Origin of the sequence: Rhodococcus sp. 05-339-2 (genome assembly GCF_002258965.1) — a bacterium.
In the GTDB taxonomy this organism is placed as follows: domain Bacteria; phylum Actinomycetota; class Actinomycetes; order Mycobacteriales; family Mycobacteriaceae; genus Rhodococcoides.
In genome coordinates this window covers 1-113,194 of record NZ_NOYW01000006.1, presented here as the reverse complement: position 1 = coordinate 113,194, position 113,194 = coordinate 1, and the positions used below count along the sequence as shown (strand labels likewise).

The following is a 113,194-nucleotide window of genomic DNA, read 5'->3' as shown; positions in this document are numbered from 1 at the left end:
CGCGGCGGCGGTGGCGGGTGGCACCGGATGGCGCCGTTATCGTCGGAGACTCGAACGCGATCGGCGGGCCGAGGAATTGAACTGGCTCGCAACCGGAGTCGAGGTGGTCATCGGCGAGCTCCGCGTCGGATCCCATCCCGCCACGGCCAGCGCGGTTGCGGCCGACGAGTGCGGCGGCATCGCGTCGACGGCACTGCGCGGCGCGGCGTCGCGGGCCCGGCTGGGCGGCAGGGCTGCCGACGGCATCGCTGCGTCCGATTCGTTGCTGGACGCGGAGCTGGCCCGATTGGCCGCAGCGTGGCGGGTGGCGGATGAGTACGGACTCGCGCTCGCCGAACTGCTCGACGCCACCCGTGAGGACATGCTGGGGCGTAGACGGTTTCGCGAACGAACGGACGCAGCGCTCGCCGGAGCCCGCGCCACCGCGCTGGTCCTGGCCGGTCTACCGATCCTCGGAGTCGCGCTCGGTCAGCTGATGGGAGCCAATCCACTGCAGATCCTGCTCGGCGGCGGGCTCGGCGGAATGCTGCTGGTCATCGGCACGGCCCTGGGCTGCGCGGGACTGCTGTGGACCGACGCGATCACCGGCAAGGTGACGACCTGATGTGGGCGACGGTGCTCTGTCTGGCATCGGCACTGATCACGCTGCCCACGGTCGCGAGCGGATTGCACAGGCTGGCACCCGACGGTCGTGCGGATGCCGACGCCGACGATGCGCCGGCCCCCGACCCGCTTGCGGTGGCCACGACCTTCGATCTGCTCGCAGCGTGCCTACGTTCGGGCCTTCCCGTGGCGACTGCCGCTGCGGCAGCGGCACATTCCGCTCCGATCTCGTTCGGTGTCGCGCTGCGCAAGGCCGCCGATCTGCTCGAACTCGGAGCCGACGCCACCACAGCGTGGGACGCCGTCGCGCAGGATCCGGAGACCGAGGCTCTGGCGAGGATGGCACGGCGATCTGCCCGAGCCGGGTCGTCCATGGCGTCGGCGATGACGGAACTCGCTGCGACCCAACGAACCCGAGCCGAAGACGCATCGGCTGCTGCCGCCGAGCGTGCCGGTGTGCTGATCAGCGGGCCACTGGGGCTGTGCTTTCTGCCTGCCTTCATCTGTCTCGGCATCATCCCCGTGGTGATCGGACTGGCGGGCAACGTACTGGGCGGCGGTCTGCTGTGACCGCCGCGCACTCGAGTGTCCGATGCGGAGATGCTGCATCGGAGAACAGGGAGGGGAATCGAGATGATCGAGAATGCACTGCAGGAGTTGAAGACTCGAATCATGCTGTTCGGCGTGGAGGACGACGGCATGTCGACCGCGGAATACGCCATCGGCACCATCGCGGCCGCGGCGTTCGGGGCGGTGTTGTACACGGTGGTGACCGGCAACAGCATCGTGACGGCGTTGACGGGGATCATCGATCGAGCGTTGAACACTGCCGTCTGATCTTGGGCGATGATGACGGGGCCGTGACGGTGGAGGCGGCGTTCGCGATCGCGTCCATCGTCGCGGTGATCGTGGTGTGTATCGGGGCGATCGTGTCGGTGACGATGCACATCGGGTGCGTCGATGCCGCCAGAGAAGCTGCTCGGTTGGCGGCCAGAGGTGATGGTGCGCAGGCTGTCTCGGTGGGGCAACGGGTCGGGCCGGACGGTGCTCGGGTGACGGTGACCGAGGACGGTGAGTTCTTCGTCGCGCGGGTGGAGGTGGAGAGTCCGCTGCCGGGGTTGACATTGTCGGCTGAGGCGGTTGCTGCTGCGGAACCGGTTGCAGCGGAGTGAGGCCCGCTTTCGGGAGGGCGCTGCAGGACGACGAGGGCGGGGCGACGGTGTTGGCAGCGTTGGCGATGTCGGCGTTGATCGCTGTCGTTGTGATGGTGATTCATGTCGGCTCGGCGGTGGGTGCTCGTCATCAGGCGCAGTCGGCGGCCGATCTCGCGGCGCTGGCGGGTGCGGGGGCTCTCGATCGTGGGGTGGCCGATGCGTGCGAGACGGCGCGGGGGTTGGCGGTACGAATGGGGACTCAGTTGCGGGAGTGCACGATCGACGAGTGGAACGTAATCGTCACGGTGGGCCAGCCGGTGTTCCTCGGTCGCTTCGGAATGTCCGACGCCATCGCCTCGGCTCGGGCGGGTCCGGGGTGACCGGACGTCCGCCCCGGACCCGTCTGGATCCGCCCTTATTCGCACACGCGCGCGCGTTTGTCAGGTGCGAGCGGAATCGCCCCGTTGGAGCCGGCTATTCCGCGCGCGTTCAGCGAATGCGCGCGCGTTTGCGTCGAACCGGGACCTCCAACCCGGCCGCGAACCGGGGCCTCGACGGTCCGACTTCAGCGGTCAGTGTGGAGTAACGGTGCGGGCCCCGGACTGCAGTGGGGCGAATCGAGTGAGTTGAGTGACGTGCTCCGGGGTGAGCTCGGCGATCGAATTGACCTGCAGCAGTTGCATGGTGCGCACGATGTCTTCGCGCAGGATCTCGATCATGCGGTCGACGCCGGCGCGACCTCCGGCCATCAGGCCGTAGAGATAGGCCCGGCCGACGAGTGTGAACGACGCCCCCATCGCGATGGAGGCGACGATATCGGCACCGTGCATGATGCCCGTGTCGACGGCGACCTCGAAGTCGGAGCCGACTTCGCGCACGACCTGCGGCAGCAGGTGGAAGGGGACAGGAGCGCGATCGAGTTGTCGGCCTCCGTGGTTCGACAGGATAATCCCGTCGACTCCCAGTTCGGCGAGACGGGCCGAATCGGCCACCGACTGAACACCTTTGACGACAAGCTTGCCGGGCCAGATCTCCCGGATGACGTCGAGGTCCTCGAACGAGATGGACGGATCCATCGCCGAATTGAGCAGCTCGCCGACCGTGCCGTCAGTGGAAGACAGTGACGCGAACTCGAGCTTGGCCGTGGTGAGGAAGTCCCACCACCACCATGGACGCGGAATGGCGTTGGCGATGGTCGACGCGGTCAACTGCGGCGGGATGGAGAACCCGTTGCGCTTGCCGCGCAGGCGAGCTCCTGCAACCGGTGTGTCGACCGTGAACAGCAGTGTGTCGAAGCCTGCCTTCGCGGCGCGTTCGACCAGCCCGAACGAGATGTCGCGGTCGCGCATGACGTAGAGCTGGAACCAGTTGCGCCCATTCGGGTTGGTGGCCTTGACGTCGTCTATCGACGTGGTGCCCAGGGTCGAGAGGCAGAACGGAATTCCAGCCGCTCCGGCTGCGGCAGACCCGGCGTACTCACCCTCGGTCTGCATCAGGCGGGTGAATCCCGTCGGCGCGATGCCGAACGGGAGCGCGGACGGCCCACCGAACACTGTCGTCGAGGTGTCGACGTGGGAGACGTCCCGCAGGATCGAGGGATGGAATTCGACGTCGCGGAAGGCCTGACGAGCTCGCGAGAGTGAGATCTCGGCGTCGGCGGCACCGTCGGTGTAGTCGAACGCCGCGCGCGGGGTGCGTCGACGGGCGATGGTGCGGAGATCGTCGATGGTGAGTGCCGCGCTCAGGCGTCGGCGGCGCAGGTTCAGATCGGGCTTCTTGAACGAGAGGACCTCGCGCAGGTCGGTAGCTCTGGGAATCTGCCGGGTGATGGGCATGTCATGGTCTCGATTCTGTGGGCGGATCTCCTCCCACCACACCACCCGAGGTCCCGGCAGCGACGCGCAGGGTGGTGCCCCGTCAGCTCCGCATCAGAGTGCGGAGCGCCGTGGCCATCGCGGGTTCGGTGTATCCACCGGTCCTGGCCACGAATGTGGTTCGACAGGTGATCACTTCGATTCCCGACGCGTCGGTGAGGGTGTTGCTGGTGACCATCACGTCGCTGCCCGAGGACTGTCGAAACGATTCCAGACACAGGTCGGAGTTGATCCGGTCGCCCACCTGCAACGGTCGTCGGAGCACGATCTGCTGATCGGTGTGCAGCACGTCGCTCACGGAGTAGCCGATCAATAGGTGCTCGAACAGTTCGGGCAACAGCCGCGTGCCGATGACGCTGACGAACGTGACGGGAGCGATCAACGAGTCGTAGCCGAGAGTGGCTGCGGCACGTTCGAGGTGATGCGATGGATGGTCGTCCTGGACGGACCGAGCGAACTCTCGAATCTGTTCACGCCCGATCTCGTAGTCCTGCGGCGGGAGATAGTGACAACCCACCTTTTCCACGATGGCCGGAACAGCCGCTGCATACCGGCCCGTCACGTGATCGGTCACAGGCATGTCGGACCTCCACAAGTCCTCCGGCTTTGTCGAGTCATCGACATTGGAACAGACTCAGAACTGACAGGTCGTCAGGGTTGCGCATATTTGCGAACGATCACAGTGGAGTCGGCGGTGTGCTGGAGATTCGCCAGGGCGCGCCTCGCCGCAGGTTCGCAAACGCGCGCGCTTTTGCCAGGTGCGCGCAGATCCGCCCCGATGCGGCAACAATTTTGCTCGCGTTCAGCGAATGCGCGCGCGTTTGCGGCCGAACTGGTGCGGCCGGCTCACCCCTCCCGAGTGATGGCCGACAACACCGCCGTCAACACTCGAACAGCTCCGTCTTTGTCCAGTGGATCGTTGCCGTTTCCGCATTTGGGTGATTGCACACACGAGGGACATCCGGTCTGGCATTCGCACGAGACGATGGCGTCTTTCGTGGCGGTGAGCCAGTCTGCGATGGCGACGTGTCCTCGGTCGGCGAAGCCTGCTCCGCCGTCGTATCCGTCGTAGACGAACACCGTCGGCAGGCCGGTGTCGGGGTGCAGTGCCGTCGACACTCCGCCGATGTCCCAGCGATCGCAGGTCGCCACCAGTGGCAGCAATCCGATCGCGGCGTGTTCTGCGGCGTGCAGTGATCCGGGGAATCGTTCGTACGGAACTCCGCTGTGCTCGAGAAACTCCGGAGTGATGGTGTACATGACGGCTCGGGTGTCGAGAGTCTGTGCGGGCATGTCGAGTTCGATGGAATCGAGTACCTCGCCGGAGAGCAGGCGTCGCAGATATCCGACGACTTGATGTGTGACGTTCACCTGAACCAGCGCGACGCGTACCTCGCCGTAGTCGACGGATTCGTGCACCGCGGTGATCGAGATGTCGGTGATCTCGCGCGCCGAGGTGTTCCATTCGGGCTGCTCGGCGTGCACCAGTGCGAGGCCGGCATCGAGATCGAGTTCGTCGACGACGAAGGACTCGCCCTGGTGGATGTGGACGGCACCGGGGTGGGCGGTGGCGGGCGCTCTTCCCCCGTCGACTGTGCCGAGCATGCGGCCGGACTCGCCGTCGACGATGGCCACCTGCACCCCGGTGCCGCCGCGAATGTTGACCGAGCCGTGCGGCGAGAGTTGCTGTCCCTCGGGGGTGATGAACCACCCGTGCGGACGCTTGCGTACGTAGCCTTTCAGTTCGAGTTCCTCGAGCACCGATTCCGCGTTCAGCTCCTCGGCCTCGACGAGGGTGATCGGTAGTTCGACTGCAGCGCAGAGCAATTGCGGAGCCAGGATGTACGGGTTGGTGGGATCGGTGACGGTGGCCTCGACAGGCTTGTCCAGCAGGGCCGCCGGGTGATGCACCAGATACGTGTCGAGGGGATCGTCACGCGCCACCAGTACCAGCAGCGAGCCTTCCCCGCGTCGTCCGGCCCGGCCGCCCTGCTGCCAGAACGACGCGACGGTGCCGGGAAAGCCGGCGACGATCACCGCGTCCAAACCGGCGATGTCCACGCCCAGTTCGAGCGCATTGGTGGTGGCCACGCCGAGCAGGGTGCCGTCGGACAGGTCGGATTCGAGCTTGCGCCGGTCCTCGGCCAAATACCCTGCGCGATAGGCGGCGACGCGTCGTACCAACTGCGGATCGACGTCGGCGAGAATTCGCTGGGTACCCAGAGCGGTCACTTCGGCTCCGCGTCTGGACCGCACGAATGCCAGGGTTCGCGCGCCCTCCACCAACAGGTCGGCCATGATGCGCGACGCCTCGGCCCCGGCCGACTTGCGAACCGGCGCACCGTTCTCGCCGGTGATCTCCTCGAGCAGCGGCGGTTCCCACAATGCGACGGTGCGTGCTCCGTGCGGGGATCCGTCCTCGGTGACCTCCTCGCACGGCGCGCCGATGAGGCGACTGGCTGCTCGCCCCGGTTCGGACGTCGTCGCGCTGGCCAGAACGAATACAGGCGATGCGCCGTACCGTGCGCACAGGCGTCGTAGCCGGCGTAGCACCAAAGCGACGTTGGATCCGAAAACGCCTCGGTAGTAATGGCATTCGTCCACCACCACGTAGCGCAGATTGCGGAGGAACCGCGACCATCGCTCGTGCGAGCCGAGGATGCCGAGATGCAACATGTCGGGATTGGTGAAGATCCACCGCGCATTGGCGCGTGCCCACTGGCGAATTTCGATCGGCGTGTCACCGTCGTACGCGCTGGGGAACACTTCGGCGAGTTCTTCTGAGCACGAACGTAACTCGTCGGTGATCGAGATCGTGGTGCGTAGCTGGTCGGCACCGAGGGCCTTGGTGGGGGCGAGGTACAGCGCGGTCGCCCGGGCATCGGCGGACAGTGTCGTCAGAATCGGGAGTTGATATGCCAGCGATTTGCCCGACGCCGTGCTGGTCGAGAGCACCACGTGACTGCCTTCGGCCGCGAGTGTCGCCGCACGTGCCTGATGCGTCCACGGTTGTGCGATCCCACGAGAGGTGATCACCTGCACCACTTCCGGGCCGACCCACGACGGCCAGGAGGCGAACTGCGAGGCCCGTGCCGGCAGCTCCGCGACGTGGGTCAGCGGGCTCTTGTTCGCGGGCGAGCCCGCCAGCACCCGATCCAGCAACCGCTGCCCGTAAGTCTCTACATCCGCACCGCCCAGCGGATGCTTGTCGCTCACTGCCGGTCTCCATGCATTCGTTCGATCTACTGGCCACCCGTTCGAGCTCGATGCGACCTGGGGTCCTCATGCTATCGCGGACGCGAAACGGGCCGCTCGAGCCCTGGTGAGAGTGGTATTTCGCCCGTCCGGCGGTGTGTGCTCCCCCGACGCGGGCAATTTGTTCGAAAAGGGTCGGTTTTCGACTGTTGCGAACGCGGAGTTCATGGTTCACTTGACGCGGTCGCAGCTTCTGTGTTCGTTCTACGCTTCGCAGGATCTTATGTTGCGGGCGCGGTACTGGGAGAGCTCGTCCATCAGGGGGAATCCTGAGGGGGATTCGTACAAGTGCAGCGGTCGGAACCGGCCCGATGGATCGAAAGTGCGCTCCATCGAATCCGGTGTTAGAAAGAGAAGGAAAAGCATGGCACAGGGAACTGTGAAGTGGTTCAACGCCGAAAAGGGCTTTGGATTCATCGCACCAGAAGACGGCTCCGCTGACGTTTTCGTTCACTACTCCGAGATCCAGGGCAGCGGCTTCCGCACCCTCGAGGAGAACCAGCGCGTCGAGTTCGAGGTCGGACAGGGCACCAAGGGTCCTCAGGCCACGGGCGTTCGCGCAGTCTGATTCTCTTCTCTTCGGAGTCGAGATACTCATCCCCCTTTCCCATCGGCCTACTACAGGCGATGGGAAAGGGGGATGTTTCGTTCGGGCGAACCACCGGGGAGCGTCGAAAGCCGTGAGCGCGGACGCCTATGTCCTAATGTCCATGCTGTGAACCAGCTGTCCTTCTTCTCTGCCGAGTCGTTACCGCCCGCGGTGACCGATCTCAGCGGGCTGCTGGCTGCCACCGGGCATGTCGTCACCTCCTCGGGATCGGCCCGTATCTCCGTCGTGGTCGACGCGCAGTGGCGCGCGGATGCCATCGCCGAACTCATCGAGCAATGCGGTCTGACGCCGGAGCTCGGTCGGTCGGAAGAGGACAGACCACTGGTGCGTACCGCGTCGGTGCCCGAACTGTCTGCCTTGGCGTCTCTGTGGACCAAGGGCGCTGTCAAGGCCGTCCCGCCCGGTTGGGTACCGGGTTCCCGTGAACTGCGCGCCTGGGTGCTCGCATCGGGTCGTCCCGAGGCCGAGGGGGAGCGCTACGTGCTCGGCCTCGATCCCCATGCGCCGGAGACGCACGCCGTCCTGGCTCAGTCACTGATGCGCGCGGGTATCGCGCCGACGCTCATCGGCACGCGCGGATCCAATCCTGGCCTCCGAATCACCGGTCGACGTCGGCTGTTGCGACTGACCGAGAACGTCGGCGAGGCTCCACAGAACGTGGACGCACGTACCAATTGGCCCCACGCCGAGTAGAACGATCTGTGACTGATCTGCGAGTATTTGGCCGACGTATGTCAGTCTGTTAGTAGTGGGACAGGCAAATCTGCCTGTGAAAACGCACTAGGGAAGGTTCGGCAGCAAGGTGGCAGCACGTAACAACGGCACGGGGGACAGCTCCGCCGAGCCACGTCGTCTGGTCATCGTCGAGTCTCCGACCAAGGCAAAGAAGATCGCCCCGTACCTCGGGAGCAACTACGTCGTCGAGGCCTCCGTCGGCCACATTCGCGACCTTCCCCGCGGTGCCGCGGACGTTCCCGCCAAGTACAAGGGTGAGCCCTGGGCGCGTCTCGGTGTGGACGTCGACCACGACTTCGAGGCCCTCTACGTCGTCTCGCCGGAGAAGAAGGGCAAGGTCGCCGAGCTCAAGAGCCTGCTCAAGGACGCCGACGAGCTCTATCTCGCCACTGACCCCGACCGCGAGGGTGAGGCCATCGCCTGGCATCTCCTCGAGACCCTGAACCCCAAGATCCCCGTTCGACGCATGGTGTTCCACGAGATCACCAAGCCGGCCATCCTCGCCGCAGCGGCCGATACCCGCGACCTGGACCAAGACCTGGTCGACGCCCAGGAGACGCGTCGTATCCTCGACCGTCTCTACGGCTACGAGGTCAGCCCGGTGCTGTGGAAGAAGGTCATGCCGAAGCTCTCGGCAGGCCGAGTGCAGTCCGTCGCCACCCGCATCGTCGTCCAGCGTGAGCGCGAGCGGATGGCTTTCCGCAGCGCCGAGTACTGGGATATCTCCGCCACGCTCGACGCCGGAGCCGAGGCAACGCCGCGCAGTTTCGGTGCCCGTCTGGTCAATGTCGACGGCAATCGTGTCGCCGCCGGTCGCGACTTCGGGGCCGACGGCAAGCTCAAGTCCGATGCAGTGACCGTCCTCGACGAACCCCGTGCCCGACGCCTCGCCGAGGCTCTCGAGGGCGTCGATCTGACGGTCGCGTCCGCCGAGGACAAGCCCTACACCCGCAAGCCGTACCCGCCGTTCATGACGTCGACGCTGCAGCAGGAAGCCGCCCGCAAGTTGCGCTTCAGCTCCGAGCGCACCATGCGGGTCGCGCAGCGGCTGTACGAGAACGGCTACATCACCTACATGCGTACCGACTCGACGACGCTGTCGGCGTCGGCGATCTCCGCGGCACGCACACAGGCGACCGAGCTCTACGGGCCGGAGTACGTCCATCCCTCGCCGCGGCAGTACACCCGCAAGGTCAAGAACGCGCAGGAGGCCCACGAGGCCATCCGCCCGTCCGGTGACGTCTTCCAGACGCCCGGTCAGTTGCACTCGGCCCTGCAGACCGACGAATTCCGACTCTACGAGTTGATCTGGCAGCGCACGGTCGCGTCGCAGATGGCCGATGTTCGCGGCACCACGCTGACCCTGCGCATCACCGGAACGGCCGGAACCGGCGAGGAGTGCACGTTCTCGGCGTCCGGTCGCACCATCACGTTCGCCGGCTTCCTCAAGGCCTACGTGGAGAGCGTCGACGATCAGGCAGGCGGACAGTCCGACGACGCCGAATCCCGTTTGCCTGCCCTGGTTCAGGGCCAGGCCGTCACCGCCACCCAGCTCGATCCCGACGGCCACACCACCAACCCGCCCGCACGATTCACCGAGGCGTCGCTCATCAAGACGCTCGAGGAACTGGGCATCGGTCGGCCGTCGACGTATTCGTCGATCATCAAGACCATCCTCGACCGCGGGTACGTCTACAAGCGCGGCAGTGCACTCGTGCCGTCGTGGGTGGCGTTCTCGGTGGTTGCCCTGCTGGAGGCGCACTTCGGGCGTCTGGTGGACTTCGACTTCACCGCAGGGATGGAGGACGACCTCGACGCGATCGCGGGAGGCCGTGAGCGACGCGGCAATTGGCTGCAAAGCTTCTACTTCGGCGGCGACACCGGTGCCGAGGGTTCGGTGGCCCGCTCCGGTGGTCTGAAGAAGATGGTGGGCCAGAATCTCGAAGAGATCGATGCGCGCACCATCAACTCCATTCGCCTGTTCGACGACTCCGAGGGTCGCGAAATCCATGTGCGCGTAGGCCGTTACGGCCCGTACCTCGAGCGCATGGTGCGCAACGACGACGATCCCGACGGCGATCCGATCAGCCAGCGCGCCAACCTGCCCGACGATCTTCCGCCGGACGAGTTGACGATCGACTTCGCCGAAAAGCTGTTCGCCACACCGCAAGAGGGCCGCAAGCTCGGTGTCGATCCGCTGACCGGTCACGACATCGTGGCCAAGGAAGGCCGTTTCGGGCCCTACGTCACCGAGATCCTGCCCGAGCCGGAGCCCGAACCGACGCCCCCCGAGCCCGACATCGTCCCGGTGCCGTCCGGCAACGACAGTGATGGCGGCGGCGGGGTAAAGACCGCGGTGAAGAAGGCCGCGGCCAAGAAAGCGCCGGCCAAGAAGGCGGCTGCGAAGAAGGCGACCGGCCCCAAGCCGCGCACCGGCTCTCTGCTCAAGTCCATGGATCTGGCGACCATCACGCTCGACGATGCACTCAAGCTGCTGTCGCTGCCGCGTGTCGTCGGAGTCGATCCGGAGTCCAAGGAAGAGATCCTCGCGCAGAACGGTCGCTACGGCCCGTATCTGAAGAAGGGCACCGACTCTCGCTCGCTCGCCGACGAGGATCAGATGTTCACCGTCACGCTGGAAGAGGCGCTCAAGATCTACGCCGAGCCCAAGCGTCGCGGTCGTCAGGGTGAAGCCAAGCCGCCGCTACGCGAGATGGGCGTCGACCCGATCAGTGAGAAGCCGATGGTGATCAAGGACGGTCGCTTCGGGCCGTACGTCACCGACGGTGAGACCAACGCCAGCCTGCGCAAGGACGACGACGTGGAGTCGATCACCGACGATCGCGCGTCGGAGTTGTTGGCGGACAGGCGCGCTCGCGGACCGGTGAAGAAGAAGGCACCGGCGAAGAAGGCGGCGGCCAAGAAGGCACCGGCGAAGAAGGCCGCTGCGAAGAAGGCTCCGGCCAAGAAAGCTGCTGCGAAGAAGACGGCCACCAAGACCACTGCTGCGAAGAAGGCACCGGTCAAGAAGGCTCCGGCCAAGAAGACCGACAGCGAATAGCCCGCGAGCTCGAAGTTATGGACGGGATTTCGGCCGAATGCGTCCATAACTTCGAGTTCGGCGCTGCTCGGGAACAGTGCGGCGGGGGGTAGTCGGTCCCAACCGTTAGGGTTGCGTGCATGGCGGGTGTGTTCGATCGATTGGTCGGTCAGGAAGATGTCGAGGCCGATCTGACGGCGGCAGCGGTGGCGGCTCGCACCGGTGTCGACTCGTCGGCGATGACGCATTCCTGGCTGTTCACCGGCCCGCCCGGGTCCGGTCGTTCCATCGCCGCCCTGTGCTTCGCCGCGGCATTGCAGTGCACCACCGAGGGCGTTCCGGGGTGCGGGCACTGCCAGGCCTGTTCGACGACGATGGCCGGAACCCACGGCGATGTGCGACGCGTCGTGCCCGAGGGCTTGAGCATCAGCACCAAGGAGATGCGAGACATCGTCTCCATCGCCTCGCGTCGGCCGAGCACAGGTCTGTGGCAGGTGGTCGTCGTGGAGGACGCCGACCGACTCACCGAAGGTGCCGGAAACGTGTTGCTGAAGGTGGTCGAGGAGCCGCCGGCGCGGACGGTGTTCCTGCTGTGTGCGCCGTCGGTCGATCCGCAGGACATCTCGGTGACCCTGCGCTCGCGCTGCCGGCACGTCTCGCTGGTCACGCCCACGGTGCCGGCGATCGCGCAGGTGCTGCAGACGCGCGACAAGCTCGACGCCGAGACGGCGGAGTGGGCCGCATCGATCAGCGGCGGCCACGTGGGCAGAGCGCGTCGACTCGCCACCGACGAGGACGCGCGGGCGCGTCGCAAACGTGCGCTGGCTCTGGCGTCGGCTGCGGCTCGGCCCAATCAGGCGTATCTCGCGGCCGAGGAGTTGGTGAAGGCCGCCGAGGACGAGGCCAAGGAGATGAGTGCCTCCCGCGACGAGGCCGAAACCGAGGAGCTGCGGACGGCTCTGGGTGCGGGCGGTACCGGTAAGGGTGCGGCGGGTGCGCTGCGCGGCTCGGCCGGGGTGCTCAAGGATCTGGAGAAGCGGCAGAAGTCGCGTGCCACCCGAACCGGTCGCGATTCACTCGATCGCGCGCTGATGGATCTGGTGGGCCTGTATCGAGATGCGCTCGCTCGCTCGTACGGATCGACCGCGACCGCGACGCACCCCGACATGGCCGAGCAGGTCGAACGCATGGCAAAAGCCGTCCCACCCGAGGCGCTGCTGAAGAGCATCGAAGCGATCCTCGAATGCCGAGAGTCGTTGGCGGTCAACGCGAAACCGAAGTTCGCGATCTATGCGATGGTCGCAACTCTGGGCGACGTACTGCGCTAGTTCTGCGTCTTCTTGCGGGCCCGCGAGGCCCGGAGATTGGCAACGTTGCCGCAGGTCTTCACGTCGTGCCAGACGCCACTGTTGTTGCGGGAGCGGTCGAAGAAGGCGGATCCGCACGCCTCGTTCTTGCAACGCTTGAGTCGACGCCACGTGTCCGCCTGTTGGGCGAGAAGCACTTCCGACCAGATCTGCGACGCGATCCGGTCGGACCCGGTGCCGGTGGGGGAGAGCCGGACGGTGCCGTCGGTACCCGGAACGAGCTCGACTCGCACTGCCGGCTGCGCAGCCATATCGCCTGCAATGGCCGCTTCCACATCGGATCTCAGTATCCGTAGAGCGGCTGCGTCTGCGTCCGACAAGGACGTCCCCCAGGTAGCGGATGCTGACCTGCCGTCTGCGATGAGGTCGGGCAGGTCGTAGGCATCGATGGCTCGCGTGTTGAGCAGATCCTGAACCACCTGCAAGCCGTCGGGTGCCGGCGCGAGTCGGAAGCGCTCCGTCGGAGACAGTGACATAATTGAACTGTATTTGACTATGTCGTATCGGTCAACTATGAATGACAGAATCAAAAGCATTTGACCTCTGTCTTGAAGGGTGACGACCATGGTGTCGATTGAAGGAGCAACAGTGTTGGTGACCGGCGGTCAGCGCGGTCTGGGCAAGGCGACGGTCGACGCGTTGCTCGAGCGTGGAGCCGCGAAGGTCTACGCGACAGCCAGAAATCCGCGAGAGGACACCGATCCTCGGGTGGTGCCGGTTGCTCTCGATGTCGCCGACGCCGATTCCGTTGCAGCGCTTGGTGATATCGCGTCCGACGTGTCGATCGTCTTCAACAATGCCGGTGCGCCGGGTACTACTCCGCTGCTGACGACGTCGATCGACGACATTCGAGCGGTGTTCGAGACCAACGTCTTCGGTGCCCTGCGAATCGCGCAGGAATTCGCCCCGATCCTGAAGGCCAACGGAGGCGGCGCGCTCGTCGACATCCACTCGGTGCTGTCCTGGCTCGGCGGTGCGGGTGCCTACGGTGCATCCAAAGCGGCGATCTGGTCGGCCACCAACTCGCTGAGGCTCGAGCTCGCACCGCAGGGAACCCTCGTCGTCGGGGTGCATCTCGGATACACCGACACCGACATGATCGCCGATCTCGACGTCCCGAAGAACGACCCACGCGACGTGGTGCGCCAGGTGCTCGACGCCGTCGAGGCCGGCGAGACCGAAGTGCTCGCCGACGACGTGACCAGGCACGTCAAGTCGATCCTGAGCGGGCCGGCGGAAGGACTCGGCCTTGCAGGCTGATCGCACGAGGAGGCGATTTTCGTTTCGACGTGATGCTCCGTTAGACTCACCAACGCCGAAAGGCACGCCGCCTTAGCTCAGTCGGTAGAGCATTTCACTCGTAATGAAAAGGTCAAGAGTTCGATTCTCTTAGGCGGCTCCACCAGCAGGCCCCTGACACGCATCAGCGTGCCGGGGGCCTTTGTGGTTGTTCGATTCAGCGTCGGATCGACCCCTTCGCCCAGTCGGTCCTGCAAGATCAGTCCATGCATACCGACAGCGCCCGCGGTGACCTGATGGCAGCGATCGTCACCACCGGCACCGGGGGATACGACAAGCTCGTCGTGTCAAAGGTGCCGAGACCCGTGCCGGGTCCGGGTGAGGTGCTCGTTCGAGTGTTGGCGGCGGGGATGAACAACACCGAGATCAACACACGCGTGGGCTGGTACCCCGACGGCGGATGGAACGACGCGACGCCGTTTCCGTTGATTCAGGGCACCGACTGCTGCGGGGTCGTGTGTGCGAGTCCCGGTATCGACGAGTCCATCGTCGGCCGCCGGGTCCTGGTTCGATCGTGCATGCGCGTCGACGGATTCTCGTCGGGCGAGACGCGTTGGTTGGGTTCGGACATGGACGGCGCGTTCGCCCAGTTCGTCGTCGTTCCCGCGAGCGAGGTCTTCGTGGTCGATTGCGGGTGGACCGACGCGGAGCTGGCGACGATCCCGTGTGCGTACGGCACAGCGGAGAACATGATCGCTCGCGCGGGAGTCCGCCCGGAGTCGACGGTGCTGATCACCGGCGCGTCGGGTGGAGTAGGTTCTGCCGCAGTGCAACTCGCCGTTCGGCGCGGCGCGCGCGTGATCGGCGTCGCGAGCCGCGCCAAACACGACCAGCTCCGCGAACTCGGCGTGGACGAGGTCCACGGGCGCGATGAGGACCTGGCGACCGCCCTCGGCAAGCGCAGCGTCGATGTGGTGATCGACAACGTCGCAGGCGACGGTTTCGGTCCGTTGCTCGACCTCCTCGTTCGCGGGGGAACCTACGTGTCCTCGGGTGCGATCGCAGGACCCGTCGTCGAGCTGGACCTACGCACGATGTACCTGAACGATCTGACGCTCCTCGGGTGCACGGCGTGGGACGAGGATGTATTTCCGAACCTCGTGTCGTACATCGAGGCCGGTGAGATTCGTCCGTTGCTGGCCGAATCGTTTCCCCTCGAGCAGATCGCTGTAGCGCAGCAGCGCTTCCTGGAGAAGAACCACGTCGGAAAGTTCGTGCTCGTTCCGCCGGTCATCGTCGACCGGATCGAATCGTAGTGAGAGGGGACGACATCGACGGGAGCCATCTCGAACAGACTGTTGTACAACGAATCCCCGGTGCGTTCAGAATCCGGGGAACAGCTGTACCAGATCGTCGCGGCCCGTCGGGCCGCTGATGTCCACGTCGTCCTCGGGACGGAGGCGGCCGTAGACGAGCCGGGTCATGACGTCGGACGTGGCGGTGACAGTGCTCGGTGCACTGCGATCCGTTCCGGTCTCGATGTGGACCTCGTCGTCGACAACCAGGAGATCGCGGTGGTCGCTGTGCAACAGGAGGATCTGCCGCGCGGCGAGTCGTTGCCGGACGGCACCGTCGTGAAAGCGAGAGGCAATCATGTCGATCCGCTGCCACACGAGGTCGAGTTGGCCGACCGTCGCCGACGGGTCGAATGTCACCGCGACATCCCAACCGTGCAGAGCGTGCTCCGAGAGCCGGTAGCCCAGGTACGTGGTCAGGTCCATCGGGCCGGCGAAGTAGGGGACCCGTAGCGATTTCTCCTGCTCGACGGTGATGCCTGCGAGCAGTTCGAGGTGGGCGGCGTCCGCTCGCTGCCACTGCAGCCGTTGCTCGGCAGGGCCCAGGTCGTTCCAGCGGTCCCAGATCGGGGTGAGTTCGTCTCGTTGCGGGCCGCGGTGGTCACCGGCCAGCCCGCGGCGTACCAGTTCGGTGCAGATCTCGGCGGCACTGCCGAGATGCGAGAGAACCTGCGCGACAGTCCAGTCCCCATCACGAGACGCCAGCGAAAGATCTTCCGTGCTCAGCCCGTCGACCAGGTGTCGTAGATCGTTCGAGGCGGTCTGGAGGGCGTGTAGCCAATCTCGTGAGGGGCGCGTCGTGTGGTCGAATTGGGGCATTGTTCTCCTCGGTCGGTGATGGCGGGTGCAGAACTCGGGTAGGCCTGATACGTCAGACCTGGTACGGCATGTCGGCGGCGGTGAGGCCCTCGAGTGCCATACCGAACGGCACGTCCTGCACGATTCGCTTGCGGAGGTTCCGGTTCAGGGTCTGCTTCTGCAGGGTTCGATAGAGTGCCGGCTTGGCGGCAAGGCCGCGCGCAATCTCGAGGCCCCGTGTGAGCGCCTTGTCGTGGGCCAGCACCTCACTGACGACGCCCCACTGCAGTGCTGTCTTCGCGTCGATCGACTCGCCGGTCCACAGCAGCCACTTGGCGCGAGCGGTCCCGACGATCTCCTCCCACACCACCTGCACGCCATCGCCGCCGGTGATGCCGAAGGCCGGGTGGGGCGAGTCGCCGTAGGTGGCCTGTTCGGAAGCGATGTGGATATCGGTCAGCAGCAGGTACTCGGAGTGGATGGTCGCCGGGCCATTGGCGACACCGATCACCGGCAGTGGAAGCTCGACCAGGCGCTGGAGAACCTTCGCACCCTCGACGCGGGTCTTCTCCCAAGCGGCCGGTTTGAAGATCTCCCCGAGGCTCGGGCCGTCGATGTCTTTCACGAAGTGGTCGCCGGTGCCGGTCAGCACCATCGCCCTGTTGTCGCCGTCCAGCGCGATCTGCTCGAGCAGCGCCGGAAAGTCTTCGTGGGTTCGGCCGGTGAAGGTCAGTGCCTCGCCGCCTGTGTGGAGGCGCACGAGCAGCACGCCATCCTCGTCACGAGTGATGGCGAAGTTGTCGTACTCGGTGAAGTAAGCCGGGGTGGTCATGGAGCGCCTTTCGTCTCTAACTGAACAGGTCTGTTCGCATAGCTGAGTGAACAGGTCGGTTCAGATATTGTCAAGCGCTAACTGAACAGATCTGTTCAGGACGGGTAGGCTTGCATCATGACCACCGTCAAGACTCGCCGTCGGCCGGGACTCGAGCGCGTCCTCGCGACCGCCGATCGGCTCTTCTACGAGCGCGGGATCCATGCAACGGGGGTCGATCTGATCGCCGACGAGGCCGGTGTCTCGAAGACCACCATGTACACCTACTTCCGAACCAAGGACGACCTGGTCGCGGCATACCTACAGGGCCGCAGCGACCGCTGGCAGCGGCACGTCGCCGAGCAGTTGGAAGTGCGCGGGGGAAGCTCGACCGACAAGGCTCTGTCGGTCTTCGATCTACTCGGCGAATGGTTCGGGACGGACGATTTTCGAGGCTGTCCGTTCATCAACGCCGAGGCGGAGTCGGCACCGGATGCGCCGGGGCATCAAGTCAATCTGGGGCATCGCGGATGGGTGCGGTATCTGTTCGCAGAACTTCTGCGGCCGCTCGGTGTCACAAGCTCGGACGAAATGCTGATCCTCCAGCTGACGACCCTGTACGACGGCGCTATGGCCAGTGCCTACGCCGAACCCGGGCCGTCCTGGGCGCATGCTGCGCGGGAAGCAGCCCGCGGCCTCATCGATCGCTTCGAAACCGAGCAACCGCCAGTTCGGTGAGTCGAGATCTCGGTCGCGCCGGCGACGGACGTCGGACCCGAGGGCACACTGGATGAAGTGTTCGCCTCCCTCGCCCCCGCTCGCCGTCGTCTCGCGTTTTTCGTACTCGCTCTCGTGCTGGTCGGAATTCTCGCGGCCGTGGCGGCCTTCGTCGCATCACGCTCCACGAGCGACGCCGTCGCGAGCGTCGACCAGTCCGCTCCCGGCCCGGTGCTGCTGGTCCCCGGGTTCGGCGGGTCCACCGATGCATTGGATGTGCTTGCGGCGGAACTACGAGAGAACGGCCGCGACGCGACCGTCGTGGCCCTGCCCGACGGCGGCGTCGGCGACCTGACCGTGCAGGCGCAGACCCTGCGCGACGCCGTCGACGCAGCCCTTACTCGCACGGAAGCGACGTCGGTCGACGTCGTCGGATATTCCGCCGGTGGGGTGGTGGCCCGGATTTGGGCTTCCGATCTGGGCGGCGTCGAGCAGGCTCGACGCATCGTGACCCTCGGCTCCCCACATCACGGCACCCAGGTGGCCGCTCTGGCGTCCCAGGTCCTGCCCGACCAATGCCCGACGGCCTGTCAGCAGCTCGTCCCCGACAGTCCCGTGCTCACCGCCCTGAACTCCGGCGACGAGACGCCGGAGGGGCCCCAGTGGGTGTCGGTGTGGACCGAACTGGACCAGGTGGTGACCCCGCCGTCCTCGGCCCGACTCGACGGAGCGATCGACATCCCCGTGCAGAGCGTGTGTGCGGACTCCACCGTCGATCACGGGAACCTGCCCCGCGATCCTCTCGTCGGCGCAATCGTGTCCGCCCAGTTGGACGGCGATTCCACCACCCAGCTCGGCGCAGCCGATTGCAGCCGTCTCAGCTCGTGATGTCCTTGGTCGTGAAGTTCGCCCACGCCGCACCCAGAAGCACGACGACGTAGACGCCCTGCAACCCGACGCCGCGCACCAGGTCCCGTGTGGGCACCGGGTCGCGGAAGAGGTCTACGAAAGCCAACCAGTATCGCGTCGGGAGGTACGGCGCGATGGCATCGGCGGCGTCCAGCGTCAGCAGCAGCGAACTGGCGATGAGGAACGCCAGTGCGCCGAGCGTCGCGGCGAGCGGGGAGTCGGTCAGGGTCGAGAGGAACAGGCCCATGGCCGCCACTCCGAGCATCGAGAGCGTCACATAGAGCACGGCGATGACGGTCCGCACGGCGACCTGTTGATCGGTCAGCACCGTGCCGGACACGCTGGCGACGCCACCAACGGTCGAGACGTCGAACAGCGTCGTGCCGACGAAGTACGCGACAGCAGCCACGATGACCACCGCCAGCAGCACGAAGGCGGCCACCGAGATCAGCTTCGCCACCAGTAGCTTGGTGCGTCCCACCGGGCGCGCGAGCAGGTAGCGCAGGGTGCCGGCCTGGGCCTCCCCGGCAACGGCATCGCCTGCGATGACCGATACAGCGACAGGAAGAAACAACGGAAGCACGATGGCGAGCGCGGCGAGCGGGAAGAGCTGACCGTTGGTGAGCACCGCCGACAGGAAGGCGGGGCCTTCGCCGGGCCGCGGACCGACGTCGGTGAGGGCCAACAGACCCGCGACGACGGTGGGCAGCAGATTGAGCAGGAGAATGACGACCCACGTGCGGGGTCGGCTCAGCATTGCGCGCAGCTCGACGCCGATCATGCGGTCACCTCCATCTCGGTGGAGCGGACGGGACCGTCGACGCGGTCGGCACTGGCACCGGTGACGGCCAGCACGGACTGCTCCAGACTCATCTGCTGCGGGCTCAGCTCGCTCACCCGGACGCCGCCTTCGACGAGCAGCCGATTGAGCAGGGCCGAGTCCGGGTGTTCGATCACGAGCTGCTGCCCTTCACGGTGGAACACGGTGGCGTTCTGGATTCCGGAGAGCACGGTGACGGCCTCGGCCGGGTCCGGGGTGGTCACGAGCACCCGACCGGTCGGCTGCTGGAACGCGGAGAGCTGATCCTGCAGAACGAGGCGACCTCGATCGAGCACTCCCACGCGGTCGCACAACTGCTCCACCTCGGCCAGCAGGTGGCTCGAGAGAAACACGGTGGTGCCCTTCGCATGCAGGCCCAGGAGCAACTCCCGAATCTCGAGGATTCCCTGTGGGTCGAGACCGTTGGTCGGCTCGTCGAGGATCAGCAGCTCGGGGGTGCGCATGAGCGCCGCGGCCAAGCCGAGGCGCTGCCGCATGCCGAGCGAGTACTGCTTGACCGGTCTGCGTCCCACGCCGGCGAGGCCCACCTGCTCGAGGGCTTCGCCGACGCGGGCGTTTCTCGTGCGCCGTGACCCGCCCGGCCCGGCCGCGTCGAGCAGCGTGAGATTCCGGCGTCCGGAGAGGTTGGGGTAGGCGGCCGGGTTCTCGATCAGCGCCCCCACCCGTGGCAGCACGCTTCTGCGTCGCCGCGGCATCTCCTCGCCGAGCACCTGCATCTGCCCGGAAGTCGCCAGGACCAGCCCGAGCAGCATCCGCACGGTCGTCGTCTTGCCGGAGCCGTTGGCACCGACGAAGCCGTAGATGTCGCCGGCGCGCACGTCGAGGTCGACGCCGTCGACTGCCCGCACCGATCCGTAGCTCTTGGTCAGGCCGGTCGTGCGGATCATGTGGCTGCTCCTTCGAGCTGCTGGGCGGCGGTGGCCAGGGTTTCTGCGGTGACGGTGCCGGAGAGCAGATAGCGACGCCGGTCGGCGGTGGGCTCGGTGATCAGGACGTTGAGCGGGCCGATCGTCAGAGCGACGCTCCTGCCGCTGACGACCGCGCCCGGCGCGGCCCGCAGCTGATCGAGGAGCCCGCGCGCGGCGCGACGCGGTAGCGGAGCGGCGATCAGCTCCGTCACGCCTCGGCCGTAGATTCCCACCGCACCCTGGACTCCGCGGTCCCTCAGATCGAGTCCCGACAGAGTCGAAGGGAGACGAGCAGAGTCGATCCCGTCGGCGAACGAGGCGATGTCGAGACCGTCCTGCTGCTGCACATCGGTACCCGGCGGCGGGACGAAACGGACGGTGTCGGCGTCGGGGGTCGCGGAGGAGAAGTCGAGGAACGCGGTGCTGACGATGGGGCGAGCGACCCCGTCGCCCAGCACGTCGACCTGTAGTGGAAGCCCGCTGTCGGGGTCGGCCCACACGTCGACCTCGGTGATCGTGCTCTGCGGTTCACTCGGGATCAGCCGCAGGCCGGGGGCGTCGCGGCCGGCAATCCGACGAGTCGGCAGCCGAGTGACCTCGTCGGCGGTCGCCTCGCTGAGCAACCGCTGCCCGAGCTCCGGGGGTAGCAGATCGGCTTGGCGAGGCAGGCGCAGACTCGGCTCGGGGACGGGGGTCACCACGGCCGTGTTCTGTTCGTAGTCCCAGCTCCACAGCCGAGCCGGGCTCCGGTAGAGACCGCGCTCTCCGGCGAGGCGCACGGTGTCGACGCGCCAGCTGTCCGGGGCGCGATACCAAGCGCGCAAGGTCGTGGTGTCGCCCAGCAGGTCCGGAAGTCCGCCGAGTCCGTCGGTGACCGGCAGGGTGACACCGCCGACCGCCTGGGCATAGCCCGAATACGGGGTCGCGGTGGAGGACTGGACGCGGGAGAGCACTTCGGCCGCATCGATGTCCGACGCGTCGACAGGCCAGCGCTCGATCACCGAGGGCGTGGCGACGAGCACGGCGATGCCGAGTACCACCGCCAGCCACCGCCACTTTTTGTGCACTCCATCGACCGTACGGACGTACCCGTTGTGCTGCAGGTGAGCGATACAAAGCCTGCCTCAGTGGACGAGCACGAACTCCGCGAGACCGTAACTCACGCCGTTGATCTGGAGCTCGATCGAGTGCGGGCCTGGGTAGTACTTCCGTGTGGTCAACGTCTTGAACGAGTGTTGCCGCGCAACGTCGACGCTCTCGTCGGGGGCGATCGTTTTCGTCGTCAACTTGAACGTCTTCCCCGTCACCCCACCGTTGGCTTTGGTGTGGTGGACGATGTAGTCGATCGCGACCTTGGCCGGTTCGGTGCCGACGTTGCGGATCGAAGCATCGAAGCGCACGCTCTCACCGATCCGTAGCTCGGCGACATCGAGGGTGGGGCCTGTCACCTCCAAGTCGGCCGGAGCGAACCCCAGCAGGGCAAGCGCATCGGCATTTCCGTTCTTGATCACCGTCCGAAGCGCATGTCGCACGAGCCGGTCGGTGTGCGCGTCCGGGTCGTCGAGCCACCGGGCCGCGGTCCGGACGACCAAGTCCGGGACGTCCCGGCTGAAGTCGTTGAGGTGGTTGGCTACCGACCGCCGAACGTAGTCGCTGTCGTCCCGATAGAGCCTGTCCAGAATCGGTACCGTCACGCCGGGCCGCGCAAGAATCTCGGAAACCCGCACCGACCACGGCAGGTAGGGCCGGGTGCCTTCCGATGCCAAACGACGCACGTGCTCGTCCGATGACCGCGTCCATTCGAGCGCTGTTCCGAGAGCCCGATCCAGATCGGCTCGTAGGAACGTGCGGATGGCGAACTCCGAGCTGAGTCGGCCGGTGAGTTCGGCCAGCAGCGACATTCCGTCGTCGAACGCGGCGGATGTCTGTTCGTCGACGGCCTTCATGGCCATGGCGCTCGTGACCGGCCAGATCGACCAGCCCTGAAAATCTGGATCCTCCGCAGCCTGTCTGATGGTGCGAGCGAACTCCGCGTAATCGCCGGGCAATCCCACGAGAAGGGCATCGCGCAGTAGATCGGCGCGCGCCCGAAGCGCGAGCGGTCCCAACTGATCGACCGATCCTGTCAGCAGCGACAGATCAGCACTCTGTGCGGCGTTGCGAATGGTCCGAAGCAGCGTGCGAGCCGCGTCCGGGCCGATGAGTTCGTCGGCGAAGGGCATGAGAGCTTCTTACCCGAGATCCATGAGCCGCGAAATTCTTGGAGCTGAATTGGACAGGATCTGAGCTGCGGCTATCGGGAAGGTTTGACCGTCCCCGAGCGTTGACCGGAGGTAATGGACAACGTTCTCTCTGCCCCTACTCGACTGTGGACGCCCTCGCGTGTCCTGGTCACCCGGTCTGCGTCCGAGCTTCCCCATACCGCGGAGATCATCCGTCGATGCGAAGCAGCCGGAGTGACCGAGATCGATGTGTTGCCGGGGGACCGTTTGACCGGCCTGCGCGGTGAGTCCGAGCGGGAGACCTATGCGCGTGCCAAGACGACGATGGCGGTGGTGGTGGCACCACCGAGTGTGCTGAAGCCACAACCGATTCCGCCGAGTGCAGATTGGCGTATCGATCTGGCGAAGGGGTGCCCGGCGCACTGTCAGTACTGCTATCTGGCGGGCTCGTTGTCCGGGCCGCCGATCACCAGGGTGTTCGCCAACATCGACGACGTCCTGGCCGGTATCGGCACCCATTCCGGCCGCGGCACCATCACTTCGGGGACCGAGGAGCGCGGACACGAGGGCACCACGTTCGAACTCTCCTGCTACACCGACCCTTTGGGGATCGAGCACGTGACGGGATCCCTCGCCGAGGCCGTGCGCAGGGTGGGTGCAGGCGCCTACGGCGACGATGTGTCGCTGCGTTTGACCACCAAGTTCGACGACGTCACCGAGTTGGTGACGCTCGATCATGGGCGACGAACCCGAGTTCGACTGTCGGTCAACGCCGATGACATCGCCCATCGATTCGAGGGTGGAACCGCGAGGATGCCTGCTCGGATCGAGGCGCTGAGACAGTTGGCTCTCGCTGGGTATCGAGTGGGACTGACCATCGCTCCGATCATGCCGATTCCGCAGTGGCGCGAACAATACGGCCGATTGCTCTCGAACGTCGCCGACGCGGTGCGCGGCATCCCTGATCTCGACCTCACCGCCGAGATCATCACTCATCGATTCACGCCGTCCAGCAAGGACGTGCTGTTGAGTTGGTACCCGGGGACGAAGCTCGAGATGGACGAAAGTGCCCGCACGGCAAAGAGAAACAAGTTCGGCGGTGTGAAGTACGTCTACCCTAAGGACACGATGACCGAGATGCGTACGTGGTTCGTCGAAGAACTCGAGTCCGTGCTCCCCGACGCGCAGCTTCTCTACTGGACGTGAAGAAGCCCGGCTTCCACCTGCGTGCGGTGGAGGCCGGGCTGCGAAAGAGGAAGAATTACTTCATCTTTCCGAACGTGGCGTCGATGTCTGCCATCTCCATCTCGGCGGTCTGCTGAATCAGCTCCATGAGGTCGGTGTCCAGTCCGGGCGCGAACTCCTCCAGCCGTTCCGGTGAGATTTCCATCGGAGCGCCGGCGGGAGCCTGCTCGCTCGCATCGAGATTCGTGCCGTCCTTCGAAGGGGACATGCCCTGGAAGATGCGGCCGGCCTCGGATGCGCCGGTCAGGTCGAAGCTGTACTGCTTGCTCTGCAAACCGAGTTCGACCAACTTCTGGACCTCGGGGAACTTCTCGGCGTTGGTCTTGGGGATCGGTAGTGTCTTCTTCCAGTCGACACCCAGAGTCTCCAGTGCTTTCGCGTAGCCGTTCTCGTGAGCCTGGTCGCGCACGATCAGGTACGAAATGGTCGAGCGCGCAGCCTTGTTGGCGGTCATCTCGTACATGCGGCACTTCTGCAGGCGGCCGGTCGACTCGAGCATGAGGTTGTACATCAGGTCGAGGACCAGGTTGCCGGAGTTGTAGACGTAGCTACCGCTCCACGGGTTGCCGACGGAATCGACCGGCAGTGCGCCCTGTGCGCCGACGAGGTAATGGTGGATATTTCCCTGTGACAGTGCAAGATTCAGCGGAGTAGCTCCGCCGGCACCGGGAGTGTCGAGAGGATCGCTCACCTTGCCCTGGTACTCCGGCGAGCCGTCGAGCAGGCGTGAGATGGTGGTGCCGATCAACTCGACGTGGCTGATCTCCTCGGTGCCGATGCCCTGGATGAGGTCGCGATACGGCTTGGCTGCGGCACCGCGAAAGTTCATGGCCTGAAACAGGTACTGCATCATCGTGCGCATCTCGCCGAACTGTCCTCCGAGGCCCTCCTGGAGGGCGTTCGCGGCGGCGGGATCGGGCTCGTCGGTGGCGATATCGTGAATGAGTGATTGAACGTGCAGGTACATAAGAACCTCCGAATCGCGACCAGCAGAGTTGCTGCGCTCAACCAGTGGGTGCCCCGTATGTCTGCACTCGAACCCTGGGCCCCCCTCTGTATGGCCCCCGAGCAGGCGATCTATCCCCTGCCGAGTGCCCGGTGATTAATCGGGCTCGTAGAGGTCAGTACCCATGATCCCATCGGACTTCAGGAGTGACATGGCAATTCTGACGTACAACATGCACGTTTCTCTCGACGGCTTCATCGAGAATTCGGCAGGCAATCTCGACTTCTCCATGCCCGACGAGGAGTCTCATCGATTCTCGAACCGGCAGACGGAGGCCACTGCTGCTTTTCTCTTCGGGCGTCGACTGTACGAGGCCATGGAGGACTACTGGACGGATCCGCTACGGGCGGAGGGTGACGACGTCGAGGCGGAGTTCGCGCGACTGTATGTGGACACCCCGCGGATCGTCTTCTCCGACACTCTCGATTCGGTGGCCGACGGGTGCCGGTTGGTGCGCAGTGCCGACGCTGTCGCCGAGGTCAAGCGGCTGAAACGCGAGACCGAGGGGACATTGGCCGTGGGCGGTGCCGCATTGGCGGAGTCGCTGGTCGACGAGATCGATCAGTTCGAGGTCATCCTTCTGCCGACCATCCTGGGCGGTGGCAAACCGTACTTTCCGGTCGGTCACCATCTCGACCTGACACTCGCGGAGCAGAAGGTGTTCGCCGAGTCGGGGTGGCTGTATCTGCGTTACAGCGTGTCTCGCTGACATCTCGCAGGTACGGGCCGGATTGAGATACCCTCGCGGCACGACACCGGCGGGTGGTTCGTCCGCTTTGGTCGGTCCGGCCCACACCCAGCAGTTCAGACCCCGCGGAGGTCATCGATGCCGCACATGCCGCACTCCCACTCCGACGCGGACCCGGACGCGACCGACAGAGAGGCCGTCGTATGAGCGGTTGGCTCTGGGTCGTGATCCTGAACGCGATCACTGCGTCGGCGTATCTCGGGATCGTGCTGTTCATCGTTCGTGGGCTGCGTCGCACCGCCCAGCTTCGGAAGAATCGATTGGCGCTGGCAACCGCCGCCATCTTCACCACCTGCGCGGCTCACCATGTGTTGCATGCGGTTCACCTGCTCGCGGGGGCCGGGCACAGCGAACATGCAGGCGGCGGAACGATCGCGATCATGCGGGAGTCCATGGGCGGCGATCTGGATGTCGCAGTGACCCTGTCGACCGCGTTGGCGGGTGTTGTGTATCTCGGAATGCGCCGCTCCTACGGTCCACTGCTTCGCTCGCCGGCGATGTTCGACGATGCCAGTGAGGCTCGGTACCGTCAGCTCGCCGCGAATTTGCCCCACACGACGGTGTTCATCGTCGACCGTGACCTTCGATTCGTCCTGGTCGAAGGTGCCGATCTGGTCGCGGAGGGCTACGACCCGCGCCGGATGGAAGGGAAGTTGCTCGAGGACACGGTGCCAACGGAGGTCTTCGCGCACGTCGCTCCGTACTACCGGGCAGCTGTCGCAGGGGAGGAATCCTCCTTCGATTCCGTCAGCGCCGGGACCGGAAGAGTCTTCCAGGTTCGAGCCCGGCCGCTGCGCGACGAGGCCGATGCCATCGTCGGTGCCATGGTGCTGTCGGAGGACGTGACGGCCGAGCGTGAGGCGCGGGCGGAGCTGGATCGTGCGCGAGCATTCCGGGACGCCGTGTTGACCGCGTCGCCGGATATCGCGACGGTCGTCGACGTCGACACCGGGCACCTGACGTGGGCGTCGCGCAGCCTCCGCTCGTTGATCGGTACCGCGACCGCCGGTAATCCGGAGGGGCGGCCCGACGGAGATTCGACAGTCGACGGTGCCGAGGATTCGTCCGACATCGAGGTGCTTGTGGAGGACCTCGACATCGTTGCGGCGGCCGACCGGGCCGCTGCATCGTTGGCAGACGGGGAAAGCCTCACGACTCAGTACCGAGTGCGTGGCCTCGGCGGTGAGACCCGGTGGTTGTCGCGTCGAACCACGCCCTTTCGACGGGGGCCGTCGGGTGAGGTGCTGCAGGTGCTTTCGGTCCTCCGAGAGGTGACCGACGTCGTCGAGGCCGAGCGTGCTCTCGAACGTGCGGCGCTGCAGGATCCGTTGACGGGACTGCCCAATCGCATGCTGCTCTTGGACCGGATCGGCTCTGCGATCGATCGGGGCGCGCGCACCGGTATCGCGGCGGTGGTGCTGTTCTGCGACCTGGACGGTTTCAAGAGCGTGAACGACAGCGGCGGACATGCTGCGGGCGACGCGGTGCTGGTCGAGGTGGCACGGCGTCTGCGCGCGATACTGAGAAGCGACGACTTCATCGCCAGGGTGGGCGGTGACGAATTCGTCCTGGTCCTCGACGCCCAGATGGACGACCCGGCCTCGGACGCGGACGGACTCGCAGGCAGCGTGGCCGCGCGGATCAAGGCCGCGCTGGCCTCGGCCATCGAGTTCGAGGGACGGCAGTACGAGGTGTCGGCGAGCATCGGAATGGTGCTGGCCCGCAGGGGGGCCACAGCTCAGGATGTGCTTCGGGACGCGGATTCCGCGATGTACCGGGCCAAGCAGAGCGGCAAGGATCGGATCGAATTGTTCGACGATTCGGAGGAAAAGGTCGCGTCCGACGAACAGGCGATCGCGGGCACCGCACAATGAACGAATGACTCCAGCAGACCCCGGCAACTGGTGGACACTGCCCTCTCATCGATCGTGGCTCGACACCGAGTCGTCTCGACTTCTCGATTTCGGAACCACACTCGACCACCCCGCCGGAGGCGCGGCGTGGCTGGACGATCGCGGTAACCCCGACCTCGACCATCCGGCGCATACGTACATCACCGCTCGGATGGCGCATGTGCACTTTCTCGGGTCCGTGCAGGGCCGACCGGGTTCCCGCAGGAGAGCCGATCGCGTCTTCGACGGACTGTCGACCACGTTGCGGGACAGCACGAACGGCGGCTGGTTCGAGTCCAGTGCCGACGCGGCCTCGCCCGATGCAGTGAAATCGGCGTACACACATGCCTTCGTGGTGCTCGCCGCGTCGGCTGCCGCCGCGGTGGGTCACGCACGTGGCCGGGAACTTCTCGACGAGGCACTCGATATCGTCGACTCTCGGTTCTGGGACGAACGGTACGGAATGTGTTCGGACACCTGGACTGTCGACTGGTCCGAGCTCGATCCGTATCGCGGCATCAACGCCAACATGCACATGGTCGAGGCGCTGCTGGCCGCCGCCGACGCCGGTGCGCCCGAGCTCTGGCGCGAACGCGCACTGCGTTTCTGCGACAACGTATGTCGATGGTCCGCGGCCAACGGGTGGCGCATCCCGGAGCACTTCACGGCAGAGTGGATCCCGCAGCTCGAGTACAACCGCGACGACGTAGCGAACCAGTTCAAGCCCTACGGAGCCACTGTCGGCCACGGATTCGAGTGGGCGCGACTCCTCGTGCAGGCAAGTCTCGTTGCGGGCGGGCGAGACTACGTCGACGCGGCCGAGTCCCTCTACGACCGCGCTGCGGTCGACGGCTGGCAACCCGGACCGACCCCCGGGTTCGTCTACACGACCGACTGGGCAGGGCAGCCGGTTGTCACCGGTCGTCTGCACTGGGTGTTGTGCGAGGCGATCGGAGCGGCGGCGACACTCGCGCGCCACACCGGAGAAGCCCGGTACGGCAACGACTATCGAACGTGGTGGGACGTTGCGGCCGACCACTTCGTCGACCGCGTCGACGGCTCCTGGCATCACGAACTCGACTCCCACAACGTTCCAGCGTCGACGGTGTGGAGCGGCAAACCCGATCTCTACCACGCCGTCCAAGCGACGTGGATCAGCCGATATGCGCCGAACACGAGTATGTTGGCAGCGCTGATCACCGGCTGATGTCGGTGAGCGCTACAGCTGAAAAACCTTCCGATGGGTCTGTATTGTTTCCTCGTGCCCGAAGGTAGAAGACACGACGCCATCATCGACGCATCCGTCATCGTCACGATCGTGGCCCTCGGGGTCGTCGCGGCCGGCCTGCTGCGATCGCCGGAGTCCGCCGTTGTCGAGGGCGGTTCCTCGGTCGACTCCGAGCCGGTTCTGTTCGAGCCGGTCGAATATCCGGTGGACATCCCGGGCTGCCCGGAGGTCGAGCCGCCCCCGTCCGATGAGGGTGATCTGGTCATGTCGTCGTCGATCGTGGAAAGCACCCCGTCGTACGACGATCCCGCCTATCCATGGCTCACTTCGGGCAAGGCGGGTGCAATGTCCGACGCCGTCCTCGCCGCGCTACCGGCCGATGTCACCATCGTGTTGGCTGCTCCTTCCCAATCCGTGACCTTTCAGCCGGTCGACGACCTCGGCGATGCAGCACCGGACGGCTTCGAGCCCAGCACCAGCGCACGGGGAGAGCTGGCTCGGGCCGACTCGTCCGCCTACGCGAGTATCGACGTCCGACCGTCCGACACCGGTGTCCCCGCCTGTGTTGCAGGCGTTCTCGATGCGCGAACCACCGAACCCGACGGCACCGTCATCGATACCAACGACAATTGGTACGAGTACGGCGGTAAGCGAACGTACTTCAGGACGGCCACCACCTATCACCCCGACGGAACTCAGGTGACCGCCAATCTCACCGGCACATCGGCCGAATTCCCGCTCGAGACATCCGAACTGGCCACCGTCGCGGCGCTGCCGGATCTGCGACTCACGGTTCCGGCTCCGGCCGGAGCCTCCGCTCCTCGACAGGACTGCTACGTCTCTCCGAGCGAGCTCATGTCGGGCGAAACCGGCACCGTGGCCGACATTCGGGCCGAGTCCGTCGAGGCGGCGAACGCAGCGTTGACGAACACGTGGGAGTCGCTGCCGGGTGCGCCACCATTGAGCCGACCGATCGGGTCCCTCGTTCCCGGTTCGTACGGTTCGGGAGTGTGCACCGATCTCGAGGTCGTCGGCACCGATATTGCACTGTCGATTTCCGTGTCCGGGGGAGCGGCACTTCCGGTGGCGTTGGACCCTTACGATCCCGAGTCCGCGTACGGACCTGTCATCGATTTCCGCACTCTGCCCGACGGTTCGGTGGTCGAGCGCTACGACGTCGATATCGTGAACAGTCCCGTGTCCGAGGACGGAACCACGCAGCTCACTCGGTCGGTGACCGTGACCCGGCCGTCGGGAGTTCGGGTGTCGGTGCGATCGACGGTGGCTCTCGACCGCACCCAGTACGCACCACTGGTGTTGCCGGACCCGTTGCCCTTCGAGGTTCTCGATGCCGTGGCACTGGCGCCGATCGAGCAGTGGCCGTGACCATTTCGAGCCCGAACATCAGAGCCGGTGTCGCGGTGGCGGTTGCGGTCCTGTCCGTCGTCGCTGCGGTTCTCGTGATGACGATGCAGGACGTTCCTGCCGAACAGGCGTCGGACAGTCAGTCGATGACACCGACTTTCTCCGAGGAGACGACCACCACGCAGGCACCGTCCGGGCCCATCCTGGAACCGGGCTGGCAGATCGACGCCGAGACCGTCTACGGACGTGACTTCGCCGCATTTCGTTCTCCCGCAGCAGATCTGCAATACGACTCCAGTGTGACCGGAGTGATCGACGCCGGTGAAGTGCTCGTCACTGCCGTCGGCCTACCGAACCCGCGTTCGTACTCGGTGGATGCAATCGAGTTCGCCGCAATCGATGCCGACACCGGCGACGTCCGCTGGAAGGAGTCACCCGGCCCCGTCGACGAATGCGCGAGCGAGCCCGTGGGCAACGACGTCGTCTGTCTGGATTCGTATTCCGACGTGCCGTCGATCGTGAGGGTCGGCGTGGACGACGGGCAGGCGCGCAGAACGCCGATCCCCGAAGCCTGGTTTCCGTACGCCATCGAGAGTGACGGGACATCCGTCTTTCTGCTGGAGGGCAATCCCGAGGACGGCGAATCGGTGTTGCACGGGGGTTCCATCGATGCCCTCGACCGGATGTGGTCGCGCCCGATCACATCTTTCGCGGGGTGGGACGGTGTCGAGGGCCCGCTCGTTCACGTGTCCGACGGTCGTGGCCTCGTCACCCTCGGCGGCGAGGGAACGTTCTTCGATCCACGAACCGGTACGGCGGTCGAGGGTCTCGAATTGACCTCCGACGCAACCGTGGTCGACGAGGACGGTACCGAAGTGTGGCAACTGCGAGATCCGTACGCGCCCGAGACTGCCGTCGGCAACACCGTCTACGCGTTCGAGGAGAACGCACTCGTGGCCACCGCGAATTCGCGTGACGTGCGATGGCGGTGGCCACTTCCCGAAAGGTCCGACGGCTTCACGGAATCGGGTTCGATAATCGAGACCCGGTCGGGTGTGTTCTTCCTCGGAACCGGTTCGATGGTGCGTCTCGAATCGGTTCCATCATGACTGACTGATCGACCGAAACGGCGTCACGTAGAACTACTCGCGGTGTGGGGTCCGCTCACCGGTGTTGGGGTCGACGTCGAAGAGTTGGTCGGTGTTGTCGGGGGCGTAGACGACGGTGTTCGTTTCGAGGGCGCGTCGTTTGGCACCGTCTCGAACAGCGAAGAATCCGCCTGCGAACAACACGATCACGGCGATTCCGGCGACGATTGCCCATCCCTCGAATCCGCCTGCCAATGCGGCGATCAGACCGCCTGCGGCGGCGATCCCGGCGAAGATCAGTACGACGGCCAGCATGTTCTCGACTGCTCTGGCCCAGCTTGTCTTGGTAGGCCTGTTCTCGACCATAGGGGCAATTCCTTTCCATCAGCTCGGACGGCGGATACCCGAAAGCCCGTCGTCTAAGCCCCCGTGGTGCTACTGGGCCTTGCGTGCTCGATACGCGGCAACGGCTGCGCGGTTGCCGCACGTGGTGCTGCAGAACCGACGCGACCGGTTGCGTGAGAGGTCGAGCACCAGCCCGTTGCAGTCCGGATCGGCGCAGACGTCGAAGCGCGAGAGCTCGTCTGCCCGGATGACGTCGATCATGGCCATCGCGGTCTCGACAACGATGCGGGTCACGAGGGGACTGTCGTCGGCGACGGCATGGATATGCCAGTCGAGATCGCCGTGCCTCACCAGTCGGGGCAGGGCCGAGGACTCGGCGAGAAGACGGTTCACCTCGACCACGGCGTCGTCGCGGCTGCTGGTGAGCAGTGCGCGCAGGGTGGGCCGCAGCGCCCTCACCGCCTCGAGCTCGGCGTCGTCGCCGTCGAACCGGCCGGAGTACCCCTGTTCGGTGAAGAACTCGGCGAGCTGCTCCCGCGTGGTCAGCGTGTCCGGGTCCTCGGCCGAATTGACCAAGGCCACGGCGGACAGCAACGACAATTCCGCGTCATGAGCAAAAAGCATGTTGACACCTTACCAAGTCACTCCCTACTGTCACATGTCATGACGGCTTACACTCATGACGCGCAGGTGAACCTCGCGGCCACCCACGACGCTGCGGCGCGGTCGCGTCGACTCTCGGGACTCGGTTTCGCGCTGCTTTCTGCGGCGTCCTTCGGCCTCTCCGGGTCGCTCGCCACGGGACTGCTCGACGCCGGCTGGACGGCCGGGGCTGCGGTGACCGCGCGAATCCTGCTGGCGGCGGCCGTCCTGCTGATTCCGTCGATTCTCGCGTTGCGTGGGCGATGGAGCCTGCTGGCGAAGAACTGGAAGCTGCTGCTCGCCTACGGAGCTTTTGCGGTGGCAGGCTGCCAGCTCGCGTTCTTCAACGCCGTCGGACGGATGGAGGTGGGGGTGGCGCTGCTGATCGAGTTCACCTCGCCTGTGGCCGTGATCGGCTGGATGTGGTTCCGTCACCAGCAGCGACCGGGTCGGCTGACTGTGGTGGGCGCACTGCTGGCCGCGATGGGTCTGGTGCTGGTGCTCGACCTGATCTCCGGTGCCGACGTCGACACCGTCGGTGTGCTGTGGGCGCTGGGCTCGATGGCCGGTGCGGCCGTCTACTGGGTGCTGTCGGCGGACGAGAGCAACGGACTCCCGCCGATCGTGCTCGCCGGGGCCGGCCTGCTCACCGGTGGTCTCATCCTGTTGGTCGCAGGGCTGATCGGTATCGTCCCGTTCGCCGCCCCGCTCACCGACGTCACCTTCGTCGATGCGGTTGTGCCGTGGTGGGTCCCGATCATCGGCCTCGGCGTCGTGACGGCCGCACTGGCCTACGTCCTCGGGATCGCCGCGGGCCGACGGCTCGGGTCACGGTTGGCGTCGTTCATGGGATTGATGGAAGTCGTTGCCGCACTTGTGTTCGCGTGGTTGCTGCTCGGTCAGGCTCCGGCGCCGATCCAATTGGCCGGTGGCGCACTGGTTCTGCTCGGCGTGGTCGTCGTCAAGTCCGGCGAGCGAGCCACGGCGGAGGAGCCGGTGGAGCCGCTGCAGAGCAGGCCGTGACCTGACGGTCAACCGTCGACGCGGCCGAAGACCACGGCGGCCAGGATGGTGTGGGCGCTGGCGATCACCGAATCCAACGGTTCGCGCTCGGGAGAGAGCAGCCATTGTTGGGCGATGGTGAGGACCGCGCCCACCAGGCCCATGGCCAGTGTTCGACGGTTCGGCCCGGCGAGCCCGTGGCCGGAACCGACCGCCTCGGCCACCTGGAGCACGGTCTCCGAGAACGAGGTCGTGGTCTTGCGGTAGAGCGCATCGACGGTGGACGAGACCCCGAGAATCTCGACGAAGGCGATGCGCGCAGATTTCGGATTCTCGGCGACGAAGGTGAAGAAGCCGGTGAGAGCGGCTCGGAGCACCTGTTCGGTGGAGTCGGCCTCGGCGGCGGCACCGGCCAGGATGTTCTCGCGCATGGCGTCGGTGGCGCGGGCGTAGGTCGCCATCAGCAGGTCCTCGCTGTTGGTGAAGGACTCGTAGAAGTAGCGCTTGGTCAGGCCCGCCTCGCTGCACACCTTCTCCACGGTTGCGGTCCGGTAGCCGGTGGTGCCGAAGACTTCGACGGCTGCATCGAGCAGGCGAATCCGACGCTCCTGCTGCCGCTGCCGAGGATCGGCACCTCGGTAGGTGCGGCCGACTTCACTGTGAGGGATGGTCACAGACAGATCTTGACACCGCTCGGTATCAGATGCAAAGTGTTCGCAGACAGGCATTCCGATCGAGGGGGAGCACATGGCGGCGTCGACGCTACGGAACAAGGTCGTTCTGATCACCGGGGCGGCACGGGGGATCGGTGCCGCGACGGCGCGGGCGCTCGCCGGCCGAGGTGCCCAGCTGATCCTCGTCGATGTCGACGAAGCCCCGCTCCGTGAGGTCGCGGCCCAGTTGAAGGCAACCGCGTTCGTCGCCGACGTCCGGAACCTCGACGACATGCAGCGGGCCGTCGACGGCGGAATCGAGGCGTACGGCGGCATCGACCTGGTGCTCGCGAACGCCGGAATCGCCAGCTACGGATCGATCATGCGGGTCGATCCCGCCACGTTCCAACGTGTCATGGACATCAACGTGATGGGCGTGTTCAACACCGTCCGCGCCGCGCTGCCGTCGCTCATCGAACGCAACGGCTACGTCCTCGTCGTCTCCTCGCTGGCGGCGTTCACCCCGTGCCCCGGCCTGGCCGCGTACAACGCCAGTAAGGCTGCAGCAGAACACTTTGCGAATGCGCTCCGGCTCGAGGTCAACTATCGAGGCGTCGACGTCGGCTCGGCACACATGGCCTGGATCGATACGCCGATGGTGCAGGACGCCAAGTCCGACCTCACCGCATTCCAGGATCTGCTCGCGGTGCTCCCGGGCCCGCTGGGCAAGACGATGACCGTCGACCAGTGCGTCGATGCCTTCGTCGACGGCCTGGCCAAGCGCAAGCGTCGCGTCTACGTGCCGCGGTGGGTGGGAGCTGCGTCGTGGTTCAAAGCCGTCATCACCTCGCGGGTCGGCGATCGCAGCATGCTCGAACACGTGCCGACGATCCTGCCGAAGATGGACGAGGAAGTGGCCCGCCTCGGCAGGTCCGAGAGCGCTCGCAACAAGACCAGCTGATCGAAAGACATCGAAGGAATCGTTGACATGACTGCCGTACTGCCCACTCCCGAGGTCGACGTCCTCATCATCGGTGCCGGCCTGTCCGGGATCGGTGCCGCGCGCCACCTCGGGCACGATCTGCCCGGCAAGACCTACGCAATTCTCGAGAGCCGCGGTGCTATCGGGGGAACGTGGGATCTGTTCCGGTACCCCGGAATTCGCTCCGACTCCGACATGTACACCCTCGGATACAGCTTCAAGCCGTGGATGGGGGAGAAATCCATCGCCGACGGCACCGACATCCGCAACTACATCGTCGAGACCGCGCGAGAAGCAGGCGTCGAGAAGCACATCCGGTTCCATCACAAGGTGGTCGCTCTCGAATGGTCGTCCGAGCAGCAGTTCTGGACGGTGACCGCGCATCGAAGCGATACGAACGAGACGGTCACGGTCACCGCGTCGTTCGTGTTCTCCTGCAGCGGCTACTACGACTACGACAAGGGCTTCAGTCCCGAGTTCGCCGGACAGGACAAGTTCGGCGGCCAGGTGATCCACCCGCAGCACTGGCCCGAGGATTTGGACTGGTCGGGCAAGAAGATCGTCGTGATCGGCAGTGGTGCCACGGCAATCACGTTGGCCCCCAATCTGGCTCGCGATGCCGAGCACGTCACGCTGCTGCAGCGCTCGCCCAGCTACGTCCTCTCGCTTCCGTCGCAGGATCCGATTGCGCTGACCCTTCGCAAGCGCCTGCCGAAGAAATTGGCGTACAGCGCCACTCGGCTCAAGAACGTGTCCATGGCGATGCTGATCTACACCCTGAGCCAGAAGTATCCGGAGTTCATGAAGAAGCGGATCCGGACGATGCAGGAAGGGTGGCTGCCGAAGGGATACGACCTCGACACCCACTTCACCCCGTCCTACAACCCGTGGGATCAGCGGCTGTGCCTGGTGCCCGACAACGATCTGTTTCGCTCGATTCGCAAAGACGAGGTCTCGATCGTCACCGACCACATCGACACGTTCACCGAGACCGGACTGAAGCTGAAGTCCGGCCAGCACCTCGATGCCGATATCGTCGTCACCGCAACGGGATTGAATCTGTCTGCATTGGGCGGCGCGGCGTTCCGCGTCGACGGCAAGGACGTCGACCTGCCCAGCACCATGGCCTACAAGGGCATGATGCTCACCGGTATCCCCAACTTCGCCTTCGTCGTCGGATACACCAACGCCTCGTGGACGCTCAAAGCCGACATGGTCTCGAACTACGTGATGCGACTGCTCGCGCACATGGACGAGAAGGGATACAGCACCGTCGAACTCGAGCGCGACCCGTCCATCGACGAAGAACCGTTCCTCGACTTCGCCGCGGGCTACGTTCTGCGGGCGGTGGACAACTTCCCCAGGCAGGGCAGCGAGACCCCGTGGAAGCTGCGCATGAACTACTTCCGCGACCTTCCGGTACTGCGCTACGGCAAGGTGGTGGACAAGGCCATGAAGTTCGGCCGTCCGCGCGCGAAGGTCTCGGTCGGATCCTGACGGGAATTGTTTCGGGTCGAGTGTGTTGGTTCTCGATATGAAAATTGGAATCATCGGAAGTGGACTGATCGGCGGCACCCTCGTTCGGCGTTGGGCGGCGCTCGGTCACGAGATCAGATTCTCGAATTCACGTGACCCGGAAACGCTGGCGGACCTGGCAGCGGAGACCGGAGCGACGGCCGTCTGGGCCGCGGAGGCCGCGCAGGACGCAGACCTGGTGCTGCTGAGCATTCCGCAGAAGAACGTTCCCGATCTCGCTCCGGGAATTGCTTCCACCCGCAAGCCCGGGGCCCCGATCATCGAGACCAACAACTACTACCCGCAGCAGCGGGACGGGTTGATCGAGGACATCGAGGGTGGGACGCCCGAAAGCGTGTGGGTCTCCCAGCAACTCGGCGAGCCGGTCATCAAGGCGTTCAACGGAATCTGGTACAAGCACCTGCTCGAGAAGGGTGTGCCCGCCGGGACCAGAGGTCGAATCGCACTACCGATCGCAGGCGACGACGACGATTCGAAGAAGCTTGTGTTCTCGGTCATCGACGAGCTCGGATTCGACCCCGTCGACGGCGGAACCCTCGCCCAGTCGTGGCGTCAGCAGCCGGGAACGCCGTCGTACGGCAAGGACTTCGGAATCGACGCCCTCGTCGAGGCGCTGGGTCAGGCGACCGACGAACGCAGTGCGGAGTGGAAGGCCTGAACGAGGTTCTCGCGTTACCGGACGCGACCCTCGCGGAGTGTGCGCTCCGCGAGGTCGCGTAGCGGGCCGGTCAGGCTGGAATCGCCCACCCGGCACGAGTGCTCACCAACCGACACACTCCACACGAAGGTGTCGCGGGCGTTGGACTCGGCCGGATCGGCGGCCTGCTGATCGGCGATGTACGGCTGCGCGGCCTCGACCAACGACTGCCATTCCGGCTCGTCGGTCTCGACGACGCCGCGCTTGGACATCCCGGCGACACCACCGGTTCGCAGTACCTCGATGCGCAGGCTCATCTGCTCTCGATCACACCCGATCGTCGCTCGGCTTCGGTAGGGACTCGAGCCCTGTTGTCTTCACCCCCACGGTAGACCAACCCGTGGCCACGGCCTCGGCAACGTCGGAACCGGCTCCGAATCGCTTGGTTGCTGCGGCGAGCGTCGCGGCCGAGAACCCGGCGAAATCGACTGTCGGGGACAGTCCGCCGACGGTCATCGTGTCGAACCAGACCTGCCCGATGCGGTCCCAGGCCGGACCTCCGAGCGTGGTGGCCGCAACGGCGAACGCGCGGTTCGGGATGCCCGAATTGATGTGCACGCCACCGTCGTCCTCGGTGGTGACGACGAAATCGTCCATGCTGGCCGGCTGCGGATCCTTGCCGAGCACATCGTCGTCGTAGGCGGTTCCGGGCTCGAGCAGCGAGCGCAACGCCTTACCTTGCACTGCAGGCAGGAACAGGCCTTCGCCGATCAGCCACGAGGCGTCCTCGGCGTTCTGCCCGGCTGTGTACTGCTCGACCAATGCGCCGAACACATCGGAGATCGACTCGTTCAGCGCGCCGGCCTGGTCCTTGTACTCGAGCGGGGTGGTGTACTGCGTGAACCCGTGCGCGAGTTCGTGTGCGATGACGCCCAGCGAGACGGTGAATCGAGCGAACACCTCACCGTCACCGTCGCCGAACACCATGCGCGAGCCGTCCCAGAACGCGTTGTCGTAGTCCTGGCCGTAATGCACGGTCGCGTCGAGGGGCAGGCCGCTTCCGTCGAGACTCGAGTAGCCGTAGACCTCGTCGAAGAACGCGTATGTGGCACCGAGGCCGTCGTACGCCTCGTCGGTCGCGGCATCGCCCGTGGGATCCTCGCCCTCGGCACGTACCTGCCGGCCGGGTAGATCACGAGTGGACTGCGCGTCGGAGATCGTGCGCTCGAGCGTGCCGCCGGTGCGCGGGGCGATGGCGGTGCGAGCCTGCACCACCTCGCGGCCTGCGCGCATCTCACGATCGGCGAGCAGAGTGGCGCGAGCACCCGGCCCCTGCAGCCGCTCGAGCAGAAACGGTGGAACTACAGAATGAAACGTCATACGCGGTGACCCCCTAGGTCCGTGGCATGTGCGGTGATGGTCCCCAGTGTGCACGAGCTCACCGACACATCTCGGTGAGCTCGAACGAAACAGGTCAGCCGCGCATCGCCGACAGGTCGATTCCCTCCACCTCGCTGGGCGGACGGATCGCCGTCAATGTCGCCCAGTTGCGGGCCAACAGCGACGCGTCGGAATCGTCGTCCTCGGCTCGGATCTCGTCGAAACGAACGGTGACGAAATCCTCCCCGCGATCGCCTATTTCGGCCTGGACCGCGCCGTAACGGGCCAGAGATGCGGGCACGATTCCCGCCAACTCCGCGAGCGGAACGTCCGGGACGTTGACGTTGACGACGGCATCGGACGGGCCGTGGGACATCATCCACGTCACCGCGATGCGGGCCACGTGCTCGGCCGTCGCCCAATGGGTAGGCTCCGTGGCGATCGACGACAGCGCCATTGCCGGGACCCGATGAGTGAGTGCCGTCAACGCGGCTCCGACCGTGCCCGAATGCAGTACGGCGGCACCGGTGTTCGGTCCGTGATTGATTCCGGAGAGCACCAGATCCGGGGGGTCGCCGAACGCCCCGCGGGTGGCCACGAACGCGATGAGAGCGGGTGACGCCTGCACCGCGTAGGCCGGGACGTCGGGAAGGCCGGCAATGGCGACGGATCCGATACCGAGGTGATCGTCGACGCCCATGCCCGTCAAGGACGCGCTGGCCCCGCTGCGCTCCTCGTGCGGCGCGGCGACGACGACGTCGAGACCGGCTTCCACTGCCACGCGTGCGAGCAGGGCGATGCCCTCACTGGACACGCCGTCGTCGTTGGTGATCAGGGCTCTCATTTCTTGCCTGCCTTCTCGTACGGACGAACCTCCACCGCTTCGGTGAGGCCGAGAACCAGGTCACGTCGCCCGCTACCAAGGCCACGGCGCGTGACGTTGGCCGTGCCCGCTCCGCCGCCGAGTCGCAACGCCTCGGGGACCGACAGTCCCTGAGCCAGCCCCGCGGCGATGCCTGCACTCATCGAATCGCCTGCTCCGTGGTGATCGACCATGCGCAGCCCCGGCGTGACGATCTCGAGCACGTCGCCGTCGACCAGCGCCAGGGCCGGATCTCCGGCCCGCGAGATCACGACGATCTCCGCGCCGTCGTCGTGCATCTGCCGCATCGAGTCGATCAGGTGCGCCGGGTCCTCGGACTCGGCCCGGCCGTCGGCGATGAGGTCCTCGTGGCTGACCTTGAGCACCGTCAGGCCGCCGGCGAGCGCGGCGATCATGGTCGGTCCGGAGAGGTCGGCCACCACCGTCTTGCCCAAGGCGGTGAGGTCTGCGCACAGCCGCTCGTACACCTCGGACGGAACGATGTCGTCTTCGTGCGGTCCGCCGAGAATGGCGACGTCGCTGCGGGCACCGGCTGCGAGGGCGGCGCTGAACAGGTCGTCGAGGGCGTGCCGAGCCAGCGGCGGCGGGTCGACGGTGGCCAGGATCTCGCGCTCACCGCTGCGGCGATCGTGAACGTACGAGCCGCTCTCCTGGCCGATGTCGACGGAGACGACGGTGATGCCCTCCCGCTCGACGATGTCGCGAAGAATGCCCCCGATCTCGCCGCCGAACACTCCCGTCAGTGTTACGTCGAGGCCGAGCACCGTGGCCATCCGGGCGATCCAATGGCCTTGGCCGCCTGCGTGCACGTGCAGTTCGGTGTTGCCGTTCGGGGCTCGGTCGAGGGTCACCGTCAACAGGGGGGATGGGGCGAAGACGAGAGCACTGAGTTCGCGAGGGGAGGGAGGCATCGAGGGCGAATGCCCGATATGTCAGGTCCGAAACGGCAAGCACGTCAGAAGCGACGACGCAGGCGCATTCCGATCGGGCGGCCGTCGGGGTCGACGAACAGCCGGTACGCGAACGCAGCGAGTCGCTGCTGCCAGACGGGCGGCACGGAGATCTCGTGTCGGCGCAGCCTGCCGGTCGGGCGCGGGCCCGAGGACGGGTTGCGGTGCCATTCGTCGAGTGCCGTCGCACAGGCCGAGATCGCATCGAAGAACTGCTGTGGATCCACCAGGTCGGCGTCGTCACCATCGGCCCGGCCGAGGTGTTCGCGAATGAGCTCCAGGCGCAGGTTGCGGGCATGGGTACGGGCACCGTCGCCCAGGCCTGCGGGGTCGAGGGGCTCGCGGGTGTCGCGTTCTTCGTCGACGATGGCCGCCGTCAGCTCCGAATCATGGGTCCACGAACGACGATTGAAGTTGTCCGAGCCCACCGCGGTCCACACGTCGTCGATGATGCAGACCTTCGAGTGCACGTACACAGGTATTCCGCGGTCGTTCTCGATGTCGAGAACCAGTACGCGATCACCTCCGGCAGCGCGGATGACCTCGAGCGCGGCCGAGTGCCCCAGCAGCGCAGAGGGAATGGTCAGTGCGCTGTCGTCGTCGAGGTGCTTGGGAACCACCACCACCAGCTTCAGGTTCGGCTTGCGACGCAACGCAACCGCGAACACGCGGGCGACGTCGACCGACCACAGGTACTGATCCTCGATGTAGATCAATTCGGTGGCGCGGTCGAGTGCCTTGGCGTACGCCCGGGCTGCACTGCGTTCGCCCTTGGTCGCGAACGGGTAGGCGGGACGCCGCCTGGGGTAGGTGCGCAACAGCTGCACCGAGCACGTGCCCCGAGGTTCCGGAGCCGGTGCCGCAGGCGGCAGTTCCGACGGCTCACGCGTCACGCCTCGGATCATGTCGGGTATCGCGTGCCAGGGCAGTCGGGACAGGGCTGCGGGATCCTCCCACCGCTCGCGAAAGACGTCCTCGACGTCCCGCACCGCCGGGCCCTCGAGCTGCACCTGCACGTCGTGCCAGGCCGGGATCTCCCCGTACTCGGGCGGGAAGGGGCGTGAGATCGGATCACCGAAATGATCGGCGTCGTCGCGTCGGGCACGGGCCAGATCGATTCCGCCGACGAACGCGATGTCGGGCAGATCTTTCCTGCCGTACCGCACGACCACGAACTTCTGGTGGTGGCTTCCGGTCACCAGCACGCGCTGGTCGAGGATCACCTCGCCACCGGCCTCCTCGAGGCGAAGGGCGAGCTTGCGATTCTTCGGTCCGGTGAAACCGAGCGTCTCGATGTGCGAGCGCCACACCATGCCTTTGACGACACCACCGCGGTGCGCGACGTCGGCAAGTGCATCCTCGACGGTCACGCCGTCGTCGGTGAGCATCTGCTCCGGGTCGCCGCGCCAATCGGTGAAGAGCACCAGATCGTCGCGCTCGGTCTTCTCGAGCGCCTTCGCCAACGCCGCGAAGTACGTCTTGCCGTGCACGAGATTCTGGACGCGGTTGCCCTCGGTCCAGGCCGTGATTCGAGTGTCGTCGTTGCCGCGTTCGGTGGCAGTGAGGAACCACGGATGAGCGGGGTCGAAGTGCCGCTCCGGAGAGATCAAGGCTGAGGAGGATCGGCCGAGGCTTTCGGAAACACGGTCGACGACGCGCCGGATGCGCTGCACTATCACGACCGCATCATTTCATCCGGTTTGAAGCACCGAGAGGGCGGGCACCCGAGCGTCATGACTCAGGTACCCAACGTCACGCTCAGAAACGGCAAGCAGATCCCGCAGCTCGGTTTCGGCGTGTTCCAGATCGATCCCGACGAGACAGCGAAGGCTGTCGAAACGGCGCTAGAAATCGGCTACCGCCACATCGACACGGCCGAGATGTACGGCAACGAGAAGCAGGTCGGCGAAGGTATTCGCAACTCCGGCCTCGACCGCGAGTCGGTCTTCGTCACCAGCAAGCTCAACAACGGCTTCCACAAGCCCGACGATGCGCGAACCGCATTCGACAAGACCCTCAGCGACCTCGGAACCGACTACGTGGACCTCTTTCTGATCCACTGGCCGCTCCCGACTCGCTACGACGGCGACTTCGTCTCCACCTGGAAGACGTTGGAGGAGTTCGTCGCCGACGGGCGCGCCCATAACATCGGCGTATCCAACTTCCAGCCGGCCCACCTCGACCGGTTGGCCGAGGAGACCGAGACTGTCCCCGCGGTGAACCAGATCGAGGTGCACCCGTACTTCGTCAACAAAGACGTGTGGGCCTACGGCCGTGAGCACGCCATCCCCACCGAGGCGTGGTCGCCGATCGCTCAGGGCAACGTTCTCGACGACCCCGAACTGAAGCGAATCGCCGACGCGACAGGCAAATCCGTCGCTCAGGTGGTGCTGCGCTGGCACATTCAGCGGGGCAACATCATCTTCCCGAAGTCGGTGACGCCGGAGCGTGTCAAGGCCAACTTCGAGATCTTCGACTTCGAGCTCAGCTCCGCCGACGTCGACGCCATCACGGCCCTGGACAAGGGCGAACAGGGTCGTAACGGCCCGAACCCGGACACCTTCGACATGATTCCGGACTAGATACCTCGAACTGTGGGCTCGAACGTTGTCGATACGTTCGAGCCCACAGTCGCGTCACGGGATTTAAGTCACGGAATCTGTATCACGGGGTCGTGAGTGCGGATCCCGTTGCTGCGGTGACCTCTTCGGAAGTGACACCGGGTGCGAGCTCGGCCAGTGCGAGGGTACCGTCGCCGACGACGTCGATGACGGCGAGGTTGGTGATGATGCGATTCACGACGCCCTGTCCGGTCAACGGCAGAGTGCATGCGTCGAGGATCTTCGGGTTTCCGTCGCGGTCGGTGTGTTCCATGACGACGATGACGCGCCGGGCACCGTGCACGAGGTCCATCGCACCGCCCATGCCCTTGACCATCTTGCCGGGCACCATCCAGTTGGCGAGGTCGCCGGTGCGTGAGACCTGCATACCGCCCAACACGGCGGTGTCGATGTGGCCGCCGCGGATCATGCCGAAGCTCAACGACGAATCGAAGTACGCGGCACCGGGATTGACGGTGACCGTCTCCTTGCCCGCGTTGATGAGATTGGCATCGACCTCGTCCTCGGTGGGGTACGGCCCGGTGCCGAGGATGCCGTTCTCCGAATGCAGGGTGACCTTGACCGCGTCGGTGAGGTACCCCGGGATCAACGTCGGCAGTCCGATGCCGAGATTGACGTACTCCCCGTCGACCATTTCCGCTGCGGCGCGTTCGGCCATCTGGTCGCGTGTCCACCCTGTATTCATGCGCGAACTCCTGAACTGACGGTGCGCTTTTCGATGCGCCTGTCCTGTGGCCCGGTGTGCACGACACGTTGGACGAATACTCCGGGAAGATGTACGTGGGCCGGATCGATCTCGCCCGGCTCGACGAGATTCTCGACCTGCGCGATGGTGATCTTCCCGGCCATCGCGGCGAGCGGGTTGAAATTCATCGCGGTCTTGTCGAACACGAGATTGCCTGCGGTGTCGCCGATCTCGGCGTGCACGAGCGCGAAGTCGGCGTTGATCGACTCCTCGAGAACGTAACGCTTGTCGCCGAACACTCGGGTTTCCTTGGGCGGCGACGCGATCGAGACGGAACCATCGGCGTCGTAGCGCCACGGCATTCCGCCGTCGGCGATGGGGCTGCCCACTCCGGCCGGAGTGAAGAACGCGGGAACACCGTTGCCGCCGGCGCGAAGTCGCTCGGCGAGCGTGCCCTGCGGTGTGAGCTCGACCTCCAGTTCGCCGGCGAGGTACTGGCGGGCGAACTCCTTGTTCTCACCGACATACGACGCGGTGACACGGCGAATGCGTCCGGCTGCCAGCAGGATTCCGAGCCCGTAGCCGTCGACGCCGCAGTTGTTGGAGAACACTTCGAGCTCGGTGGCGTCGGTGTTCGCGATGGCCTCGATGAGGGCGTCGGGGATGCCGCACAATCCGAAGCCACCGACCGCGATGGTCGCTCCTCGGCCGATGTCCGCGACCGCCTCGGCGGCGGACGCGTAGGTCTTTCCAGTCACTTGCAGCTCCTGATGTGTTCGTTGAGCAAACGTTGCACCCAGTGAACCTGAGCTGTGCATTTGGATGCGGAGAATGCTGGCTTTTGCTCGTTCGGTGAACGGATGCGGGCTCGGCGTCCACTGAGTGGACGTACTATGGGGAGGTGACCTCAGCGGAAGCCAACGCAAGTGTGATCGGCAAGATCTGTTCGTTGCTGCGCGCGGCGGGAAGCGAGGAGCCGTCGGGTGCCTCGACCACCGCGCTCGCTCGGGCGACCGGTATCGCGCGACCGACTGCACATCGCCTCTTGGCGTCTCTGGCCGACCAAGGGTTCATCGACCGCGACGCCGCCACCGGCCACTGGTCACTGGGCCCGGAGATCTACCTGCTCGGGTCGATGGCGGCATTGCGCTACGACATCACCGACCAGGCTCGAAAGATAGTGCAGGCGTTGGCTGCCGAGAGCGGAGAGAGTGCGTTCCTGTCGGTCCGGCGCGGAGCGGAGACCGTGTGCCTGCTTCGAGTGGAGGGGAGCTTTCCGCTGCGTTCGCACGTGTTGTACGAGGGGATTCGGCTCCCGCTCGGGGTGGCGTCCGCAGGTCTGGCCATTCTCGCTCACCTTCCCGATCGGGAGGTGGACGAGTACCTGGGTGGAGTCGACTTGGTTCCCGAGTGGGGAGAGACGCACTCGGACAACGCGATTCGACATCGAGTGGGACTCACCAGGACAACAGGCTTCGCCGTGAACCCTGGATTGCTGGTGGAGGGCAGCTGGGGTCTCGGTGCTGCCGTGTTCGACCGTGCCGGAGGTCCTGCGTGGGCGCTGAGCCTGACGGGTGTCGAGACGCGATTCCGTGATGATCGACGACGTGAGCTGGGCAAGCTGCTGCTCGACGCCGCCCATCGACTCACCGTGCAACTGGGGGAGCGTCCCAGCCCCGGCTAACTGTCCATCTCTTCGAGAATGTCCGCGGCGTCCTGACTGCCTGCTGTGGCCAACCTCTGCAACTCCTCGCGGTCGCCGCGTTCACCGGCGAGCTCGACGATGATGTCGACGGCATCGCTGCTGCCCGCATCGGCGAGAGAGCGGAGTTCGTCGAGGTCGTTTCGAGAACCTGCGAGTTCGACCAACTGGTCGAGGGCGTCGTGATCGCCCTCGTGTGCCCGAGCTCGCAACTCGGCCATCTCGGACGCCGTGGAATCAGGCTCGCTCATGGGGTGGAGTGTAGAACGACGCGGCGAACAATGGCAGGTCAGTCGCCTGCTGTTCGGCTCCAGCATTCTTGTCGGTGGCCCGGGTTACTGTTCTTCTTGTTCGAACAGGCGTTCTTGTTTCGGCTCACCGGGGGGTGAAAGATGGGTGCTGTACCGACCGTGTCACTGGAGGCGTTGACCGCTGCCGCGCGTGCGGAGAATCGGCAGGCGGCCCGCAAGATCACCGCCTGTTACGAGGTCCATCGGAGCTGGATCACCCTCGACGCCGAACACAAGCATTACAGCCGGTACGGGCGCACCGAAATGGCCGTCGCGTTGGGGTGCTCGGCGACGGTCGCCGAATCGTGGGTTTCCGTCGGTGTCGCTTTGCACACCCGACTCCCACTGCTACGGAAAGCATTCGAGGGCGGGGAGATCGACCTTCCGCGGGTGCGGACGGTGTGCCGGATCCTCGACAACCTCTCCGACGACATAGTCACCTCCGTCGAAGCCGAGGTCGTCGAAGCAGCCCGCCGGTTGTCGCCGGGTCCACTCGAGAAGGAGATCTGGGACATCCTGGTCCGGGTCGCCCCGGAAGAAGCATCAGCGCTGCGGGAGTTCGCGAAGAGGTTCCGGACCGTCACCTACACCCCGGCCGGGGAGCTGGCGCGGATCCGGGCGGAGTTGACCGCTCCGGAAGCTGCCGCTGCGTGGCAGTTGCTCGAGGAGATGGCCGACACCTTGTGCCCGAAAGATCCGCGCGGGAAGAAGGAACGCCTGTGTGATGCGTTCATGGCCCGGATGCACGGTGAACCCCGCTTGGTGTGCCTGTGCCGACGGGAGGACTGCCCCAAGGCGGGTGCGGTGTTGCCCGATCGGCGGGTGCCGTTGACGATGGTCACCGTCGATGTAGCCACCTTGATCGGGTTGCTTGCGAACCCGGCGTATCTGGCCGGGCACGGTTCCATCGATCCTGATCTCGCTCGGGAGTTGGCGCGCAGCAGTCAGTGGCAGATCCTGCTCACCGACGCGGTCACCCTCGCCGAGAAACTCGGGCTGGCTGTGCAGAACCCGGAGACCGGGGAATGGGAACGAACACCGAAAACCCGAGCTCGGGAACAGGACCCAGAGTCGGCAGCGACAGCGGACACGGACACGGACGCGGACTCAGGGACGAACACTGCGTCGGGAAGACGCGCTACCGAGACCCACAGCCGCACCGACAGCAACCCGGAGCCCGAGACCGAGGCCGAGTCGGAACCTGAGACCGAGGCCGAGTCCTGCTTGACCACAAGCACTTCCGATGATGTCGACACCGATGCGACCACTGTCCCGGAGGCGGATCCGTCGGACGGATCCGCTGCGCGCGGTGAGCCTGACATCGAATCAACCACCCCAGCTGCACCGGTGTCGGCAGCTCAATCTGCATCCGACCCGGGAACCGATTCCGGCAGTGACTCCGACGCAGCGCAAGCTCCTGGGCCCATGCTCTCACCGGAGTCCGGCACTGCACCCGACCGAACCGAAACAGGCTCTGCTCCAGAGCGACCCGGGACGGTCCCGCCGACATCAGCACCACCACCGACAACGGGCCCCACGCGAGGAACAATTCTCGCGCCGGAACCGGGGACGGCGACATCACCGACTTCGATGCACGACCAGACGGAGAATCATCAGACGGAGGATCCCGCGGGGGACACCTCTGCCCATTCAGCTCCTTCCGAGACCGAGACCGAGACCGAGACCGAGACCGAGACCGGGGCAGGCGCGGACAGGCAACGGCGGACGCAATCGCTGGCCTCCGCCGCAGCGCTGTTCTGTACCCACACTCCCGTCGGCCGGGGCACACGGCACAGCTCTGCCCTCGACCTGCCCTTCGCAATCCGGCCCAACAACCGCACGATCCACACATCGGTCACCCGCACACCCGGGGGCCTCTATCTCGGCAACGCCTCCCTTGCCGCCGCACTCGAAGCCGCCATCGCCGCCGACCCCACCCTCGGCAAGTCGGTACCCCGCGACCCACTCACCGACCGGGCCCTGATCTACCGACCCGATGCCCTCACCGCCGCAGCGGTCCGGTTCCGCGACAAACACTGCCGCTTCCCCGGCTGCCACCGCCCCGCCGCCCGCTGCCAACTCGACCACGTGAACCCGTTCGACCACAGCAACCCCCTCGGCGGCGGCTGGACCACCGTCAACAATCTGCAGTGCCTGTGCGAGTACCACCACTGCGTCAAGACGGCCGGCTACTGGAAAGCCGTCATGCTCCCCGGCGGAGCGATCCTGTGGACATCGACCTCGAAGACCACCCGAATCACCCTGCCCGCCAACAGCACCGCCGTTCCCATCCTCGGCAACGACCTCAGACCACACATCCCCACCCAACCGAGAAGATCCGGCATCATCGCCTACCCCGACCCGTCAGACAACCAACAGCCCGAGACAGACGACACGGCAGCACCGCCGTTCTAGGCGATGCTGCCGTGGATACCAGAACCCGCTGGGTCAGATCAGGTGCTGAATGTGGTCGCGGGTGAATTCGATGCGCTCGTCTACGCGGCCGTCTCCGACCTTGTTCACCCACTCGGGGTCGGACAGCAGCGCACGTCCGACGGCCACCAGATCGAATTCGTTGTCCTGGAACTGACCGACCAGCGCGTCGAGTCCGGTGACACCGGATGCGGCGTCCTCCGACCATGCCGAGGTGAACACCGAGTCGAGGCCGACCGAACCGACAGTGATCGTCGGAACGCCGGTGAGCTTGCGGGTCCACCCGGCCAAGCCCAGCTTTCCGTCGTTGCCGTCCAGCTCCGGGAATGCCGGATCCCAGTGGCGACGGGTCGAGGCGTGCAGGATGTCCACTCCGGCGTCGACCAGGGGAGTCAGGACTCGTCCGAGTTCCTCGGGGTTCTGTGCGATCCTGGCGTCGAAGTGATTGCTCTTCCACTGCGAGAATCGGTACACGATGGCGAAGTCCTCGCCCACCGCGGCGCGGATCGCGGCGACGACTTGCGCCGGGAAGCGCGTCCGAGCTTCGAGGGAACCGCCGAACTCGTCGTCGCGTACGTTGGTTGTGGCCCAAAGGAATTCGTCGAGCAGATACCCGTGCGCGCCGTGCAGCTCCAGGCCGTCGAAACCGGTGTTCTTCGCGTTGACCGCGGCCTGTACCCACTGCGAGGTGAGTTCGTCGAGGTCGGTGTCGGTGAATGCTCGACCCACCGAAGAACCGTCGAGTGCAATCCCCGACGGGCTGACGGTAGTGACGTCCGGGAACAGGCGGGGTTCGGTGCCGCGCTCGACGCCGAGGTGCCACAGCTGCGGGATGATGGCGCTGCCCTCGGCGTGCACGGCGTCGACGACGCCCTTCCAGCCCTCGAGGCTGGCGTCACCGTAGATTCGCGGGACGCGGGTGTGAGGGCCGGCTGCGGGATCGGGAATGTAGGTGCCCTCGGTGATGATGAGGCTCGTGCCACCGGCAGCGCGTTTGCGGTAGTACTCGGCCACATCGGGACCGGGGACGCCGTCTGGGGAAAAAGCGCGCGTCATCGGGGCCATGGCGAAGCGGTTGCGCAGCTTCAGCGATTTGACCTCGAACGGCTCGAAAAGCCCGGCGGTGGACAGATGCTGTGTTGTGGATGCAGTTTCGGTCACGCCTGCGGGCAACCTGCATCGACACCGAGCTATTCCCGACGCGAGGCTGTTAGCGTCGAAGCCTTATGAGCCCTTCGCCGCTGATCTCTGCCGCCGAACTGCACGACCTCTTCGAGATGGGGCGCGGCCCGGTCCTCCTCGACGTCCGATTCACGCTCCTCACCGGCAGCGACCGAGCCGGATACGAAGCCGGCCACATCCCGAACGCGCAATTCGTGGACCTCGACGCGGAGCTGGCGGCTCCGCCGGACAGTCGCGGACGCCACCCGTTGCCCGACGCCGAGACGTTCGTCGCAGCGATGCGCGGCGCCGGGGTCGACGACGACTCCTCCGTGGTGGTCTACGACGCAGGCCCAGCAACCGCCGCGGCGCGCGCGTGGTGGCTGCTGCGCTACTTCGGGCACCGCGACGTTCGGGTCCTCGACGGTGGCCTCGCCCAGTGGGTCGCAGCCGGATTTCCGATCGGGACCGAGCCGTCGATAGTGGCGGCCGGATCGTTCACCGCCCGACCATCGCTCGCACGCGTCCTCGATGTCGACGATGTGCTCGACTTCGCGCAGAACAACATCCTGCTCGACGCCCGCGCACCCGAACGGTTTCGTGGAGAAGTGGAGCCGGTGGATCCCGTCGCCGGTCACATCCCCGGTGCGGTCAATCGTCCGACGACCGAGAACGTCGATGCGGATGGGCGTTTCCTGCCTCCCGAGGTACTCGATGGCACATTCGGTGGACTCGTACCCGAGGGGAAGGACGTCGCCGTCTACTGCGGATCGGGGGTTACTGCGGCACACCAAATTCTCGCGCTCGAGTTGGCGGGCATCGATGCGGCGTTGTACCCGGGGTCGTGGTCGGGATGGATCACCGATCCGGCGCGCCCACGGGCGTGAGACACGTGCCCTGAGCAGCGAATTCATGCAACCAGGGTTGAACTTGAAACTGACTTCAACTATACCTGGGGCATGAAGGTTGAAGGCAGAGTTGCCATCGTCACCGGGGGTGGTGGCGGAATCGGCGGTGCCATCGCTGCCCGGCTCACCGAACACGGGGCACGCGTCGTCGTCTCCGACCTCGACGAGTCCACGGCCCGGTCCGTGGTCGACGCCATCGAACGCGATCGGCCGGGAACGGCCGTTGCCGCTGCGGCGGACGCGTCGAACAGCGAGGACATTCGACGGCTGATCGCGGTGGCCGAGGATTCGTTCGGACCCGTCGATCTCTACTTCGCCAACGCAGGCATCAGCGGCGCACCCGGACTCGACGCCGCCGAGCAGGACTGGGACCTCTCGTTCGACGTCAACGTGCGCGCGCACATTCGCGCCGCGCAGTTGCTGGTGCCGGGTTGGCTCGAACGCGGCGAGGGCTACTTCGTCAGCACCGCGTCCGCGGCCGGTCTGCTCACCCAGATCGGCTCGGCGACCTACGCGACCACCAAGCACGCGGCGGTCGGATTCGCCGAATGGATGAACGTCACCTACGGCAACCGTGGCATCCGCGTCAGCTGCCTGTGCCCGATGGGTGTCAACACCAAACTGCTCTACGAGGGACGTGAATCCGGAGATGCATTGGGAGCGGCGGCAACTGCCGCGGTTCTCAGTGCCGGTGCCGTGCTCGAACCGCTCGACGTCGCCGATGTGGTGCTCGACGCAATGGACCGCGAGCAGTTCCTGATCCTGCCGCACGAGAACGTACTGGACATGTACCGCAACAAGGGTGCCGATTACGACCGGTGGTTGCGCGGCATGCGTCGCTACCAGGACAGCCTGCTCGACAACAACCGATAGGGGCCCACCGTGGCATTTTTCGAGACCTCCGACCGCGCGAAGAAGTACGAGTCGGATCTGTTGCAGTTCATGGACTCTCACATCTATCCGGCCGAGGCAGTGTACGAGCAGCAGATGCTCGAGTCGGGTGACCCACACTTTCAGCCGCCGATCATCGAGGACCTGAAGAAGGAAGCGCGCTCGCGTGGACTGTGGAATCTGTTCCACCCGCATCCCGAGTGGGGCCCGGGCCTGACCAACCTCGAATACGCACCGCTGGCCGAGATCATGGGCCGCAGCCTGCTCGCTCCCGAGGCATGCAACTGCAACGCTCCGGACACCGGCAACATGGAGGTGTTCACGCTCTTCGGCACCGACGAGCACAAAGAGAAGTACTTGAAGCCGTTGCTGGACGGCACCATTCGTTCTGCCTTCGCGATGACCGAGCCCGACGTGGCCAGCTCCGATGCCACCAACATCGCGATGAAGATGGAGCGCGACGGTGACGATTTCATTCTCAACGGGCGCAAGTGGTGGACGTCCAATGCGATGCACAAGAACTGCAAGGTGCTCATCGTGATGGGCAAGACCGATCCCGAGGCGGCCACGCACCGCCAGCAGTCGATGCTGGTGGTACCCATCGACGCACCCGGTGTCACGGTGCTGCGCAACCTGCCGGTGTTCGGGTACATCGACCGCGAAGGCCACGCCGAGGTGCTCTTCGAGGACGTGCGGGTGCCGGCGAAGGATGTGCTGAAGGGACCGGGTGAGGGCTTCGCCATCAGCCAGGCCCGCTTGGGGCCGGGCCGTATCCACCACGCCATGCGCACCATCGGCGTGGCAGAACGTGCGCTCGAATTGCTGTGTCGCCGTGCGGTATCGCGCGTGACGTTCGGCAAGCCGGTGGCGATGCGCTCGAACATTCAGGACTGGATCGCCGAGGCGCGCATCGAGATCGAGAAGACCAGGTTGCTCACGTTCAAGGCCGCGTACCTGATGGACACCGTCGGGAACAAGGAAGCGCGCACGGAGATCGCAGCGATCAAGGTTGCGGCACCCGAGATGGCGCTGAAGATCATCGATCGTGCCATCCAGGTTCACGGCGGTGGCGGAGTGTCCAACGACTTCCCGCTCGCGATGATGTACGCGCACATCCGTACGCTGCGGCTCGCCGACGGTCCGGACGAGGTGCACAAGATGTCTATCGCGAAGATGGAGCTGAAGAAGTACCTGTGAAGGTAGCCCACCGTAGCAAGGTGAGCCTGTGCTAACTTCTGCGGATGAAACGGACATTCCTGGGGTGTGTGCTCGTTCTGACAACCGCGTCGGCGCTGGTCGCGTGCAGTAGCGGGGCAGCCGACGACGCCGGAACCGATGCCCGCACCGTCACGATCGACACACTTGCCGGGCCGACACAGATCACGGGGACGCCGGAGCGCATAGTCGCCTTCGGGCAGCAGTGGGTCGACGCGCTGCTGGAATTCGATGTGCAACCCGTCGGGTACGTCTCTGCCGGATCGAACGGCGACGAACGTGGGCTCTACCCCTGGCAGTCGGCAGTGAGTTCCGATGCCGAGATGCTCGATCCGGCTGCAGTCGGCCAGATGGACGGTGCGGTGCCGACCGAGCAGATCGCGGCGCTGCAGCCGGATCTGATCTTGGTGTCGGGGATCGCGTCGATCGAACCGTATGAAGGTCTGGCGGATTTCGCACCGACAATCTTGCCCAAGTCGGACAGGGTCGAGACCTGGGAATCGCAGATCGAGACCCTTGGCCTTGTGCTCGATCGGGAAGACGACGCTCGGCGAATCATCGACGAGGGCCACGCCGTCACCGACGACATCAAGAAGGACTATCCGGGACTCGACGGAAAGACAGCGGTGCTCTCTCAGTTCGTCTTCGACTCCCAGCAGCTTGCTGTCGTCGCAGACCCCGAAGACGGCGCTGCCCAAGTGTTCGGCAGCATCGGGCTCAGTGTGCCGCAGAGTCTGGTCGATTCACCCGACATCTCGCACGGACGCATCGTGCTCAGCCCCGAGCGTCTCGACGTGTTGACGGCCGATCTGGTCGTGATGCTTCCCAACGGGGGAACGCGGGAAGACCTGGAGAAGCTTCCGGGATTCTCGACTCTGCCTGCGGCGGCGGGTGGTGGAGTAGCCGTGGTGGACTACGCTACGGTCGTCGGTTTCAATACACCGTCGAAGGCGTCGGTCGAGCACTCGCTGAACAAGATTCGGCCACAACTCGAGGCGGTGGCGACTTAGCTCCGGGGTGACCAAGCCGGGTCCCGGCCGATGAACGCCATCAGCTTGTCCTGTGGGGATGCGTCGTCGGCGACAGGGACGGCGGGGCCGTACTGCCCACTGTCCCGCAACATCTGCTCCATCGGTCGCATGGCCTCCAGGGCTACAGCGCAGCGCTCCTGACCCAGATCAGGCTCTCGGCCAAGGGCTTTCGCCAGGTCCCAGGAGTGCATCCAGACGTCGGCGGTATAGAACATCTCGATCGCCTTGTCCACCGGCATGTCTCCGGTGTGCGGGTTGCTCAGAATCCGGCCGGCGGGGTCGTCGAGAATTGCTTGGATGTCGGCGACGTGCTGGGTCCAGGCCGCGGCCGGGTCGGCTTCGACGTCCAGGGTCTGCAGTTCGATACCGGCCCCGCCGGCGAGAAAACCGCGAGACCACACGATCAGGTGCTTCACGACATCGATTGCGGCCCAGCCCGATACCGGGCTCGGGCGTGACCAGTCCTCGGGCGACGCGGATAGGACGAGTGCGGTGAAGGCTGCCGCGTCCTGCATGTGCTGCTGGGCCGGACCTGAGCTGTGCCCGAGCAGCTCGTCGAGCTTGTCGTAGCCCTCCTTCACGCCTACGTCCATTCCACTGGAGAGCATGCCGTCGCGAGAGGCGAAGTCCGACATCACACTGAGCACTCTGAGCAGCGTGCCCCCGCCCTCTCGGTTCTCGAACGTGAGCGTCTCGAGCGCGACCGAATCTGGCTGGCCCTCGTAGGTGAAGGTCCACACGATGCGTTCGTTCGGGCGCACCTCGTGGAAGCTGCCGAAGAAGGAGGCAATTTCCTCACCGTCACGGTCGTTGGCGAACGCCCACGCGCCTCCGGTGTGGCCATGCCACTTCAGGATTCGGGTCGTCAACGATCGCGGACCAACCCACTGGCGATACAGCTCGGGGTCGATGTGAGCGCGAAACACCCGCTCCGGTGCCGCATCGAACTCTCGAATGATCTCGATCGTGGGGACTTTCTCGTCCGCAACGATCTCGGTTTCGTGCGCGGTCATGACACTTCCTTCGTCTCGGTGGTCTTGTCGTCTGCGATGGTTTCCAGCAGGGCATCGAGGCGTCGATACCGTTGCTCTGCTTCCTGGCGATAACGCTCGATCCATTTCGTCATCAGGCCGAACACCTCGGCGTCGAGATGCACCGGACGACGCTGGGCATCCTTGCTGCGGGTGACCAATCCGGCCGCTTCGAGCACCTTCACGTGCTTCGACACCGCTTGCAGGCTGATGTCGTACGACTCGGCCAGCTCGCTGACGTTCGCATCCGCCCCGGCGAGTCGAGCGACGATGTCGCGTCGCGTCGGGTCGGCCAAGGCCGCGAACGTCCTGTTGAGCTGCTCTGTTCGATCGTCCATGGTGTCCTCGCTGTGTGGTGCCGCCGAGAATAGGCCGCCCGCCGAACGTAGTCAACCAATTGGTTGATAAAGGGATCGCCTACTCCGGTCTTATGAGCGTCGGTGATGACATGGTGCGAGACGTGTTCTCATGCTCCGGGCCATCCGCTACGGGTGGCCATCGACGGAGTGACGGCTTCCGGTAAGTCCACGTGCGCACGATGGCTTGTGGATGCTGTTGCAGCACATGGTCGTCCGTCCATACATGTGACGATGGACGGTTTTCATCACCGGCGCGCCCACCGTTACCGACAGGGTCGGGCGTCGGCCCTCGGCTACTACCGGGATGCCTACGACTTCGACGCGCTCCGAACACACGTGCTGATTCCGTTGGGGCCGAACGGAAGCAATGCCATTCGGCGGCGGATCATCGATCTGGTGACGGACGAGCCGGTGGAAGATCCGCCTGAGCCGGTGCCTACCGACGCGATCGTCGTGGTGGACGGAACATTTCTCCATCGGCCGCCGCTGCCCGACTACTGGGACTACACCGTCTTCGTCGACACCCCCAAGGAACTCGCGCGAGCCCGAGGTGTCGCCAGGGATGCGTATGCGCTCGGCGGCACGGAAGCGGCAGGTAGGGCCTTCGATCAGCGTTATCACGCGGCGTGCCGGATCTATCTCGACGAGGTGGGTCCACGCGAGCGAGCTACTCGGGTGCTTCCGGGTATTGACAGCCTGCTGTCAATGGGGTGATGATTGACAGCATACTGTCAATCGATGCGAGGACGTTCCGATGACCACCATTGCGCTCTATGCCACCGACACCATGGCCGACTGGGAGTACGGATACCTCATCGCCGGACTTGCCATGGCCCGTGAACAAGACCCGGAAGCCAACCGGCTGATCATCGCCTCCGAGGCCGGGGAGGCTGTCACAACGATGGGAGGTGTCCGCATCGTTCCCGACGTCTCGGTCGCCGATCTTCCGACCCTCGATGCCCTGATTCTGCCCGGTGCGGACACTTGGAACTCCGGGCACGACACGGTTCTGACGCTGGCCGCCGAACTGGTTGCGGCGGGGAAACCGATCGCGGCGATTTGCGGTGCCACCTACGGGCTCGCCCGGACCGGACTGCTCGACAACAGGCCGCACACCTCGAATGCAGCCGAGTTCCTCACGCAAGCAATCGAATACCGCGGTGCCGAGCATTATCGGGACGACCGAGCGGTGTCCGACGGCACAGTGATCACCGCGGGAGGCGTGAACCCGCTCGAGTTCGCGAAGCTGGTATTCGAGCGGTTGAACGTGTTTCCGCAGCCCGTCGTCGATGCCTGGTACGGCCTCTACAAGACGGGGGATCGCAAGTACTACGACCAGCTCGTGAACGCATGAAGCGGCGCACACCCGAGGGCGATGCGCTGACAGAGTTGGTGTTGCCCGTCTTCGAGCTCAACGGCGAATTTCTCGCTGCCGCACACGACATCACCGAGCCGACGGGTCTGACGCCGGCGTGGTGGCAGGTTCTCGGTGCCACCCTGGACGAGCCGTTGTCGGTCGCCGACATCGCGCGACGCGTCGGGCTCGGGTTGGCGCGGCAGAGCGTGCAGCGGACGGCAAACCTGTTGGTGGACAAAGGTTGGGCCGTCTACGTCGACAACCCGAACCACAAGCGCGCAAAGCTGTTGGAACCCACTCCCAAGGGGCGGGACACCGTTGCACAGCTGCGGGATGCGCAACATGCATGGTCCGATGCCGTGGGAGCCGCTGTGGGAGAGAGTGAACTGCGTGCCTTCTCCGCCACCCTCGGCAAGATCCTGGCGGCATCCCGGGACTATCGCGGCGGCAGTGCATAATTCGGGCATGGCTGCGCTCGGGGTACTGCTGACCGGATTGCTGGCAGGATTGTCGATGCAGCCGGACGGGATCGATATCCTCGGCGACACCGGCTTCGGCGGGGTGCTGTTCTCCAGTGGCGGCGGAGGAGTCGCGGTGGCAGTGATTCTGGCGTCGGGTCTGGCGATGTTCGTTCGTCGGCGCACTATTCTGGCCGGCCTGTCCATCGCCGCTGCTGTCGCCATCGGCGGCTCGGTGCTGCTGCTCTCGTCCGACTTCGTCGAGGTGGTGGCAGGCGGAGTTCTGTTGGGATGCAGCGCAGTACATGCCAATCGCGAACGAGTTCGTCAGGCGCTGCTGGCCGCGTCGTTCGTTCTCGGACTGCTCAGCACAGGCGCGATCGAAGCGTTGCAGTACTCAGGCATTCCACGGCGTTACGCCGACTACCTCGCCGAATCCGAGCTGGGTACACCGGTGGTCGTGCCGGTGCTCTGCGTGCTCGTGGTGTTGGCAGCGGCGTGGGCGGCTCGCGTCGAAAGCCAGGCCCGCAGCCCGGCCACCGATCGTGGTGTTCGCACGGTCTCGGCGATACTGCTGGTGGCGATCGGTGGGCTATTGCTCGATATGTTGTTCGGGCACAGCGTGTTCCATGGTGAGTACGGGTTCAGTGGCCGGTGGTATTTCGGTCTCTTCGTCGTACCCGTGTTGTTCGGGGCGGCCGGCTTGCTGCCGGGTCGCGGTGGCGTGACGGTTCTCGCCGGAACGGCCGTGTTGCTCGCCTCGACCACCACGTCGGGGGTGGGGATCAGTGCCTCGGACTGGGTCTGGACACTCGGACTCGTGGCCGTCATCGCACTGTCGGTTGTGGCCGGCGCGGCACTCGGATTGCGTTGGGGGCGTCCGATGGTCGGTGTCGGAGTTCTGGCGGTGGTCTGCGCGACGGCACTGTTCGCGCAGCCGCCGCTGGACAACGTTCACTATGTGGCGTCTCTGATCGTGTTTCCGGCTGCTACGGCCTACCTCTACGTGGCGTGCACACCCGCCGACCCTGCACCGGCGACCCTCGGCCTCGCGGTGCCGGTCGCGATCACCGTGCCGATGGTGGTCACCTACGGCTGGACGGCGTATACGCCGCTGACGTCTGTCGTGCACAGTAGTTGGCCCAGCACCGAGCTGTGGTTGTCGACCGGTGCGGCCGTCGTGACGGTCGTCCTCTGCGGCGTCGGGATGTGGGCTCTCGGTCGTCGGCCACTATCGAACTGACCACCGGAGTACCGTTTTCTGTATGGCTTACAGATACCTCGGAAACAGTGGACTGAAGATTTCGGAGATTACCTACGGCAACTGGTTGACGCACGGATCGCAGGTGGAGAACGACATCGCAACCCAGTGCGTGCGCGCGGCGCTCGATGCGGGCATCACCACCTTCGATACCGCCGACGTGTACGCCAACGGGGCGGCAGAGACCGTCCTCGGTGACGCGCTGAAGGGCGAGCGTCGGGAATCGCTGGAGATTTTCACCAAGGTCTACTTCCCAGTCGGGCCCAAGGGTCCCAACGACACCGGACTCTCGCGCAAGCACATCCTCGAAGGCATCGACGCCTCGCTGCGTCGGCTCGGCACCGACTACGTCGACCTCTACCAAGCGCATCGCTACGACGTCGAGACCCCGCTCGAAGAGACCATCGCCGCCTTCGGTGACGTCGTCCGCCAGGGAAAGGCGCTCTACATCGGCGTCTCCGAATGGACCGCCGACCAGCTCCGGGCCGGTCAGGAACTCGCCCGGCAGAACGGCTTCTCGATCATCTCGAACCAGCCGCAGTACTCGGCGCTGTGGCGCGTCATCGAGGATCAGGTGATCCCGACGTCGAAGGAACTGGGCATCTCGCAGATCGTCTGGTCGCCCATCGCCCAGGGCGTGCTCACCGGAAAGTACCTCCCCGGTCAGCCTTTGCCCGACGGCTCTCGCGCCAAGGACGACAAGGGCGGCGACAAGATGATCGCGCGCTACCTCGACGATCAGACGCTCACCCGAGTGCAGCAGCTGAAGCCGATCGCCGACGATCTCGGAATCACCATGGCGCAGTTGGCCGTTGCGTGGGTACTGGCCAACGACAACATCGCCGCCGCACTCGTCGGGGCCTCCCGCCCCGAGCAGATCGCCGAGAACATCAAGGCCTCCGAGGTCACTCTCGACGCCGACGTGCTCGCGAAGATCGACGATGCGCTGGGCGATTCCGTCGAGCGTGACGCGGGTAAGACGGGCTCGCCCGAGGCGCGCCTGGTCTAGTGCCCACGGCAGTGGTGCGGTCGAGTGCCGCAAAGGGCACTCGCTCGCGCCACTGCCGAAGGCCCTGTAATAAGGACGTATGGACACGATCACCGTCGATACACCTCAGGGCCAGGTTCGCGGTCGGACCGACGCAGGCATCATCTCGTTCCTCGGAGTTCCGTACGCCGAGGCCCCGTTCGGGCCCCGCCGATTCCAGGCACCCTCGCCGCCGCCGACCTGGAACGGCGTGCGCGACGCCCTCGAGCTCGGGGCCACCGTCCCCAAGGTGGGCTACCGGCCGCCGACCAGCGAGATCCTCAGCGAGCCGGTGGTACCCGGCGAAGAGTGCCTCAACGTCAACGTCTTCACCCCCGACGTCGCGGGATCGGCACCGGTCTTCGTCTGGATCCACGGCGGCGCATTCGTCAACGGCAGCAATGCCATTCCCACGTACGACGGTTCCGCATTCGCCCGGGACGGTGTCGTCGCCGTGGTGATCAACTACCGCCTCGGAGTCGACGGTTTCGCGCTGATCGACGGTGCCCCGGCCAATCGCGGAATGCTCGATCAGGTCGCAGCCCTCGAATGGGTACGTGACCACATCGCCTCCTACGGTGGCGACCCCGCGCAGGTGACCATCGCGGGGGAGTCGGCCGGTGCGATGAGCGTCGGCACCCTGATGTCGATGCCCGGTGCCGAGGGACTTTTCCACCGGGCGATTCTGCAGAGCGGAGCCGGGCACCACGTCATCACCGCCGAGACAGCCGCAAAGGTCTCCGCGGCGTTGGCCGCCTCGCTCGGCGTCGAGGCCACGGTCGACGGCCTGGGTTCGGTACCGGTGGACGCGTTGGTCGACGCTCAACGCGAACTGTCGGATCGGATCACTGCCGAGGCCCCGACCGGAGCGTGGGGTGAGCTGGCCCTGAACGTGATGGCCTTCGAACCGTACATCGACGGCGATATCGTTCCAGCACTGCCCTTTTCGCGTATCGGCGACGGCGCGAGCGCACAGGTGGACGTGTTGATCGGGACCACCAGCGAAGAGCACGCCTTCTTCATCGTCCCGGCCGGGCTGGTCCCGCACCTCACCGAGGACTACGTGAAGATGGTCCTCGCCGGGTACCGAGCCGATGCGTCGGCGCTGGAGAAGTACCGCGAACAGTTGCCCGACGCCTCTGCCGGCGAGTTGATGATCGCAGTCATGACCGACTGGTTCTTCCGTATCCCGGCGACGCGTCTGGTCGAAGCCCGCTCGGGTAACGCCTTCGTCTACGAATTCACCTGGCGCTCATCGCTGTTCGACGGAGCCCTCGGTGCCTGCCACGCACTCGAGATCCCGTTCGTATTCGACATGTTGCACAAGCCCGAGACCTCGCGCATCACGGGACCGAACCCGCCGCAGCAGGTGGCCGACCGGATGCACCGCGCCTGGGTCGACTTCGTGCGCGACGGCACTCCCGGCTGGGACTCGTACGGCACCGACCGCGCCGTGATGATGTTCGGCAACGAGCCCGGCGTCGCCCTCGACCCGAGGCCGGCGACACGCGCGGTGTGGGACGGGGTGCGCTGACCTCCGCTCCACAACCTCCGAACGTCGTCTGCGAGGCCTCCCGCCGTCGGGTTAATCTCGGATATGCGCAGATTCCTTCCCGGTTTCGGTTCGAGTTCTCCGGCCCCCGCGCGGCCTGCTCGCGTCGTGGTGGTCGGAGGCGGCTTCGGCGGATTCAACGCTCTTCAGCGGCTGACGAAGCTGCTGGGGCCCGACCGCGCCGTGCTGACGTTGGTGGCTCCCACCGACTACCTGCTCTACAGTCCGCTGCTGCCCGAGGTAGCCACTGGTGTGCTCGATCCGCGGGACATCGCCGTCTCCACTCGTCAGGCACTGCCGGGCGTCAAGTTGGTGCTCGGTCACGTCACCACCGTCGATTTCGAGGCGCGCGAGCTGACGGTGACCGGCCCCGACGGTGACTCGACGCTCGAGTGGGACAAGCTGATACTCGCGCCCGGTTCGGTGACCAAGCAGTTCGACATCCCCGGCGTCGACGAGCATGCGTACGGGCTCAAGACGTTGAGCGAGGCCGTCTACATCCGCAACCATGTGCTCGCGCAACTCGACGCGGCCGATGCCCTGCCCGACACCCCGGAAGGCCGGAGCGAACGCGCCGAGCGGTTGACCGTGGTCGCCGTAGGTGCGGGCTACACCGGCACCGAATTCGTTGCCCAGATGCAGAATTGGGTTCGCGGTATCGCATCCCGATGGGCGACCGTCGACCCCGACGAGGTGCGCTGGGTGCTCGTCGACGTGGCCGACGCGGTACTTCCCGAGCTCGGTGAGCGACTCGGTCGAGAAGCGCTCGCCGTGCTCGCCGACAGGGGTGTGGACGTGCGGCTCGGTGTGTCGGTCGCCTCGGCCACCGCAACGTCGGTGACGCTCACCGACGACGAGGTCATTCCGTCCCGAACTCTGGTCTGGGGAGCAGGCGTCGCACCGAGCCCTCTCATCGCGCAGCTGGGTCTACCGACAGCGGGCGGACGCCTCGTCGTCCGAGCGGACATGACCGTCCCCGACGTATCGGACGTCTGGGCGATCGGCGACGCGGCCGCAGTCCCCGACCTCGCCGCCGACCCGTCGAAGCCGACACCTCCGACGGCTCAGCACGCCCAGCGGCAGGGCGTTGCCGTTGCACGCAATGTCGCGGCGTCGATGGGCGTCGGGCAGGCACGTCCGTACAAGCACAAGGATCTGGGGTTGGTCGCCGACCTCGGCGGATTCGACGGTGTCGCAAAACCACTCGGCATTCCGCTGACCGGACCTGTGGCGAAGTTTGTCGCGCGCGGATATCACCTCTACGCGTTGCCGACGGTCTCCGCCCGAGTGCGGGTGGCGACGGACTGGCTGTATTCCTCGGTGCTGCCGACACGGGTCGTCAACCTCGCGCAGGTGCGATCCGAGGATGCGCTGATCAAGAAGGCTCAGGCAATCGATCTGTACGACTAGAGCGGCTGCGCCGCACGTGAGCGGAAGTTCGTAGCAGGCTACGAACTTCCTCTCACATCAGTCACCGCAGGTGATGCACTTCCTGCAACCCGTAGACCGGGGTGTCGATGCCCTCGTAGCGCGCCTTGATCTGCAGTGCCAGGTACAGCGAATAGTGCCGGGACTGATGCAGATTGCCGCCGTGGAACCAGAAGTTCTCCTGCTGCGTCGGCTTCCACATGTTGCGCTGCTCGCCCTCCCACGGACCGGGATCCTTGGTGGTGTTCGAGCCGAGTCCCCAGCACTTGCCGACCTTGTCCGCGGTCTCCTGGTCGATCAGATCGGCGACCCAGCCGTTCATCGAGCCGTAGCCGGTGGCGTAGACGATGAGATCCGCCGGAAGCTCGGTGCCGTCGTCGAGTACGACGCCGGTCTTGCTGATCCGTTCCACCTGTCCGGCAACGAGTTTGATCTTCCCGTCCGCGACCAGCTCGGATGCGCCGACGTCGATGTAGTAGCCCGAGCCGCGGCGCAGGTATTTCATGAACAACCCGGATCCGTCGTCACCGAAGTCGAGTTGGAACCCGGCCTTCTCCAGCCGGTCGTAGAAGTCCTTGTCCTGCTCCGCGATCTGCTGATACACCGGAATCTGGAACTCGTGCATGATCCGATAGGGCAAGGAGGCGAACGTCAGATCGGCCTTGCCCGTGGTCATTCCGGACTCCACGGCCCGCTCGGAGTACAGATCTCCCAGCGCGATCTCGCACAGTGAATCGGACTTGACGATGTGCGTCGACGAGCGCTGCAGCATCGTCACGTCGACGCCCGTCTCGTACAGTGCCTTGCAGATGTCGTGCGCAGAATTGTTGGAACCGACCACCACGACGCGCTTGCCGACATACGCGTCGGGACCGGGGTGTTCGCTGGAATGATGCTGCTCGCCCTCGAACTCGTCCATGCCGGGGAAGTTCGGAACATTCTTCTTGCCGGACATTCCGGTAGCCATCACCAACTGCTTGGGCCGCAGAATCACTTCCTCACCGTCGCGATCGACGACGACCGTCCACTCCTTCGCCACCTCGTCGTAGGTGGCGGACTTCGCGGTGGTCTTGCTCCAGTACGGCACCTCCATGACCTTGGTGTACATCTCGAGCCAGTCGCCGATCTTGTCCTTCGGCGCGAACACCGGCCAATTCGGCGGGAACGGCAGGTAGGGGAGGTGGTCGTACCAGACCGGATCGTGCAGGCACAGCGACTTGTAGCGTCCGCGCCACTGGTCGCCGGGACGGTCGGCGCGGTCGACGACGATCGCGGGCACACCGAGCTGCCGGAACCGCGCGCCCAGAGCGATGCCGCCCTGGCCTCCGCCGATCACGAGGGCGTACGGCTGCACGCTGTAGCCCAGCTCGGACTCCTCGATCTCCTTCTTCTCCGCCCAGTTCTGGGTGTCGGCATTCGAGCCGTGCACCGCACCCTTGATGCGAGTCCTGCCCTGCCGTTCCTCGTATCCCTTGAGCTCCTGCATCGTGGTCAGCAACGTCCAGGCCACGTCGTCGCCCGTGTCCGCGTCCACCGTTAGGCGCAGATGTCCTTTGCCGCGGCTCGTGGCGGTCTCGAACTCGATCCACGCCGAGACGACGCCGTCCGCCTCGTCGGGAACCTCGGTGGTGTGAAAGCCCGTCGGATCGGTGTCGTCGAGGCGCTCGGACAGCATGTCGCTGACACCGTCACGGCCTTCGACGGTCTTGAGATTCCAGGTGAACGTCACGAGATCGCGCCAAAAGCTGCTGACGGCGAACATGCCGGCAACGCGGGGGATGTCACGTGCGACCAGGGCTTGCTCGAACTTCGACAGCCAGGCGTCGACCCGTTCCTGCGGGGTGTGCGTGCGGGTGATCTCGATCGGCTCGATGGTCTGGGTCATGAAAACTCCTAGCGATTCGTGGTTCCAGCGATGTGACCCAGCACACTCCTGATGCGGGCAGGGGTCGAGAGTTGCAGTGGGTTGCAGTGCGAAATCGGGTGCAGACGACCGCGCTCACCGCGGCTGGTTGCACCCGATTTTTCCGATTTGCGACAGGCTCACTGGGTTGTATTTCACGTCCCGCTGACTGGGGCGTTAGAGTTCGAGAAATTTCCGGGGGGAACAATGATTCGTCGTATGGCTGCAGCTCTTGTTCTGGTCGCTCTGACAGGCTGTTCCTCGTCATCACAGGACAAGCCTGCCGTCGCTTCCGGCACACGGTCTCCGTTGGTCCCGTGCATCGACTCCGTCGGCGAGAACTCGACGTTGACCGTCATGGGTGACGCGCTTCTTCACACGCCGTATCTGCGGGTGCGGGGCAAAGTGCGCACGCAATTCGAGGAAGAGTTCTACTGGCGTAACGGTCAGCCCGACGACCCTTTCGACGTGCGCCGTCTGAGCGCGTTCGTACCCGGTGGAAGCAAGACTGCCTTGCTGTACCCGAACACACCTGCCGGCGGCGATGCGCAATTCGCCGCAGCCACGTGCGGTCTCGAATTCGAGTGGAAGGCAGGCCTGTCGTCCAGCGAGTTCGAGTCGGTGGTCTCGACCCCGGGGTTCTTGCGCAGTCTGGGCCGTCGACTCTGCACCGACATCGAGATGTCGGGCGATACTGTCGATTACCTGGCCAGGGCCGATGAGGAGCTGGCCGAATCCGAGGACAACGCTGCCGGTGCCGTCGACTTCATGAGAGCGATGCACCGGAACTCGCTGCAGGACCGCCTCGACTACCTTGCCTCTCCCGTGGAGCCGGGTGAGCTTCCGGAGAATCGGCGCAGTGCCCGACATGATGTGATCGAGTTGCATGACATCCTCGGGCGACTGGAGAAGGAAACCGATGAACATCTTCTGCAGATCAAACGGGATCGAGTCGAGTTCATCAGGGCCGCACTGACATTTCAGTGTCCAGCGCTCGACGACTGATCGGGTCTTCGGTGGTGGAGTACCCCGATCGAACTCAGCCGGCCGACAGCTTTTTCAACCCCAACGACTGGAATCCGACGACGTAGATCAACGTCCACAGCACCAGCCAGTCGACGAACCCCAGCGCGTTCCCAGAGATACCGGCGGCAACCGCGGGCTCGTGCAGGATGTGCTCGGCAAGGACGAAGTAGTAGGCCAGGAACGTGCCGATGGCCAGGGCGAATGTCAGCATCGCGCGTCCCGCCGCGGGGAAGCGGTTACCGAAGCCGTTGGCCCAGAAAATCATCCAGAACGCCCAGCACACGCCGATCTGCGCAGGGAACTGGTTGATCACGGAGCCGAGTTCGGCCGTGGCATCGGACCCGACGAGCAGCGTCGCCAGTGGAACCATCAGGAAGTAGATCGCCGTACCGAGAACGGCGTTGCCGACCGTTGCCGCCAGTGCGGTACGTCCGCCGCCGCCTGCCAGTTTCCACGGCCAGTTGTCTAGGGTCTGGCCGGTGAGGATCACCGAGACGACGATCGAATAGAACCAACCCAGGGCAGTGTCGACGGACATCACAGGATCTGTGGCCGAGAGCGAGACCGAGGGCAATCCGAACACGACGTACAACGCGAGAGTCGGGACGGCGACGAAGGCGATCTCGCACAGCCCGATCAGCGGTTGCTTCATACGCAGTACGGTCCACGGCCAGTGCTGCCAGTTGAGGACCACCATCACCCAGGTACCGAATCCGAAGAGTACGAACAGAGCACCAGCGAAATATCCCAGTCCGCCCGCACGAGAGCCGGCGAAATCCGGATACAGCGCACCGAGCCCGTTGCCGAGGATCCAGGTGACCGCAACGGCGAGGACGCCCGTGGAGACGAGGATGGCGAGCCCGCGCATCGGTTGCTTCAGGGAGTCGAAACCGGCGAACTCGCAATCGAATCCGATGAACACGATGAACAGAATTGCCCAGAACAGCGCCGCGTTGAACGGGAGGGGATAGAAGTTCCACGGGCTGGTGGTGGGGTCGGCCAGGAGATACCAGGTCGCCAGAGAAACGACGAGTACGACGGCCAGGTTGGCGATTCCGAACAGGAGCCAGTTGCCCTGTGGGATATCGATTTTCGGCTTACTCACAGGTCGATCTGCGGTTGCGGTCATGTGGTGCTCGTTTCCGTGAGGCGACAGTGTCGCCGTCACTATGAGCTTGATCACAATCGCGCGTCAGGGTTGCGGCAGGTTGCAGCCCGGCCGCGGCACTGCAACGCGCTGCAACCCTGGCGCTTGTGCTCCGGGTCACATAGACCTGTGTGCATATCCGATCCAGTCAGGAGTGAGAACCGATGCGCGCAGCTGTGTATTACGGACCCAACAAGGTGGAGATCACCGACGTTCCCGAGCCCAGTCCCGGTGAAGGCCAGGTCAAGGTCAAGGTCGGGTTCAACGGAATCTGCGGAACCGACCTGCACGAGTACTACGCGGGCCCCATCTTCATCCCCACCTCGCCGCATCCGCTGACCGGACAGGAGATGCCGCTGGTGCTGGGCCACGAGTTCTCGGGAACGGTCACCGAGCTCGGGAAGGGCGTGACCGGCATCGCGGTGGGCGACCGCGTGGCCATCGAGCCGCTGTACCGCTGCGGCCACTGTGGACCGTGCCGGGCCGGCAACTACAACATCTGCGCGCAGATCGGTTTCCACGGACTGATGTCCGACGGCGGAATGGCCGAGTACACCGTCGTGCCCACCGACATGATCCACGCCTTGCCCGACAACGTCTCGCTCGAACTCGGAGCCCTCGTCGAACCGATGTCGGTCGCCTATCATGCTGCGACACTGGGAGATCCGAAGCCCGAGGACACCGCGATGGTGTTCGGAGCCGGCCCCATCGGTATCGGACTGTGGTTCGCCCTGCGCGGTAAGGGTCTCGACAACGTCTACGTCGTCGAGCCCTCGCCGACGCGTCGAGCATCGGTCGAAGCACTCGGTGCGAAGACACTCGATCCGACGGCCGTCGACGTCCCTGCGTTCATCGCCGACCTCACCGACGGCAACGGGGCCGACGCCATCTACGACGCGGCAGGCGTGCAACCTGCCGTCGAGACCGCGCTCGGATGCATCGGTGCGCGAAAGCCGCTGGTCAGCGTCGCGATCTACGAAAAGCCTTTGACCACACCGCTGCAGAAGCTGGTGATGAACGAATCGAGAATCCAGGGCTCGCTCTGCTACACCGCCGCCGACTACGAGGCCGTCATCGACCTGATGAGCCAGGGCCACTACGACACGACGGGGTGGGTGGACAAGATCACGCTCGACGGCGTCATCGACGACGGATTCGAGGCGCTGCATGCGGGCACCAAGATGAAGGTCCTGGTCGACCCCTCCACCGGAGCAGCGTCATGAGCGCGGTGTTGGTGACGGGCGCCGGGCAGGGCATCGGCCGGGCCATCGCGTTGCGGTTGGCGAACGACGGCCACGACATCGCGCTGGCCGACCTGAACGAGGACAAGATTGCAGGCGTGGCCGACGAGGTGCGTCGAACAGGCTCGAAAGCAACGACATTCGTGGCCGATGTCAGCGATCGCGATCAGGTGTTCGCCGCCGTCGAACACACCAACGAGGCACTCGGCGGCTTCGACGTGATCGTCAACAACGCGGGCATCGCGCAGGTCGCCCCACTCGACGATGTGCGCCCCGAGGACGTCGCGAAGATCTGGGCCGTCAACGTCGACGGCGTGCTGTGGGGAATCCAAGCTGCCGCAGCGAAATTCAAGGCTCTCGGCCAGAAGGGCAAGATCATCAACGCGTCCTCGATCGCTGGTCACGACGGGTTCGCGATGCTCGGGGTCTACAGCGCAACGAAATTCGCGGTTCGTGCCCTGACCCAGGCAGCGGCGAAGGAGTATGCCGCCGAGGGAATCACCGTCAACGCGTACTGCCCCGGTGTGGTCGGAACCGACATGTGGGTCACCATCGACAAGCGATTCGCCGAGTTGACCGGTGCCGCCGAAGGCGAGACGTACGACAAATTCGTCGGCGGTATCGCCCTCGGTCGCGCGCAGACGCCCGAGGACGTCGCAGCGTTCGTCTCGTATCTCGCCGGGCCCGACTCGGACTACATGACGGGCCAGGCACCGTTGATCGACGGTGGTCTGGTCTATCGGTGACCCCCGTTCATTCCGATTTGTGAGCTGGAGCACAATTGACTGTGATGACGCAGTCGACAGGCCCCGAACCTGCGCTGGCGGCCGGCGAAGACCCGCGCCGCTACGCGCAGATTCTCACGGCCGTGTACGACGCGACCATGACCGGCGGCAAGTCGCCCGCACGGCCCCGTGAGGTCATCGGGGACTCGTGGCGGCGGTTGCAGACCCTGGGTATCGATCCGGAGTTGGGTAACCCCGCCGAGACGCAGATGGACGTCTCCGACCTCGAGCTCAGCCGTCGAGAATCGGGATTGTTCGACATCCTCGACGACCTTGCGCGCGGACTGGAGTCGGTGGTGCAGGACGGCGACAACATTCTCGTGGTCGCCGATCGGCACGGCAGGGTGCTGTGGCGCAGTGGATCGACCTCGGTGCTGGATCGGGCCGACGACCTCGGCTTCGTGGAAGGCGCGAACTGGGCCGAGGATTCGGTGGGTACCAACGCCATCGGAACTGCTCTGGTCTCACGCCGCGCGGTCCAGATCTTCTCGGCCGAACACTATGTGCGCAGCCATCATTCGTGGACCTGCGCCGGCGCGCCGATCCGTGATCCGCGAACCGGTCAGGTGCTGGGCGCGATCGACGTCAGCGGGCCGGCCAAGACGGTGCACCCCACCACCATCGCGCTGGTCGACGCCGTCGCACGATTGGCCGAATCCCAACTGCGAGAACTGCATCGGAGCACACTCGATCGACTGCGGTCGGTGGCCGCACCGATGCTCGCGCGACTGCAATCCCCGGCCCTGGCCGTCGATGCGAACGGCTGGGTGGCGGCCGTCGAATCGGTGGCGCTGCGCAATCGCATCCTGCTGCCCGAGGATCTCGCGACCGGACGGTTCTGGCTGCCGACCCTGGGCGTGTGCGACTTCGAACCCCTGCCCGGTGGATGGCTCGTCCGACCCACCAGCACGATGGATTCCGGCGTCGCCGACATCGGATCCACGAGAATCCGTATCGACCTGCGCAATTCGCAGAAGCCTCGCATCGAAGTGCGCAGCGAGGTGGGGGAGTGGACACACGAACCGACACCCCGGCACGCCGAAATCATGTACCTGCTCGCCACCCATCGCCAAGGACGTACCGCCTCACAGATGGCGGCCGATCTCTTCGGCGACGACGGCCGCGCGATCACGGTACGGGCCGAGATGTCGCGGCTGCGCAAACACCTCGCCGGCATCATCTCCACGCAGCCGTATCGGTTGGACGAATCGGCGACCGTTGAGGTGATCACGCCGTCGGAGATGAGTCGGTTGCTCCCGCATTCGTCGGCTCCTGCGATCCGGGCGGCACGGGGCTGAGCCGTAGCGCAGAATCGGGGAATGAAGCGCCTCGCCCGGATCCTCGACGCCTCGGACCCGGGGCAGGTACGGCTGCGCAGTGCGTCGGCTACGACGCTGACGGTGCTGATGGCCATGGTGACGCTGGTGCTGACCACACGCGCCATCGGCCAACCGGTGACGGTCGCGATGCTCGGAACCGTCGTGGCGATGCAGGCGTCGGCGGCGGTGAAGGACAGAGATCAACGCAGTCGGCTGATCACCACCGCGCTGATGGCACTGCCTGCGTCGGCGGCAGTGACGTTGGCGGCGTTGCTCTCCGAACTCGGCAAGGTGGCCGACGTCGGATTCATCGCGGTCCTCTTCACGGCGGTGTGGGTGCGCAGATTCGGCCCTCGCGGTACGGCGTTGGGGATGGTGTCGTTCATTTCGTACTTCTTCGCACTGTTCCTGCGCGCGACACCGGAGCAACTGCCGATGTTGATCGCGGCCATCCTCGGCGGCTTGCTGATCGCCCTGTTCGTGCGGGCAGTCGTCTTCCCGGACCGGCCGGTCGTGGAGGTGCGCCGGTTGCTGTTCGCGATGCGAGCGGTATCGGCCTCGGTGCTCGAGGCGGCCTCGGCAGGGCAGAGCCGCGACCTGAACCTGGTGCGCCGCAGACTCGACCGGCTCGGCAACACCGCACTGATGATCGACGACTGGCTCGACCGACACGATGCCGGACAGCTGCTCAGCGTCACCAGCGCCGATCTGTCGCTCCGAGTGTTCGACGCCCAGATCGCGACCGAGCAACTCGTCAGCTCACTGTGGGCTCTCGATCCCAGCAAGCCGTGGCCGACGGCCCTGGGGCAGGCGACCACGGCGCTCGGATCGTGTCTGCAGAACACGCCGTCCTCGGAGCAGCTGCGGGCCGCTCGACGGTTGGCGGCGGCAGCGGCCGAGCGGGCCGACCCGTCCACCCCCGCCGGAATCGCGACGGTGTCCGCGCAGCGAGCCGTCCAGGCGCACATAGCCATTCATCACATCACCACCAATGCCGTCTCGGCGTCGACGGCCCCCGATATCGGCCCGTCCGAACCCGCGGCCGAGGACACCCCGAGTGGTCTGCATCCCAGCACCAAGGCTGCCGTTCAGGTAGCCGTCGCCACGAGTGCCGCAACGGTACTGGGCGAACTCGTCTCTCCCGACCGCTGGTACTGGGCGGTGCTGACGGCCTTCCTGGTGTTCACGGGGGCGTCGACTCGGGGTGAAATCCTCACGCGGGCAGGCCAACGCGTTCTCGGAACGATTGCGGGCGTGCTCGCCGGGGTGGTGATCGCCGCGTTGGTGGGCAGCAACCAGCCCTTGCAACTGGTGCTGATCGTGGTCTGCGTCTTCTTCGCGTTCTACCTGGTGACGGTCGCGTATGCGCTGCTGTCGTTCTTCGTGACCATCCTGCTCGCGATGCTCTACGGGTTGCTGGGCACGTTCAGTATCGAGGTGCTCGAGCTTCGCATCGTCGAGACTGCTGTCGGTGGTGCCGTCGGAATGGCGTCGGCCTACTTCATCTTCTCGACCAGCACCCGAAAGACACTGGTGAGCAACGTCGACAGCTACCTCGAGCAATTGGATGCGTTGATCGAGTCCAGTGTCGAATCCGTTCTTGCGCCGGGAGGTGCAACCGACCTGGTGGCGTCGACGCGCACACTCGACAACGCCCTCAAAGACGTTCTGACGTCAGGTAAGCCGCTGGTACTCGGGCCGACGACCCGCAGCAGACGCGGCGCGAAGCGACTGTTGCGGGTGCTGGCCGTCAGCGGTCGGTCAGCGCACGCACTGGCCCGGGCCGGTGTGCTGGCCTCGCGTGCCGACCCGGACACGGCACCCTCGGCAGAGACCGCCGGAGCTCTACGCGACGCCGCGGCCCTGGTACGCGAGACCGCACGCCAGGTGGAGGCAGTTGTCGCCGGGGAGCATGTCGACCCGCCCGAGAAGATCACCGAGACAACGGTATTGGATGTGCTGCTCACCTCAACCAACGCGCCCGGTCCGCTGCGGGGTGCGGTGCGGGCACTGAACACGATGAACCGAACACTGGCCGATGTGTTGACTCGGGCTTGACCTTCACACCGTGACAAGGTCTTGGCTGACCGTCATGAACTCGATGAATCTCGTCAGTTGGCCACTCGAGCACAGCACTCCCTCGGTGCGCCTGCGGGCTGCACTCGATATCGGGACGACACCGGACCCCCGGTATCTCGACGCCCTGGTGCAGCGGTGCGCCGTCGAACCCGATTTTCAGGTGCGGGAGATGTTGACCTGGGCCTTGATTCGCCACCCCGCGGCGCTGACGGTTCCGCGGCTGATCGATCAGGTGCGATCCGGTGGAGCTCTGGCTCGCAGCCAGGCGCTGCACACGTTGTCCAAGATCGAGGACCCGTCGGCGTGGCCGGTGATCACCGAGGATCTGATCTCCGACCCCGACGACGAGGTGGCACGAAGCGCATGGCGAGCTGCGGTGGTCCTGGTGCCGATCGGCAGTGAAGGGCAGTTGGCTGCGATGCTGGGCACCCAACTCGGTCGAGGCGGGTACGACGTTCAGCGAAGCCTGAGCCGTGCGCTGGTTGCGCTCGGATCGGTGATCGAACCGATGGTGCGCCGGGCCGCGTCGAGCACGAATGATTCGGTTCGTGCCCACGCGCTGGCCACCGAGGCGCTGCTCCGAGACCCGGATGCGGGGTTCGCCGTGTTCGAGGCCAAGCGCATCGATGCCCTTGGCGTAGACGACACGGCGGGGTGAGATGGAGCGATGTTGATCGGTGAGGTGGCGCAGCGGTCGGGCGTCAGTGCGCGCATGCTCCGGCACTACGACCGGCTGGGGCTCGTGCGCCCCACCTCGCGCAGCAGCACCGGTTACCGCGAGTACGCGCCGGAGGATGTTCGACGCCTGTTCCACGTCGAGTCGCTGCGTTCGCTCGGGTTGTCGCTGAACGACGTCGGTCGCGCCCTCGACGACCCGAGTTTCGCGGCCTCCGGACTCGTCGACGAGCTCGCCGCCCGAGCCGAGGAGCGCATCGCGCGCGATACCGAGTTGCTCACACGGTTGCGTCGAATCGGCGACGCGCGGCCGGAGGACTGGGAGGACGTACTGGGAACCGTCGCGCTGCTCGGTGACCTGCAGTCGGTCAGTGCTGGGACCCGACAGGCAGCGGCGCTGGCCTCGGTCGGCGATCGGCCCATCCCTGCGGACGCGTTGGCCGAAGCTGTGCTGCGTGAGCCCGCGCCCAACGTCGCGGGGGCACTTCGATGGGCACTCGCGCAGTCGGGCGGCGATTCTCTCGAGGTGCTCCGGCAGGGTCTCGGTTCACCGGACCCCCAGATTCGACGCCGCGCGGTGGACACCGTCGTCGAGATCGCTCACCCCGACGCCACCGACGTGCTGCGAGAGGCGCTCACTCACGACGACGAGCAGGTCCGGCGGATCGCGGCGCTGGAACTCGGTGCGCGCGGGGTGGCCGACGCGACCCCGACGCTGATCGAGATGGTCTTCGAGGGCACCAACGACGTGGACGCCGCCGATGCCCTGGGCATGCTGGGACCCGCAGACTCGATCGTGGCGGCACTGATGGACGGGCCGAGTGATGCGTCGACGCGACTGCGAGTGACCCAGGCACTGGCGAGTATTCCGGGGAAGGCAGCCTCGCGCGCCCTGCGGGAGCTGACCCGAGACACCGACCGCTCGATCGCGCTGACGGCCGAATACGTCCTCGGCCGACGGGAATGACCCTTTGGGTACCGTCGACGGTATGAAGGCTTTCGGACTCCTCGCAGTCCTGACGATCACGTTGACGGCGTGCTCCACCGCAACCACCCCCGCCGCACCCACCGAACCCGTTGCCGAGAACCAGGTGACCGTCGCCGATCGGATGTACTCGCCGAAGACACTGACGATCTCGGTGGGAGACACCGTCACCTGGGTGTTCGCCGACCGCGGCATGGCCCACAACGTCGTCGCCGACGACAACTCGTTTCGCAGTCAGATCATGGAAACCGGACAGTTCACGCACACCTTCGACACCGCGGGCACCTTCACGTATCACTGCACTCCGCATCCGGACATGACGGCATCCATCGTCGTCGAGCCCTGAAACTCCTAGGCTCAGGGGCATGACGGCACCGACCCGAGGACGCAGCATCGCCGCACCCCTCGGCGTGGCCGCTGCCGCTGTCGGTGTGGCAGTACTGCTGCACGTCCGCGACCCCCGCACGTCCACGTATCTGCCGTGCCCGTTCCACGCTCTGACCGGACTGTGGTGCCCCGGATGCGGCACGACCAGGGCGCTCGGTGACCTCACTCGCGGAGACGTCGCCGCGGCCGCGTCGAGCAATGTTGTTGCGGTGATGTGCGTCGTCGTGGCCGTCGGACTGTGGGGCCTGTGGCTCAGGGCTCGCTGGATGCAGATACCTCTGGCGTTGCCTGGCCCGAATCGTCTGGCTGCGGCTGTGGTGCTCGCCCTGCTGACCGTCTTCACCGTGGTGCGCAACACCCCATGGGGCACCGCGATCGCCCCGACCTGACACGACTAGGAGTAGCTGTGCTGCTGGAAATTTTCTCGATCATCGTGCTGCTGGGCGTGCTCATCGCGCTCATCCCCACGGCCCGCCGCGTGTTCAAGAAAGGTGACGACGAATGAGCGACTCTCTGCGGGATCGCGTCCGCGCAAAACTCCTCGCACAACTCGCCGACGACGGAGGCACCGCCGCCGAACAGGCCGAGGGAGACGACCCACGGTTGAACGCCCTGCGCGACGACCTCGACGCACTCGACGCGGCACAGGACGGGGATCCGGTGATCGACGACATCGCCGCACGGCACTGGGTGCCCTGACCGACCCCGCCCCGCCGCCCCGCCGCCTTTGGGGAGTCAATGTGACATTCAGTGGCCTTTTCGACGGTCGATGTCACGTTGAGTGGACTTCTGGGGTGGCCGAAATTGGTGCACAGATGAGGTGCATCTAGTATCTATGTTGTGTCCGAGATGAGATCTGCCGCCGATACGGCGTATGCGACGGTCAAGGAGCTCATTGTCTCGGGGGAGCTTCCCGGCGGTGAGCTCGTCAGTGAGGGCGAGATCGCGTCGCGCCTCGAGATCAGTCGCACTCCCGTACGCGAGGCATTTCTGCGCCTTCAGGTCGAAGGATGGATGCGCCTGTATCCCAAGCGTGGGGCACTGGTGGTGCCGATCGCGGTGGGTGAAGCCGAGAGTGTCGTCGATGCGCGCAGGCTGGTCGAATCGGGCAGCGTCCGAGCGTTCATCACGGACGCCAGAGCCCGCGAATCCGTGGTGGCCGCCCTGCGCGAGAACCTGCAGTTACAACAGCAGCTGGCCGTGAACGGCACCGCCGCACAATTCAGTGCCGTCGACGCCGACTTTCATCGCACCGTCGTCCATGCCGGCGGCAACCCGTTGCTCGACGCGTTCTACGACGGACTTCGCGAGCGTCAGCGGCGGATGACGGCAGCCTCGGTGACGCGTGATCCGGGTCAGATCTCGCGCATCGTCGACGACCATCGCCGACTCACCGACCTGATCGAGGCCGGCGACGCAGACGGATTCGAGCAGGCCGTCGAACGACACATGCTCGGGGTGCACGGCCTACGACCGGACAGAGGGGGAACACGATGAGCGAAACGCTCACGAACGATCGAGACCTCGAGCTGACTGCACGACGCTGGCTGCTGGTCGCGTCGGGCATGTTCGCCGTGGCATGGGGCGGCAACGAGTTCACACCGTTGCTGGTGATGTATCGGCTCGATCATGGCTTCTCGGCCGTTGTGGTCGATACGTTCCTGTTCGCCTACGTCCTGGGCATCATTCCGGCGATGCTGATCTGCGGTCCGCTCTCGGATCGGCTCGGTCGACGCCCGATCATGTTGCCCGCCCCCGCAATTGCCGCGGCCGGGTCCATTCTGATCGCGCTCGGACCCGACAACGCCTACATGCTCTTCGGTGGCCGTGTGCTCAGCGGCATCGCGCTCGGAATCGGTATGGCCGTGGGCGGGAGCTGGGTCAAGGAACTCTCGAGTCGCGACTCCACCGCCAAGCCCGGTGCCGGAGCGCGCCGCGCCGCGATGTCGCTGACCGCCGGCTTCGCCCTCGGTGCTGGAGTCGCAGGCGTGCTCGCACAATGGGCACCCTGGCCGACGCACCTCGCCTACAGCGTGCACGTGGTGATCTGCATCGCCGCCGGTATCGGCATGCTCTCGGTCCCCGAAACGCGCACTGCCACAACAGCGTCGAAGAACAAGCGGCTGCTCGACGACCTGAGGATTCCGTCCGCATCGCATCGCCGATTCCTGTTCGTCGTATTGCCCTTGGCCCCATGGGTGTTCGGTGCCGCGAGCGTCGCCTACGCGGTGCTGCCGTCACTGATGGCGGATGCTCTGGCCGACGAACCCGGGGGCGGCTATCCCGTCGCCCTCTCCGCTGCGATGGCGGTGATCGCCCTCGGCTCCGGCTTCGCGATTCAGGCCGTCGGACGTCGGATCGACACACCGGCCAACGCGCGGGGGGCACTGGTTGCACTCACTCTCCTGGTGGTCGGCATGGCCGTTGCTGCCTGGGCGGCGTCGGTGCTCACCATTGCTGCGGCGCTGATCGCGGCAGCGGTCCTCGGCTGTGGGTACGGCATGGCGTTGGTCTCGGGTCTGCAAGAGGTGCAACGCATTGCGGGCCCTGATGACCTCGCCGGCCTCACCGCGGTGTTCTATTCGCTGACCTACCTGGGCTTCGCGGTGCCTGCCGTTCTGTCGGCTCTCACCGAGACCTGGCCCGGGGTGGTCACGTATCCGATCATTTTCGGATTCGGCGCAGTGATGGCGGCGCTGTGCGGACTGGTGGTCCGGTCGAAGACATCTGCTCACTTGCCGTAGGACGGAGTCTGGAACTGTTCTGCGATCCGAGCTGCTTTCGTCGCCGGCGCATCAGCACCGCGGCACCGACCGTTCCCGCTGCGATGAGGACTACGCCCGCGGTGATACTGGCGACGCGCTCCGGCCACGGCAGTATCGTCGGCACGCTGAACATGCCCCGAAAGAACGGCTCGATCACCGCCCCAGCGGGGACGACCAGACGCGCGATCGAACCTGACGGGCCGCCGCCTCGTGCTGCGACCCCGACCAGACCCAACGGGCCGCCCATGACAAGGGCGAGAGCGAACCATACTCGGTTCCCCGCCCACACGGTCTCGTCGAACATCCCGAACAGCTGACCGACACCGTAGTGCACCACCAACGCCAGCAGACTCGCGACGATCCCCGCCGCGAATGCATGCAGCGGACGGCGGACCAGCCAGCCGGACAGGATGGGCAGGCCGGCCCATACGGCACCCGAATTCACCAACTTGCTGAAGGTCGAGCGCACGGCCAGCAATGTGTTTGCCTCAGCGGACAACTGGCTTTCGCTCGTGATGTTCGAGGCGAGCGACACGAGAGCCACCGTGATCGCGGCTGCAATGACAAGTCCCCACCACCGTTTCGCCATCAGCGGATGGTACGCAGGCATCGTGCGGTTTTCCGAACAGACGGAGGTCTCCGCGAGTGGGTGCGAGCCGACCCGTTCGGCTCTAGGATCAGCGGCATCATGCTGCAGTCCTCGCGCACGGTCCCGCCGCATCGGGTACCCCCGACGGTGGCGCTCGCGGGTGCGACCGTATGGAACCGGCGCGAGGCGTACTGGTTCCTGATCGCGGTGATCGTGCCGGCCGCCTGCTGGTCCGAATATCCGATGGTGGTGCCGTACGTCTTCGCGATCGTTCTGCTCGGGGCCCTGGCGTTTCGCAGCCGACGGGTTGCCTGGTGGGTATCGATGCTGCGGTGGGGAGTGATCGCCGACGTCGAGACCGTGGACACCGCTCTGCGCGGCGACCGTAACCTTCGCCTCGCGCACGCCACGGGATGGAACGTCCAACGACGTTGGTACACAGGGGTTGTCACTCAATCCACGGTTCGGTACCGGGCCGGGGAAGCGCGCGGGCACCTGTTCGTTCGGGGACTGCCGTTCACCACCGGTGTGGTGCTCGCGCACTCGAAGCAACCGTCGTCTGCCGTGGCCATCAGCGACTTCCCCTGCGATCTGCAACTGGACGGTAAGGGACGCTGGGCGGCGTCGTTCCCGAGAGGTTTCTGGCTGCAGGCACTGGCGACGTCGGCGATGTACGGCTACGCCGTGGCAGGCCTCGCCCTGTCGCTCGGGTAATCGCTGACGTCACCGGGGATCGGCTCCCCAGACTTGGATCCAGGCCTCCGATAGCAGGCTGAAATCCGAAACTCGGGAGCCGATTCGAAGGCGCCGGGAACTACGGCAACGACGGCAGCTGCTTGTCCACCAGCCATGCGTCCCACAGACTTCGGGGGCAACCGAAGCGGGAGGCGAGGTCGGTGAAGTCCGCCGTCGCGACCGTCGAGTAGCGGTACTTGGAGGTCCATTCCTGGATCAGTCCGAAGAAGCGCTCGTCGCCGATGGTGCGCCGCACGGCGTGCAGTGCCAGTGCACCGCGCTTGTACACGCGGTCGTCGAATATGCGGGCGGGCCCGGGATCGCTGAGCTGTAGGTCCATGGCCAGTCCGCGCTGAATGGTGTGTGCGCGCTTGGCCTTGTCGTGAGCCGTTGCGCCGCCGGAGTTCTCGGCCCAGATCCACTCGGAGTAGCAGGCGAATCCCTCGTGCAGCCAGATGTCGGCCCACTTGCCGAGGGTCAGCGAGTTGCCGAACCACTGGTGCGCCAGCTCGTGCGCGACGAGACGCTCGTAGTACCGGGAACCGGAACAGTGATTGGCTCCGAAGATCGACAGCCCCTGCGCCTCGATCGGAATCTCGAGATCGTCGTCGGTCACCACCACGGTGTACGACGCGAAAGGGTAAGGGCCGTACAGCCGTACGAACGTATCCATCATCTGCGGTTGACGACCGAAGTCGTGATCGAACTGCGCGCGCAGGCGCGGCGGAGTGATGGCCTTCATCGGCACCGGCCCCGGGCTGACGATGCGATGCTCGTACGGACCGATCTGAATGGTCGCGAGGTAACTGGCCATCGGCTCGGGCTGCTCGTACACCCAGGTGGTGCGGCTGGCGCGAGTCTGCTTGCGCACCAACGTTCCGTTGGCCACCGCGTAGTACGGCGAATCGGTGGTGATGGTGATGCCGTAGCTGGCCTTGGACACCGGATGGTCGTCGCACGGGAACCACGACGCGGCCCCGTTGGGCTGGCTGGCGACGATCGAGCCTTCGGTGAGCTCGTCCCAGCCGACCTCACCCCAGAAACCGTTGATGGGCTTGGGGGTTCCGCCGTACGACACCGTCACCACCAGTGCCGCGCCCGACGCGATAGGCTTGGCGGGCGTGATCTTCAGCTTGCCGCGCTGGTGGCTGAACTTCACCGATCGCGAGCCGTTGACCGACACCTTCGACACGTTCATCGCCGGGCCGAGATCGAACGCGAACTTCGACACCGTCGCCGTGGTGACCGCGGTGATCTTCGCCTTGCCCGTCAGCCGGTTGCTCTCGACCTTGTATTCGAGATCGAGTTCGTAGCGCGAGACGCGGTAGCCCCGATTTCCGTTCTGCGGAAGGTATGTATCGATCGGATTGTCGCTGGCATCGACGTCGAACACCGGTGCCACCAGCCTGTCTGGCACGAAAGATCACCCCTCGTTTCGGTCGTCGCGGATGCGCGGGAAGGGATCCCCCTTGGCCCAGGGCGCGATCGGATTGCCCTGCCAACGAGTATGCGCGGGAACCGTATCACCGCGCATCACCAGGGAGGCAGGCCCCACCGTCGCGCCGTCACCGATTCCCGATGCCGGCAGCGCGACACAGTGTGGTCCCAGTGTTGCGCCTCTACCGAGATCGACCGTGTCCATGGACATGATCCGATCATGGAACAGGTGCGTCTGCACAACGCACCCTCGGTTGACGGTCGCACCGTCGGCCAATGTCACCAGATCGGCCTCGGGAAGCCAGTACGTCTCGCACCAGACTCCGCGGCCGATATCGGCACCGAGCCATCGCAACCACATGTTCAACACCGCTGTGCCCTCGGCAGCGCGCGCGAACCACGGCGCGGCGACGGTCTCGACGAAGGTGTCGGCCACCTCGTTGCGCCATACGAACGAACTCCACAACGGATGGTCGGTCTTGCCGATCCGGCCCACCCACAGCCACTTCGCCAACGCCGACACCGCAGCGGCCACGAAACCGGCGACGAGCAGCACGAGGCCACTGACCAGTGCCGCCAACCAATATCCGACGGCGTCGGCGACGGCGGTCAGCCCGAATAACACTCCGAGTCCGATGCCGAACGTCACGACGACGGGAATCAACCGACACGTCTCGACGAGCGAGCGGGCGACCTTCAGCTTGCGCGCCGGATCGAACGTGCGTGACGAGTCCGCGCTACCGGCGGCTCGACGCAGTCGCACCGGCGGGCTGCCGAGCCACGACGAGCCGGACTTCGCCTTGTCCGGAGTGGCGGACAGCACGGCGACCAGACCGTTCTTCGGGACGGTTCGGCCGGGACCGGTCATGCCGGAATTGCCGAGGAAAGCTCGCTTGCCCACCTTCGCATCGCCCAGATGCATCCAGCCGCCGCCGAGTTCGTAACTGGCGACCATGGTGTCGTCGGCGAGGAATGCGCCGTCCGCGACCGTGGTGAACTTGGGGATCATCAGCACCGTCGACGCCTCGACGTCCTTGCCGATCTTCGCGCCGAGCAGCCGGAGCCAATGGGGCGTCAACAGCGACGCGTAGAGCGGGAACAGGAACGTGCGCGCCGAGTCCATCAGGCGCTCGGTGGCCCACACCTGCCAACCGATGCGGCTGCGCACCGGGTGGTAGCCGCCGACGAGGCCGATGCTGAGCACCCGCACCGCAACGACGGTGATCAGCGCGAACACCGCCAACGACACCAGCGTCGCCACGGGCAACATCACCAGACCACGCTCGAAGGCGTCGAGCACGGAGTCGGCGGTGTGAATCCACCAGCCCATCAGCACCAGGCTGACGCCGATCGAGAACAGCGCCATGCCGGACAGGAACAGAGATGCGACGCCGTAGGCGAAGACCCAATGGGTTGCGCGTGGTGGAGCTTCCGCGGGCCACGGATGATCGGCCTTGCCGACCTTCTGAGCCGGCGAACCGGACCACATCTGGCCGGCCTTCACGCGTCCGACGACGGCGGAGCCTGCCGTGACGACCGCGTTCTTGCCGACCTTGGTGCCGGGCAGCAGCGTCGAGCGGGCACCGACGGTGGCACCGGCACCGATCTCGATGCCGCCGATGTAGACGAGATCGCCGTCGATCCAGTGACCGGACAGATCGACCTCGGGCTCGATGGAGCAGCCGTCACCCAACTCGAGCAAGCCGGTGACCGGCGGGAGGGTGTGCAGGTCGACGCCCTTGCCGATCTTGGCACCGAGAGCGCGCGCGTAGTAGACCATCCACGGTGCGCCCGACAGGTTCGACGCACCACTGGCATCGGTCAATCGCGTTGCGGCCCAGAGCCTGATGTGCATGCTCCCGCCGCGCTCGTACGCGCCCGGTTTCAGCCCGGCCAACAGGATGCGCGATCCGATCACCGAGATCGCCATGCGGCCGACCGGGGTGATGAACAGGACGAATGCCAGGAGCACCCACCACCAGGACAGCGTCGGAGCCCAGGGCACGTCGCCGAACCAGGACATGACGTTGAACAGCAGTCCGAGCCAGGTGACCCACTGCAATCCGGTCAGGGTGGTCAACGGAACGGTTGCCGCGATCTGCGCCCATTGCGCGGTGCGCGAGGTCGGGGCGACTTCACGGGGAACGGCCTCGACGACCGGCTTCAGGTCGTCGAGATACTGCGCCAGCGAACCCAGCCGCGGGTGGTCGTAGAGCTGCGCGACGGTGATCTCGGGGAACCGCTCGCGCAGCGCCGTCACCAATTGCGCGGCCGACAGCGAACCGCCACCGTTGGCGAAGAAATCGGCGTTCTCGTCCGCGATCTGCGCGCCGAGGATGTTGGTCCACAGTTCGGCCACCCACCCCGCCGTGCCGCCGAGCGAGGAGGCACCCGCCATGCCGGGCAGGGGCCACGGCAGCGCATTGCGGTCGACCTTGCCCGAGGTGCGCGTTGGCATCTCGTCGACCAACGCCAGGCGTGGGACCAGGGCCGCAGGCAACTGTTCGGCGAGCAACTCGCGAGAGGCTTCGAGATCGAAATCGGGGTTGGTGCTCGCGAGATACCCGACGAGCACCGAGTTACCGGCAGCCGTCTTGCGGATGGCGGCCGCCGCACCGCCGACGCCCGGAAGTGCTTGCAGCGCATTGTCTATCTCGCCGAGCTCGATGCGTCGACCGCCGAGCTTGACCTGGTCGTCGGCGCGACCCTGGAACAACAGACCTTCGAGCTCCAGCTTGACCAGATCTCCGCTGCGATACGCCCGTTCCCACCCGAGGGACGGCATGGGCGCGTACTTCTCGGCGTCCTTGGCCGGGTCGAGATACCGAGCGAGTCCGACGCCCCCGATGACCAGCTCACCGACTTCGCCGACCTGCACCGGGGTGCCGGAGCCGTCGACGACAGCGAGGTCCCATCCATCGAGGGGGAGCCCGATCCGGACCGGACCCTTGCCGTCCATGATCGCCGCACACGCGACGACCGTCGCCTCGGTGGGGCCGTAGGTGTTCCAGACCTCACGGCCCTCGACGGCGAGCCGCTCGGCCAACTCCGGCGGGCAGGCTTCGCCGCCGAAGATGAGCAGCCGCACCGCTTCCAACGCCACCGCGGGCCACAGCGACGCCAGCGTCGGGACCGTCGAGACGACACTGATGTCGCGGGAGACGAGCCACGGGCCGAGGTCGAAGCCGGACCGCACCAGAGACCTGGGCGCGGGAACCAGACACGCTCCGTGCCGCCACGCCAGCCACATCTCCTCGCACGACGCGTCGAACGCCACCGACAATCCGGCCAGCACTCGGTCGCCCGGACCGAGCGGATCCTTCTGCAGGAACATGCGGGCCTCGGCGTCGACGAACGCCGCTGCGTTGCGATGACTGACGGCAACCCCCTTGGGAGTGCCCGTCGAACCCGAGGTGAAGATGACCCACGCGTCGTCCTGCGGGGTGGGCGGTCCGGCATTGTGTTCGGTGAGGTCGTGCTGAGGAACGTCCTGCTTGGGGGCAGTACCGGCCGCGATGCCGCCCGCGGTGACGATGGCCGTCACCTGCGCCTCGCCGAAGACCAACTCGGCCCTCTCCTCGGGGTCGTCCGCGTCCACCGGCACGTAGGCAGCACCGACCGCGAGGATCGACAGGATCGCGACGTAGAGGGAGAACGAACCCGACGGCATGCGGATTCCGACGCGATCGCCGCGCCTGACACCGGCGTTGGCGAGCCACTGAGCGCCTTCGGCGATGTCGTCCAACAACTCGGAGTAGCTGACCGACACGGCACCGTCGTCGATCGCGGGGGCGTCGGGGAAACGATGTGCCGTGTCGCGGAGGATGTCGATGAGCGTCCGGGCGGGTGGAGCCTGCGGCGAGCGAAGAAACGCCGCCGGGGCAGGTGCTGTGTCCGCGCTCGAACCCGGCAGATCGTTCTCTCGATGCACAGACAACCGGGCGTCCTTCTCGTTCGTTGCAAGTAACTCTGCGTTGGCAAGTGATTCTGTGGTGCTGGCGAGCAGCAGCGCCGTTGGTTATCTCACGTTCTGTTTGCCAGCAGGTGAACGAGCGCGCCTTCCCACCGCGGGAATCCTACTGCGGCGCAGGGGCGAGTCCCGGCTTGACAAAACGGCAGCGAGTTTGCGAGTGTCTTTCCCACGGTCACGAGTACCAGCATCAAGCCCCGGCTAGCTGGTCGGCAACCCTCCTCCGCGGTGGGGTGCTCCGGGTGACGACCAGGCTGATGCCGGAAAACCGGCGCGGCAAGCGCGGACTCGTTCATCACGTCCTTCGGTTGCGGGTCCCTCGAACGTGAGGGCTTGATCTGTCATGACATCTGTACTCTCCCGCCCCTGTGCTCCTTTTGCCCCTGTTTCGGGCACGGATCTACAGGTACCGCTGGTCCACGGCGGCACATGCACTTACGCGAACTTCGATTACGCCGCCAGCGCGCCCGCCCTGGACGCGGTGACCGATCGGATCGCCGAACTGCTGCCGTTCTACTCGAGCGTGCACCGGGGTGCCGGCTACGCCTCACGGGTCTCGACGGCGGCGTACGAGAAGGCTCGGGTGACGGTCGCTGATTTCGTTGGTGCGCACAGTGATTCGGTGGTGGTGTTCACACGGAACACCACCGACTCGCTGAACCTGCTGGCCGCCTGCGTGCCGGGCGATACCGTGGTGCTCGACATCGAACACCACGCGAACCTGCTCCCGTGGCGCGATCGACGAGTGGTGGTGGCGGCGTCGACCCTCGCCGAGACCATCACCCGGCTCGACGTGGAGCTCGCCGCGAAACCTGCTGCACTACTGGCGATCACGGGCGCATCGAACGTCACCGGTGAGGTGCTTCCCATCGTGGAACTCGCAGCACTGGCGCATCGGCACGGCGCACGCATCGCGGTGGACGGTGCCCAGCTGGTTCCGCATCGGCGGGTCGACATCGCCGCACTCGGCGTGGACTATCTCGCGTTCTCCGGCCACAAGCTCTACGCCCCGTTCGGCGCGGGAGTGCTTGTGGGCAGACGTGATTGGCTCGACGCCGGTGAGCCGCACCTGGCCGGCGGCGGCGCGGTGCGCAGCGTGAGCATCGACAACACCGACTGGGCTCCGGCACCGCAGCGGCACGAGGCGGGCACCCCCAACGTCCTCGGCGTTGTGGCTCTCGCTGCGGCCTGCGAGGCCATCGCCGGATTCGACGATGCCGAGCTGCAGGCGCACGAGCAGGAATTGTCGTCCCGACTGCGGCGCGGCCTGGCGGATCTGGACGGCGTCGAGCAGCTCCGGGTCTGGGCCGACGCGCCCGACAGTGTCGGCATCGTCACCTTCACCGTCGCCGGACGCGATCCCGGTGAGGTGGCCGCGTACCTGTCCGCCGAACACGGAATCGGCGTGCGCGACGGCAAGTTCTGCGCACACCCCCTGCTGAGCCGGCTGGGGCACGCGGCCGGAGCGGTTCGCGCCAGTATCGGACTCGGTAGCTCGTCGGCCGATGTGGACCGACTCGTCGACGCCCTCGCCGCCCTGGTCGAGTCGGGACCGAACTGGCACTACGCGGAGGACGCCGGCTGGTGGAACCCGGTACCCGACCCGCGACCCTTCCCCGAGCTGGCCGACGGGGCCGCCGGGGTTGGATCCCCGTGCAGCCCCGCAGGCCGTTAGCATGGCGTCATGACCGTGAGTGTCGTGTGGACGGGCAACCGTCACTGGAGCAACAGATACGTGGATCTGTGCCGCACTGCGTCCGGGTCGTGTTCGAGTTCGGCTCCGCTCCGACCGAATGCGTTCACCGACTTCCAGAAACAGGATCACCACTCATGTCGCACAACTTCACCCGCGTCGCCGTCGAATTCTCTGCAGGTTGGACCGAACTGACCCTGCCGTCGGACGGTGACGTAGTCCGGATCCAGGCCTCCGACCTGCGCGAATCCCAGCAACACCGGGCCCGGGTGCGGGCCGAGGCAATCGAGCGCGGCGAACCTGCCGACAGCGCAGCAGTGTTTCTCGACCTCGAGATCCACATCGCAACCGACGCGCGGACGGCACGTCGGGAATTCGCCGCACTGGACGCGCCGACCAGCCCGGCGTCCATCCGCTACGTCGGAACACCGGCGGGCCTGGCCAGTTTGATCTCCGATGTCACCGCGGCCGATGTGGCAGACGGCGTGACGTTGACGGTGCCAGGCGATGTCGCTCGCCAGTCGGTACTGATCAACAACGCAGTGTTGCCGCTGCTCGAATCGCGCGGCACCCGACTCGACATCGACGTCGTCGACTCGGTCCTCGGCGCACCGATCGCCCCGACACTCGCGTCCTGAGCCCCGATGGTGGGGCAGGGTCAGGTGACGTCGATCGCCAGACCTGCGGTGATGCGCACCAACTCGGTGAACGTGGACCGAAAGATCGTGTTGGTGTGACCGGCGGCCGCCCACACCTCGGCGTACCCGGCCAGATCCTGGTCGACGAACGTGTCCAGATTGGTGGGGTGGCCGACCGGTGCGATCCCCCCGATCGGCTGCCCGGTTGCGTGCTTGGCCGTGTCCAGGGGCGCGCGCATCAACGTCCCGCCCAGACGCTCACCGGTGTGCTCGAGATGAACGTTGTGGGCACCGGAAACCAGTAGCAGTACCGGCTCGTCGTCGAGCAGAAACACCATCGACTTCACGATCGCACCCACTTCGACGCCCAGCGCCGCGGCAGCATCGGCGGCGGTGTGCGTGCCCTCGGGGCTGTTGACCACCACACCGTGATGGCCGCGAGAGATCAGAGTATCGGCAACATGGGCTGCATTCGGATGAAGTAGCCGGGTCATGTGCCAACCCTATTGCCCCGCGACCGTTTACGCAGATGCTTGCTTATCCGGTCATTCCGCAGGCTCCACTCCCGCCCTACTGGGTCGTTCCTGCAGGCTCCACTCCCGCCCTACTGGGTCGTTCCTGCAGGCTCCATTCCCGCCCTACTGGGTCGTTCCCGCAGGCTCCACTCCCGCGAGATCACCGAACAGTCTCAATCGCGCCATCCCGCCGTCGGGGAAGATGTCCATGCGCACCTCGGAGACCGGGGTGTCGTGGGTGAGGACGAAGCGATGCCGGGTGTCGGGCTGCAGCGTCGTACGTGGCAACAGTTCGATCCACTCGCCGTCGCCGAGCCGGCCACGCAGAGATGCCGCACCGGGCGCGTTTCCGAGGAAGCAGGTGGTGTCGAGTTCGGCCAGAGAGATGAGCCCGGTGCCGGCGAGCTGCACCTGGACCCAGTCGTTCGCCTCGTTGCGTCGACGCGAGGTCTCCCAGCCTTCACCCATCGACCGTGGGGGTCCGGGGAAGAGCAGGTTGTTGGGCGAGCTGTAGAACATGTTCGAGCATGCCGAGACGTACGCGCCGTTCTCGAGTGCAGCCAGGTCCACCGGCCCGGCAGCGAGAAATTTCGGGTCGGGCTTGCCGCGGCCGAGCACCCGCAACCGCGCCACTCCGCCGTCGGGATAGATCGACAGCTTCACGTGCGTCCACCGAGCATCGGAGGCGACGGTGAACCTGTTCTCGCTGTCGCCGTCGACCGAGCTGCGCGGGACGATCGTGGTCCATTCCGTCTGGGTGTGAAGCTCCTCCGGTGACGGAAAGCCGTCGACCTCGGCGGCCTCGATCGAGATCTCCGGCGGATAGTTTCCGGTGAACCACGCGGTGTCGACGACGACCGCCGAGACGACACCCGGCGCTCCGAGACGAACGATGGCCTCGTCGTAGCCGGCCTCGCGTCGGCGTCGTGTCTCCCACCCGTCGTAGATCTGGCCCTTGTGTCCGAACGTCGCCGTCGAGTAGTCGGCTTTTCCTGGCCGGACGAGATTCTCCTTCTCCGCGAACGTCTCGTCGTTCGCCCACACGACTGCGCCTCCGAGTGTGCGGACGGCGAGATCGGGCAGTGGCAAGGGGAAGTTGGCGGTCATGGGATCACACTTTACTGGTCGCGCGTGGAGCCACCGGGTTGTGTGCGGACCGGCGACGCAGTGCTGCCGCGCCCATCAGCAGCGTGCCGATCACGATGTACAGAGCAAGTGCGAGTGCGGGTTGCCCCAGTCCGGTGCCGGAGAAGTACACGATGCTGCGCACGCCCTCGGTGCCGATGCCCGGAGTGATCCACCGACCGATGGAAGCGTAGAGCGAGGGAAGGACGTCTGCCCCGAAAGCGCCTCCTGCGCTCGGGTTTCCGAGAATCACGAACAGTACGATCGCGGCCGGAACCGCGGCGACCCCGATCAGTGCGCGCAGGCCCATGGTGAACAGACCGGTGGCGAAGACCACGCCGGTGCCCAGTAATGCGAGCGGAAACCAATGGCCGGCAAACGTTTCCAGGACATGGGTGGTGAGGAAGGCGCCGAGTGCACCCGAGGTGACGGCGTAGGCAGCGAGAATTCCGACGTGCGAACAGGTTTCGCGACGCGACTGTGGTGCCCCGATCAGCAGTCCGAATGCTGCCGCCAGCAGGTAGCCGCCGACGACCCAGCCGACCGAGAGGTAGAAGCCGGACAGCCCCCGGTTGTCGTGTACGCCCACCGGAATCTCGTCGCGGACCACGAACTGGCGACCCTGCGAGGCCTCGACCTCGGTGAAGATCGATTCGAGCGCGGTGGCCACGGAACTACCCGCCGCGCTCGCGGTGATGAGGGTGTCCGTTCCGTCGGCACCGATGACGTACGCCCCGAGAATGTCTCGGTCGCGGAGCAGTGAACGGACCTCTGCGGTATCGGCTGCGGTGCGTGCCGCGAGCGGAGTGCCGTCGATGGCGTCGAGGCGGTCGGCGGTCTGCTGGTCCAGCCCCTCGGGGAGGCCGGGCTCGGTCACCACCGCGATGGGGATCGCGTGCGGCGTCGGCTGATGGAAGGCCGAGACGTAGCTGAGGATGAAGCCGAGCTGAAGTACCAGCACCGCGGCAGCGAGCAGTGACATCTTGCGCATGGGTGACTCCTGAATCTTGTCGATACCCGAGGTATTCAATACTCTAGGTATCGTGAATGCGGAGGAGCAAGAAAAGTGGGGGCCGACACAGGATCGGCGACGACCCCAACGCACCGACGTTCGGGACCGACTGCTCGCCGCGGCAGCCGACGAATTCACCGAACGGGGCTATGCCGCAGCGAAACTCACCGATATCGCCGACAGAGCCGGCTTCACCAAGGGAGCCGTCTACTCCAATTTCGAGTCCAAGCAAGCGCTGTTCGCCGAACTGCTCGCCCGCCGTTCCCTCGACCTCGCCGCCCGCGTACTGGCCCACGTATCCGATCTGGACTCCGGTGCAGCGGCAGGAGCGGGCGGCGGTGAAATAGCGTCCTGGGTGGTGGCCGAACCCCGGTGGCCCCTGCTGACGGTCGAATTCGGCATCCTCGCCGGACGCGACCCTGCCGTCGCCGAGCGCTACCGCACCGACCGTCGCGCGCTGCGCGGGGAGCTCGAACGCCTCATCGCCGAGCACGCAGGGCGGTGGGGAGTCGGCAAGAACTTCGATGCCCGACGCCTCGCGACGTCACTGGCGGCATTGATCTCCGGATTGGCCGTCGAACATTCGGTGGATCCGGAGGAGATCGACGAGGGAGTCATCGCCGACGCGGTGTCGGAGTTGTTCGCGGGAGCGATAGCCAGAACACATCTCGATTGAGCGAGACCGCACCGGGTAACCGCAGAAGATGAATGCCCAGAATCCAGACCCCGACGTCACCACAGGACTCGAAGCGGGAGGCGGCGTCACGCCAGGAGACACCCCGCCCGCCGAAACCGGAATCGGCGGTCCGAATCACGAGCCGCCGCAGCGCAGCCGGGTGATGCCCATCGTCGTCATCTGCGTCGTGGCATTGCTGGCGATCCTGATCGCCGGTGGACTGATCGGTCGCGTCGTCGGTCTGTTCGGCTGATCCTCGACCGAGCTCAGTACTGGGGCCAGCCGCCTTCGGGCCCCAGCAGGCGATCCAATCTGGTGTGGTTGATCTTCGCCAGCTCGTCGCGCATGATCTTGCGCTCGGTCTGATCGTCGTTGTCGAGGCGATGGCCCAGATCGACCAGGATGTCTCGCGGCTCGAAGCCCTCGGGCTCGAACAACCGGCTGGACGCGTACGGGTAACCGAACCGGTCCTCGTACGCCCTGGCCGCAGTTCCCAGTGCCCCGCGAGTGTCGGTGTCCATGGCCGCGCACACCTTGCTCGGCTCCGGCAGCGTCGCGGCGAGCGAATCCACATCCCCGTCCGAGAGTTCGGTCAGTTCCGCGTCGGCTGCGGCGAACAGGTCAGCCCGTGAGCGGTACCTGCGGCCGTCTGCCACCCTGGACGCCCACGCCACCGAGCAGCAGCACTCGTACAGCGCATGGACCGCCTTGCGGCGCGGCAGATCGTTGAACGTCTCCAGGCCCAGACCCTGATGCATCAACATGAGTCGATGATGGGCGGGATTCGATGCATGTACCAGAGCTGAGCAGGGACTTAGCGCAGACGTTACGCGCCGTAACATGCGGTGCAGCAATGTGCGACGCTGCCGCTAGGCTCGCAGGCATGACGGAACGAACCTGGAACGCCTTCTCCGTGGAGATCGCGGACCACATCGCGAACGTGACACTTCTCGGACCGGGCAAGGGCAACGCCATGGGCCCCGACTTCTGGAGCGAAAGCCCCGAGCTGTTCGCGCAGCTCGACGCCGATCCCGAGGTTCGGGCAGTCGTGCTCGCGGGCTCGGGTAAGAACTTCACCTACGGACTCGACCTCGCAGCGATGGCAGGAACATTCGGTCCGCTGATGGCCGACAAGGCGTTGGCCGGTCCCCGAACGTCGTTCCACGACACCATCAAGACGATGCAGAAGGCCATCAACGCGGTTGCCGACTGCCGCAAACCCGTCGTCGCGGCGGTTCAGGGCTGGTGCATCGGCGGCGGCGTCGACCTCATCACCGCCGCGGACGTGCGGTACGCGAGCGCCGACGCGAAGTTCAGCGTGCGCGAGGTCCGGGTCGCGATCGTCGCGGACATGGGGTCGTTGGCCCGACTGCCCGCGATCATCGGCGATGGCCACATGCGTGAGCTCGCTCTGACGGGCAAGGACATCGATGCCGCGCGCGCCGAGAAGATCGGCCTGGTCAACGACGTGTTCGAGGACCACGACGCCACCCTGGCCGCTGCTCGTGACTGCGCCGCCGCCATCGCTGCGAATCCGCCTCTGGTGGTGCAGGGCATCAAGACCGTGCTCGACCATTCCCGATCTTCCAGCGTCGACGACTCGCTTCGCTACGTCGCGGCCTGGAACGCCGCCTTCCTCGCCTCGCACGATCTCACCGAGGCGATCACCTCGGTGTTCGAGAAGCGACCGGCGCAGTTCACCGGTAACTGACGTGGTCGAGTTCGCCGAGGAACTGGGCACGCAGCTGGTTCGGCTGCAACGCTTGCGCGAGCGGAACATCGCCCAGATCTCGTCTTCGGGCGGTGTCGACGGGGCTGCTTACGTATGCTTGTTCCGCCTGCTGCGCGACGGGCCGATGAGATCCAGTGAGCTGGCCACGATGGTGAACTCGGATCCGTCGACAGTGAGCAGGCAGGTGGCTCAACTGGTCGAACGGGGGCACGTCGAGCGTGTGCCCGACGAGAGAGACGGAAGGGCCTTCGTTCTCGCCGTGACGCAGTCCGGGCGGGACGTGGCCGCGGCAATTCAGCAACGCCGTACCGAATCTCTCGGTCGGGTGATCGAGGGGTGGGATCGCGAGGACCGGGCGTCACTGGTCGCTTTGCTGGATCGTTTCTTGACCGATTACGAAGAAATGAGACCGGACCTTCCGGCCCGACGCGCAGGTAGCGTCTGAGCCGCCGACAGTCGACAAGGGATCGTTTCGTAGAGGTGCGCGACGAGTCGGGACAACCGGTTCGGACGGAGGGGGCGCGGTGCCAATGGATCGCGATCGACCGCCGCACGGTCGGGCGAGCGGACCGCGAGTAGGTTCGGTGAGGCTCGAACGTCGCGTCGCGCTCGGGATCGCCGCCTTGGTTCCTTCGTTCGGTCTGATCGGGGCCATTGCGATGTTCTCCGACGACGGTCCCGCGTGCACGACCGCGAAGGTCGTCTGTCTGCTGGTGCTGATCTCGACCGTCCCGGTGGGAGCGTGGTGGCTTCGGCGTTCGCTGGATGCGTCGCACATGCCCGGGTGGTTCGTGGTGTACGCCGACGTGGGCGTCGCAGCGATGTTGCTCACCTTCGCCGGCCGCGATCTGGCTCTGAACGGGGCGGCCCTGTTCGCGGTGATCGGCATCTACATCGTCTACTTCGCCCGGCGGCGAGTGCTCGGATTCCACATGCTGTTCGTCAATGTGACGGTCGTGATTCTGGCGGCGCTGGCGCTGGCGGAGGACACTCACGATCTGGCGTCGACCGCCGCCAGGACCCTCGCGACGCTGCTGGTGGTCAATTCGGTGCTGGTGTTTCGCGCCGTGATTCAGCATCAACTCGATCTCGCCAACACCGACTCGCTGACCGGTCTGCTCAACAGGCGCGGCCTGGAACTGCGGTTCGAACGCATGATGGCGTCGCTCGACGCGGATCGTTCGGTGGCGTTGATGGTGGTCGATCTCGATCAGTTCAAACAGGTCAACGACACCTACGGCCATGCAGTGGGCGACCGCGTGCTGCGTCGCACGGCTCGTAGATTGAAGAGCGCCACGGGGGCGCGGCCGTGTGTGGCCCGCACCGGAGGTGAGGAATTCACCATCGCGCTGCCGGTCACGGAAGCCGCGGCGCACTCGATTGCCGACGAGATCCGCGAATCCGTCCACGATTCGCTCGACGACGTACCGGTGACGGTCAGCGTCGGTGTGGCGATGATCAACGGCAGCCGCTGGTCGGACGCAGCAGAGTCGGGTGACGGGGAGGACCTGCTGCACAACGTTCTGCTCGACGCCGACGCCGCGATGTACGAGTCCAAGCACGCGGGCGGAAACAGAGCGACGGTGTATGCCGGCGAATGATCCGCCGGCGTACACCGTCGTCGTTCGGGGAAGAACGTGTGACTTCCGTCAGCGCAAGGCGCTCTTGGGGTCGTTCCACAGCTGATCGGTGAAGTCCTCCAACGCGACGAGCACGATGGTGTCCTCGGTGCGGCGCAGAATCGACTTACTGGCGCGGACCTGCACGATATCGCCGGTCTTGTCGGTCATCCGCCACAGAGAATCCGCGCGGGTGGCCACCGTGGTGAGGAACATGTCCGCGACATTGACGCCCTCCGGTGCCCGGTCGGGGAAGATGTCGTGCAGGTGGAAGTCCTCCCGCTCGGTGCGGTCCAGGCCGAACAGATCGTCGAAGGCCTCGTTCGCGAACACGATGGCACCGGTGGGATCGACGGCAAGGATCGGCACCGGAATTCGGTCGAGGACGACCGTGACCGGCAGATCGGGAAACTGCGTCGGATCCGAGATCGGTCGCGAATCCAGATTGCGCCGATCACCGTTGGAAGTGCTGTCGGTCATGCGTTTCCCCAAACTAGTTTCGTCGGCGTTCGGCCGAGGGCGAGGTGTGTGATGCCGAAACGATCAGTGCTCCGGATTGTCCGCCAAGCGCTTGAATGATGCAGCGATTTCGGCCTCTGCCTCTGCGCGGCCCACCCAGTCTGCCCCGGTGACGTGCTTGTTGGGTTCGAGATCCTTGTAATGGACGAAGAAATGCTTGATCGCATCGAGCTCGAACGTCGAGACGTCGCTCAGATCCTGGATGTGGTCCCAACGAGTGTCGCCTGCGGGAACGCACAGCACCTTGTCGTCGCCGCCGGCCTCGTCGACCATCTTGAACATCGCCACGGGACGGGCTTCGACGATGACGCCGGGGAACACCGACTCGGGCAGCAGAACCAGTGCGTCGAGCGGATCGCCGTCCTCGCCGAGCGTGTTCTCGATGAAGCCGTAATCGGCTGGATACGCCATCGCGGTGTAGAGGTAGCGATCGAGTCGAACACGTCCGGTGACGTGGTCGACCTCGTACTTGTTGCGCTGCCCCTTGGGGATCTCGATGGTGACGTCGAACGGCACGTGCAGTCCTCACTGTCTTCGTTCGGGCCCGACCGGGCCCGAACCGTTGCGAATGTGTCGATGGTGGCGGCGCAAGGCTACCGGACCCGAGGATACTGTTGACTGAACGATCGTGGGTACGACCACGGCAGATACGGAGGAACAGTGGCGGGGCTGACACGACGGTTCCTCGGCCCCACAGCGGGCCGACGGCGCAGGAAGAAGCGCGTGATCCTGACGCTGTGTGCGCTGTTCGTCGTGATCCTCGCCGCGACGACCGCGGCCCTCGTGTTGCCGTCGGTGTCCGACGGAGCCGAGACCGCGATCGAGCCCCCACCCGAGACGGTGCTGCCCGACCCTGCGATCACCCCGTTCCCGGAATCGGCACCGGTGCCGAACTCGGCAGCTCTGGCAGCTGCGCTGGCCCAGGTGGTCGACGATCCCGCCCTCGGCACGTTCACCGGCACCGTCGCCGACGCACGGACCGGTCAGGTGCTCTGGTCCCAGAACCCCGACACTCCGATGACGCCTGCCTCGACCACCAAGGTCCTCACCGCTGCCGCGGCGATGCTCGCGCTCCCGGCCGATCACCGCGTCACCACCCGCGTGGTCCAGGGCAACGGCGAGGGCAACATCGTGCTGATCGCGGGCGGCGACCCCACACTCACCGCGCTTCCGGTCGGAACGGACGGGTTCTATCCGGGAGCGGCGCGCATCGACGACCTGGTGGAGCAGATTCGGCGCAGCGGAACGGTGGTGCGCAGCATCGGCGTCGACACCTCCGTCTATTCCGGTGACACGATGGCGCAGGGCTGGTTCCCCGCCGATATCGCCGCCGGTTCCATCACACCGATCGAACCGATCATGCTCGACGGCGGACGATCGGACCCACTCGTCGACGAGTCGCCGCGCAGTACAACCCCGGCGCTGGATGCAGGCCGCGCACTGGCCGCTGGGCTGGGCGTCGACCCGGCAGCGGTGACGATCGGCAAGGCCGTCGACGGGGCCGATCAGATCGCATCCGTCGAATCCGCGCCGCTGCGGAACCGATTGCAGCAGATGATCTATCGCTCCGACAATGTTCTCGCCGAGGCCGTAGGACGCGAAATCTCTCTCGAAATGAACACGGCGGCAAGCTTTTCCGGAGCTGTGGCGTCGATCGGGCAGACCCTGTACTCGGCAGGCTTCGACATGGCCGGACTCACGCTCGAGGACGCCAGCGGACTGTCGGTCGACGGCAAGATTCCGGCCAGGCTGCTCGATCAGGTGTTGACGTCGGCAGCGGGAACCGAGCAGCCTGCACTGCGTCCGATGCTCGATTATCTTCCGGTCGCCGGCGCGACCGGAACCCTGACGGATCGGTACGCCTCGGGGGATCGAACCGGAGCGGGCTGGGTTCGCGCCAAGACCGGAACGCTCTCTGCTGCAAGCGCTTTGGCGGGATACGTCGTCGACGTCGACGGCCGCATCCTGACCTTCGCGCTGATGTCCAACGACCGGCCGCCCGACGTCAGTCGCCCCGCCCTCGATGCCGTCGCATCGACCCTGAGATTGTGTGGTTGCCAGTGAACACGGACGCAGCAACGAAGGCCGAAGACGGCGAATCCACGTCCGGTTTCGCCGGTGCCGTCGATTGGTCGGTGGCGGCGAAGACCGGAGCGAAGCTGGCCCGCCCGGGTCCGGCCACGTCTCGCTACACCGCCGATGCGGCCGTGGAAGAGCTTGCCGCCGCATCGATTCGGGCCGAGGGGCCGGTTCGCGAGACCACCGGCCTGGCCGACGGCCTCCCCGTGCCCGACGCCCAGGTGGTCGACCGCGCCGGCTGGATCGCCGCGGCCGCGTCGTCGATGAAGCACCTGACCGGAGACGACGACGGTACGCCGCCGTCCGGTCTGCTCGGCGGAAAGCCGGCCGGACTGCAGGCCGGAGCGATGCTGGCCTTCCTGTCCAGCGCCATTCTCGGACAGTACGACCCCTTCACCGGCGAGAACGGAACGCTGCTTCTGGTCGCGCCCAACGTGATTGCCGTCGAGCGGGCGCTTCGTGTGTCGCCGAGCGACTTCCGGTTGTGGGTGTGCCTACACGAGGTGACGCACCGAGTGCAGTTCTCCTCCGCGCCGTGGCTCGGCGGCTACATGCGCGAGAACGTCGGGGTGCTCTCCGACGGCACCGACGAGCCGCTGACAGATGTCGCCAACCGGCTGACCGGTGCGCTGAAGGCCCGCAAGAATCCGAGCGGGTCCACCAGGTCCGAGGACGCAGGCATCGTCGGACTCCTGCGCGCCACCCAACCGCAGCCCCAGCGCGACGCCATCGACCGACTCCTGGTGCTGGGCACCCTGCTCGAAGGCCACGCCGACCACGTGATGGACGCCGTCGGACCGGCCGTCGTGCCGACCGTGACGCAGATCCGTGGTGCGTTCGATCAGCGCCGTCGACGCAAGGTGAACCCGCTGCAACGCGTCGTCCGGGCACTGCTCGGCATGGACGCGAAGATGGCGCAGTACGTGCGCGGCAAGGCATTCGTCGATCACGTCGTCGCCACGGTGGGGATGGAACGCTTCAACACCGTGTGGACCGGGCCCGACACCCTGCCGTTGCTGTCGGAGATCGAGGACCCCGACGCCTGGATCGCCCGAGTTCTGGGCTGATGCCCACGCGGCTACCCGAAGGCCCCGCGCTGCTCGAGGTCAGGCATGCGGTGCGCGCGTGGCTCGCCGCCCACCCCGGTCCTGTCGCCGTCGCGTTGTCCGGCGGCGCGGATTCGTTGGCGTTGACCGCAGCGACCGTGGCGGAGGCTCCGGGTGTGCTCGCGTTGATCGTCGATCACGGTCTGCAGGCCGGCTCGGCGCAGGTGGCCTCGACTGCGGCGGCGCACGCTCTCGAATTCGGTGTCGCCGACGCGCGTGTTCTGACGGTGCAGGTGAGCGGTTCGGGAGGGATGGAAGCAGCCGCCCGCCGAGCCAGGTACGACGCGTTGAACCAAGCCCGCGGCGACGCGTCGGTGCTGGTGGCGCACACCCTCGACGATCAGGCCGAAACGGTGCTGCTCGGGTTGGGGCGCGGATCGGGACCGCGGTCGATCGCCGGGATGGCGGCATTCGATGCGCCGTGGGGCCGGCCGCTGCTCGGAGTCAGGCGCAGCGTGACCCGGGCTGCCTGCGTCGAGCTGGGGATCGAGCCGTTCGAGGATCCGCACAACATCGACACCGACTTCACCCGGGTGCGGTTGCGTCACGAGGTGCTGCCCCTGCTCGAGGATGTGCTCGGCGGTGGTGTCGCCGCTGCACTCGCGCGGACCGCCGAGCAGTTGCGCGAGGACGGCCGGGTCCTCGACGCGATTGCCGAGTCCGTCGTCGATACCGATGCGCCGGACCTCGAGGTCGCTGTGCTCGACCCGCTCGCTCCTGCCGTTCGCAGGCGAGTGCTGCGTCGATGGTTGCTCGGCCGAGGTGTGACGTCGCTGACCGACCGGCAGATCCGGGCCGTCGATGCCCTCGTCGGACGGTGGACGGGCCAGGGCGGAGTCGCGCTGCCAGGAGGAACGCCCGACGCCAGGTTGGTGTGCTCGCGTCGGCATGGCAGGCTGAGCGTCGGCCTGGAGAACGAATGAAGGGAAACCCCGTGTACGAGGGCGACATCGAATCGGTTCTCATTTCCGAGGAACAGATCAAAGCACGCACTGCGGAACTCGCAGAAGAGATCGCCCAGCGGTATCCCGAAGGCTCGCCGGAAGGTGACCTGCTCCTGGTCGGCGTCCTCAAGGGCGCGATCATGTTCATGACCGACTTCGCGCGCGCATTGCCCATCCCGGCGCAGCTCGAGTTCATGGCGGTCAGCTCCTACGGGTCGTCCACCTCGTCGTCGGGCGTCGTCCGGATCCTCAAGGACCTCGACCGCGACATCACCGGACGCCACGTGCTGATCGTGGAGGACATCATCGACTCCGGTCTGACGCTGAGCTGGCTCAAGCGCAACCTCGCGACCCGCTCGCCTGCCTCGCTGTCGGTGGTGACGTTGCTGCGCAAGCCCGACGCCATCAAGGTCGACGTGGAGGTCGCGAACGTTGGCTTCGACATCCCCAACGAATTCGTCGTCGGCTACGGCCTCGACTACAACGAGCGCTACCGGGACCTGCCGTACATCGGCCTACTCGATCCCAAGGTCTACAGCTGAGTTCGTTCGTTCGGTCCACCCCGCCCGCGTGAATGGACCATTGCCGCGCGGAGACGCATGCAATGGTCCATCGATGCGGATAAGGTGCCCATCAGGTGGGGAACTGCCGGGGGAGTGCAGTCGTTGGAGGGGAAGGAGCGTCGACGCAAACAGGTGCGTGGACGCACAGCGCCAGGTAAGAGCGAGTCAGATGTCCGAGTCTCGCGCTAGCCTGGAGTATCCGGCGGGCAGGGAGCAGCCAGCGCGCTGGAGCGGACTGAAAGGACACGGCCGACTCGGCTGAAGCTGTATGAATCGGAAGACAGTAATACGAAATCTTGCCATCGTTTTCGGCATTCTGTTGGTGATCTATGCCTTCAGCTACTTCGGTAACGACACGCGGGATTGGAAGACGGTCGACACCTCGGTGGCGATCGCCCAGCTCGACGACCGCAATGTCGAGTCCGCGCAGATCGACGACCGTGAGCAACAGATTCGGCTGACGCTCAAAGAGGCGTCCGACGCCACGGACAATCAGACCCAGATCATTGCCAAGTATCCGGACTCGGCGTCCGAGCAGATCTTCGACAAGGTCGACTCCCAGGGGTTGACCAGCTACAACACCACCGTCACCCAGGAGAGCTGGTTCAGCTCGTTCCTGCTGCTGATCCTGCCGATGGTGCTGATCCTCGGCGTGATCATCTTCGTGATGAGCCGCATGCAGGGTGGCGGACGCGGTGGCGTCATGGGCTTCGGCAAGTCCAAGGCCAAGCAGCTGACGAAGGACATGCCCAAGACCACGTTCGCCGACGTCGCGGGCGCGGACGAGGCAGTCGAAGAGCTCTACGAGATCAAGGACTTCCTGCAGAACCCGTCTCGCTACCAGGCCCTCGGTGCCAAGATTCCGCGCGGCGTACTGCTGTACGGCCCTCCCGGAACCGGCAAGACGCTGCTCGCGCGCGCCGTCGCGGGTGAGGCAGGCGTGCCGTTCTTCACCATCTCCGGCTCGGACTTCGTCGAGATGTTCGTCGGTGTCGGCGCGTCCCGCGTGCGCGACCTGTTCGAGCAGGCCAAGCAGAACAGCCCCTGCATCATCTTCGTCGACGAGATCGACGCCGTCGGTCGTCAGCGCGGCGCAGGCATGGGCGGCGGTCACGACGAGCGCGAACAGACGCTCAACCAGCTCCTCGTCGAGATGGACGGCTTCGGTGAGCGCACCGGCGTCATCCTCATCGCCGCCACCAACCGCCCCGACATCCTCGACCCCGCACTGTTGCGTCCGGGCCGCTTCGATCGGCAGATCCCGGTCGGTGCCCCCGACCTGGCCGGCCGTCGGGCGATCCTGAAGGTGCACTCGGCAGGCAAGCCCGTTGCGCAGGACGCCGACCTCGAAGGTCTCGCCAAGCGAACCGTCGGAATGTCCGGTGCCGACCTGGCGAACGTCATCAACGAAGCGGCACTGCTCACCGCCCGCGAGAACGGCACCGTCATCACCGAGGCATCCCTCGAGGAGTCGGTGGACCGCGTCGTCGGTGGCCCGCGCCGCAAGAGTCGGATCATCAGCGAGCACGAACGCAAGATCACCGCGTACCACGAGGGTGGTCACACTCTCGCGGCGTGGGCGATGCCCGATATCGAGCCCGTCTACAAGGTCACCATCCTCGCTCGCGGTCGCACCGGCGGTCACGCGATGACGGTGCCCGAGGACGACAAGGGCCTGATGACGCGGTCGGAGATGATCGCTCGCCTCGTCATGGCCATGGGTGGCCGCGCGGCCGAAGAGCTCGTCTTCCACGAGCCGACCACCGGTGCGTCCTCGGACATCGACCAGGCCACCAAGATCGCTCGCGCGATGGTCACCGAGTACGGCATGAGCAGCAAGCTCGGAGCCGTTCGCTACGGACAGGAACAGGGTGACCCGTTCCTCGGTCGTTCGATGGGCCAGCAGTCCGACTTCTCGCACGAGGTCGCCCGCGAGATCGACGAGGAGGTGCGCAAGCTCATCGAGGCGGCGCACACCGAGGCGTGGGCCATCCTCAACGAGTACCGCGACCTGCTCGACACCCTTGCCTCGGAGCTGCTCGAACGCGAGACGCTCACCCGCAAGGACCTCGAGAAGATCTTCCACAGCGTCACCAAGCGTCCGCGCATCACGCTGTTCAACGACTTCGGTGATCGCAAGCCCTCGGACAAGCCGCCGGTCAAGACTCCTCGCGAACTCGCCGCCGAGCGCGGCGAGCCGTGGCCTCCGGTGCCGCCGGCCCCGAAGCAGCTTCCGCCGCAACAGTTTCCGCAGCCCAGCTACGCCGGTTCGCCGCAGCTGAGCAAGGGTGGCTACCCGAACGGAAGCAACGGATACAACGGGTCTCCGACCAACGGCGCACCCACAAACGGTGCCCCGTCGAACGGCGCTCCGAGCAACGGTGGCCCGGTCAACGGATCGCCGAACACCGGCGACGTCGATGCGCCGAACACCGGTGGGCGACGCAGCGCCCCGGTAACCGGCGGCTTCAACGGCGGCGGCTACAACGGCGGGCCCAACGGAGGTTACGGCGGCCCGGTCAACGGAGGGGCTCCCAACGGGGGCGGATACTCCGAGGGCTATCGCAGGCAGGACCCGCGCCCGAGCGGCCCGAGCCAGGGCTCGCGTCCCGATTACGGTGCCCCGGCCGGATGGTCGGCTCCGGGATGGCCTCCGCGTGAGCAGTCCGCGGTTCCCCGTTACCAGGGACCGACCACGCCGCCTGCTGCGAACCAGCCGAATCGCGAGCAGTCGGAATCGGATCGACCGGACCAAAATCGGTACGAGCCGCCGCAGGGACAGCCACCGGCGTACCGACAGCACCCCACCTATCAGCAGCCACAGGCGTATCAACCGCCGACCGCTGCACCGTCGAATCAACCGCCTTCGAATCAACCACCGGAATATCAGCAGCCGCAGTATCAGCCGGATCCGTTCCGGCCGGACGCTCGGGACCAGGGTCGTACCTCTCGGCACGAGCCCCCGTACGGCCAGAACCAGAACGATGCTGCTCCGGCCGAGGCGTCGCCTCCCACCTGGGAGGTTCCGACTCCGTCGCAGAGCTATCCGCTGCCCGGAGACGATCGTTCCGCGAGCAGCCCGTCCGAGGACTCGCGGCGAGACGAGCGAGCCGAGGACGACGGCGACGAAGGTCCGAGGACGCAACGCTGGGAAGGGCCGGGCGGTTCGTACCGCTAGGTCCATCATTAGGCTGGCTGGGTCGACCCTTTCGGTCGGCCCAGTCCGTCGTTCGAACCGTGCTGAAGGTCGACGCAGCTGCTCGTGAAGAACAGGTGCAGTTCGGCCCAGCTGTCACATTCGCGGAGCCCAACCGGAGGTACGTTCTCGTGTCAGTCAACCGGACCGACGAGTCGGCAATCGACTCGGCAGAAGTCCCAGCAGCGCAGCAGAGGGCAGTGGAAGAGACAGTGGCCTACGCCACCGGCGCGGTCTTCGACCAGCCTCGCGCCGAGGCCGCCGTGCGTGAGCTGTTGATCGCCGTCGGCGAGGATCCCGACCGTCCAGGTCTGCTCGACACCCCGGCCCGCGTCGCGCGTTCCTACCGCGAAATTTTCGCCGGGCTCTACACCGACCCGGACACTGCGCTGAACACGACGTTCGACGAGGGGCACCAGGAACTGGTTCTCGTCCGCGACATCCCCATGTTCTCCACGTGCGAGCATCACCTCGTCTCGTTCCACGGCGTTGCACACGTCGGCTACATCCCTGGCAAGAGCGGCAAGGTCACCGGCCTGTCGAAGCTGGCGCGCGTGGTGGACATGTACGCCAAGCGCCCGCAGGTGCAGGAGCGTCTGACCAGCCAGATCGCCGACGCGTTGATGCGCAAGCTCGACCCGCGCGGTGCAATCGTCGTGATCGAGGCCGAGCACCTGTGCATGGCCATGCGCGGGATTCGCAAGCCGGGTGCCAGTACCACCACCTCCGCGGTGCGGGGTCTGTTGCAGTCCAGCGCGGCGTCGCGTTCGGAAGCTCTGGACCTGATTCTGCGGAAATGACGCGTCCGGTCGATTCCCGATGAGCCCGGCGCGAAGTATCCCCCCGGCACCCGTCGTCATGGGTGTACTCAACGTCACTGCCGATTCGTTCTCCGACGGCGGTCGATACCTCGACGTCGACGCTGCCGTCGAACACGGGTTGGCGATGCATCGTCGCGGCGTCGACATAGTCGACGTCGGTGGTGAGTCGACGCGGCCCGGAGCAGACCGGATCGATCCGACACTCGAGGCGCAGCGTGTCGTACCGGTCATCGCTGCGCTCGCCGAAGCAGGGGTGGCCACCAGCGTCGACACGATGCGCGCCTCGGTCGCCGAGGCCGCGATCGAGGCCGGGGTATCGATCGTCAACGACGTCTCGGGCGGTCGGGCGGATCCGGCCATGGCCCGGGTGGTTGCGGACGGCGGATTGCCGTGGATCCTGATGCACTGGCGAGCCGCCGGATCCGAATACCGGCACGCCGGTCCGGCCGATCGATACCACGACGTGGTCGCCGACGTCCGCAGCGAACTGCTCGAACAGGTCGACCACGCAGTGGCCGCAGGAGTGGACACCGCGATGCTCGTGCTCGACCCGGGCCTCGGCTTCGCCAAGAACGCCGAGCACAACTGGCAACTGCTCCGTGGCCTCCCCGATCTGGTGTCGGCCGGCTTCCCGGTTCTCGTCGGTGCCTCCAGGAAGCGATTCCTCGGATCACTGCTGGCGGACGACGACGGTTCTCCGCGACCGCCGGACGGGCGAGAGGTCGCCACGGCCGTGGTGTCGGCGCTCGCCGTCGCCGGGGGAGCGTGGGGTGTGCGCGTGCACGACGTTCGAGCGTCACTCGACGCGGTGGCGGTCGTACGGGCATGGCAGGGTGATCGGGCATGAGCGAGATCAGCAGCCGCGTCGGCACCGGGACGCGTCGCGGCGACCGCATCGAACTGCGTGGCCTGACGGTGCGCGGCAATCACGGCGTCTTCGGCTTCGAGAAGCGAGACGGGCAGGACTTCGTCGTCGACATCACCGTCTGGATGGACCTGCGGCCCGCGGCCGAGACCGACGACCTGACGCGAACCCTGCACTACGGAGAACTGGCCGAGCACGCCGCGGCTGTCGTCGCGGGCCCGTCGAGGGATCTGATCGAGACGGTCTCGGCCGAGATCGCCGAGGTCGTGCTGGCGTACGACTCACGCGTCGACGCGGTGGAAGTGGTGCTGCACAAGCCGTCGGCACCCATCCCGTTGACGTTCGGGGACGTTGCCGTGGTGGCGTACCGGGAGCGGTCGTGACCCGGGCGGTGCTGTCCATCGGCAGCAACGTCGGTGATTCGCTGGCCCACTTGCGTTCTGTCACAACCGAATTGGGTCCACGGCTGGTGGCCTGTTCGCCGGTCTATCGCTCCGCTCCCTGGGGCGGCGTCGAGCAGCAGGACTTCCTCAATGCCGTCGTGGTGGCCGAGGACGAAGCGTTCGACGCCTGGGATTGGTTGCGCTTCGGGCAGCGCCTCGAGAAGGCGGCCGACCGCGTTCGAGTGCAGCGGTGGGGGCCGCGGAGCCTCGACGTCGACGTGGTGGTGTGCGAGAACCTGATCAGCGAGGACCCTCGTCTGATCCTTCCGCACCCGCGCGCGCACGAGCGGGCGTTCGTCCTGCTGCCGTGGCTGGACGTCGAACCGGACGCCACCCTGCGCGTCGGCGACGACGATGTGCCGGTGACCGAATTGCTCGCGCGACTGAGTCCGGAGGAGCGTGCGGGAGTTGTCCAGCAGGAGTGGAGCCTGCAGGAACGACCGGAAGAGCAAGAGGGCGTCGGTGATGGGTCGTGGTGACCAATCCCACCAAGGTCTGGGATGTGCTGGGTCTTTTCCTGGTCGCCTCGATAGGCACGTGGTTGCTGGTTCGGGTCTTCTACGGCTCGTTGCCTCCGATTCCGGTGTACGCCGGGGCGTCGTTGTATCTGGTCGCGGTGGTGCAAATGGTCACCGCGGTGATCGTTCGCAACCGCATCGCCGAGCATCGGGTGGGCAGCGGCCTGCACGATCTGCACCCGTTGACGGTGTTCAGGGCGTTGGTGTTGGCCAAGGCATCGATGCTGGTGGGGACCGCTGTCGTCGGAGTGTGCGTCGGGTTTCTGGTGTACGTGATACCGCGTGCGGCGACGGTGCGGGCAGCGTCGTCGGACAGGGCCGGAGCCGTCGTCGCGCTCGTGGCGGGACTGGCCGTCGTCGCTGCCGCGGTGTGGCTCGAACAGTGCTGCCGTACCCCGGAAGACCGTGACGACGAGCGTTCTCGGTAACGCTCGAAACATTTGATTGTTACCTCGGTTGTGTAAGTGATCGGTCGAGGATGACTATTTGCGAACGATTTGCCAGTTACCCTTGTGAACATGACAGATCAGACTCGCGCAAAGAAGGGACGCCGTAAGAGGCGTAGTGCGAGCCAGCTGTTCCTCGCGGCGCTCGTCGTGTTCGGCATCATCGCCAGTGTGTTGTTGCTCTTCACCGAGAGCGTGCAGTGGATGAGAGTCGGTGTCCTTTCGGCGCTGTGGGCTGCGGTGATCGGTGCGTTCGCGATGACCAAATACCGGCGCGAGGCGGCCGCCGATCAGATCAAGGCCAAGGATCTGCAGACGGTCTACGAGTTGCAGTTGGCTCGGGAGATCTCGGCGCGACGCGAGTACGAGATGAACGTCGAAGCCCGGGTTCGCAGCGAATCGCAGCTCGAGATCGACGAGGTCGCAGCACTGCGCAACGAACTCGCTGCCCTCCGCCAGAACCTGCAGGTGCTCTTCGACGGCAATCTGCCCACCGAACGTGTCGCACTGCGTGCCGAAGCGATGAGGATGCAAGAACTCGGCGGACGCGGGTACGACAGCTACCAACCTGCGCCGTCCGGCCTGTACGTCCCCGGTCGCGGCAACGGTTCGATGGCACCGGGAACCGGCCTCAACGGAGTCGGAACTCCCTACGACGAGCCGGTCACAGCCGAGACGTCGGTGGTGTACCCCGAGGATCCGGACGAGATGCCGCAGGCCACGGCTTCCGCAGCGGCATCGTCGGCTGCCGAATCGGCCCAGGATTCGTCCGCCGAGGATTCGTTCGAGGAGACGAGTCACGACACGGACGCCTCCGACACGGACGCGGACCCGAACGAGCGACCTGCAGCACAGGCCCGCCCCTACGGCGCACCGAGACCGGCGGGGCGCGTCACGCCGCCCAGCTCCCCTTTCACCGCATACGACTTCGAGCAGACGCGTCGACCTGCGGCCGAGCCGGAACCCGAGGCGGAGCCAGAGCCGCAGGCCACAGCCGAGACCGAACACACTGAGGTCGACTCGGTCGGTTCGTACTCCACGGGTTCGTTCTCCGCGGACTCGTATTCCACGGAGTCCTATGCTGCGGATCCGTTCTCCGCGGAGCCGAACGTGCAATCCGAGAACGAGCCCGCCGCGGACCGGAACGGCGACGCCCTCTCTGCGTCGCGCGCCTCGCTGCGTGAATCGGCGGACGCGTTGTTCGCGGCCGATCACGACTACCGGACATCGGTTGAGGACACGTCCGTCTCGCCCCGACGCGGTCGAAGGCGCGCGGAGTCGACCGACGACGAGGATGCGTCGGGCGCACACTCGAACGGTCGATCCGTCGCCGAGATCATGGCCGGACTGCAAGGCGGAGGGTCCGGAGATGCGGCCACGACCGACCCGGGCACACGCCGCCGTCGCCGTCGCGCAGACTGAGAACCAGATCACACAGTTCTTCCATGGCCCGCGAGGGGTCGCGGTCGCTATTGTTCCGTGCAGGACGTCCGGTACCCGCAGAGCGGGACTGGAACGAACGAGAGGAAATTTTCGGTGACCTCATCCGGGTTCACTGGTGGTCTGTCTCCGGCTCGCTTGACGGTAGGTGTCGTCTCGGCGGGACGGGTCGGTACCGCATTCGGTGAGGCGCTCGAACGCGTCGGGCATGTGGTCGTCGGTGCCGCTGCCGTGTCGGACGCGTCCATCACGCGGGTGCGTGAGCGGCTCCCCGAGTCCCAGGTGCTGCCCGTCGACGAGGTTGCTCGTCGCGCCGAACTGCTGATCCTGGCGGTACCGGACAGCGAGTTGGCATCGATCGTGGCGGGCCTGGCGTCCACCGGAGCGGTGGCACCGGGAAAGTTGGTGGTGCATACCTCCGGCGCGAACGGGATCTCGGTACTCGAGCCGCTGTCCGCTCTCGGTGCCGTGCCGTTGGCGATCCACCCGGCCATGACGTTCAGCGGCGGAGTCGAGGACACCGACCGGATGACGGCGGCGTGCTTCGGCATCACCGCAGGCGACGAGATCGGCTACGCGGTGGCGCAGGCCCTGGTGCTCGAGATCGGCGGCGAGCCGGTGCACGTGCCAGAGAACAATCGGCCGCTCTACCATGCCGCGCTCGCGCACGGCAGCAATCACCTCGTCACGCTTGTGGTCGACGCGGTCGAAGCCCTCCGAGTTGCATTGGCCGGACCGGGTTTTCCCGGTTCGGATTCCGAACGCGGTGTGCCCGAGCGTGTTCTGGCTCCACTGCTCGAAGCTGCGCTGGACAATGCTCTGCGCAACGGACAGTCGGCGCTCACCGGGCCGGTGGCCCGCGGCGATACCGCGGCCGTCGGCAAGCATCTCGACGTACTCGAATCCGTGGATTCGAGGATCGCAGCCGGATACCGCGCGCTGTCCTTGCGATCGGCGCAGCGGATCGGTGCCAAGGCAGACCTGATCGAACTTCTGGAAGGCAATCGATGACCCTCGCGGGCAGCTACACAAAGGGGCAGTTGACGGTTCACCACGATCCTGCGGTGATCACGTCGGTGTCCAAAGCACTTCGGGGCGTCGGGAAGCAGGTCGCTCTGGTTCCGACCATGGGCGCGCTGCACGCAGGGCACGTGCAGTTGGTGCGGCAGGCCAAGCTCACCGGTGCGGTGGTGATCGTGTCGATCTTCGTCAACCCGCTGCAGTTCGGTGTGGGCGAGGACCTCGATGCCTACCCGCGCACCCTCGACGCCGATGTCGCGTTGCTGCGTGAAGAGGGCGTCGAACTGGTCTTCGCGCCGTCGGCGTCGGACATGTATCCGTCGGGTCCGCGCACCACCGTCAATCCCGGACCGCTCGGCGCAGAGCTCGAAGGCTCGAGCAGGCCAACGCATTTCGCCGGAATGCTCACCGTGGTGGCCAAGCTGCTGCAGATCGCGGCTCCGCATCGCGCGTACTTCGGCGAGAAGGACTACCAGCAACTGACACTGATCCGGCAGATGGTGCGCGATCTGAACTTCGACGTCGCCGTCATCGGGGTCCCGACGGTTCGCGAGCAGGACGGTCTTGCGCTGTCCTCGCGTAATCGCTACCTGGACCCCGAGCAGCGTGACGCTGCGATGGCGCTGTCGGCCGCGCTGGTCGCCGGGGCGCACGCCGCGGCCGGGGGAGTCGAGGCCATCATCGCCACTGCGCGTGCCGTTCTGGACGAGGCTCCGCTGGTTCAGGTCGACTACCTGGAGGTGCGTGACCCGCATCTCGGTCCGGCTCCCGAACGTGGGGACGGCAGACTGCTCGTGGCGGCCAAGGTCGGCACCACGAGATTGATCGACAATGTCGGTGTCGCAGTCGGCACCGGTTTTCTGGAGGCAGGAGTGGAGCCTGCGGAACGACCAGAAAAAATTAGTCCCGACGATCCGAAGAGCTGAGGGCACAACATGTTTCGAACAATGATGAAGTCCAAGATCCATCGCGCCACCGTCACGCACGCCGATCTGCACTACGTGGGCTCGGTGACCGTCGATCAGGATCTGATGGAGGCAGCCGACCTGCTCGAAGGCGAACAGGTCACCATCGTCGACATCGACAACGGTGCGCGGCTCGAAACGTACGTGATCACCGGTGAGCGCGGCAGCGGTGTCATCGGGATCAACGGCGCTGCAGCACATCTGGTCGATCCGGGTGACCTGGTGATCCTGATCGCCTACGGCGTGATGAACGAGCAGGAGGTGGCCGACTACGCGCCGAGGGTGGTGTTCGTCGACGAGAAGAACCGGCCCGTCGAGCTGGGAAGCGATCCGGCTCATGCGCCCGCGGGCTCGGGTCTGATCACACCGCGCGATCTGCGGGCCGATTCCGTGCTGGTCTGATTCGATGCTCCTCGCGATCGATGTACGCAACACCAGTACCGTGGTCGGCCTGTTCACCGGCACCGGTGATCATTCGAAGCTACTGCGAGACTGGCGCATTCGCACCGACCCTCATGTGACGGCCGATGAACTGGCACTGATGCTGCGCGGCCTGCTTGGTGAGGACGCGGAACAGATCACCGGAATCACCGCACTGTCGACCGTTCCGTCGGTGCTTCGGGAGATGCGGACGATGCTCGCGCGCTACTGGGATCACGTGGTGCACGTGATGGTCGAACCCGGCGTGCGGACCGGCGTGCCGTTGCTGGTCGACAATCCCAAGGAGGTCGGTGCCGATCGCATCGTCAATACCCTTGCCGCACACGACCTGTACGGAACGGCGTGCATCGTGGTGGATTTCGGAACCACCACCTGCGTCGACGTCGTCTCGGCCAAGGGGGAATTTCTCGGCGGTGCCATCGCTCCCGGGCTGGAGATGTCCGCGTCGGCCATGTCCACTCGCACGGCCACGCTGCGTGAGGTGGAGATGATCCGGCCCCGTTCGGTACTGGGCAAGAACACCGTGGAGTGCATCCAGTCGGGCACCATCTTCGGGTTCGCCGGTCTGGTCGACGGCCTCGTCGGGCGAATTCGACGAGAGGTTCCCGAGGTGACGGGCGCGGACGTCGCCATCATCGGTACCGGAGACATCGCAGCGTTGATCTTGCCCGAGTCGACGACCATCGAGCACCACGAACCCGACCTGACCCTCGAGGGGCTGCGTCTGGTCTACGAACGCAACATGGCCAAACGACGCCCCCGCTGAACGGCTGGCGCATCGTGCGATGGTGTGCCAGAATCGTCGTCGTGATGACGTGCATGGCCACCCAGGAGTGTTGTCGAGGCTGAACCCTGCCTCGTTCGTACACACCCCTGGAGTAGAGCTTCATGCTTTCCACACCTGTACTTTCCGTACCTTCGCGCACCCCTTTGTCGTCGCGCTCGGTCTCGACGCTTCCGACCCGGTTGCGCCCACCCGACCTGCTGCGCATCACCGACCAGGGCGCATCCGACGTCCTCGAGGGCCGCTTCGACCACCTGCTTCCCGGCGGCGGCCGCTGGCCGACCGACGAGCGTTGGGCCGCCCGACTGCATTCCGACGACGACCTCGACGTCTGGTTGATCAGCTGGGTTCCCGATCGTTCCACCGAACTGCACGATCACGCGGGATCGCTCGGTGCGCTCACCGTTCTCAGCGGTTCCCTTCTCGAATATCGTTGGGCCGGAACAGGACTGAAGGAGCGTCACCTCGACGCCGGTGATCAGGCGTCGTTCCCGCTCGGTTGGGTTCACGACGTGATGCACGATCCGGCGTCCACCACGACCGGCCCCACCCTCAGCGTCCACGCCTACTCGCCGCCCCTGACGGCGATGTCCTACTACGAAGTGACCGAACGGTCCACGCTGCGTCGCACCCGTAGCGAGCTCACCGACGAACCCGAGAAGGCCACGCTGTGACCATCCCCGCCATGACCATTGTCGACATGCTCGAATCCGCACGCGAAACCATCGACCGAATGACCGTCTTCGAGCTGCGCGACGCCGTCGACCGCGGAGCCGTCGTCGTCGACATCCGCCCCCAGGCGCAGCGCGCCGTCGAGGGAACGCTGCCCGGTGCGCTCGCCATCGAACGCAACGTCCTCGAATGGCGTCTGGACCCGACGAGCGATGCGCGCCTGGCGATCGCCGTCGACCACGACGTCGAATGGATCGTCATCTGCTCCGAGGGTTACACCTCGTCTCTCGCCGCCGCGTCGCTCAAGCTGCTGGGTCTGCACCGGTCCACCGATCTGGTCGGCGGTTACCAGGCGCTGAAGTCGGCAGGACTGCTCGGTGTACTCACGCAGGCGAAGCACTGCGTCCGTGAGGCCGAGGCCGTCGCTGCGCACTGATCGTCCGCACCGGATCGGACTGTAAAGTGTGTGCGCGTGACTGACACAGCTTCCACCCAGCAGGCCGACGACACCCCGGAGCAACTACGGATTCGTCGTGCCAAGCGCGCCGCGCTGCTCGAGCGTGGGGTCGAGGCGTATCCGGTGTCGGTTCCACGCACGCACTCCTTGCTCGAGATCAGGACCGAATTTCCCGAACTCGAACCCGACACGACGACCGGCCTCATCGTCGGCGTCGTCGGCCGGGTCATCTTCGTGCGCAACACCGGCAAGCTGTGTTTCGCCACGCTGCAGGAGGGCGACGGCACCCAGCTGCAGGCCATGATCAGCCTGGCAGGTGTCGGCGAGGACGCTCTCGCCCAGTGGAAGTCCGATGTCGATCTCGGCGACTTCGTGTTCGTGCACGGCGAGGTGATCAGCTCCCGCCGCGGCGAGCTGTCCGTGATGGCCGACGCGTGGCAGATCGCATCGAAGTCGTTGCGGCCGTTGCCCGTCGCGCACAAGGAACTGAACGAAGAGACGCGCATTCGGCAGCGGTATCTGGATCTGATCACGCGTCCGGAGGCCAGGGAAACCGCCCGCAAGCGCATCGCCGTCGTCCGGGAACTACGCAACGCACTCGAGCGTCGCGGCTTCCTCGAGGTCGAGACCCCGATGCTGCAGACTTTGCACGGCGGCGCGGCGGCTCGGCCGTTCGTCACCCATTCCAACGCCATGGACACCGACCTCTACCTCCGGATCGCGCCGGAACTGTTTCTCAAGCGCTGCGTCGTCGGCGGCATCGAGAAGGTGTTCGAGATCAACCGGAACTTCCGCAACGAGGGCGCCGACTCCTCGCACTCGCCGGAGTTCGCGATGCTCGAGACATACGAGGCCTACGGGACGTACGACGACTCGGCGAAAATGACGCGTGAACTCGTCCAGGAAGTGGCCATGGCCGCACTCGGGTCCACAGTCGTCACGTTGCCCGACGGCACCACCTACGACCTCGGCGGCGAATGGACGACGCTCGAGATGTACCCGTCGTTGTCCGAATCGCTCGGGTTCGACGTCACCCCCGACACCACCGTCGACGAACTGCTCGCGATCGCCGACAAGGTCGGGGTGGAGGTGCCGCGCAAGGACGGCGTCCCGATCTACGGCCACGGCAAACTCGTCGAGGAACTGTGGGAACACCAGGTCGGCGACGCGTTGACCGAGCCCACCTTCGTCCGTGACTTCCCGGTCGAGACGTCCCCGCTGACGCGTCAGCATCGCAGCAAGCCCGGCGTCACCGAGAAGTGGGATCTCTACGTTCGCGGATTCGAGTTGGCCACCGGCTACTCCGAACTGGTCGACCCGATCATCCAGCGTGAGCGTTTCGAGGATCAGGCGCGTCAGGCCGCGGCAGGCGACGACGAGGCCATGGTGCTCGACGAGGACTTCCTCGCCGCGATGGAACAGGGCATGCCGCCGACCACCGGAACCGGCATGGGCATCGACCGCCTGCTGATGGCGCTGACCGGCTTGGGGATCCGTGAAACGATCCTGTTCCCCATCGTCAAGCCTTCCCAGGCCTGATCGAACGGTGAAGAGCTGTTCGCCAGCAGCGGACAGTGAACGGGAAACGTTTTGCATAGTGCCTGCGTTATGAACAATAAGCAGGCAAGGCAGTCCGCACACGTGGGCCGTCGCGCAGCATTTCAGGGGTGGAGGGTCGGCGTTCGTCACGTCGGCCAACTACAGTGAGAAGCAGTCTTACCTTCAAATGCACAAGCGACCCGGCGTGTTGGACACTGCGGCGCTAGAAGAACTGGTGGGCGAGCTACCACCCGCCAAGAAGTGAGGGAGAGCGATGTTCGAGAGGTTCACCGATCGCGCGCGGCGTGTTGTCGTCCTGGCTCAAGAAGAAGCCCGGATGCTCAACCACAACTACATCGGCACGGAGCACATTCTGCTCGGCCTCATCCACGAGGGCGAAGGCGTCGCAGCCAAGTCTCTCGAGTCGCTGGGCATCTCCCTCGAAGGAGTACGCAGCCAGGTAGAGGAGATCATCGGCCAGGGTCAGCAGGCTCCGTCCGGTCACATTCCGTTCACCCCGCGCGCCAAGAAAGTACTCGAGCTCAGCCTGCGTGAAGCACTGCAGCTCGGCCACAACTACATCGGCACCGAGCACATTCTGCTGGGACTGATCCGCGAAGGCGAAGGCGTCGCAGCTCAGGTTCTGGTCAAGCTCGGAGCCGACCTCAACCGCGTGCGTCAGCAGGTCATCCAGCTGCTGTCGGGCTACCAGGGCAAGGAGCCGTCCGAGAGCGGCAGCGGCCGCGGCGAGGCGGGCACCCCGTCGACGTCACTGGTTCTCGACCAGTTCGGCCGCAACCTCACCCAGGCCGCGCTCGAAGGCAAGCTCGACCCGGTCATCGGTCGCGCGAAGGAAATCGAGCGCGTCATGCAGGTGCTGTCGCGTCGCACCAAGAACAACCCGGTGCTCATCGGCGAGCCCGGTGTCGGTAAGACCGCAGTCGTCGAGGGCCTGGCACAGGCCATCGTCAACGGCGAGGTTCCCGAGACGCTCAAGGACAAGCAGCTCTACACTCTCGACCTCGGCTCGCTCGTGGCCGGCAGCCGTTACCGCGGTGACTTCGAGGAGCGCCTGAAGAAGGTGCTCAAGGAGATCAACACCCGCGGCGACATCATCCTGTTCATCGACGAGCTGCACACGCTCGTCGGCGCAGGTGCCGCCGAAGGTGCCATCGACGCAGCATCGATCCTCAAGCCCAAGCTGGCTCGTGGCGAGCTGCAGACCATCGGTGCCACCACCCTCGACGAGTACCGCAAGTACATCGAGAAGGACGCCGCACTCGAGCGTCGTTTCCAGCCCGTCCAGGTCGGCGAGCCGACTGTCGAGCACACCATCGAGATCCTCAAGGGTCTGCGCGATCGCTACGAGGCACACCACCGCGTCTCGATCACCGACGGTGCCCTCGTCGCTGCCGCCACTCTGGCCGACCGGTACATCAACGACCGGTTCCTGCCCGACAAGGCAATCGACCTCATCGACGAAGCGGGCGCGCGGATGCGCATCCGCCGGATGACCGCGCCGCCAGACCTGCGCGAGTTCGACGACAAGATCGCCGACGCGCGCCGGGAGAAGGAATCGGCCATCGACGCGCAGGACTTCGAGAAGGCTGCGAACCTGCGCGACAAGGAAAAGACGCTCGTCGGTCAGCGCGCCGAGCGGGAGAAGCAGTGGCGCTCCGGTGACCTCGACGTCATCGCCGAGGTGGACGACGAGCAGATCGCCGAGGTTCTGGGTAACTGGACCGGCATCCCCGTCTTCAAGCTCACCGAGGAAGAGACCACTCGTCTGCTCCGCATGGAGGACGAGCTGCACAAGCGGATCATCGGTCAGGTCGAGGCAGTCAAGGCCGTCTCGAAGGCGATCCGTCGTACCCGTGCAGGACTGAAGGACCCGAAGCGTCCGTCGGGCTCGTTCATCTTCGCCGGCCCGTCCGGTGTCGGTAAGACCGAGCTGTCGAAGGCTCTGGCGAACTTCCTCTTCGGCGAGGACGACGCACTCATCCAGATCGACATGGGCGAGTTCCACGACCGCTTCACCGCGTCGCGCCTGTTCGGTGCTCCTCCCGGATACGTCGGGTACGAAGAGGGCGGCCAGCTCACCGAGAAGGTCCGTCGCAAGCCGTTCTCCGTCGTGCTGTTCGACGAGATCGAGAAGGCACACCAGGAGATCTACAACACCCTCCTGCAGGTGCTCGAAGACGGTCGTCTCACCGACGGCCAGGGACGCACGGTCGACTTCAAGAACACCGTGCTCATCTTCACCTCGAACCTCGGTACCTCGGACATCTCGAAGGCAGTCGGCCTCGGCTTCTCCTCGGGCGAAGGCACCGGATCGAACTACGAGCGGATGAAGCTCAAGGTCAACGACGAGCTGAAGAAGCACTTCCGCCCCGAGTTCCTCAACCGTATCGACGACATCGTCGTGTTCCACCAGCTCACCAAGGACGAGATCATCCAGATGGTCGATCTCATGCTCAACCGAGTCGAGGGTGCGCTCAAGAACAAGGACATGGCGATCGAGGTCACCGAGAAGGCGAAGTCGTTGCTCGCCAAGCGCGGATTCGACCCCGTCCTGGGTGCGCGGCCACTGCGTCGCACCATCCAGCGCGAGATCGAGGACCAGCTGTCGGAGAAGATCCTCTTCGGCGAAATCGAAGCCGGCCAGATCATCCTGGTCGACGTCGAGAACTGGGACGGCGAAGGCGCAGGCGAGGACGCGAAGTTCACCTTCCGCGGTGAGAAGAAGGCGATCATCGTCCCCGACGAGGTCCCGGTCGACCTGGCCAAGGCCACCGGAGACAGCGACAGCGAGTAGCTCCACCAGCTCCACACAACGGGCGATCCTCTTTCGAGAGGGTCGCCCGTTGTCGTCTGTCCACCCACCCGCTTACCC

Annotated in this window: 112 protein-coding genes, 1 tRNA gene and 1 riboswitch (1 of these 114 cut by a window edge); of the genes, 77 read left to right on the top strand and 36 right to left on the bottom strand. The window is 65.7% G+C overall.

Features of this window, described 5'->3' with window-relative positions; translation table 11 throughout:
- The 5 genes from CH273_RS05450 to CH273_RS05430 all read left to right on the top strand — a co-directional run.
- Positions 1-604 carry the 3' portion of a type II secretion system F family protein gene (locus tag CH273_RS05450; RefSeq protein ID WP_032395246.1) on the top strand. Its footprint begins 176 nt before the window's first position, so 604 of the gene's 780 nt are visible here — the last part of the coding sequence; its start codon lies beyond the left edge, outside the window; the stop codon is at positions 602-604.
- Positions 601-1,173, top strand: a complete 573-nt coding sequence (locus CH273_RS05445) for a type II secretion system F family protein (protein WP_082322489.1) — start codon at positions 601-603, stop codon at positions 1,171-1,173. Before CH273_RS05450 ends, CH273_RS05445 begins: the two co-directional genes overlap by 4 nt.
- Before the next feature lie 63 nt (positions 1,174-1,236).
- Positions 1,237-1,440 (top strand): DUF4244 domain-containing protein, encoded by a 204-nt coding sequence (locus CH273_RS05440; RefSeq protein WP_032395244.1) that lies wholly within the window; start codon positions 1,237-1,239, stop codon positions 1,438-1,440.
- Positions 1,441-1,442: 2 nt separating this feature from the next.
- Positions 1,443-1,775, top strand: coding sequence for a TadE family type IV pilus minor pilin (locus CH273_RS05435; RefSeq protein WP_230596755.1), 333 nt, complete (start codon positions 1,443-1,445; stop codon positions 1,773-1,775).
- Entirely contained in the window at positions 1,772-2,137 is a 366-nt protein-coding gene (locus CH273_RS05430; protein ID WP_256991283.1) for an Rv3654c family TadE-like protein, read from the top strand. Before CH273_RS05435 ends, CH273_RS05430 begins: the two co-directional genes overlap by 4 nt.
- A 192-nt stretch (positions 2,138-2,329) precedes the next feature.
- Here the strand turns inward: CH273_RS05430 and CH273_RS05425 are convergent, their stop codons facing one another.
- The 3 genes from CH273_RS05425 to CH273_RS05415 all read right to left on the bottom strand — a co-directional run bounded on the left by CH273_RS05425 (position 2,330) and on the right by CH273_RS05415 (position 6,847).
- A complete protein-coding gene (locus tag CH273_RS05425) occupies positions 2,330-3,592 on the bottom strand; it encodes an alpha-hydroxy acid oxidase (protein ID WP_032395243.1) in 1,263 nt (420 codons plus the stop codon).
- Between the two features lie 82 nt (positions 3,593-3,674).
- Positions 3,675-4,211: an FAS1-like dehydratase domain-containing protein gene (locus tag CH273_RS05420; protein ID WP_094637964.1), complete on the bottom strand. Its 537-nt coding sequence runs from the start codon at positions 4,209-4,211 to the stop codon at positions 3,675-3,677.
- 266 nt (positions 4,212-4,477) lie between these two features.
- Positions 4,478-6,847 (bottom strand): DEAD/DEAH box helicase, encoded by a 2,370-nt coding sequence (locus CH273_RS05415; protein ID WP_052049469.1) that lies wholly within the window; start codon positions 6,845-6,847, stop codon positions 4,478-4,480.
- Between the two features lie 403 nt (positions 6,848-7,250).
- Here CH273_RS05415 and CH273_RS05410 point away from each other — a divergent pair, with 403 nt between their 5' ends.
- From CH273_RS05410 to CH273_RS05395, 4 genes are all read left to right on the top strand, one after another.
- The gene (locus CH273_RS05410) at positions 7,251-7,454 is read left to right on the top strand and encodes a cold-shock protein (RefSeq protein ID WP_005248460.1); all 204 of its coding nucleotides are present in this window, start codon (positions 7,251-7,253) and stop codon (positions 7,452-7,454) included.
- A 147-nt stretch (positions 7,455-7,601) separates the two neighbouring features.
- Complete coding sequence (locus CH273_RS05405; protein ID WP_032395242.1) at positions 7,602-8,189, top strand: hypothetical protein; 588 nt, start codon at positions 7,602-7,604, stop codon at positions 8,187-8,189.
- A gap of 109 nt (positions 8,190-8,298) precedes the next feature.
- Positions 8,299-11,292: a type I DNA topoisomerase gene (gene topA / locus CH273_RS05400; protein WP_032395241.1), complete on the top strand. Its 2,994-nt coding sequence runs from the start codon at positions 8,299-8,301 to the stop codon at positions 11,290-11,292.
- 119 nt (positions 11,293-11,411) lie between these two features.
- Positions 11,412-12,599 (top strand): DNA polymerase III subunit delta', encoded by a 1,188-nt coding sequence (locus tag CH273_RS05395; RefSeq protein WP_032395240.1) that lies wholly within the window; start codon positions 11,412-11,414, stop codon positions 12,597-12,599.
- Here the strand turns inward: CH273_RS05395 and CH273_RS05390 are convergent.
- The gene (locus CH273_RS05390; protein ID WP_032395239.1) at positions 12,596-13,114 is read right to left on the bottom strand and encodes a CGNR zinc finger domain-containing protein; all 519 of its coding nucleotides are present in this window, start codon (positions 13,112-13,114) and stop codon (positions 12,596-12,598) included. The genes CH273_RS05395 and CH273_RS05390 overlap by 4 nt on opposite strands.
- An 88-nt stretch (positions 13,115-13,202) precedes the next feature.
- Here CH273_RS05390 and CH273_RS05385 point away from each other — a divergent pair, with 88 nt between their 5' ends.
- The 3 genes from CH273_RS05385 (at position 13,203) to CH273_RS05375 (ending at position 15,193) form a co-directional block, all read left to right on the top strand.
- Positions 13,203-13,898 carry an SDR family oxidoreductase gene (locus tag CH273_RS05385; protein ID WP_032395238.1) on the top strand — a complete coding sequence of 232 codons (696 nt, stop codon included), beginning with the start codon at positions 13,203-13,205 and terminating at the stop codon, positions 13,896-13,898.
- 66 nt (positions 13,899-13,964) lie between these two features.
- Positions 13,965-14,040 (top strand) — tRNA-Thr (locus CH273_RS05380).
- A gap of 103 nt (positions 14,041-14,143) precedes the next feature.
- A complete protein-coding gene (locus CH273_RS05375) occupies positions 14,144-15,193 on the top strand; it encodes a zinc-binding dehydrogenase (RefSeq protein WP_032395237.1) in 1,050 nt (349 codons plus the stop codon).
- A gap of 66 nt (positions 15,194-15,259) precedes the next feature.
- On the opposite strand, the gene CH273_RS05370 is transcribed toward CH273_RS05375, so the two are convergent.
- Together CH273_RS05370 and CH273_RS05365 are read right to left on the bottom strand one after the other, a co-directional pair.
- Positions 15,260-16,051: a maleylpyruvate isomerase N-terminal domain-containing protein gene (locus tag CH273_RS05370; protein ID WP_032395236.1), complete on the bottom strand. Its 792-nt coding sequence runs from the start codon at positions 16,049-16,051 to the stop codon at positions 15,260-15,262.
- Between the two features lie 52 nt (positions 16,052-16,103).
- The gene (locus CH273_RS05365; protein ID WP_032395235.1) at positions 16,104-16,862 is read right to left on the bottom strand and encodes an enoyl-CoA hydratase/isomerase family protein; all 759 of its coding nucleotides are present in this window, start codon (positions 16,860-16,862) and stop codon (positions 16,104-16,106) included.
- A 117-nt stretch (positions 16,863-16,979) separates the two neighbouring features.
- Here CH273_RS05365 and CH273_RS05360 point away from each other — a divergent pair, with 117 nt between their 5' ends.
- A complete protein-coding gene (locus CH273_RS05360; RefSeq protein WP_032395234.1) occupies positions 16,980-17,579 on the top strand; it encodes a TetR/AcrR family transcriptional regulator in 600 nt (199 codons plus the stop codon).
- 57 nt (positions 17,580-17,636) lie between these two features.
- Positions 17,637-18,446 carry a lipase family alpha/beta hydrolase gene (locus tag CH273_RS05355; RefSeq protein WP_052049467.1) on the top strand — a complete coding sequence of 270 codons (810 nt, stop codon included), beginning with the start codon at positions 17,637-17,639 and terminating at the stop codon, positions 18,444-18,446.
- On the opposite strand, the gene CH273_RS05350 is transcribed toward CH273_RS05355, so the two are convergent.
- The 4 genes from CH273_RS05350 to CH273_RS05335 are packed head-to-tail and all read right to left on the bottom strand — an operon-like array spanning position 18,436 to position 22,438.
- Positions 18,436-19,248 carry an ABC transporter permease gene (locus CH273_RS05350; protein WP_032395233.1) on the bottom strand — a complete coding sequence of 271 codons (813 nt, stop codon included), beginning with the start codon at positions 19,246-19,248 and terminating at the stop codon, positions 18,436-18,438. The genes CH273_RS05355 and CH273_RS05350 overlap by 11 nt on opposite strands.
- Positions 19,245-20,195, bottom strand: a complete 951-nt coding sequence (locus CH273_RS05345) for an ABC transporter ATP-binding protein (protein WP_032395232.1) — start codon at positions 20,193-20,195, stop codon at positions 19,245-19,247. Before CH273_RS05345 ends, CH273_RS05350 begins: the two co-directional genes overlap by 4 nt.
- The gene (locus tag CH273_RS05340; protein WP_143546177.1) at positions 20,192-21,283 is read right to left on the bottom strand and encodes a LolA family protein; all 1,092 of its coding nucleotides are present in this window, start codon (positions 21,281-21,283) and stop codon (positions 20,192-20,194) included. Before CH273_RS05340 ends, CH273_RS05345 begins: the two co-directional genes overlap by 4 nt.
- Positions 21,284-21,340: 57 nt before the next feature.
- On the bottom strand, positions 21,341-22,438 hold the full coding sequence (locus CH273_RS05335; protein ID WP_032395230.1) for a DNA alkylation repair protein: 1,098 nt from the start codon (positions 22,436-22,438) through the stop codon (positions 21,341-21,343).
- A gap of 114 nt (positions 22,439-22,552) precedes the next feature.
- Here CH273_RS05335 and CH273_RS05330 point away from each other — a divergent pair, with 114 nt between their 5' ends.
- Entirely contained in the window at positions 22,553-23,644 is a 1,092-nt protein-coding gene (locus tag CH273_RS05330) for a spore photoproduct lyase family protein (RefSeq protein ID WP_032395229.1), read from the top strand.
- Positions 23,645-23,699: 55 nt separating this feature from the next.
- Here CH273_RS05330 and CH273_RS05325 read toward each other — a convergent pair whose 3' ends face one another.
- Entirely contained in the window at positions 23,700-24,650 is a 951-nt protein-coding gene (locus CH273_RS05325; protein ID WP_032395228.1) for a manganese catalase family protein, read from the bottom strand.
- 190 nt (positions 24,651-24,840) lie between these two features.
- Here CH273_RS05325 and CH273_RS05320 point away from each other — a divergent pair, with 190 nt between their 5' ends.
- The 5 genes from CH273_RS05320 (at position 24,841) to CH273_RS05300 (ending at position 31,031) form a co-directional block, all read left to right on the top strand.
- A complete protein-coding gene (locus CH273_RS05320; RefSeq protein WP_032395227.1) occupies positions 24,841-25,398 on the top strand; it encodes a dihydrofolate reductase family protein in 558 nt (185 codons plus the stop codon).
- Positions 25,399-25,580: 182 nt separating this feature from the next.
- Positions 25,581-27,311 carry a diguanylate cyclase domain-containing protein gene (locus tag CH273_RS05315; protein ID WP_032395226.1) on the top strand — a complete coding sequence of 577 codons (1,731 nt, stop codon included), beginning with the start codon at positions 25,581-25,583 and terminating at the stop codon, positions 27,309-27,311.
- A 4-nt stretch (positions 27,312-27,315) separates the two neighbouring features.
- Complete coding sequence (locus tag CH273_RS05310; protein WP_032395225.1) at positions 27,316-28,536, top strand: AGE family epimerase/isomerase; 1,221 nt, start codon at positions 27,316-27,318, stop codon at positions 28,534-28,536.
- 54 nt (positions 28,537-28,590) lie between these two features.
- Positions 28,591-29,943: a hypothetical protein gene (locus tag CH273_RS05305; RefSeq protein ID WP_032395224.1), complete on the top strand. Its 1,353-nt coding sequence runs from the start codon at positions 28,591-28,593 to the stop codon at positions 29,941-29,943.
- Positions 29,940-31,031 carry a hypothetical protein gene (locus CH273_RS05300; protein ID WP_230596752.1) on the top strand — a complete coding sequence of 364 codons (1,092 nt, stop codon included), beginning with the start codon at positions 29,940-29,942 and terminating at the stop codon, positions 31,029-31,031. The genes CH273_RS05305 and CH273_RS05300 overlap by 4 nt, the downstream gene beginning before the upstream one ends.
- A 33-nt stretch (positions 31,032-31,064) precedes the next feature.
- On the opposite strand, the gene CH273_RS05295 is transcribed toward CH273_RS05300, so the two are convergent.
- Both CH273_RS05295 and CH273_RS05290 read right to left on the bottom strand, forming a co-directional pair.
- Positions 31,065-31,376 carry a hypothetical protein gene (locus tag CH273_RS05295; RefSeq protein ID WP_052049465.1) on the bottom strand — a complete coding sequence of 104 codons (312 nt, stop codon included), beginning with the start codon at positions 31,374-31,376 and terminating at the stop codon, positions 31,065-31,067.
- A 69-nt stretch (positions 31,377-31,445) separates the two neighbouring features.
- Positions 31,446-31,979 carry a CGNR zinc finger domain-containing protein gene (locus tag CH273_RS05290; RefSeq protein ID WP_032395222.1) on the bottom strand — a complete coding sequence of 178 codons (534 nt, stop codon included), beginning with the start codon at positions 31,977-31,979 and terminating at the stop codon, positions 31,446-31,448.
- Between the two features lie 39 nt (positions 31,980-32,018).
- Here CH273_RS05290 and CH273_RS05285 point away from each other — a divergent pair, with 39 nt between their 5' ends.
- Positions 32,019-33,020: an EamA family transporter gene (locus tag CH273_RS05285; RefSeq protein WP_032395221.1), complete on the top strand. Its 1,002-nt coding sequence runs from the start codon at positions 32,019-32,021 to the stop codon at positions 33,018-33,020.
- Between the two features lie 8 nt (positions 33,021-33,028).
- Here the strand turns inward: CH273_RS05285 and CH273_RS05280 are convergent, their stop codons facing one another.
- Positions 33,029-33,673, bottom strand: a complete 645-nt coding sequence (locus CH273_RS05280; protein WP_032395220.1) for a TetR/AcrR family transcriptional regulator — start codon at positions 33,671-33,673, stop codon at positions 33,029-33,031.
- A 73-nt stretch (positions 33,674-33,746) separates the two neighbouring features.
- On the opposite strand from CH273_RS05280, the gene CH273_RS05275 reads away from it, so the two are divergent.
- Genes CH273_RS05275 through CH273_RS05265 form a run of 3 tightly spaced genes read left to right on the top strand, consistent with a single transcriptional unit; the run spans position 33,747 to position 36,828 of the window.
- Complete coding sequence (locus CH273_RS05275) at positions 33,747-34,613, top strand: SDR family oxidoreductase (RefSeq protein WP_032395219.1); 867 nt, start codon at positions 33,747-33,749, stop codon at positions 34,611-34,613.
- Positions 34,614-34,640: 27 nt separating this feature from the next.
- Positions 34,641-36,131, top strand: coding sequence for a flavin-containing monooxygenase (locus tag CH273_RS05270; protein WP_032395218.1), 1,491 nt, complete (start codon positions 34,641-34,643; stop codon positions 36,129-36,131).
- A gap of 37 nt (positions 36,132-36,168) precedes the next feature.
- A complete protein-coding gene (locus tag CH273_RS05265) occupies positions 36,169-36,828 on the top strand; it encodes an NADPH-dependent F420 reductase (protein WP_032395549.1) in 660 nt (219 codons plus the stop codon).
- 14 nt (positions 36,829-36,842) lie between these two features.
- Here the strand turns inward: CH273_RS05265 and CH273_RS05260 are convergent, their stop codons facing one another.
- The 5 genes from CH273_RS05260 to CH273_RS05240 form a co-directional block, all read right to left on the bottom strand.
- Positions 36,843-37,124 (bottom strand): protealysin inhibitor emfourin, encoded by a 282-nt coding sequence (locus tag CH273_RS05260; RefSeq protein ID WP_052049464.1) that lies wholly within the window; start codon positions 37,122-37,124, stop codon positions 36,843-36,845.
- Between the two features lie 10 nt (positions 37,125-37,134).
- Positions 37,135-38,187 (bottom strand): M4 family metallopeptidase, encoded by a 1,053-nt coding sequence (locus CH273_RS05255; RefSeq protein ID WP_032395217.1) that lies wholly within the window; start codon positions 38,185-38,187, stop codon positions 37,135-37,137.
- A gap of 94 nt (positions 38,188-38,281) precedes the next feature.
- Positions 38,282-39,031: a 5'/3'-nucleotidase SurE gene (gene surE, locus CH273_RS05250; protein WP_032395216.1), complete on the bottom strand. Its 750-nt coding sequence runs from the start codon at positions 39,029-39,031 to the stop codon at positions 38,282-38,284.
- Complete coding sequence (locus tag CH273_RS05245; protein ID WP_230596750.1) at positions 39,028-39,921, bottom strand: 1-phosphofructokinase family hexose kinase; 894 nt, start codon at positions 39,919-39,921, stop codon at positions 39,028-39,030. Before CH273_RS05245 ends, surE begins: the two co-directional genes overlap by 4 nt.
- 104 nt (positions 39,922-40,025) lie before the next feature.
- A complete protein-coding gene (locus CH273_RS05240) occupies positions 40,026-41,699 on the bottom strand; it encodes a phospholipase D family protein (protein WP_032395214.1) in 1,674 nt (557 codons plus the stop codon).
- A 54-nt stretch (positions 41,700-41,753) separates the two neighbouring features.
- Between CH273_RS05240 and CH273_RS05235 the strand changes: the two genes are divergently transcribed.
- The gene (locus tag CH273_RS05235; protein WP_032395213.1) at positions 41,754-42,602 is read left to right on the top strand and encodes an aldo/keto reductase; all 849 of its coding nucleotides are present in this window, start codon (positions 41,754-41,756) and stop codon (positions 42,600-42,602) included.
- A gap of 82 nt (positions 42,603-42,684) precedes the next feature.
- Here CH273_RS05235 and CH273_RS05230 read toward each other — a convergent pair whose 3' ends face one another.
- Together CH273_RS05230 and CH273_RS05225 are read right to left on the bottom strand one after the other, a co-directional pair.
- Positions 42,685-43,326 carry a 3-oxoacid CoA-transferase subunit B gene (locus tag CH273_RS05230; protein WP_032395212.1) on the bottom strand — a complete coding sequence of 214 codons (642 nt, stop codon included), beginning with the start codon at positions 43,324-43,326 and terminating at the stop codon, positions 42,685-42,687.
- Positions 43,323-44,084, bottom strand: coding sequence for a CoA transferase subunit A (locus tag CH273_RS05225; RefSeq protein WP_032395211.1), 762 nt, complete (start codon positions 44,082-44,084; stop codon positions 43,323-43,325). The genes CH273_RS05230 and CH273_RS05225 overlap by 4 nt, the downstream gene beginning before the upstream one ends.
- Positions 44,085-44,227: 143 nt before the next feature.
- On the opposite strand from CH273_RS05225, the gene CH273_RS05220 reads away from it, so the two are divergent.
- Entirely contained in the window at positions 44,228-45,010 is a 783-nt protein-coding gene (locus CH273_RS05220) for an IclR family transcriptional regulator (protein ID WP_179275427.1), read from the top strand.
- On the opposite strand, the gene CH273_RS05215 is transcribed toward CH273_RS05220, so the two are convergent.
- Positions 45,007-45,279 (bottom strand): hypothetical protein, encoded by a 273-nt coding sequence (locus CH273_RS05215; RefSeq protein ID WP_179275426.1) that lies wholly within the window; start codon positions 45,277-45,279, stop codon positions 45,007-45,009. The genes CH273_RS05220 and CH273_RS05215 overlap by 4 nt on opposite strands.
- Positions 45,280-45,420: 141 nt before the next feature.
- On the opposite strand from CH273_RS05215, the gene CH273_RS05210 reads away from it, so the two are divergent.
- Positions 45,421-47,733, top strand: coding sequence for an HNH endonuclease signature motif containing protein (locus CH273_RS05210; protein WP_094637963.1), 2,313 nt, complete (start codon positions 45,421-45,423; stop codon positions 47,731-47,733).
- Positions 47,734-47,766: 33 nt separating this feature from the next.
- Here the strand turns inward: CH273_RS05210 and CH273_RS05205 are convergent, their stop codons facing one another.
- Positions 47,767-48,912 (bottom strand): NADH:flavin oxidoreductase, encoded by a 1,146-nt coding sequence (locus CH273_RS05205; RefSeq protein ID WP_032395209.1) that lies wholly within the window; start codon positions 48,910-48,912, stop codon positions 47,767-47,769.
- Between the two features lie 65 nt (positions 48,913-48,977).
- Here CH273_RS05205 and CH273_RS05200 point away from each other — a divergent pair, with 65 nt between their 5' ends.
- From CH273_RS05200 to CH273_RS05185, 4 genes are all read left to right on the top strand, one after another.
- A complete protein-coding gene (locus CH273_RS05200; RefSeq protein WP_032395208.1) occupies positions 48,978-49,799 on the top strand; it encodes a sulfurtransferase in 822 nt (273 codons plus the stop codon).
- A 72-nt stretch (positions 49,800-49,871) separates the two neighbouring features.
- On the top strand, positions 49,872-50,693 hold the full coding sequence (locus CH273_RS05195; RefSeq protein ID WP_032395207.1) for an SDR family oxidoreductase: 822 nt from the start codon (positions 49,872-49,874) through the stop codon (positions 50,691-50,693).
- A gap of 69 nt (positions 50,694-50,762) precedes the next feature.
- Positions 50,763-51,908: an acyl-CoA dehydrogenase family protein gene (locus tag CH273_RS05190; protein ID WP_371828369.1), complete on the top strand. Its 1,146-nt coding sequence runs from the start codon at positions 50,763-50,765 to the stop codon at positions 51,906-51,908.
- 44 nt (positions 51,909-51,952) lie between these two features.
- Positions 51,953-52,936 carry an ABC transporter substrate-binding protein gene (locus CH273_RS05185; RefSeq protein WP_082322452.1) on the top strand — a complete coding sequence of 328 codons (984 nt, stop codon included), beginning with the start codon at positions 51,953-51,955 and terminating at the stop codon, positions 52,934-52,936.
- On the opposite strand, the gene CH273_RS05180 is transcribed toward CH273_RS05185, so the two are convergent.
- On the bottom strand, positions 52,933-53,970 hold the full coding sequence (locus tag CH273_RS05180) for a TIGR03086 family metal-binding protein (RefSeq protein ID WP_082322451.1): 1,038 nt from the start codon (positions 53,968-53,970) through the stop codon (positions 52,933-52,935). The genes CH273_RS05185 and CH273_RS05180 overlap by 4 nt on opposite strands.
- Positions 53,967-54,326 carry an ArsR/SmtB family transcription factor gene (locus CH273_RS05175; protein WP_032395205.1) on the bottom strand — a complete coding sequence of 120 codons (360 nt, stop codon included), beginning with the start codon at positions 54,324-54,326 and terminating at the stop codon, positions 53,967-53,969. The genes CH273_RS05180 and CH273_RS05175 overlap by 4 nt, the downstream gene beginning before the upstream one ends.
- 105 nt (positions 54,327-54,431) lie before the next feature.
- On the opposite strand from CH273_RS05175, the gene CH273_RS05170 reads away from it, so the two are divergent.
- The 7 genes from CH273_RS05170 (at position 54,432) to CH273_RS05140 (ending at position 61,412) form a co-directional block, all read left to right on the top strand.
- On the top strand, positions 54,432-55,061 hold the full coding sequence (locus CH273_RS05170; RefSeq protein WP_052049461.1) for a nucleoside/nucleotide kinase family protein: 630 nt from the start codon (positions 54,432-54,434) through the stop codon (positions 55,059-55,061).
- A gap of 40 nt (positions 55,062-55,101) precedes the next feature.
- Entirely contained in the window at positions 55,102-55,701 is a 600-nt protein-coding gene (locus tag CH273_RS05165) for a DJ-1/PfpI family protein (RefSeq protein ID WP_032395204.1), read from the top strand.
- A complete protein-coding gene (locus CH273_RS05160) occupies positions 55,698-56,162 on the top strand; it encodes a MarR family winged helix-turn-helix transcriptional regulator (protein ID WP_032395203.1) in 465 nt (154 codons plus the stop codon). The genes CH273_RS05165 and CH273_RS05160 overlap by 4 nt, the downstream gene beginning before the upstream one ends.
- 7 nt (positions 56,163-56,169) lie before the next feature.
- Complete coding sequence (locus tag CH273_RS05155; RefSeq protein ID WP_032395202.1) at positions 56,170-57,405, top strand: hypothetical protein; 1,236 nt, start codon at positions 56,170-56,172, stop codon at positions 57,403-57,405.
- A gap of 22 nt (positions 57,406-57,427) precedes the next feature.
- Entirely contained in the window at positions 57,428-58,432 is a 1,005-nt protein-coding gene (locus tag CH273_RS05150; RefSeq protein ID WP_032395201.1) for an aldo/keto reductase family protein, read from the top strand.
- Positions 58,433-58,511: 79 nt separating this feature from the next.
- The gene (locus CH273_RS05145; RefSeq protein ID WP_032395200.1) at positions 58,512-59,984 is read left to right on the top strand and encodes a carboxylesterase/lipase family protein; all 1,473 of its coding nucleotides are present in this window, start codon (positions 58,512-58,514) and stop codon (positions 59,982-59,984) included.
- A 63-nt stretch (positions 59,985-60,047) separates the two neighbouring features.
- On the top strand, positions 60,048-61,412 hold the full coding sequence (locus CH273_RS05140) for an NAD(P)/FAD-dependent oxidoreductase (protein WP_052049459.1): 1,365 nt from the start codon (positions 60,048-60,050) through the stop codon (positions 61,410-61,412).
- 61 nt (positions 61,413-61,473) lie between these two features.
- Here the strand turns inward: CH273_RS05140 and CH273_RS05135 are convergent, their stop codons facing one another.
- Positions 61,474-63,315 (bottom strand): flavin-containing monooxygenase, encoded by a 1,842-nt coding sequence (locus CH273_RS05135; protein WP_032395198.1) that lies wholly within the window; start codon positions 63,313-63,315, stop codon positions 61,474-61,476.
- 237 nt (positions 63,316-63,552) lie between these two features.
- On the opposite strand from CH273_RS05135, the gene CH273_RS05130 reads away from it, so the two are divergent.
- Positions 63,553-64,338 carry a hypothetical protein gene (locus CH273_RS05130; protein WP_032395197.1) on the top strand — a complete coding sequence of 262 codons (786 nt, stop codon included), beginning with the start codon at positions 63,553-63,555 and terminating at the stop codon, positions 64,336-64,338.
- Positions 64,339-64,372: 34 nt separating this feature from the next.
- On the opposite strand, the gene CH273_RS05125 is transcribed toward CH273_RS05130, so the two are convergent.
- Positions 64,373-65,488: a hypothetical protein gene (locus CH273_RS05125; RefSeq protein ID WP_032395196.1), complete on the bottom strand. Its 1,116-nt coding sequence runs from the start codon at positions 65,486-65,488 to the stop codon at positions 64,373-64,375.
- 182 nt (positions 65,489-65,670) lie between these two features.
- On the opposite strand from CH273_RS05125, the gene CH273_RS05120 reads away from it, so the two are divergent.
- The 11 genes from CH273_RS05120 to CH273_RS05070 all read left to right on the top strand — a co-directional run bounded on the left by CH273_RS05120 (position 65,671) and on the right by CH273_RS05070 (position 75,721).
- Positions 65,671-66,729 (top strand): 2,3-butanediol dehydrogenase, encoded by a 1,059-nt coding sequence (locus tag CH273_RS05120; protein WP_032395195.1) that lies wholly within the window; start codon positions 65,671-65,673, stop codon positions 66,727-66,729.
- The gene (locus CH273_RS05115) at positions 66,726-67,493 is read left to right on the top strand and encodes an acetoin reductase (protein WP_032395194.1); all 768 of its coding nucleotides are present in this window, start codon (positions 66,726-66,728) and stop codon (positions 67,491-67,493) included. Before CH273_RS05120 ends, CH273_RS05115 begins: the two co-directional genes overlap by 4 nt.
- Positions 67,494-67,537: 44 nt before the next feature.
- Positions 67,538-68,830, top strand: coding sequence for a GAF domain-containing protein (locus CH273_RS05110; RefSeq protein WP_032395193.1), 1,293 nt, complete (start codon positions 67,538-67,540; stop codon positions 68,828-68,830).
- A 21-nt stretch (positions 68,831-68,851) separates the two neighbouring features.
- Entirely contained in the window at positions 68,852-70,909 is a 2,058-nt protein-coding gene (locus CH273_RS05105) for an FUSC family protein (RefSeq protein WP_032395192.1), read from the top strand.
- Between the two features lie 34 nt (positions 70,910-70,943).
- Positions 70,944-71,588, top strand: coding sequence for a HEAT repeat domain-containing protein (locus CH273_RS05100; RefSeq protein WP_032395191.1), 645 nt, complete (start codon positions 70,944-70,946; stop codon positions 71,586-71,588).
- Positions 71,589-71,597: 9 nt separating this feature from the next.
- A complete protein-coding gene (locus CH273_RS05095) occupies positions 71,598-72,572 on the top strand; it encodes a HEAT repeat domain-containing protein (protein WP_032395190.1) in 975 nt (324 codons plus the stop codon).
- A gap of 22 nt (positions 72,573-72,594) precedes the next feature.
- Positions 72,595-72,936, top strand: coding sequence for a cupredoxin domain-containing protein (locus CH273_RS05090; RefSeq protein WP_032395540.1), 342 nt, complete (start codon positions 72,595-72,597; stop codon positions 72,934-72,936).
- 19 nt (positions 72,937-72,955) lie between these two features.
- Positions 72,956-73,366, top strand: coding sequence for a DUF2752 domain-containing protein (locus CH273_RS05085; RefSeq protein ID WP_032395189.1), 411 nt, complete (start codon positions 72,956-72,958; stop codon positions 73,364-73,366).
- A gap of 112 nt (positions 73,367-73,478) precedes the next feature.
- A complete protein-coding gene (locus tag CH273_RS05080) occupies positions 73,479-73,676 on the top strand; it encodes a hypothetical protein (RefSeq protein ID WP_032395188.1) in 198 nt (65 codons plus the stop codon).
- A 150-nt stretch (positions 73,677-73,826) separates the two neighbouring features.
- Complete coding sequence (locus CH273_RS05075) at positions 73,827-74,474, top strand: GntR family transcriptional regulator (RefSeq protein ID WP_179275428.1); 648 nt, start codon at positions 73,827-73,829, stop codon at positions 74,472-74,474.
- The gene (locus tag CH273_RS05070) at positions 74,471-75,721 is read left to right on the top strand and encodes an MFS transporter (protein WP_032395186.1); all 1,251 of its coding nucleotides are present in this window, start codon (positions 74,471-74,473) and stop codon (positions 75,719-75,721) included. The genes CH273_RS05075 and CH273_RS05070 overlap by 4 nt, the downstream gene beginning before the upstream one ends.
- Here CH273_RS05070 and CH273_RS05065 read toward each other — a convergent pair.
- Positions 75,642-76,331, bottom strand: a complete 690-nt coding sequence (locus tag CH273_RS05065; RefSeq protein WP_179275424.1) for a DUF6518 family protein — start codon at positions 76,329-76,331, stop codon at positions 75,642-75,644. The genes CH273_RS05070 and CH273_RS05065 overlap by 80 nt on opposite strands.
- Before the next feature lie 99 nt (positions 76,332-76,430).
- Between CH273_RS05065 and CH273_RS05060 the strand changes: the two genes are divergently transcribed.
- Entirely contained in the window at positions 76,431-77,045 is a 615-nt protein-coding gene (locus CH273_RS05060; RefSeq protein WP_143546176.1) for a hypothetical protein, read from the top strand.
- 100 nt (positions 77,046-77,145) lie between these two features.
- Here CH273_RS05060 and CH273_RS05055 read toward each other — a convergent pair whose 3' ends face one another.
- Both CH273_RS05055 and CH273_RS05050 read right to left on the bottom strand, forming a co-directional pair.
- Complete coding sequence (locus tag CH273_RS05055; protein WP_052049457.1) at positions 77,146-78,483, bottom strand: M1 family metallopeptidase; 1,338 nt, start codon at positions 78,481-78,483, stop codon at positions 77,146-77,148.
- A 6-nt stretch (positions 78,484-78,489) separates the two neighbouring features.
- On the bottom strand, positions 78,490-82,434 hold the full coding sequence (locus tag CH273_RS05050; RefSeq protein ID WP_256991285.1) for a Pls/PosA family non-ribosomal peptide synthetase: 3,945 nt from the start codon (positions 82,432-82,434) through the stop codon (positions 78,490-78,492).
- A 212-nt stretch (positions 82,435-82,646) separates the two neighbouring features.
- A riboswitch (SAM riboswitch) is annotated at positions 82,647-82,762 on the top strand.
- Positions 82,763-82,816: 54 nt separating this feature from the next.
- Between CH273_RS05050 and CH273_RS05045 the strand changes: the two genes are divergently transcribed.
- Together CH273_RS05045 and CH273_RS05040 are read left to right on the top strand one after the other, a co-directional pair.
- Positions 82,817-84,148 carry an aminotransferase class V-fold PLP-dependent enzyme gene (locus CH273_RS05045; protein WP_032395183.1) on the top strand — a complete coding sequence of 444 codons (1,332 nt, stop codon included), beginning with the start codon at positions 82,817-82,819 and terminating at the stop codon, positions 84,146-84,148.
- 155 nt (positions 84,149-84,303) lie between these two features.
- Positions 84,304-84,804 carry a hypothetical protein gene (locus CH273_RS05040; RefSeq protein ID WP_032395182.1) on the top strand — a complete coding sequence of 167 codons (501 nt, stop codon included), beginning with the start codon at positions 84,304-84,306 and terminating at the stop codon, positions 84,802-84,804.
- A gap of 20 nt (positions 84,805-84,824) precedes the next feature.
- Here CH273_RS05040 and CH273_RS05035 read toward each other — a convergent pair whose 3' ends face one another.
- The 3 genes from CH273_RS05035 to CH273_RS05025 form a co-directional block, all read right to left on the bottom strand.
- Complete coding sequence (locus tag CH273_RS05035) at positions 84,825-85,298, bottom strand: YbaK/EbsC family protein (protein WP_032395181.1); 474 nt, start codon at positions 85,296-85,298, stop codon at positions 84,825-84,827.
- A 144-nt stretch (positions 85,299-85,442) separates the two neighbouring features.
- Positions 85,443-86,426: an allantoicase gene (gene alc, locus CH273_RS05030; RefSeq protein ID WP_032395180.1), complete on the bottom strand. Its 984-nt coding sequence runs from the start codon at positions 86,424-86,426 to the stop codon at positions 85,443-85,445.
- A gap of 4 nt (positions 86,427-86,430) precedes the next feature.
- Positions 86,431-87,435 (bottom strand): ABC transporter permease, encoded by a 1,005-nt coding sequence (locus CH273_RS05025; RefSeq protein ID WP_052049456.1) that lies wholly within the window; start codon positions 87,433-87,435, stop codon positions 86,431-86,433.
- 52 nt (positions 87,436-87,487) lie between these two features.
- Between CH273_RS05025 and CH273_RS05020 the strand changes: the two genes are divergently transcribed.
- Together CH273_RS05020 and CH273_RS05015 are read left to right on the top strand one after the other, a co-directional pair.
- Positions 87,488-88,132, top strand: coding sequence for a TetR/AcrR family transcriptional regulator (locus tag CH273_RS05020; protein ID WP_176459165.1), 645 nt, complete (start codon positions 87,488-87,490; stop codon positions 88,130-88,132).
- Between the two features lie 28 nt (positions 88,133-88,160).
- Positions 88,161-88,385, top strand: coding sequence for a DUF6480 family protein (locus CH273_RS05015; RefSeq protein WP_032395178.1), 225 nt, complete (start codon positions 88,161-88,163; stop codon positions 88,383-88,385).
- A gap of 13 nt (positions 88,386-88,398) precedes the next feature.
- On the opposite strand, the gene CH273_RS05010 is transcribed toward CH273_RS05015, so the two are convergent.
- On the bottom strand, positions 88,399-88,896 hold the full coding sequence (locus CH273_RS05010) for a 2-oxo-4-hydroxy-4-carboxy-5-ureidoimidazoline decarboxylase (protein ID WP_032395177.1): 498 nt from the start codon (positions 88,894-88,896) through the stop codon (positions 88,399-88,401).
- 119 nt (positions 88,897-89,015) lie between these two features.
- Between CH273_RS05010 and CH273_RS05005 the strand changes: the two genes are divergently transcribed.
- The 3 genes from CH273_RS05005 to CH273_RS04995 all read left to right on the top strand — a co-directional run bounded on the left by CH273_RS05005 (position 89,016) and on the right by CH273_RS04995 (position 91,465).
- Positions 89,016-89,843: a crotonase/enoyl-CoA hydratase family protein gene (locus tag CH273_RS05005; protein WP_032395176.1), complete on the top strand. Its 828-nt coding sequence runs from the start codon at positions 89,016-89,018 to the stop codon at positions 89,841-89,843.
- A gap of 1 nt (position 89,844) precedes the next feature.
- Positions 89,845-90,309 (top strand): MarR family winged helix-turn-helix transcriptional regulator, encoded by a 465-nt coding sequence (locus tag CH273_RS05000; RefSeq protein ID WP_032395175.1) that lies wholly within the window; start codon positions 89,845-89,847, stop codon positions 90,307-90,309.
- Positions 90,310-90,448: 139 nt separating this feature from the next.
- A complete protein-coding gene (locus CH273_RS04995) occupies positions 90,449-91,465 on the top strand; it encodes a GGDEF domain-containing protein (RefSeq protein WP_230596748.1) in 1,017 nt (338 codons plus the stop codon).
- 48 nt (positions 91,466-91,513) lie between these two features.
- Here the strand turns inward: CH273_RS04995 and CH273_RS04990 are convergent, their stop codons facing one another.
- Entirely contained in the window at positions 91,514-91,963 is a 450-nt protein-coding gene (locus CH273_RS04990) for a PAS domain-containing protein (protein ID WP_032395173.1), read from the bottom strand.
- A gap of 63 nt (positions 91,964-92,026) precedes the next feature.
- Positions 92,027-92,518 (bottom strand): inorganic diphosphatase, encoded by a 492-nt coding sequence (locus CH273_RS04985; protein ID WP_032395172.1) that lies wholly within the window; start codon positions 92,516-92,518, stop codon positions 92,027-92,029.
- 144 nt (positions 92,519-92,662) lie between these two features.
- On the opposite strand from CH273_RS04985, the gene dacB reads away from it, so the two are divergent.
- From dacB to CH273_RS04890, 19 genes are all read left to right on the top strand, one after another.
- Positions 92,663-94,066, top strand: a complete 1,404-nt coding sequence (dacB, locus tag CH273_RS04980) for a D-alanyl-D-alanine carboxypeptidase/D-alanyl-D-alanine endopeptidase (protein WP_032395171.1) — start codon at positions 92,663-92,665, stop codon at positions 94,064-94,066.
- The gene (locus tag CH273_RS04975; RefSeq protein WP_371828366.1) at positions 94,057-95,148 is read left to right on the top strand and encodes a zinc-dependent metalloprotease; all 1,092 of its coding nucleotides are present in this window, start codon (positions 94,057-94,059) and stop codon (positions 95,146-95,148) included. The genes dacB and CH273_RS04975 overlap by 10 nt, the downstream gene beginning before the upstream one ends.
- Positions 95,148-96,110 (top strand): tRNA lysidine(34) synthetase TilS, encoded by a 963-nt coding sequence (gene tilS, locus CH273_RS04970; protein ID WP_032395169.1) that lies wholly within the window; start codon positions 95,148-95,150, stop codon positions 96,108-96,110. The genes CH273_RS04975 and tilS overlap by 1 nt, the downstream gene beginning before the upstream one ends.
- Before the next feature lie 11 nt (positions 96,111-96,121).
- Entirely contained in the window at positions 96,122-96,673 is a 552-nt protein-coding gene (gene hpt / locus CH273_RS04965) for a hypoxanthine phosphoribosyltransferase (RefSeq protein WP_032395535.1), read from the top strand.
- 289 nt (positions 96,674-96,962) lie between these two features.
- Positions 96,963-99,872: an ATP-dependent zinc metalloprotease FtsH gene (ftsH, locus tag CH273_RS04960; protein WP_032395168.1), complete on the top strand. Its 2,910-nt coding sequence runs from the start codon at positions 96,963-96,965 to the stop codon at positions 99,870-99,872.
- A gap of 218 nt (positions 99,873-100,090) precedes the next feature.
- On the top strand, positions 100,091-100,690 hold the full coding sequence (gene folE, locus CH273_RS04955; RefSeq protein ID WP_032395534.1) for a GTP cyclohydrolase I FolE: 600 nt from the start codon (positions 100,091-100,093) through the stop codon (positions 100,688-100,690).
- 19 nt (positions 100,691-100,709) lie between these two features.
- Complete coding sequence (gene folP / locus CH273_RS04950; RefSeq protein ID WP_179275423.1) at positions 100,710-101,558, top strand: dihydropteroate synthase; 849 nt, start codon at positions 100,710-100,712, stop codon at positions 101,556-101,558.
- Entirely contained in the window at positions 101,555-101,959 is a 405-nt protein-coding gene (gene folB / locus CH273_RS04945) for a dihydroneopterin aldolase (RefSeq protein ID WP_052049454.1), read from the top strand. The genes folP and folB overlap by 4 nt, the downstream gene beginning before the upstream one ends.
- Positions 101,956-102,498, top strand: coding sequence for a 2-amino-4-hydroxy-6-hydroxymethyldihydropteridine diphosphokinase (folK, locus tag CH273_RS04940; protein ID WP_032395167.1), 543 nt, complete (start codon positions 101,956-101,958; stop codon positions 102,496-102,498). The genes folB and folK overlap by 4 nt, the downstream gene beginning before the upstream one ends.
- Complete coding sequence (locus CH273_RS04935; RefSeq protein ID WP_032395531.1) at positions 102,495-102,965, top strand: DUF3180 domain-containing protein; 471 nt, start codon at positions 102,495-102,497, stop codon at positions 102,963-102,965. Before folK ends, CH273_RS04935 begins: the two co-directional genes overlap by 4 nt.
- 90 nt (positions 102,966-103,055) lie before the next feature.
- Positions 103,056-104,405 (top strand): DUF6779 domain-containing protein, encoded by a 1,350-nt coding sequence (locus CH273_RS04930; RefSeq protein ID WP_032395530.1) that lies wholly within the window; start codon positions 103,056-103,058, stop codon positions 104,403-104,405.
- 114 nt (positions 104,406-104,519) lie between these two features.
- Complete coding sequence (locus CH273_RS04925; protein ID WP_032395166.1) at positions 104,520-105,434, top strand: Rossmann-like and DUF2520 domain-containing protein; 915 nt, start codon at positions 104,520-104,522, stop codon at positions 105,432-105,434.
- Positions 105,431-106,369 carry a pantoate--beta-alanine ligase gene (gene panC, locus CH273_RS04920; protein ID WP_032395165.1) on the top strand — a complete coding sequence of 313 codons (939 nt, stop codon included), beginning with the start codon at positions 105,431-105,433 and terminating at the stop codon, positions 106,367-106,369. Before CH273_RS04925 ends, panC begins: the two co-directional genes overlap by 4 nt.
- A gap of 9 nt (positions 106,370-106,378) precedes the next feature.
- Positions 106,379-106,810, top strand: a complete 432-nt coding sequence (panD, locus tag CH273_RS04915; protein ID WP_032395164.1) for an aspartate 1-decarboxylase — start codon at positions 106,379-106,381, stop codon at positions 106,808-106,810.
- Between the two features lie 4 nt (positions 106,811-106,814).
- Complete coding sequence (locus CH273_RS04910) at positions 106,815-107,615, top strand: type III pantothenate kinase (RefSeq protein ID WP_032395163.1); 801 nt, start codon at positions 106,815-106,817, stop codon at positions 107,613-107,615.
- 122 nt (positions 107,616-107,737) lie between these two features.
- Entirely contained in the window at positions 107,738-108,307 is a 570-nt protein-coding gene (locus CH273_RS04905; protein WP_032395162.1) for a cysteine dioxygenase, read from the top strand.
- 11 nt (positions 108,308-108,318) lie between these two features.
- Positions 108,319-108,741, top strand: coding sequence for a rhodanese-like domain-containing protein (locus tag CH273_RS04900; RefSeq protein ID WP_032395529.1), 423 nt, complete (start codon positions 108,319-108,321; stop codon positions 108,739-108,741).
- 36 nt (positions 108,742-108,777) lie between these two features.
- Positions 108,778-110,301, top strand: coding sequence for a lysine--tRNA ligase (lysS, locus tag CH273_RS04895; RefSeq protein ID WP_032395161.1), 1,524 nt, complete (start codon positions 108,778-108,780; stop codon positions 110,299-110,301).
- Positions 110,302-110,575: 274 nt separating this feature from the next.
- Positions 110,576-113,116: an ATP-dependent Clp protease ATP-binding subunit gene (locus tag CH273_RS04890; RefSeq protein WP_032380134.1), complete on the top strand. Its 2,541-nt coding sequence runs from the start codon at positions 110,576-110,578 to the stop codon at positions 113,114-113,116.
- Positions 113,117-113,194 lie beyond the last annotated feature (78 nt).

Bases quoted from the DNA above. Each gene is read 5' to 3' on its own strand.
- CH273_RS04910 (WP_032395163.1), top strand. From the start codon at position 106,815: ATGCTCCTCGCGATCGATGTACGCAACACCAGTACCGTGGTCGGCCTG.
- CH273_RS05330 (WP_032395229.1), top strand. From the start codon at position 22,553: ATGGACAACGTTCTCTCTGCCCCTACTCGACTGTGGACGCCCTCGCGT.
- CH273_RS04990 (WP_032395173.1), bottom strand. From the start codon at position 91,963: ATGACCGACAGCACTTCCAACGGTGATCGGCGCAATCTGGATTCGCGA.
- CH273_RS05070 (WP_032395186.1), top strand. From the start codon at position 74,471: ATGAGCGAAACGCTCACGAACGATCGAGACCTCGAGCTGACTGCACGA.
- CH273_RS05085 (WP_032395189.1), top strand. From the start codon at position 72,956: ATGACGGCACCGACCCGAGGACGCAGCATCGCCGCACCCCTCGGCGTG.
- CH273_RS05425 (WP_032395243.1), bottom strand. From the start codon at position 3,592: ATGCCCATCACCCGGCAGATTCCCAGAGCTACCGACCTGCGCGAGGTC.
- CH273_RS05350 (WP_032395233.1), bottom strand. From the start codon at position 19,248: ATGATCGGCGTCGAGCTGCGCGCAATGCTGAGCCGACCCCGCACGTGG.
- panC (WP_032395165.1), top strand. From the start codon at position 105,431: ATGACCCTCGCGGGCAGCTACACAAAGGGGCAGTTGACGGTTCACCAC.
- CH273_RS05175 (WP_032395205.1), bottom strand. From the start codon at position 54,326: ATGGACGATCGAACAGAGCAGCTCAACAGGACGTTCGCGGCCTTGGCC.
- CH273_RS05315 (WP_032395226.1), top strand. From the start codon at position 25,581: ATGAGCGGTTGGCTCTGGGTCGTGATCCTGAACGCGATCACTGCGTCG.
- panD (WP_032395164.1), top strand. From the start codon at position 106,379: ATGTTTCGAACAATGATGAAGTCCAAGATCCATCGCGCCACCGTCACG.
- CH273_RS04905 (WP_032395162.1), top strand. From the start codon at position 107,738: ATGCTTTCCACACCTGTACTTTCCGTACCTTCGCGCACCCCTTTGTCG.
- alc (WP_032395180.1), bottom strand. From the start codon at position 86,426: ATGACCGCCAACTTCCCCTTGCCACTGCCCGATCTCGCCGTCCGCACA.
- CH273_RS05385 (WP_032395238.1), top strand. From the start codon at position 13,203: ATGGTGTCGATTGAAGGAGCAACAGTGTTGGTGACCGGCGGTCAGCGC.
- CH273_RS05185 (WP_082322452.1), top strand. From the start codon at position 51,953: ATGAAACGGACATTCCTGGGGTGTGTGCTCGTTCTGACAACCGCGTCG.
- CH273_RS05090 (WP_032395540.1), top strand. From the start codon at position 72,595: ATGAAGGCTTTCGGACTCCTCGCAGTCCTGACGATCACGTTGACGGCG.
- CH273_RS05075 (WP_179275428.1), top strand. From the start codon at position 73,827: ATGAGATCTGCCGCCGATACGGCGTATGCGACGGTCAAGGAGCTCATT.
- CH273_RS05035 (WP_032395181.1), bottom strand. From the start codon at position 85,298: ATGACCCGGCTACTTCATCCGAATGCAGCCCATGTTGCCGATACTCTG.
- CH273_RS05170 (WP_052049461.1), top strand. From the start codon at position 54,432: ATGACATGGTGCGAGACGTGTTCTCATGCTCCGGGCCATCCGCTACGG.
- CH273_RS05195 (WP_032395207.1), top strand. From the start codon at position 49,872: ATGAAGGTTGAAGGCAGAGTTGCCATCGTCACCGGGGGTGGTGGCGGA.
- CH273_RS05410 (WP_005248460.1), top strand. From the start codon at position 7,251: ATGGCACAGGGAACTGTGAAGTGGTTCAACGCCGAAAAGGGCTTTGGA.
- CH273_RS04900 (WP_032395529.1), top strand. From the start codon at position 108,319: ATGACCATTGTCGACATGCTCGAATCCGCACGCGAAACCATCGACCGA.
- CH273_RS05140 (WP_052049459.1), top strand. From the start codon at position 60,048: ATGCGCAGATTCCTTCCCGGTTTCGGTTCGAGTTCTCCGGCCCCCGCG.
- CH273_RS05265 (WP_032395549.1), top strand. From the start codon at position 36,169: ATGAAAATTGGAATCATCGGAAGTGGACTGATCGGCGGCACCCTCGTT.
- tilS (WP_032395169.1), top strand. From the start codon at position 95,148: ATGCCCACGCGGCTACCCGAAGGCCCCGCGCTGCTCGAGGTCAGGCAT.
- CH273_RS05005 (WP_032395176.1), top strand. From the start codon at position 89,016: ATGACGGAACGAACCTGGAACGCCTTCTCCGTGGAGATCGCGGACCAC.
- CH273_RS05015 (WP_032395178.1), top strand. From the start codon at position 88,161: ATGAATGCCCAGAATCCAGACCCCGACGTCACCACAGGACTCGAAGCG.
- CH273_RS04890 (WP_032380134.1), top strand. From the start codon at position 110,576: ATGTTCGAGAGGTTCACCGATCGCGCGCGGCGTGTTGTCGTCCTGGCT.
- CH273_RS05120 (WP_032395195.1), top strand. From the start codon at position 65,671: ATGCGCGCAGCTGTGTATTACGGACCCAACAAGGTGGAGATCACCGAC.
- CH273_RS05110 (WP_032395193.1), top strand. From the start codon at position 67,538: ATGACGCAGTCGACAGGCCCCGAACCTGCGCTGGCGGCCGGCGAAGAC.
- CH273_RS05180 (WP_082322451.1), bottom strand. From the start codon at position 53,970: ATGACCGCGCACGAAACCGAGATCGTTGCGGACGAGAAAGTCCCCACG.
- CH273_RS05360 (WP_032395234.1), top strand. From the start codon at position 16,980: ATGACCACCGTCAAGACTCGCCGTCGGCCGGGACTCGAGCGCGTCCTC.
- CH273_RS05105 (WP_032395192.1), top strand. From the start codon at position 68,852: ATGAAGCGCCTCGCCCGGATCCTCGACGCCTCGGACCCGGGGCAGGTA.
- CH273_RS05310 (WP_032395225.1), top strand. From the start codon at position 27,316: ATGACTCCAGCAGACCCCGGCAACTGGTGGACACTGCCCTCTCATCGA.
- CH273_RS05395 (WP_032395240.1), top strand. From the start codon at position 11,412: ATGGCGGGTGTGTTCGATCGATTGGTCGGTCAGGAAGATGTCGAGGCC.
- CH273_RS05285 (WP_032395221.1), top strand. From the start codon at position 32,019: ATGACGGCTTACACTCATGACGCGCAGGTGAACCTCGCGGCCACCCAC.
- CH273_RS05150 (WP_032395201.1), top strand. From the start codon at position 57,428: ATGGCTTACAGATACCTCGGAAACAGTGGACTGAAGATTTCGGAGATT.
- CH273_RS05125 (WP_032395196.1), bottom strand. From the start codon at position 65,488: ATGACCGCAACCGCAGATCGACCTGTGAGTAAGCCGAAAATCGATATC.
- CH273_RS05065 (WP_179275424.1), bottom strand. From the start codon at position 76,331: ATGGCGAAACGGTGGTGGGGACTTGTCATTGCAGCCGCGATCACGGTG.
- CH273_RS05190 (WP_371828369.1), top strand. From the start codon at position 50,763: ATGGACTCTCACATCTATCCGGCCGAGGCAGTGTACGAGCAGCAGATG.
- CH273_RS05335 (WP_032395230.1), bottom strand. From the start codon at position 22,438: ATGCCCTTCGCCGACGAACTCATCGGCCCGGACGCGGCTCGCACGCTG.
- CH273_RS05210 (WP_094637963.1), top strand. From the start codon at position 45,421: ATGGGTGCTGTACCGACCGTGTCACTGGAGGCGTTGACCGCTGCCGCG.
- CH273_RS05290 (WP_032395222.1), bottom strand. From the start codon at position 31,979: ATGCTTTTTGCTCATGACGCGGAATTGTCGTTGCTGTCCGCCGTGGCC.
- CH273_RS05100 (WP_032395191.1), top strand. From the start codon at position 70,944: ATGAACTCGATGAATCTCGTCAGTTGGCCACTCGAGCACAGCACTCCC.
- ftsH (WP_032395168.1), top strand. From the start codon at position 96,963: ATGAATCGGAAGACAGTAATACGAAATCTTGCCATCGTTTTCGGCATT.
- CH273_RS05365 (WP_032395235.1), bottom strand. From the start codon at position 16,862: ATGACCACCCCGGCTTACTTCACCGAGTACGACAACTTCGCCATCACT.
- CH273_RS05270 (WP_032395218.1), top strand. From the start codon at position 34,641: ATGACTGCCGTACTGCCCACTCCCGAGGTCGACGTCCTCATCATCGGT.
- CH273_RS05145 (WP_032395200.1), top strand. From the start codon at position 58,512: ATGGACACGATCACCGTCGATACACCTCAGGGCCAGGTTCGCGGTCGG.
- CH273_RS05375 (WP_032395237.1), top strand. From the start codon at position 14,144: ATGCATACCGACAGCGCCCGCGGTGACCTGATGGCAGCGATCGTCACC.
- CH273_RS05155 (WP_032395202.1), top strand. From the start codon at position 56,170: ATGGCTGCGCTCGGGGTACTGCTGACCGGATTGCTGGCAGGATTGTCG.
- CH273_RS05420 (WP_094637964.1), bottom strand. From the start codon at position 4,211: ATGCCTGTGACCGATCACGTGACGGGCCGGTATGCAGCGGCTGTTCCG.
- CH273_RS05320 (WP_032395227.1), top strand. From the start codon at position 24,841: ATGGCAATTCTGACGTACAACATGCACGTTTCTCTCGACGGCTTCATC.
- CH273_RS05045 (WP_032395183.1), top strand. From the start codon at position 82,817: ATGACATCTGTACTCTCCCGCCCCTGTGCTCCTTTTGCCCCTGTTTCG.
- surE (WP_032395216.1), bottom strand. From the start codon at position 39,031: ATGAGAGCCCTGATCACCAACGACGACGGCGTGTCCAGTGAGGGCATC.
- CH273_RS05215 (WP_179275426.1), bottom strand. From the start codon at position 45,279: ATGAGCGAGCCTGATTCCACGGCGTCCGAGATGGCCGAGTTGCGAGCT.
- CH273_RS05025 (WP_052049456.1), bottom strand. From the start codon at position 87,435: ATGCGCAAGATGTCACTGCTCGCTGCCGCGGTGCTGGTACTTCAGCTC.
- CH273_RS05200 (WP_032395208.1), top strand. From the start codon at position 48,978: ATGAGCCCTTCGCCGCTGATCTCTGCCGCCGAACTGCACGACCTCTTC.
- CH273_RS05130 (WP_032395197.1), top strand. From the start codon at position 63,553: ATGGCTGCAGCTCTTGTTCTGGTCGCTCTGACAGGCTGTTCCTCGTCA.
- CH273_RS05235 (WP_032395213.1), top strand. From the start codon at position 41,754: ATGACTCAGGTACCCAACGTCACGCTCAGAAACGGCAAGCAGATCCCG.
- CH273_RS05390 (WP_032395239.1), bottom strand. From the start codon at position 13,114: ATGTCACTGTCTCCGACGGAGCGCTTCCGACTCGCGCCGGCACCCGAC.
- CH273_RS05295 (WP_052049465.1), bottom strand. From the start codon at position 31,376: ATGGTCGAGAACAGGCCTACCAAGACAAGCTGGGCCAGAGCAGTCGAG.
- CH273_RS05080 (WP_032395188.1), top strand. From the start codon at position 73,479: ATGAGCGACTCTCTGCGGGATCGCGTCCGCGCAAAACTCCTCGCACAA.
- CH273_RS05135 (WP_032395198.1), bottom strand. From the start codon at position 63,315: ATGACCCAGACCATCGAGCCGATCGAGATCACCCGCACGCACACCCCG.
- CH273_RS05275 (WP_032395219.1), top strand. From the start codon at position 33,747: ATGGCGGCGTCGACGCTACGGAACAAGGTCGTTCTGATCACCGGGGCG.
- CH273_RS05060 (WP_143546176.1), top strand. From the start codon at position 76,431: ATGCTGCAGTCCTCGCGCACGGTCCCGCCGCATCGGGTACCCCCGACG.
- CH273_RS05255 (WP_032395217.1), bottom strand. From the start codon at position 38,187: ATGACGTTTCATTCTGTAGTTCCACCGTTTCTGCTCGAGCGGCTGCAG.
- CH273_RS05260 (WP_052049464.1), bottom strand. From the start codon at position 37,124: ATGAGCCTGCGCATCGAGGTACTGCGAACCGGTGGTGTCGCCGGGATG.
- CH273_RS05345 (WP_032395232.1), bottom strand. From the start codon at position 20,195: ATGATCCGCACGACCGGCCTGACCAAGAGCTACGGATCGGTGCGGGCA.
- CH273_RS04930 (WP_032395530.1), top strand. From the start codon at position 103,056: ATGACAGATCAGACTCGCGCAAAGAAGGGACGCCGTAAGAGGCGTAGT.
- CH273_RS05370 (WP_032395236.1), bottom strand. From the start codon at position 16,051: ATGCCCCAATTCGACCACACGACGCGCCCCTCACGAGATTGGCTACAC.
- CH273_RS05010 (WP_032395177.1), bottom strand. From the start codon at position 88,896: ATGTTGATGCATCAGGGTCTGGGCCTGGAGACGTTCAACGATCTGCCG.
- CH273_RS05165 (WP_032395204.1), top strand. From the start codon at position 55,102: ATGACCACCATTGCGCTCTATGCCACCGACACCATGGCCGACTGGGAG.
- CH273_RS05325 (WP_032395228.1), bottom strand. From the start codon at position 24,650: ATGTACCTGCACGTTCAATCACTCATTCACGATATCGCCACCGACGAG.
- CH273_RS05095 (WP_032395190.1), top strand. From the start codon at position 71,598: ATGTTGATCGGTGAGGTGGCGCAGCGGTCGGGCGTCAGTGCGCGCATG.
- CH273_RS05040 (WP_032395182.1), top strand. From the start codon at position 84,304: ATGTCGCACAACTTCACCCGCGTCGCCGTCGAATTCTCTGCAGGTTGG.
- folP (WP_179275423.1), top strand. From the start codon at position 100,710: ATGAGCCCGGCGCGAAGTATCCCCCCGGCACCCGTCGTCATGGGTGTA.
- CH273_RS05160 (WP_032395203.1), top strand. From the start codon at position 55,698: ATGAAGCGGCGCACACCCGAGGGCGATGCGCTGACAGAGTTGGTGTTG.
- folB (WP_052049454.1), top strand. From the start codon at position 101,555: ATGAGCGAGATCAGCAGCCGCGTCGGCACCGGGACGCGTCGCGGCGAC.
- CH273_RS05115 (WP_032395194.1), top strand. From the start codon at position 66,726: ATGAGCGCGGTGTTGGTGACGGGCGCCGGGCAGGGCATCGGCCGGGCC.
- CH273_RS05440 (WP_032395244.1), top strand. From the start codon at position 1,237: ATGATCGAGAATGCACTGCAGGAGTTGAAGACTCGAATCATGCTGTTC.
- CH273_RS05230 (WP_032395212.1), bottom strand. From the start codon at position 43,326: ATGAATACAGGGTGGACACGCGACCAGATGGCCGAACGCGCCGCAGCG.